The sequence below is a fragment of the Paenibacillus solani genome (assembly GCF_050475945.1).
Classification (GTDB): Bacteria; Bacillota; Bacilli; order Paenibacillales; family Paenibacillaceae; genus Paenibacillus_AQ; species Paenibacillus_AQ solani_A.
In genome coordinates this window covers 57,290-172,632 of the sequence record NZ_JBCMXJ010000020.1, presented here as the reverse complement: position 1 = coordinate 172,632, position 115,343 = coordinate 57,290, and the positions used below count along the sequence as shown (strand labels likewise).

Genomic DNA, 115,343 nt, shown 5'->3' with positions numbered 1-115,343 from the left:
TCGTGACATTGAATCGGCGAGAGAACAGGCAATCGAACGACTGGGCGATGCGAAGAGTGCTTTTGTCTCGAAAGACAAGAAGAAGAACATCTATATTGAAGCCAAAATCAATGAATATTGGTTAGAAGCGGATGTAGAACGCACAGAGCAAATGATTGAGTTCTATGAAGATCTGTACGATCTGCTGAACCAGGAGAATAACCGAATTTATAGTGTATATACAGAAATACTGAACGCTCTGAATTCGATTTTTGCCAAGAACGGGGATATTCTCGTCAACGGTGAAGAACAGCAGGATCATAAAGGGAACAAGACGTATTACTGGAATTTGGTCAGCGTGCCTGATATATCCGATGTCATCAATAAATTGATGGATCAAAAGGATGTGGATGATCTTATCCGCGATTTCTCACAGGAGCTGCTGAACCATGCGAACCGCTGGATTCGCGAACAGGAAATTGATATCGTCAGATCCATTTCGGAGTTTCTTACCGATAAATTCGGCGATTTGATTACCCGCTCCATGGAAGATTTCCTGATCATGAAATTCGGGCAGGAGGACACCATTGAGAAATTCGTCGAACGCAACATTGCCAGCAAGCTTGATGATGAAGCCGTGCCGGTGTTCCATCTGAGCAACAGCGCAGGCAATTTATATTTCCCTTCTTGGGGCTTTGTGTCCGTGCCTGTGCAGGCGCCAAGCATTCTGAAAGGGATTCGCAACTATCAGAACAATTCGGTCGGGAAGTCACACTTCACCGTGAAGGAAAGCGAAGTGAAGAACCGGATCTTCTGGTTGAATACGAAGAACGGCGTGCCGTTGTTTGTCTATACACCACTCAAGGTTTATGAGGAAAGCTATGAACGCACGATCCTGGACAAAGAAGGCGTAGGGCGTCACTTGGTGCAGACAGACCGGAATAACTGGACGTATCTGCCATCGCCGATTCCGGAGAAATCTTGGGGAGACACCTATATCAATCCTCGGGTTCAAGATTATAACGCCCGGGTTCGCGCCGAGTTTAATCAGGCGCTTGAGATGAAAGTCATCACGGAGAAGGATGCTGACCAGAATACAAGCAGCCGCTATGCAGTCGTGTTCACGAAGCCGTTTGATGTGAACGAATTGCTCCGGGCATATGATCTGCAGCTGGACACCCCTAAGCCTAATCTTGGCGAAGTCAAGCGGGCTTGGAGCGAGATGAAGCGGCTGATGAGCGAGGGCTTGGAACCGGTTGGTTCCAAAGATATTTTCAACAGCATCAACGAAGAAATGGCTAAGGACAATTTGATCCGTTCGCCTGAAATGATCCGCAGCGTGCGGGAAGAGCTGAAGAAGTATGCTTCGATTGCTGCCAAAATCTCTGAATTCGAATTATTGATCAGCAACAATCAGAATGAGGAGAAATGGCTCGACCAATTTATAGAAGCATTGTACACCGGAACGATTACGAAGAAGGGAGCGCTCTTCGTCTACGATCGCGATCCGGAAGAAGACTCCTGGGAGCCATTCGCCAATCTGCTGAAGAGTGTAAATGATGTGGAGTACGAAGTGTATAAGCATTTCCGTCAGCTGGATGAGAAAAGCCGAAGCACGCTCCTGCGTAAATCTTCCCGCCGTGATCAGGAGCTGACAGCTTCTGAGGATATTGCCCCGCTGCTGTCCAAGCTGGATGAGTTGGCAGAACGTTTCCTGGAGACGCGCGACCGCTTGGAATACGAGAAAGTGGAGCTTGCCGATGGGGAAGAGCGTTATCAGTTCTACAGACAGGTATCATCGAAATTAAATGAGATCCGAAGAAGGTTGAAATAGACAATGAGGGAAATTCTTCACGAGTATGCTGCCGGCTATGCCAAGTCGGAGGAACAGCTTACACGGATGGGGGATGATCAGAGTGTCATCCATTATCCAGAGGTATATTTGTTCATTGGGGATAAGACGGCGACGGCGATCGAACCGATCATGGAAATTCATGACCGTAAATGGGAGAACAGCGCAAGTGTCATCTATTTTCATGTGGGGATGGAACAGGGAGGCAGAATTGCAACTGAAGCTTCCCAAACCTCCCAGGCTTCTGCTCGTCTTCACCAATACCATCTGCCATGGCCGGAAACGGGCGGCACAGCATCCAAATCGATGCGCAAAGAACTGCACCGGAATTTCTATCAAGATTTGCATCTTCTGTCTGAGTTGAACCAAGCGATTCGCAGGCTAAGTCATCAGATCTCGGACTATGGACGCAGCTATTCGTCGTTTGATCGAATTCATCTGTCTATCATTACACGGGTCGATGACCCGTGTAATGTGTTCATCCCGGAAATTTCGCTGTTGGCGGAGTCCATCTTCCAGCAGTCGTTCAAATCTGTACAAATGGACTTGTACGCGCTTATTAATGAAGGAGATCAGATTGACTCCTTTGGTCATGCAAGCTCGCTGGGCGTTGCTTTCTTGCGGGAGCTGGAGCTGATGCAGAGCCGAACGTACAGTTTCTCCGCACCGCTTCAAGTAACCGAGGACGGACTGACGATCCCGGTCGTCCACCCTCCATCACCTCTCTTTGATCTCGTCTATGTACTGTCCGACAAGAATGAACGCGGCATTACAGGGTATGCCGGGATGCAGGATATCTATGATATTATCTGCCATGTGGGTTTACTTAAGAACCGGAAGCAAAAGGAAGAAACATATGACGGCATCAGAGGGATATACAATAACACCTCATTCAAAAGCAATATCATGACCGAGTCTGGTCGCCAAGGCTTTGTCTCCGCTGGGTTTGCCAGGGTAAAACGGCCTAACGAGCCGATTGCGCTGACGGTCCTCTATCACTTGTATCGAGGACTCCTTCGGCGGATGAAAAGCGGGCCAGAATCCGGAGTTCATGAATGTTTGTCGTACTTCGATCTCGATCCTGAAGCCGTAACGGCAAGAGTAGATCGGATGCTGCCAGGCGCTGAGCATCTGGATGGCCTGAAAGGGATGATGTCACATCCCGTCAGTTATGCCGGGCTGAAGCAGATGAATATTCGCGAGGCGGAAGCGGCGCTGTTCGGTGAGGGCTGCCTGCAGTTTTTTCATAGCAATTATGAACTGGAAATCCAGAAGAGGCTGGGAGAGATGGATGCCGCTAAAGAGCTTCATGCGGCGATTGGGCGTGCTTTGGCCAGCCATCGGCAAATCGGCTGCTACCAAATTGTAGAGTGGACGGCCGACAATGCAGGTACGGGAATTCTGCTTGAAGCGGTTCGCTCCCGAATCCGGGATCTCCGCAGTCTTCTTAAGGCGGAGCAGGATGGACTGGACCGTTATTATGAGGAGAGTGTGGAGAGTCAGCCGTTTAAGAGACTTCTCTTTCGGGATAAGCAGAACGTACGACAATTCATTCGTTACTTTGTAGGCGTGGTCTATCAGCGAAGATATGAGCTGCTTCGGCTTCAAACAGAGCTTGACCTGTACAGACAGTATGAGTCGGGGCTTGAGCAGATTCATGATCACTATAAGCAGCAGGCGAACAAGCTGGATCAGCTTGAAGTGGAGCTGCTGGAAACGGCAAAGTCAAGCATACGTACGGCGGACGATTATATCGGCCAGAATCTTATGGAGTATTATGGACTGGTCACTGAAGAGCTGATGCTTGAACTGGAGAGCAAGCGCGGTCAAGGTATTTTCTTCGAGGAGCGATATGTCGGCAATCTTTCCATTCTTACCGATGCAGGGACGGAGCCGATCCTCGCGAACTTGATCCGGGTCTGCGAGAGAGATCTATTGACAGCAGAGCCGTTTGTGCAGACCTTTGAGGAAGAGCTGCTGCGACGGGCGAATGTAACGATTGACTATCACAATAAACAGGTGCTGGCCAAGGAAGATCTGTTTAAGGTGCTGTACCGTATGCTTGACGAAAACTCGGTTCCTTTGGTCAGGCTGCTAGACTACACACAGGAGCATCGGTACGAGGAGAAATACTTCTTTGGCGATGCCGATAGTGAATTCGTCCGCTACGCAATCCGAGCCGATGAAGCTTTGCGTGTATACAAGCTGGGTGTCGTACATGAGAAGCGCTCGAGCGGGGTCGAGAAGCTGAACCTGATGGGGGGCTTCCACCTGGAGGATCTGATGTATTACCGGAATGGCAGAACCTATTACGAGACCTATACGGCAAATGGTTATGAATTTCATGGAATGGAACCGGCCATGCTTCCGGAGCTGCGCTAGTGTTCTTCAATTCTGATACAGAGAGTAGGGGTATATTGTGCAACGAAAAATAAACCCTCTCCTGCTGCTGTTTAGTCTAGTCGGTGGGGGAATTGGATTTGTCATTGGGGAATTTCTGCTCCGCCAGTGGGGGACAGGTCTCCCGGTCATCGTGGTAACGGGGATCTATTTCGGGGTTCTGGCCTTGTGTATTGGCTTGGCTTGTTTAGTGGCTGAGTTGATCTCTCCCCGTTTGAACGGAAACTCATGGAGACAGCGATACACAGGCACCTCATGGAAACTGCTGATTCCATCCACACTGGTCGCGCTGTTCTTGCTTGGCATGCTGTTTGAATGGGTGTATCAATTGAACCCGGGCAGCACCAAACCGGTGAAGGACATCGTGCTGGTCATTGATAATTCGGGGAGTATGATCGAAACGGATCCCGATCAGGACCGTTTTACAGCAGCTAAGAATCTCATCAACCGTATGGATAAGGATAACCGTGTAGCTGTGATGGTATTCGATCATGCCACCACATTGCTGCAGCCGTTTACGCCTGTAAAGAATCAGGCAGCGAAGGATGAGGTTATCGCCAAAATCAATAGCTTGACCACCTCCGACGGTGGCACGGATATTAGTCTCGCACTTGAAGATACCATGTCGCATATTCGTGAAAGCCATGCTGCCGACCGAAGCGCCATGGTCATTATGTTATCTGACGGTTTTAGTGAAACCGATCATGAGCGCGTGCTTGCCGACTACAAACAGCAGCGAATTGCAGTAAATACGATAGGCCTCAGCCTTGTGTATACGGAAGGAGCCCAGCTGCTTCAGACCATTGCAGATGAAACGGGCGGGCAATACTATGACGTACAGAATGCAACGGACCTGTCTTTTGTGTTCCAGAAGATTTATAACGATGTCGGGGACCGGACATTGCTGACGAAGCGTACGGGCGCTATGGAAGATAACGTGTATTATCAGGTTGGCAGAATCGCGGCCTTGCTGTTAATTGGCGTTGCCATGGGTCTTTCCCTCGGCCTAATATTTGATAACCGTCATCTTGCGCTTAGCTTTAGCGTAGGCGGTGCGGTAGCTGGTTTGCTGGCAGGCGTTGTTCTGGAATATGGTCTTTCCGGGGGAGAGGTAAAGGATGCGGTAGTTCGTCTGTTTGCCTGCTTCATTCTCGCGGGTGTTATAGCCTTATTCACGCTGGTAATACCTGTTAAGGAGAACAACAAGTTAACTCGAGGTGCGGATCGTCCGGGCCGAACGGGACGAGGACAACGGTCGAATGATTCAACAAGCCGAGGATTTTAAAGCAGGGAGCGTTCAATATGCGTTTTAAAAATGCAGAGCCCGGAGAATGGGTCATTCAAGGACTTAGCTATCAATTAGAAGAAAAGTACTGTACCCTCCGCTGGAACTGGCCGCCTGAGCTTCAGGCGGTGTACATTCATCGCATGCTGGATGACGGATTCCATTCACCGGCAGGCAGCTCTCACTTGGAGCAAGGCAACCTGCGTTTGTATACCCGCGATGAGTATAAGGCGAATAACGGATATCGGGACAGGCTGGATGGAATTGGCCAAATTACGTATACGGTATATGCCCTGTCTTCAGACAGCGACGAAATGACTTTAATTAAGCAGCCTGACGAAGCTAATCGCATTCAGTTCAGCACGGGTAAAGCCATGCTGGTGTACTCCATTCGCGAAAAAAGCCGATGGCTGCAGCCCTATAAGTCAGTAGAAATTCAGGTGACGGCCGAAGTGCCTGTACCGAAGGAAGTTTTATGCTATGTAAAGAAGACGGGAGCCTTTCCGCTCAATAAAGAAGACGGAATCTTATATCCATTCGTTACCGATTTTGCAGCGGGGCGTAATGTCCTGCCAGCAATTGAAGTTGGCAAAAACGACTATATCCGTTTGTTTTTTACCGATGGGAAGAAGTACGGGCAACTGTACGAGCTGGTCTATAAATAAGAGATCATCACAGGAAGTAATCAGTAATCATGCTGAACGAACCAGAGGAGTAATTCATGGGTTCAAAGGGAGGTACAGACGATGGGCATTTTTGACATATTCAAGAAAAAACCGGAGCCGGAGCCAAGGCCGCTATTTTATGATATCGTATGTCCTTACTGTTTCAGTAAGTTTGCTCCGAAAGAGGTGGTCTTCCGGGCTGCCCACGACCGTGAGGACGACGAGGATTACGCGCTTGGGGAAGACGAGGAGCTGAATCGTTACCGTGAACGCTTCGGACTGGATTCGGTTTATGATATGGAAGCGATCCTCCGTCCAAGCGATATACCAGAGGAGCAGCATATCTTTTCAGATCATGTACTGGTTGGATTGAACGACCGTTATGGTGTTGTTACGCGCAGACGATTGTGCCCGAAGTGTCACAATGAGCTTCCGGTAACGGCCGGGAAGGTACCGAGCAATATCATCTCGATCATCGGTGCTTCGCAAGTGGGCAAGTCGGTGTATATGACTTCGCTGATTCATACGCTGCAGCATACGACGGCAGATCATTTTGATGCGGCCTGCATGCCGCTGAATGCCGAGATCAGCCGTAAATTCCGAACCGGTTATGAAGAGCCATTGTTCGAGCGCGGGGATCTGCTGGCGTCTACGCAGAAGGAGAAGATGCAGGAGCCGTTCATTTTCCAATTCGTGTTCAAAGATGAGACCAAGCCGCCGTTAACGCTTGTCTTTTTTGATGTAGCAGGTGAAGGCATGGTGGACGAGGATTACTTAGGACTCCATGGTCAGCATATTAAGAATTCCGCAGGTATTCTGTTTATGGTAGACCCGCTTCAAATCCGCTCTATCCGGGAGAAGATCCGTCTGAAATTCGGAGATCGTCCCGGGGAATGGGTATCCCAGTATGATGAGCCGCGGGATGTTGTGCTGACGATGTTTGGCGATTTCATTGCTTATGAGGATAAGGGGAAAACGGATATTCCGACGGCGGTTGTCTTAACCAAGAGCGATATGCTGCATGCGCTTAAGGATGAGGACGGCGAGTATGTGAAGCTGAACAGTAATATTTTTAACAATGTGGTTCACCGCAAGTTTTTGAATATGACCGAATTTGAGAATATTAACGGCGAAATCAGCCGGTTTATTGAGAAGGTTGACCGGCCGTTCAAAGGCACGATGGATGTATATTTCTCGGATACCGCGTACTTTGCCGTGTCAGCGCTTGGAAGCAACCCGGTCGATCAGAAGCTGCAGAGCGTTGTCAGCCCGATTCGCGTGGATGAGCCGTTTATTTGGCTTCTGTACAAGCTGAAGTATATTCAGGGGAGGGAAGAATCGTGACCGATTTCCCATCCCGGACTATCCAGCAGCAGATGTACACCCGTGAGCGGCGGGGCATATTCCGCTCGGCGGAAGGCTTTGATACGGTGGCCCGCTCGTCTGGCTTGGATGCCGCTTTTATCAAAAAAGTTCTGCATCCCTTTTGCCAGTACGAAGCTCCGGCTGAGTTAACCGCACGCAGTGAGAAGGAAGCTGGAGCATACCCGGCTGCCCTGCATCTGTTCCATACGGAAACAGGGGAGACGGTGCTGGGACGAAGTGTATTTCAGCCTGCAGATTTCACCGGACTTCGCAGTGCCTTCTTTACGCATCATTATGTGATTCCGGATGGTTTCTTTGATCATGAGCATTCCGCTTATGAATCCTGGCTGCAGGCATCCTTCGCTGATCATTATGATATCGAAGAGGGCATGGACCTGCCGCAGCTTCATGCCCTTCCGGTTCAGGCCAATTCACAGGCGGCGATATCAACCCAGGATGCGCCGGCTTTGCTTCAGGAACTGGGCATCGATGAGATGGTATTCAAGCAGCTGGTGTATGCATGCATTTCTGCGGCGGCAGGGAAGAAAAAGGTATACATCGTGCTGGATGTCCCGGTGGAACAGTTGTCCGTGAAGGCGGAGCAGCTGCTCTTTGTGTTGTTTGGCCGCTTACCTTATGCGCTGCGCCGGGTGCTTGGTTTTGTCACTTATGCCAAGGAGCCTCAAAGCAAGAAGGGGCTGCACGTCATGTTTGTGGAGAAGGGCGGTTTGCGCCTGGGCGATCGCAGCATTGAGAAGGATTATTTATTTGAGCTGGCGGCGGGTAGAGTCATCAATGTGGATCTGAAAAGGTCTGAGCAGCCATATCTTAACTTTGCGTGGAATACCTTGCTGGACCCGGATCGCTCGGAACGCTTCTATGCCTTTGCGGAGCAGATGCTTGCGGATATGGAGCCTTCACTTAGGGTCTCGCTAAATAGCTATGATGATTTATGTGTGCTGTTTCAGATCGAAGAAGGCAGAGATGACCTGTACCGTGAGCATAAGCATGCTGTGCTGCGAGCCTTGCTGCTATATTTGAAGCCGGCAGGCGCCTTGAATGCAAAAAGAAGGCTGGATCAGCTATTCCATTTCCTTTTTAATCAAGAATTCGAGCTTGTCAAAGGCGGGCATGTTCCGGATGCAGCGATTGCTGGATATGTTCGGGATTATCACGACATCAACCCTCGGGAGCATAATGACGGGATTGTGGAGTTTTTTATCCGCTCATTAAATAATGCCTTATCGAAGCAGCGTCAGGATGTGACCCAGGCGATTTATAAATTGCTGGAGGAAAGTCCGGCTCTAAGCCGAGCCTTCTATGCCAGGGTATTGACGAGCCCAGGGCTACCAGCTCTGCTGTTCGATCCCTATATGAAAAAGAGCATGCAGCAAACGGCGACTCCTACGGATCTGATCGATCTGATCAGCTTGTGGGTCCGGAATCATCCACTCCTGCTGGAGCAGGAGAATTATGTCCGGCTGGCGGAAGCGCAGCTCGTGGATAAGCTTCATCATGCCTCAGAACCGGTAAGTGCGGTAAATGCCGTACTGGACCAACTGGATTCCCTGGAGCATCATTCCAAGCAGGGAATTGGTCGTTACTCGGGCGGAACTGCGTTTGCGGACCGTTTAATCTACGCGGCTAACCTCTTTCTCTTGCGCGAATTGGAGCCTGAGCAATTAAGCCGCAAGCAGCTGCTGGACATTGGTTTTTTGGGGATGCCGAAGGAGTTCCAGGCGTGGGTGCAGCGCTTTGATTCCCGGATTCGCTCAAAGGCTGCTGTCATGCTTGCGCTCTACCAATGGTGCTCTCCAGGAGAGGATAGGGTGGAGGAAGTCTTGGCTGATCTCTCAGCCGAGGAGCGGGAACGAACCCAGCATATTATGCGGAAATGGCTGCAGCAGGATGTGGTGCCATCTAATTTTAAGGACATCACTTTGGCTTTCTGTACGGAGATTCAGTCTGGTGCGGTAGATTATCGGGGGCTGCTCCTTTATTTGCATAAGTATGGCAAAAGCCCGGAAGTGGTATACCAATACATCGAGTGGTCTGTCAAGCAGCCGCTTTTCTCTAAAGCACGGGGGCTTGTGCCAGCCTATGCTACTGCAATTGTCCAATATTTTAAAACATATGACCGTGAGGCCTTCAAGAATAAAGAGTACGTGAAAACCTATTTCAGTTCTCCTTCACCTGCTCTTAAGCCGGTATATACGAAGGTCAGGGCTGAGTTGGCTTCGCCGTTCGTGCGTTTCATGCGGCGGAATTCACGACTTGTGAAAATAGCATCGGTCTTGCTTGTGATCATCATAGCCGGCGGCATCTATTTTATGGTCCAAGATGGGAAGACACCTGCGGATGGCGAGGCCGATCCGAATACGGATGGGACACCTCCCGTTAATTCACAACCTGTCTTACCGGTTACCGATCCCGAGCAGCCAATCCTGACTGCGAAGACAGTGAAGGGAGAAGGCGAGGAAGCTGATAAGACTGAGTTGATATTCCATTTTAAACAGCCAGCGGCTTGCCAGGAATTCAAGGTGGACAAGCTTCAAATTATAGGCAAGGATGAAAGCACCCTGTATGAAACGGCAACAGGCTCTGAATTGTCAAAGGAATGTGCACAGGAAGCGGCTGACGATACAAATGCTGATCCTGCAGAGATAAACCCTGACTCTCCGGAGACAAAGCCTGACTCAGAGCAACAAGCAGACCAGTCCACCGGGACCACAGAAAAGGATAGTGAGGCTGGCTCCACTGATGCTGTTAAGGGTGGGGCAAAAGCAAAAGATACTCCTTCTTCAACAGGGACAGGTTCAGGATCTACTGATACCATTGAGAGCGAAGATGCTTCATCTTCGGACAGCGTAGATGATGTTCAGGAGAACCAGTCTTACACAAGTCAGGTTGTCTTGAAGCTGGATAAGGTGCTCGACTTGTCATTAGTCGAAAAGGTTGTTGCGGATGGCATCACGTATACTTTGGCTGATGAAAGCTCGCTTTCGGAAGAAGAGGCTCCGAAGAATACGGCTGATGAAGGAGCATAAATATATGCACGGCAAGAGCAGACGGTAGATCCGTCTGCTCTTTTTTGTATCTCTGCGGCATTAAGCGCGTCAAGATTTACAATGAACTTGAAAATCTTAGAACAACAAGGCGTGGTGTGTGTTCTCAAAGGTTTTTATTTCAAATTTTATATTGATAATGATTATCATTCTATGTATAATGATAATCATTATCAATTACAAACATAAATTAATGGGAGGATTTCGTAATGCGCATAGGTTCATGGAAGTTATACATATTTATAATTGGCTTGGTTTTGCTTGTAGCCTGTGGAAATACAGAACCAACAGGAAGTGAGGCAGTCGCGACGAATCAGCAGGTGGCTTCTGAGGATGATGGAGCAGATGGTGCAGTGGAAGCTGGAAAAGAAACTGACAATCAGGATTCTTCGACTGAAAGCACGGTTGATAACAAGGAATCATCGGGCGAACAAGTTACAGTGGATGAAGCAAAGGTAAGCGAATTGTTGGCGCAATTCGGTGGAAAGACCCCGGAAACGGCTGTAACACTTTCGGTGGCCATCACGGAATTGTATAACGCACTGGGCCTTGAGCTGGCAGGCGTTCCTTCCACGCAGAGCCAGCTTCCGGCTGCATATGCGGATGTTGAGCGGATCGGTTCTTCTCATCAGCCGGATCTGGAGAAGATTGCAGCACTGCAGCCGGACACGATTCTCTCGCCTGCATCCATCAAGGAAAGCATCGACAAAATGTTTAAACCATCCGGACTTCCGGCAGCTTATCTGCCTGTTGACTCGTTGGATGAACTAAAGGCATCCACTGCAGCGCTTGGGCGCTTGTATGGCAAAGAAGACAAGGCACAGGAAGTGCTTCAAGCCTTTGCGAAGGAAGAGGCGGAAATCCTGACCGCGGTTGAAGGTAAACCGGCTCCGAAGGTTATGTTCCTGTTCGGTTCCACGGAATATCTGATGCTCATGAATGAAAATACGTTTGCAGGCAGCTTGGCGAAGAATTTGGGTGCTTCCAATGTAGTCGCTGACACCCTGAAATCTTCTGAAACGTATGTTCCATTCAATATGGAAAGTGTGGTTGAAGCCAATCCGGATGTCATCCTGCTAGTTGCCCATGGTGACGCCGATGCGGTAGCAAAGAAGTTCGAGGAAGATGTGAAAAAGAACGGAGCATGGGAGAAGCTGCAAGCCTTCAAGAATGGAAAAATGCAACCGCTCGATTATAACCTGTTCGGTGTGGCTTCATTAACCAAGGCTCCTGAGGCATACAAAGCACTGTCCTCTATTCTGTACAGTGAATAAGGAGGCGTTTCAGGTTGGTTAAAGCAAAGCAAAAAAGGAAGCTGCTGCTGGTGATCATCGCTTTTGTCCTCTTGGTCATTGCGGTCATGATGTCAATGGGCATCGGGAGCGTCCGACTAACTCCGGCTCAGACTTGGCAAACGCTGATCGGGCGGGGAGATGATTATTGGAACACGATTCTGTGGGACATCCGGATTCCGCGTGTCCTGCTAGCGTTGATCATCGGTGCTAATTTGGCTGCTTCCGGTGCATTGCTTCAGGCTGTCATGCAGAATCCGCTCGCTGATCCAGGGCTTACCGGAGTCTCGAGCGGAGCAGCCGTCACGGTACTGTTTATCATGCTGGTTATGCCACAGTTTTCCGCATTAATTCCCTTAGGGGCTATTGTTGGTGGAGCCATTGCAGCGATTATGGTCTATACCTGGGCCTGGAGCAGACAGCGCGGAATGACGCCGGTGCGGATTATTTTGTCAGGGGTAGCCGTTAATGCGGTATTCGGTGGTGTGATCGGATTATTGTCGATTTTGTACAGTGATAAACTACCGGCAGCCCTGCAATGGATGAACGGCAGTCTTTCGGGAAAAGGCATGGGGGATGTCTATGCGATCCTGCCGTATTCCGCCGCAGGCTGGTTGATGGCTATTTTATGCATCCGTCAGGCCAACATGCTTCGCTTGGGTGAACAGGCTGCACATCATCTGGGGCAAAATGTGAACCAAGTTCGGATTCTGCTGTCTTTTGTAGCGGTGTTTCTGGCTTCGGTTTCCGTTTCCAAGGTCGGTCTTGTTGGTTTTGTTGGATTGATCGTACCGCATATGTCTCGAATAATCATTGGATCGGACTATAAATACAGCATCCCGTTCAGCCTCGTGCTGGGAGCCACAGTATTAATCGTCGCCGATACGATCGGGAGGTCCGCATTCAGTCCGCTGGAAATTCCAGCGGGTATTATTATGGCCATGGTGGGCGGCCCGTATTTCCTGTATCTCATGCGTAAAGGGGGAGCTTGATATGCTGAAGCTTGAATCCATGAATATCCGGTATGAGGACAAATCCGTTGTTCGTGACTTTTCGTTTGAGGTGCAGCCAGGTGAGGTTGTGTCCATTATCGGTCCGAACGGTTCGGGTAAATCCACCATTTTAAAAGGAATAACAGGACTTATCCCTTGTGAGAGCGGGCAGGTATTCATCGGTGAAGAGGAGCTGCGGAGCTTAAGCATCCGCGATCTATCCAGGCTGCTGAGTATGCTGTCCCAAGCGAATTCCAGTCCAACGGATATGACCGTTGAGGAGCTGGTGACTTTTGGCCGCATGCCGCACAAGAAGTGGTATAATCAGCTTGATGATGAGGATTATCGGATTATGGAATGGGCGCTGCAGCTGACGGGTATGGATCGTTACCGGGAGCGGCTGGTTTATTCTCTCTCGGGAGGAGAGGCGCAGAAGGCCTGGCTGGCAATGGCTCTTGCCCAATGTCCCAAAATATTACTATTGGATGAGCCGACAACCTATCTGGATATTGCTCATCAGTTGGATGTGCTGGAGCTTGTTAGAACATTGAATCGTGAGCTGCAGCTCACGGTGGTGATGGTGCTTCATGATCTCAATCATGCCAGCACGTATAGTGATAAGGTTTGCGTCGTTCAACAAGGGAATGTGAAGGCATATGGGCCGCCGCAGGAAGTACTCACCCGGGAATTGATCCGGGAAGTTTACGGAGTAGAAACCGATATCGAAATCAAGAATAACAGCAATCCGCGGATACATGTACTTCATAAAATATAAATTAATACTAGGGAGGCGCTATAAATGAAAGTGATGGATACGGAGACGAGCAGGCAAAAATATATGGAGTTTGCAGGGGGGATGAAAACGCTGGTATTGAGTACGACGGATGAGAACGGAAGGCCGTTTATATCCTATGCACCTTTTGTGAAAATGGGAGGAAAGTTCTATATTTACATAAGCCGCATTGCGAATCATTATCGCCATTTAGAAGAGCGTTCGGCAGTGGATGTGATGCTGATTGCGGATGAAGCCGTGAGCGCGAATCTATTCGCGCGGGAGCGCGCCCGTTTTACCTGTGAGGCAAGGAATATCGGGGAGGAGGGAAATGAAGAAATTTTTGATCAATTTAAGCAAACTTTTTCTCCTCAATTGATTACCATGCTGCGGAGCTTGGATTTCTCACTATTTGAGCTGGTGCCCTCGGAGGGACGGTATGTGGTGGGATTTGGTCAGGCATATGATATTGATCTGTCAGCAGATCAGTTCCAGCATGTTGCGCGTGAGGGGCACAGTTCATCGGACACGAAGAATGAGGCCCAGTAGTAATACACTGTAATACGAGAGGAGTTTATTCAGCATGTCAACCTTTGAAACGATACTGCCGGTATGGAATGCGATCCAGCAACGGTTTCATGATATGGTAAAAGGCTTGCAGGAGAATGATTTGCAGCTGCAGCTGGCAAATGATTCAGCAACTGTAGGTTACATGCTCCGCCATAATGCGGAAGTGGAATACATGTTTGCGTTCTGGTTCTTTGGACTCCCTATGCCGGAGGAGCTGAAGGTACTAACCAGTCGGGGCTCGGCTGGCAGTCCAGCTGTTTTTACGAACCTGAACGAGTTAATACAGCTGCTTGAAGCATCGAATGCTCACCTGATCGAGGGGATGTCCGGGCTTCCGGAGGAGAAATGGCATGAAACGATGAAGTGCCCGATCGGCCCTTCAACCCCATTGGAAGCGGTGGGCCGTCTGATGTATCATACAGGGATTCATTCTGGACAGATTTCCTTCCTACGAAAGTACGGGGCAGTTTCCCAGAAGGAATGGGTTCAATAGAAGAAGGCTGGCTAGTGGTGAATTGAAAACAAACGCGCCCCTAAAGTAGACATGGAATACAACCTTGTTGTAAACCTCTGATTACTGTTAGGGGGCCTTTTTATGTGCTGCATAAAGCAATATAACGATTAATTAACAGTCCTCGTAACACCATACGTTAATCTGGTTGCCATAAGGGTCATAGGTATGGAACATGACCAGGAATTTGAGATTGCCGGCCACCTCTGTGACCTGCCAACCTTGCTCTTTCAAACGTGTGTGCGTTTCGAAAAAGTCAGCCTTCTTCCGGATTACCCAGTACGGTCTTGCAGCTACAGTCAGATGAGCCTTCGTATCTTCTGACTCAACGGTTTCCAGGTAGACCGGGGCACCTTCGCTGGTGATGATCACGGTAGCCGAGGTTCCATCCTCGCTGATTCGTTCCACGCTGCCACCCAGATTATCCTTATACCACGCAATGGCTTCATCCAGCCGCCCGACGCCGAAGCGGGGGATGGACTGGAATGGAAAACGCGCGTCAGGCGCCTTCGCAATCAGCTCTTCCGTACCCGGTTCCGGTTCGATTGCTGTCAGTCGGTTGCCGACCGGATCGTAGAAATCGAAGGTACGGTCGAATGCTCCCTTGGTAATCTCGGTTGCTTGAATACCCTGGCCGCGAATGTAGGCATGCGTAGCGTCAAGATCCGTTGTCGTGAAGCAGAACCGGACATTTCCGTTCTGTCCCCAATTCACCGCAAAATGCGGGTGATCATGCTCCACTGATTTAATATGTATGCATCCTAGTGCTGGAAAGGTAAGGGTGGCCATTTTTTCGACAGGGTAGTCCTCCTCGTAAGTTACTTTCAGATCCAAATGTGTTCGATACCAATCAATCAGCTCCTTAAATCGATCCCAAGGGGCAATGATAAAACCACCATCAAAGTCATCCAGCTTTAATCCAACCATGCATTCGATCCTCCTACAAGAAAGTAATGGAAATAGAACAATCCTAGTATAAACCTTCAAGTAACTTGAAGGTCAAGCATGTCGGGATTGCATGACAGGAATCATGATTTCGAACATGGGGGAATTCGGGAAATGCCTTTCCAACCGTTTGCCTGCAGGCTCAAAGCCAAACTTCTGGAGAAAGCGGATTGTTCGCATGCAGACAAATGTGTCTTCCCATGAACTATCAACGGATACGAATAAAGTAGGAGGGATCGATTCAAGGTAAGCCTCAGCAGGAAGGCGAGGAGGACTTTGTGCTGCTCGCCGTGGTCCTTGTACCCATGGATACCCGACTTCGATCTGTACTTCATGCTTCAATGAGTCTATCACGCGGATCAGGCTGGGGCCTTGGGTACGGATTCTGAGGCCTTGCAGTGTTTCTTCAGCCAACTTGATCTCTCGTGAGTAGGAATGGACTGGCTTAACTGCCTTAAACGGCTGCCATATGATAGTAATGGGATCTTCCCAGTTGATAAGATGGAGACTGCCGCTATCCGGTTCCATTCCATTCAGATATTGACTCGCAATCTGTACCGAGAGCAAGCGCATTTCAGCCTCCCGCCGCCATCTACCAAGTAGCTTCGAACGTTCACTTTCGTCAGCCGCAAGGAAAGAACGTATATCTCCAAGGCTGATTCCCGATTGGCGAAGGCTGTTGACCAGCTTGGCCTCGTGGATTTGATGTTGGTCATAAAAACGGTAACCATTCTCATGTCGTTCGGCCGGGATCAGAATGCCTTTGGATTCATAGAAGCGGAGAGCACTGGGAACCATGCCCGTGTGTTCCGCGAATTGCGCGATGGTCATCATTGGCGGTCACCTACTATATTTTTTGTGAATAAATAGACCTCTTCTCGTATGTAACTGTTTCTGTTGTCCTATATCATAATACAATAACAGCTGAATCATGGGGCGGAAGTCACAGAATTGGATATGCATAAATATTCATAATGCGTTGTTCTTGATAACGTTAATTAAATTTGTATAGTAGATATTTGTTTGCAGAAAATAAAATTATAAGATTTTACCCCATTTTTATCCAAATTTATCCCTTCTCAATCGATAGTGTAGGTTTCATGATACAAATATATGAATATTTATTGAACATCTTCTATGTTGAATTTTGCTGAAGGGAGGCTGTAGAGGAGATTTTGGACAAGCTGCTGCATGACAACTTTTGTAAGAAGGGGGTAGCTGAATCATACATAACTGATCATAAAGGAAATAGTAACCGCTTTCAATACGAGGTTGGATATCGAGCGATATGCGAAACTAGGCAAGTCATCCGAGACGGGAACTGATGACACCCAGGAACAGACATTCATAGAAATGCTGTATCATTTGCAGCCGAAATTATTCGACAGAGGTGAAAACGGTGACAACATTTATGACAAAGAAACACCCGAAATGGGTATTATGGTTATTAACGCTTGTACTCATCATTACGCCACTGGTTGGCGCACCTGCTTCTTATGCAGCAGAAAGCACTCCTTCTACAGATATTTCCACAGAAGTCCCTACAGAAGTCCCTACAGATATTTCTACAGTTAACCCCGATATTAAACCTCAGACGGTGACAAGCTCGACGTATAAATCCTTGACCAGTGCCCAGGATCCGCTGGCACCGCAGAATCTTGAAGTTGAAAGCGTTTCCCATAATATGATGAAATTTAAATGGGATTTCCGATCCGATCCAGATAATAATAATATACAGATATGGGATGCAGACACAGATGGGAATTTGACCTGGGGAAATTATTGGACACGAGCAGTCACCAAGCTAACCCCGGAAACAACCTACAGAATTTATATTACTTGGAATGAAGATGTAAAAAAGGAGCATAAAAGCAATGTAATAGAGTTCACCACAACCAAAGACGAGTCTGAATACAAAGATGCGCCGTTAACACCTCCAAGCTTTCTGAAAATTCAAGAGGTCACAGAAGATTCGGTTACGCTGAATTGGGGTTCGAGCCCTGGTGCCGAAGCTTATGATATTTATGTGAATGGAGCATGGAAAGGCGGTACTTGGGATAATTCTGCCACCACGGCTACCTACGGGCCTCTAAATGTGGGAGAGACCTATACATTTAAAGTAGGTGCCCAAAGAAGCGTAGATGGCGTTTTGGATGCTTCAGCTAACAGTAATGCCGTTACCATAAAGTGGGGAGAGCTGGCTCAGCCTCAAGGACTGCAGAAAGTCACGTCTACACGGTCTACGGTTTCGCTGGGGTGGGCTCCGGTTCCGGGGGCCACAAGCTATGATATCTATCAGGATGGAGTAAAGATTGGTACCAGCAACGAGAATCGGTTTGTCGCTTCGGCACTGGAAGAAGGCAAGAGATACTCTTATACGGTGGTAGGTTACAATAGTCTATGGACTTCGCCTGAAAGTGAATCCGTGTCGGTTGTGCCGGGCAGCAACTATAATAATGTAACTTATTATACGTCCTGGTCGGCTAGTACCACAGATCGAAATCTTCATCCTGGTGACCTGAATGTATCTCAGTTAACTCATATTAACTATGCCTTCGCTGATATATGTTGGAAGAAATATGGGAGCGGATCAAGAGCATGTGAAGATCCTACGATTCCTGCTCAAAACCGATATGTACATGATGGCGAAATTGTAATTGGAGATACTACATTTGATTTTCAAAATTTCAAAGCTTTTGAGTCCGTCAAGGCATCCAACCCTCATTTGAAACTCATGGTTTCAGTAGGCGGGTGGACATGGTCTGGCAATTTCTCTAACATAGCCATGACGGAAGAGACACGCCGTGCTTTTGCTAACTCTGCTGTGAGTTTCCTGCGAAATTATAATATGGATGGTCTGGATGTGGATTGGGAATACCCAGTAGAAGGTGGAGACGAGAAGAATTCCTATTCACCTAAGGATAAAGAAAATTTCACATTATTAATGAAAGCTGTCCGCGAGGCACTGGATGCTGCCGGGTCAGAGGATGGAAAGTATTACCTGCTCTCCATTGCCTCTTGGCAGTCAGACAAATTTATCGTGAACGCAGACATTCCGAACTCTGTACAATATCTAGATTTTGTGAATATTATGACCTATGACTACAGTGGTAAAGGTGATCCATTAGGTCATCATAATGCACCATTATTTTATGATAAAAACCTTACGACATCATCTGCTCCAAGAAATCATGTGCTTGGCGGTTTGTTAAGCCATTTGAATGGTGGAGTGCCAACATATAAGTTAAATGCTGGAGTTCCTTACTATGGCAAGGGATGGGATGATTGCTTGCCAACAGGACAATATCAAGCTTGTTCGGGTGGAACTTCATTAAAGACTTGGGAAGCTAGTCTTTTCGATTTCAGCGATCTAGAGAATAACTATATCGACAAGAACGGGTATAAGAGATACTGGAATGAGGCTGCCAAGGTTCCATATCTCTACAATGATCAGAACAAAGTTTTCATCACATACAATGACAAGAACACTATGGTGTATACGGCCTCCATCGTGAAGTCACTGGATATCGCTGGCGTCATGAGCTGGGATATCAGCGGTGACCGTAATCTGACCTTGACGACTCAGCTTGTCCACGATCTTCCGGTCGACGGTAAAGTCAATACATCGGTACTTGGAGCTCCAGCAAATCTCTCATTAGTAAGCGTTGGCTCCAGCTCTCTCAAGGTAAAATGGGATGCCGTGGATGGTGCAACTGATTACGAAGTGTATGTGAATAATGCACTGGCAGGTTCGCCTAAAGATAACAGTTATACTATTCATGGCCTTAATTCTTCAACTGATTACAAAATTCATGTGCTCGCTGTAGATAGAGCGGGAGATGATATCCATCGTGTTTCCAGTGCTTCCAATGTACTGAGCGCAGCGACTTCAAGCGTAAGTCCCGGTGGAACAGATGGTGAATCAGGAGGATCAAGCGGATCAGGAGGTTCTGGAGGATCGGGAAGCACTGGTTCACCAACGCCTTCAACGCCACAGCCACCAAAAGCCAAAGATCAGCTGGATGTGAAAGTGGATCTTAAAGGCGATAAGGCAGTAGTTAGCGTACCTGCGGCAGCAGCTATTAATAACATTAATCAATCGGATTTTACCAACTTCCAAATTCATGCAGGCGCAAATGCGAAGCAGGCAGAAGTTGAAATCCCACAAGAAATCATAGCAGCTCTTGCGAAAAAAGGTGCCGATGCCAGTCTGTCTATTCTCGTGAATGGTACTGAATATCGGATTCCAGCTTCGCTCATCAAGGATTCCGGTAACGTAAAAGTCTCGATTGTTGCTCCTGGAGAAGCTGACGCAGCAAGCGTGACGTCCTTGTTGAATGGGAAAGAAGCACTGACCAGTCCGTTATTGTTCAAGCTTGAACAAGTAAACGCTGATAAAACGACCACCGAGCTGAAACATTTCGGTAAGTACTATGTTAGCGAATTCGTGACGGTTGATGCGAAGAAGATAAATACGAAACGTGCTTTCGGAGTGGTTTATATACCTGGTACGAATGAGCTTCGTTCCGTCCCAACCTTGTTTAAAGTTAATACGGATGGCACGGTAACCGTCGAAATCAAGAAAACCGGAAGCGGTATCTATGCACTCATTCAGCAAGATATCCAGTTTAAGGACGCGATTCCGTCCTGGGCAAGGGAGGATGTAGCGCAAGCTGCGGCCAAACTGCTCGTATCGGGAGATAACGCCAATATTTTCGGCGGGAATAAGCATATTACCCGTGCCGAAATTATCTCTATCGTGGTTAAGGGACTGGGCATTCTTCCAGATGACAGTTACGTTAATTTCAAGGATGTAGATGCAAAATCCCAGTATGCCAGAGAGATCGCAGCTGCGAAAGCAGCAGGTCTGGTTAAAGGCAGATCAGGGGATACATTTGATCCTAACACCTTAATTACGCGTGAGGAATTGGCCACGATTCTGAGTAATGCGCTGGAATATGCGGGCAAGAAAAATGAGGCGAATCAAGGAGTATTAAACAAATTTAAAGACAATGCCTCAGTTTCGGCTTATGCGAAGTCGGCTGTTGCCTTCGTCGTGGAGCAGAAGATTCTGCAGGGCGTTTCAGCTACCAAGCTGGACCCACAATCCAATGTGACCAAGGCCCAAACCGTTGTCACTGTGATGAGATTGCTGCGGGCAGCGGGGTTATCGAACTAAGGAACTAACCTAGATTCATAATAAAAAGGATGTCTCACAGGCGTTTTATTACGCCTGGAGACATCCTTTTTTCATACCGGAATTCAACAGTCATGCCTGACCCTTATTATCATACGGACACCAGCGGACTTGTCCTACAGAATAGGGGACAGCAAACGGGAAATGGACTCCTTGAATTTGATCCACCGCGAACGTTCTAAGTACTGCTTCATTGTAAGCTGACTGGATACCTTGAGGTCCTGATGGAAGATATGGGTTAGCTGTTTCGATAAACCTTCATCGTACAGGAATGCATTCACTTCGAAATTCAGCTTGAAGCTTCGAACATCAATATTTGCGGTCCCGACTGATGCGATCATCTCATCGATGATGATGGTCTTAGCATGAATGAAGCCGTTATTGTAGAGATACACATTAGCCCCAATACTCAGCATATCTCCGATATTGGATAAGGTTGCCCAGTAGACAAAGGGATGGTCGGGTTTATCCGGTATCATCAGATGAACCTCTACGCCGGAAAGTGCAGCGATGCGAAGCGCATCCAGCAGACTGGCATCCGGAATAAAGTAAGGTGTCTGAATATGGATCGATTTTTTGGCAGATGAGATCATTTTGATATAGCCATTCTTAATATGCTCATACCTGGAATCAGGGCCACTTGTCACAATCTGAATACCGACATTACCTGGTGAATTGATCTTGGGAAACAGATTCGACTCGTAAGTGATATCGTTATGGTGTGAAGCCTGATTCCAATCCAGAATGAAGCGAACCTGCATTGCATAGACAGCTTCACCCTGGATGCGCAGATGCGTGTCGCGCCAATATCCGAATTTGGAGTTGAGCCCCAGATACTCATCCCCGACGTTAAAGCCGCCGACGTACCCGATGTCGCCATCAATGATGACAAGTTTACGGTGATTGCGGTAATTTAGACGCAGATTTATAAAGCGTAGCTTGGACGGGAAGAAGGCTTCGGCTTCTCCGCCAGCTTCGCGAAATGCTTTGAAAAAGCCTTTGGTCAATTGGCGCGAGCCCAGCTCATCGTAGAGAACCCGGACCTTCACACCTTCTTTTGCTTTTTTGGTTAACAGGGATATCAGTTTCTTGCCAAGCAAATCACGGCGAATGATATAGTACTGAATATGTATGTAGACTTTGGCTTCCTCAATATCCTGAAACAACCTATCAAATTTCTCGCGTCCATCCGTGAAAATTTCTACATGGTTGTCATCCGTGAGGATTGCCTGATTCTCATTAATATGCATATGGATCAAATCGCTGTTATCCGCCGCTGCCTGGTTGCTAAACGGGTATTCCCCGCGATTCATCCCTTCCATTTGGGAGAGCAGCACCTTCTCAATGCCGGTTTTCTGCAGATCATCCCAATGAAAGAGACGGATTCTTCTTAAATTCTGGGCGAACAACAAGTATAGGGCAAAGCCCAGTATCGGGATAAAAGACAGCACCAGCAGCCAGGCCCAAGTAGCTCCGGCATCCCGTCGTTCTCTAAAAACCACGAACATGGAGAACACGATATTCAATACGATGATCAGACCAAGAATGATGGATGTAACATGCATGTTTATAATATCCTCCTAATGAAATCCTTGCTTTTCAATCCTTCATATTATACGTGAGGCGTTGTGAGAAGTATATATCCTCGGGATAACGAGCTGAATGTACTTTTTATCATCGGTGGCAGATGACAAGATTGCAGGATGCTAGGACAGAAGGCTTAATTTGAATCGGAACTCGTTGTCATGATACTATGGTGAGAAAAATAGGAGAAGGGGCATGCTTTTTGTATAAAATGAACAAGTTCTTCAAACTATGTCTTGCCGTGATCCTCGTGCTAATCATCATTTATTTAGGTTCATTGGTAGACTTTATATTCAAACCGGTACTATCATTCTTCTCCATCATCCTCGTCCCGTTAATGCTGTCGGGATTCTTCTACTACCTGCTTAGACCGCTTGTTGATCTTCTCGAAAAACGGAAGCTAAATCGCTCGCTGGCCATCCTGCTGATTTATGTCGTTTTTGCAGGCATCCTGACCGGATTCATTATTGGGGTGTGGCCCTCTTTGCAACGTCAGATCGTTGCTCTGGTGCAGAATGCCCCTACACTGTTTGCCAAGCTTGGCGAGCAGCTTCAGGAGTGGGAAAATAACGGCGTTTTCCAGGGGATATTTCCTGAGGACTCCAATCCACTTACACAGATATCCGATTATTTGAACCAAGGCTTTACGTTCTTGACGAATTATATTAAGAATCTATTTTCCTTTGTCTCGAACTTTGCTATCGTCCTGTTCACATTCCCAATTTTGCTGTATTACATGCTGAAGGAAGGCGGAAAATTTGGGGATATGATTGTAAGTTTCTTACCAAACCGATTCAAGGAAGTGGGAGCCTCGGTATTGGATGAAATCAACAATGCGCTCAAAGGATTTATCGTTGGACGGGTCCTGGTTAATTTGGCTCTCGGTGTTTTGATGTATATCGGATTTTTGATTATTGGTTTGCCTTATGCATTGCTGCTGACGGTTGTGGCAGTTATAGCGAATTTCATACCATTTATCGGTGCCATTCTGTCTTCGATCCCAATTGTTATCATCGGCTTTATCCAGTCCCCTGGAACGGCGATCTGGTCCCTGGTGGTCATTCTGGCAGCCCAGCAAATTCAGGATAACTTAATTGGTCCCTATATATTTGGTAAACAGTTGGCGATTCATCCCATTACGATTATCATCCTTGTGTTGGTCGGACAGGATCTCGGTGGAATTATCGGAATTCTTCTGATTGTTCCTGTCTATATGATCGTTAAAATTGTGGTTACTAGAGTATATCAGCTGTTCTTTAAGGAAAAATGGCAAAAAGCATAGACATGCGGCTGCAGCTGCACACTAATGCCGTTAAGAGCGTGAAACCGTTCTTGGCGGCATTTTTATATGCCTGGAAGTAGAAAGAAGCACTTGACAATGATTTGAAGGATATATAATCTTGATTTAAAGATATTAAATATAAAGATTGTATAATCTAATCATAGTATTACGAAACGGGATCATCAATGAAACATCGTTTAGGACAAAAAGACAGGAGGCGATGATATGGCAATACAAACGGCAGGCATTCATCATATTACCGCATATGCGCAGAATCCACAGAAAAACGTTGATTTTTATACGGGTGTGCTGGGACTCAGATTAGTGAAGAAGACGGTGAACTTCGATGCTCCTGAGGTTTATCATTTGTACTACGGGGATGAAGAGGGTAGCCCGGGGACCATTATTACCTTCTTTCCGTCTCCTGCTTCGCGAAGAGGACTACGTGGAGGAGGGCAGGTTGGGTATACATCTTTTGTCGTCCCTATGGGTGCTCTTTCTTACTGGGAGGAGCGTTTACGGAGTTTCGGTGTTCCTGTCATGAAAGCATTTCGATTTAACGAACATTATCTCCAGTTCTCCGATCGTGATGGACTTTCACTGGAGCTGGTCGAGCGGGAAGACGGACCGAAGAGCAGTTGGTCTGTGGACGATCTGACGCCCGAAACGGCAATTAAGGGGATTGGCGGTGCGGTCTTGTTCAGCAGTCATTGGAAGGAAACGAAGAAAGCGCTGGAGGTAATGGGGCTAACCTTCATCGGAGAGGACGTTAACTATGCGCGGTTCCAGTCTATGGGACCTTTCGGCAACGTGATAGATCTGCCAATGCGGGATATCTCTAGGGGCTCAGGAGGTGCCGGAACGACCCATCATATCGCATGGCGTGCCCAGAATGAAGGTGAGATTGTTACTTGGCAAAAGTGGGTGACATCACATGGTTTTATGCCGACAGATATTAAGAACCGCAATTATTTCAGATCGTTATATTTCAGGGAACGCGGGGGCATATTGTTTGAGGTCGCAACCGATCCACCCGGATTTACGGTGGATGAAGATTTGGACTCATTAGGGAAAGAATTGAAACTTCCTGCATGGTTTGAACCGGAACGTGCCCGAATCGAGGAAAATTTGATGCCTATACAAGTCAAAGAGAGGGGCAATCCAAAGTGATATCCATTGACCCGAATACCCAAAGTGAACGGGACACATATAAGCTGTTGATCGGAAGCGTTGTTCCGCGACCGATCGCTTTTGTAACGACATTATCAGATGAGGGTGTGCTGAATGCGGCGCCATTCAGTTATTTTTCCATTCTCTCCAGTAATCCGCCCTTGCTTTCCGTTTCCGTTCAGCGGAAGCAGGACACGGCCAAAGATACAGCGAGAAATGCCATGCAAAGCGGCGAGCTTGTCATCCATATTGTGGATGAAGATACTGTTCAAGCTGTGAATGAAACGGCGGCAAACCTGCCTCCGAATGAAAGTGAACTTGTACTAACTCATTTAACCCCGACTGATAGTGAGGTTGTGAAAGTACCTGGCATTCTGGAATGCAAGATTCGTATGGAATGCGTGCTGGATCAAGTTGTAAGTTTGAATGGCCCGGATCAGATGCCTGCTGCTGATTTGTTGATTGCCCGTGTTGTCAGGTTCCATGTTGCAGAGGAGCTTTACGAACATGGGCGGATTGACGCCGCCAAGTTAAAGCCTGTGAGCCGTATGGCAGGGAATATCTATTCTTCATTGGGAGGGATGTTTACGATCGAGCGGCCTGTATAATATAACGGATAGGCTGGATAAGGGGGAGATCACGGCAAGTCAAGCTGTGAGCATCCATATACCCTATACTTTATTGTATGTTGGTTGTTAGTCCATAAAAGAAATAGAGCTTGGAATATCATGCCTGGAAACTGCAAACTCTACATACAAGTGGAGCCGATATGATGAATTCACAATAGAGGAGTGGTTAAACAAATGAAGTTTGAATCCAAGGTTGTCATTGTGACGGGAGGCGCCAGCGGGATCGGCGAAGCAGCGGTGAGACTTTTTGCTGAAGAGGGAGCCAAGGTTGTGATTGCCGATTATTCAGAACGGGGACAGGCAGTTTCCGATGAATTAAAGGGCGCAGGCTTTGAAACGCTGTTCGTTAAGACGGATGTAACCCAAGAGCAAGAAGTTGTGAATATGGTGAAGCAGACTGTTGAGCATTTTGGCCGTATTGATGTGTTATTCGCTAACGCAGGCATTGCGCATGATGCCCCCGCCGATCAGTTGACGATGGATAACTGGCAAAGAACGATTGATATTAATCTTACAGGGGTGTTCCTGTGCGATAAATATGTAATCCAGCAAATGCTGTCCCAAGGAACCGGAGGGGCAATCGTAAACTGCGGCTCGATCCATAGCCATGTCGGAAAAGCTGGAGTTACCGCCTATGCATCCGCCAAGGGAGGCGTTAAACTGTTAACCCAGTCGATCGGCGCAGATTATGCATCCAAGGGGATTCGGATCAATGCGGTATGCCCGGGATATATTGATACTCCGCTTATCCAGGGAAGAACGGAAGCGATCACGGAGCATCTGGTGAGTCTTCATCCGATGGGCCGATTGGGTCAGCCGGAAGAAGTAGCCAAGGCCGTATTATTCCTCGCCAGTGATGATGCATCCTTCATTACAGGTACGACCTTGCTGGTGGATGGCGGATATACAGCTGTATAAATGAAACAAAGCCCCGATCCTAAGGATTAGGGCTTTGTTTGTTGAAGTTGGTAACGAGAGAGTGATCCCGGACCACATTATATGAAATGGACAAGCGAATTGCTGGTTATTGGAAATTTTTTTGGCAGGTTACATTTAATCGGGGAGTCTGTTACCCGGTTTCGTTTCACGGCGTGAATAATATATGGCATGAACAAGTAACGGAAGACTTGCGAAATGCCTGCTGTATAGCGAAAAATGAGGATGGAGGGGCCTCTCCAAAAGGCATAGAAACAGCTGAGAATTAGGCAACCATCAGGCCAGTGACATCCCATTGAGAAACGCCAATTTCTCCACTGAATTTCCAGAAAAAGTGGATTTAAGGGTTTGACATTTCCTGAACTTACCTTTATCATGGACACACGCTTAGTTTCCGGCATACCTTTACCGGAAAGCGGGGGAACCAGTTTTATTAGGGGCGAGTCACTTGAATCAAGAGTGTAGGGTACCATCTTAACCCGAGTCCGTCAGCTAACCTCGTCAGCAGTGGATGGGTCTTTTATACATAGTGGATGTTCATAACAAAGGCCCTTTATTCTCTATAGGGGCCTTTTCTCTATTTTTTGACCCCCTGCTGGCGGAGCTATGTCTAGATCCCCTGTTTGGTGGTCTTTTTGTATTCTGTTCAGGAGGTGGGGGTAAATTCTATATGTTTCACCAAACCAATTGAATCAGTCAGACGCATAGGGTTCTAATACGCATTAGGATGGGGTTTGGTTATCCATCCGATAGCTTGGCCCGTGCCATGATGTCTGATGTCTATAAATCCAAGTTAACCTATGTGTTAACATGGATAATTTCAACATGCCATCTTTACGTATGGCACAAATTTTTGATGGAGAGGTTGTGTGTTTTTTTGAAGAAAGTGGTTGTCCTGATGTTGTCCTTGATTATGGTGGTATCGCTTGCGGCCTGTGGTGACAAAGAGAGTACGCTGGATCGGGCCGTTAAGCAGGGGTATGTTACTGTGGGCTTTGCCAATGAGAAGCCTTATGCCTACAAAGAAGCGAATGGGGAGCTGACAGGTGAGGCGGTCGAGATTGCCCGCGTTGTTCTGGAACGTCTGGGCATCAAGGAGATGAGGGGCGAGCTGACCGAGTTCGGTTCCCTGGTTGCGGGACTGCAGGCGGATCGGTTTGATCTGATCACGGCCGGCATGTTCATAAATCCTGAGCGCTGCTCCGCCGTGTTGTTTGCCGATCCGGAGTATAGCATTGGGGAAGCTATAGCAGTGAAGCAAGGGAATCCGCTGGGTCTTGGAAGCTATGCGGATATTGCCGACAACGACCAGGCCAAGATAGCCGTTATGACTGGCGCAGTTGAGATTGGCTATATGGAGAAGTCGGGCATTCCATCGGATCGAATCATCCAGGTTCCTGACCAGGCTTCAGCTATCAGCGCCCTTCAGGCAGATCGGGTACATGCAATTACCATGACAGGGCCTTCCTTGCAGGCGATGCTGGACTCGGCCCAAGATGAGAATATTGAGCGTGTAGCTGATTTTGAACAACCTGTGATCGATGGCGAGAGTGTTCGTGGCTATGGAGCTACGGCATTCCGTAAAGCGGATGCTGAGTTCCAGGAGGCCTATAATAAAGAGCTGCAAAAATTGAAGGATTCGGGCGAGCTGCTGGAAATTCTGCAGACATTCGGATTCACCGAAGCAGAGCTTCCGGGTGAGATGACGGCTGCCGCGCTTTGCGGAGAATAGCATGCCGGATTCTTGGATTGATTTTCTCCCGACGCTGCTAAAAGGAGCAGAGATCACCATTGTGGTAGCTTTCTTTTCAGCCATTCTGGCCCTTGTAGTTTCATTTGTCGCTGGGTTAGGCAGGCTGTCGAAGCTGTGGATCATCCGCACATTGACCGCTGTGTACGTAGAAGTCTTTCGGGGGACTTCCCTGTTAGTGCAATTATTCTGGTTGTATTTTGCCCTGCCTTTTATCGGCATCGAACTGCCGAAAATGCTGGCTGCCATTCTCGCCATCGGATTGAACTTCGGTGCTTATGGATCGGAGATTGTGCGCAGCGCAGTGCTGGCGGTGCCAAAAGGCCAGTGGGAAGCGACTGTGGCGCTTAATATGAAGCCTTGGCAGAGGTTATGGAATGTTATATTGCCTCAAGCCTCGCTGCGAATGCTGCCTCCCTTCGGGAATCAGCTCGTAGAACTCATCAAATCCACCTCCTTGGTTTATTTCATCACGATGGCGGATTTGACGTACCAAGCGATGGTGCTAAGGAACAATTACATCTCCTGGACAACGGAGATTCTGGTGCTGCTGCTCCTCATGTATTTTGTCATTGCTACGCTCGTCTCGCTGGCCGTTCGCCTGCTGGAGCGTAAATTGACGGCGGGGAGGCTATAGCTATGTGGGATTGGAAATATGCGTGGGATATCCTGCCGCAATTATTAAGTGCATTAAAAATGACCGTATGGGTGACACTCTGCGCTTTTGTAGTGGCCCTTATCATCGGGTTGCTGCTTGCTTTTGCTGCAAGGAGCCGGTTTAAACCCTTGTCGCTTATAACCAAAGGAGTCATTGAATTTATTCGCAACACACCGCTGTTGGTCCAGGTCTTCTTCCTGTATTACAGTCTCCCGCTTCTGACGGGAATTTCCATTCCGGCTTTCTATGCCGGAGTGATCGGTCTTGGGCTGCATTACAGCACCTACTTGTCTGAGGTGTACCGTTCCGGGATCGAGGGGGTACCGAAGGGGCAGTGGGAAGCTGCCAAAGCACTGAATTATACGAAAGCCCAGACCTGGCGAAGTATTATTTTGCCGCAAGCGGTGCCGCCCATCATACCGGTACTCGGAAATTATTTGATTGTCATGTTCAAGGAAACGCCGATTCTATGCGCAATTACGCTGGTGGAAATGATGCTGACGGCGAAAAATATCGTATCGCAGTCGTTTCGTGCATTTGAGCCGTATACGCTAGTTGGCATTCTATTCTTCATCATCAGCTATATAGCATCACTGCTGGTACAGAGGTTGGAAAAACGGATGAATCTGCAGCGTGGAAAATAAGGAGGGAGTTTTGGTGAACGTCATTGAAATCGATGATCGAGCTGAACTGTCAAAAGTACCGGGGCAGGAAGGCAATTGCTTAGACACCGGTACCAAACCGATTGTGAAATATACGGGCGTAACGAAGTCATTTGGCGACCTGCAGGTGCTGAAGGGCATCGATTTGGAAATGCAGCCTGGAGAGAAGGTGGCTGTGATCGGTCCGAGCGGATCAGGCAAAACGACGCTTGGTCGTATGCTGATGACGCTGGAAGAGCCCACTGAAGGTATCATCGAGGTGGATGGAGAGCTCCTCTGGCATACCTATGAGAAAGGTGAGCTGGTCCCGGCCAGCGAGAAGCACTTACATCGGATGCGCAGCAATGTCGGCATGATCTTCCAGCATTTTAACCTGTTCCCGCACATGAATGTACTTCGCAATGTAACGGAGGCACCGCGCAAGGTGCTTGGATTATCCAAGGAAGAGGCCGAGGAGCGAGCTGTTTCGATGCTGGGCAAGGTCGGTTTGGCCGACAAGCTCAAGATGTATCCGTCCAATCTGTCCGGAGGACAGAAGCAGCGTGTTGCGATCGCCAGAGCTTTGGTCATGCGTCCGAAGGTGATGGTGTTTGACGAGGTTACGTCTGCTTTGGATCCAGAGCTGGTTGGCGAGGTGCTGGAGGTGATCCGGGAAATTGCGGAGGAAGGCGAGATGGCCATGATGCTGATCACGCATGAGATGGATTTTGCCAAGGAAATCGCGGATCGGGTCATATTCGGAGCTGAAGGAAGGATCGTGGAACAGGGGACGCCGGAAGAAATATTCGATAATCCAAAGAGCGATCGGCTGCAGAGCTTTCTGCAACGATTCCGCTCGAATGGAATTTAGCTATGTAAAGAGGTGTTGGTAAGGATATGGCTGTGAATACGAAAACCCAAGTAATCTATCGAAAGCCTGAAGCAAAAGATGGTGCCCGGGTGTGGGAGCTGATACGCGATACGGGAACATTGGACCTGAATTCGGCGTACTGCTATATCCTCCTTGGCGATTATTTCAATGATACTTGCATGATCGCAGAGCAGGATGACAAAATTGTCGGCTTTATCTCTGCTTTCCGTTCTCCGCGTAATCCCGAAACGCTGTTCGTGTGGCAGGTGGCTGTTGCCAGCTCGCACCGCAGGCAAGGGATCGCAAAGGCTATGCTGACAGGGCTGATGAATGACAAGGCATGCCATGGTGTCCGTTTCATCGAAACGACGGTTTCGCCAAGCAATATGGCATCCAGACGATTGTTTCTCGGTTTTGCTGAAGAGAAATCCATACCCAGCACGGTAACTGTAGGGTATGGAGCCGAGATGTTTCCGGGTAGTACCTCTCATGAAGAGGAGCCGTTATTCGTAATTGGCCCATTTTTCAACGACATATAAAAAAATGGAGGGAACTATGAACAACCAAGTGATGGAGAAACCGACGCTTACTGTTTTCAACAACCTGGAGTCCGAGGTGAGAAGTTATTGCCGAAGCTTTCAGACGGTCTTTGAAAAGGCCCGGAATGCGAAGCTTTGGGATACGCAGGGCAATGAATATATTGATTTTTTTGCCGGAGCCGGCGCATTAAACTACGGACATAACAATGAGAAGATTCGCGATAAGTTGGTTAATTATCTTATGAAGGATGGCGTTACGCATAGTCTGGATATGGCAACAGAAGCAAAGGAGACGTTCCTGACTCGCTTTCAGGAGGTTATCCTGAAGCCGCGCGGCTGGGATCATAAAGTGATGTTCCCCGGACCAACGGGGACGAATGCTGTTGAAGCTGCACTGAAAATCGCAAGGAAAGTGACCGGACGCACCACCGTCCTGTGCTTTACAAATGCTTTTCACGGGATGTCGCTGGGATCGCTTGCGGTTACGGGGAACTCCTTCAAACGGCAGGGAGCCGGCGTTGATTTGAGCAACTCGGTCTTTATGCCATATGACGGTTACTTTGGCGATGACGTGGATACGATGGCATATATGGAGAAGCTGCTGGATGATCCGGGAAGCGGTATTCCACTTCCGGCAGCAGTCATCGTTGAAGCGGTGCAGGGCGAAGGTGGGTTAAACTCTGCCAGCAGACGGTGGCTGCAGAGACTAGCGCGCATCTGCAAGGACAAGGAAATCCTGCTGATTCTGGATGATATCCAGATGGGCTGCGGCAGAACAGGACCGTTCTTCAGCTTTGATGATGCTGGCATCGAACCGGATATCATATGCCTCTCCAAATCGATAGGCGGCTATGGCTTGCCAATGGCGATTACGCTGATTAAACCAGAGATTGATATATGGGAGCCGGGCGAGCATAATGGCACCTTCCGGGGCAACAATCTCGGTTTTGTGGCTGCAGCTGAAGCGCTGGAATATTGGAGAACGGAAGATTTCCAGCTCGATATCGGCATTCGCGAGAATCAAATCCGCCAAAAATTGGAATGTGTTGCCAAGGAATATCCTGAGCTCAGCGGCACCATCCGGGGCAGAGGCATGATTCAGGGAATTGCTTTTGATAAAGCGGAGCTGGCAGGGAGATTGTCCGAGATTGCATTTGAACAGGGACTGATACTGGAAACATCAGGCCCGCATAGTGAAGTGGCGAAGCTAATGCCACCGCTGACCATCGAAATGAACACACTGACACAGGGATTGGGGATATTGAAGAACAGTATGAAACAATTAGCAGCAGAGGAGAGTTCGTTATGATCGTTAAACATTTGGAAGACATCGTGGATACGAAGGATGATATTGATACAACCACATGGAATTCGAGAAGGCTTCTGCTTACCAAAGACGGTATGGGCTTCTCTCTCAATGACACCATTATCAAGGCCGGAACGGAGACGTTGATTTGGTATAAAAATCATGTGGAAGCCGTGTACTGCATTGAGGGTGAGGGAGAAATCGAGGTTGTCGGTGGTGAAACCTATCCCATCTCCCCGGGCATGATGTACGCCCTGGATGGACATGAGAAGCACTATTTGAGAGCCCGTGCGCAGATGCGGATGATCTGCGTATTCAACCCACCGCTTACTGGTGCGGAAGTTCATGACGAGGAAGGAACCTACCCGCTGCTTGCCCCAATTTCAGACTAAGGAGATGATATTCGATGCGTAATAATCATGTGTCGGCCCTTCAGGAGAAAGAGATGGACGTATATCCTTCAAGAGTGCATGGAAAGCCCCAAATCATACAACGGCAGGATCCGGTCGTACATTCGGAATGGACACCAGATGCTCCACTAACACAGGAGCAGTCCGGATTCTATGAGCGGAACGGATATTTATTCTTGGAAGGCTTCTTTGATGGAGAGGAGCTGGCGAAATATCAGGCCGAAGCTCGCAGCTTGCAGGTATCGGCCAGAACATCCAAGCAGGATGAAGTGATCCGGGAGCCTGGCGGGGATGAAGTGCGCTCGGTGTTCGCGGTTCACGAGAGCGATGACGTGTTTAAAAAGCTGTCGCAGCATCCGCGACTCCTGGCGATTATGGAATATCTTTTGGGCAGCGAGACATACATTCATCAATCGCGGATTAATTATAAGCCGGGCTTTATCGGCAAGGAGTTCTATTGGCACTCTGACTTTGAAACATGGCATATCGAGGATGGAATGCCCCGCATGAGAGCGTTAAGCTGCTCGATCGCATTGGAGGATAACTATTCATTTAACGGGCCGCTGATGGTTGTGCCTGGATCTCACAAGGAGTTTGTCGCTTGTATCGGCAAGACACCGGATAACCACTTCAAGGATTCCCTGCGCAAGCAGGAGTATGGTGTGCCAGATCATGACAATCTGACGCGCATGGTCAAAGAAGGCGGTATTGATACTCCTGTTGGCAAAGCAGGCTCAATCGTATTATTCGACTGCAACATTATGCACGGTTCAAACAGTAACATTACGCCGATGCCTCGCAGCAATATCTTTATGGTCTATAACAGCGTGGATAATAAGCTTGTGTCTCCGTATTCGGGACAGAGTCCAAGACCACAGTATATCGCAACACGTGATTCTCGATGATTTCGCTGTCGCTTATCGGCTCGATCATCGGCATCAATGTGGTCTATGTTTCTATATTCTCGCTGCGATTAATTCTGATGATCAAAGGCAGAAGGGGGATAGCCTCCCTTCTGGCCATGCTGGAGGTATTCGTTTACTTACTCGGTCTTAATCTCGTCCTGCAAAACCTGGACAATCCCTTTAATATGGCGGCCTACTGCCTTGGTTTTGGCCTCGGTGTGTATGCCGGCAGCCGGATAGAGGAATATTTAGCCCTCGGCTATATTGTGGTCCAGGTAATCGTCAATTCCATTGAAACGAATCTGGCGATGAATCTGCGGGAGAAGGGTTACGGGGTTACCGCTTGGGAAGCGGATGGCAAGGATGGCAAGCGGCTCGTCCTTCAAGTTCTTGTGAAACGAAAGAATGAACGCAGGCTGATGGAGACATTGGCCAAAATGTCGCCGCAGGCGTTCATCATCTCCCATGAACCTAAGAGCTTCAAAGGCGGCTTCTGGGTACGACTGACGGAAGGACGCAAATTATAAAATGATATTCATCAAGATGCCTGCCTAGGACTGGTTCCTGAGGGAGGCTTTTTGTAATACGGCTAATTTCGATCGGGGCCTCGATACTGAAATTTCTGGTGATGATGCATTTCGCTATGCTACAAGGATTTTGTATCCTATCATAGGGTTAATAGTTTACAGGAAGGAGGAGGGGTTACCGATGAGTCGCAAAATGAAATCTCTGATAATACTGTTGTTTGCCCTAAGTTTGACGGGATTGTCCGCCTGCGGGGGCTCAGGCTTACCGGATGACGAACGGGAGCAGATCATGAACAAGGTCGAGAAGCTGGAAACGGCGGAATATAAGCTGCTGCATTTTCAAATGGATTATTCGGGATATTTGTCCGAGGTGGACAGGATTGTCAGCGAGTCGTACATGCAGGCTATGAGCGACCGGATTATCTTTGGATATAACGAGAAGGAATATCGTGCAAGCGACATGATAAAGATGTCCACAGAGGAGTACGAGAAGCGTAAGGAGTATATGCAGGGGCTAGTCAAGTCTTTGGGCGTAGATAAAGAGAAGACAACGATTCGCATTTCGGAGCCTTATCTGAGCAAGGAAGGTGGGGAAGCATTTGTATATGCAGCGGAATCTACGGACCTGAAAGGCAAACCACTGACCCGTGCGAACCGTAAATATTCCCTGGAGAAGACAGATGGGACATGGACCATTACCGGCGTAGAACAGGATAAGGTCACGATCGGCAGCGACGAGACGCAGACAGATGCTAAAGCGAAGCAGGATGCACTGAAATACCAGACACATGAGGGCGTGAAAATAAATTATCGCGATAAGGTTCTTGAGTTTAAAGGGTGGGAATAAGAGCCCCTAACAGGAGGAGTGGGATGGGCCAGATCCATTAAGGTTCCATTCCCGTCCGTTTTGCCATACAATATAAGAGATTTCTATACAGTAGAAGGAGAGTGAGCCTCATGGCCCGTACGAAAACGCAAAAGGCACTCCGCAAAGCGGAACGTGCCGGCATATGGTCTGCCGTCTCGATGAGAAAGACCAACGAAGATTATGGTGCACTGTCACAGCATGTGAGAGTGAAGCCGACGAAACAGGAACAATTGAATAAAGTCAAACACAGAAAGCGGATCGGAGACGATGGCGCTTTTTTTGTTGGTTTCAAAGGATGTGATATAGTACGCTAGAGAGGTATTCCAGGATGGAGGTTTATGATGGCAAAGCAAAAATATTATGTTGTCTGGGTAGGTAAAGTACCCGGAATTTATACAAGCTGGGGCGAATGCCAGCAGCAGGTGAATCAGTTTGCGGGCGCCAAATTCAAGGCGTTTGAATCCCGGAGTGAGGCGGAGCAGGCCTATGCGGCAGGGTATAAAAATTACTGGGGACAGCAGTCCGGAAGCGGTTCAAGCACGGCGGGCTCCAAGAGCTTCAAGCGCAGCAGCGCATCTGCTACTGAAGAGCCCGGGGAGATTGATTATGACAGTATCTCCGTGGATGTAGGAACACGTGGAAACCCGGGACCAGTGGAATACAAAGGGGTCGATACACAGACCGGAGATATTCTGTTCTCGTGCGGACCGATCCAGAAGGGGACCAACAATCTCGGTGAGTTTTTGGCGATTGTGCACGCGCTAGCTTACTTGAATAAAATCGGCAGCACCAAAACGGTGTACAGCGATTCCATGAATGCGCTCAAATGGCTGAAACAGAAGAAGGTGGTATCCACGCTTCCGCGGGATGAGTCAACCAAAGAGATCTGGGATCTCGTAGACCGGGCCGAGCACTGGCTTCGAACTCATACATACGAGAACAAGGTGCTGAAATGGCAGACGAAGAGCTGGGGAGAGATTAAGGCCGACTACGGGCGCAAATAAAATAGAGAACATAAGGCCAAGGCTAGGGATTGTATACCCTGAGTCTTGGCTTTTTTGATGGGATGGGATGCTAAACAGGTCCGGATGAAGCCGTTGTTATGTTCCAATGCGGGTACTCTATTGTATCTGCGGTTCTTTGTGCGCCATCAAGGCCCAGCCACTGGCTGACCAAGTAGAGGGACATGTCCATGCCGGCAGACACTCCGGCGGAAGTGAGGATATTTCCTTCATCCATGAACCGCACATTATGTATGACTTCCACATCGGGATAGCGCTCTTCCAAATAACTGAGTGCAAAAGCGTTGGTGGTGGCTTTTCGGCCTGATAATAGTCCGGCTTCGGCAAGTATAAGTGCACCTGTGCATACCGAAGCTATCTTACGGCCCGCGGCTGCATGGTTTGTGATCCACTGAAGCAGTTCTCGGTTCTTCATGGCCTGGCGAATGGCCTTTAACGGTCCGCCGGGTATGATTATGAGGTCAAAGAGCGGATGATCATCCTCGAACTTTAGATGAGGCACAAGTTTTAAACCGTTATGAGCCGTAACGACATCAAGTGTATTAGAAATCGTGGTGACCTGAAAAGGCTTCTCATGGGGATGGAGATCTTTCATCAGCAATCGCGGGACATCCTCGGGTGCAAAGACACTTAACGAGAAAATTTCATAAGGCCCGGCAAAATCCAAGACATCCATGTGGTCAAACAGAACGATACCGATTTGGACAGGTGTTCTCATAGATAACAGCTCCGTTCAAATAATTTTGGGACCGATCGGTCTTTTTTTAGGGTGAAAAGAAAGACTTACTTCATGCAATTATGAATATAAGCCTTCAATTGTTCGAGATAATGTTCGGTATATTGATGGTTATTAAAGAGCTGAAGCATCATAATATTACCTTCAAACACAGAAGTCAGGAACACGCATACTTGTTCGATTTGCAGATCTTTACGGAATTCGCCAGCATGAATCCCCTCGGTTACAATACGGCTCAAAAAATAGAGCCATTCCTCCATCGCATCACGCGCTTTCTGCTTCAGCAGAGGATGGGTGTCATCCGAATCGACCGCTGTGTTGAGCAGCGGGCATCCTCCTTCAAGAGGCGGGGCTTGGCCCTGGCCAGCATATACAGAAAGAACAGCCAGAAGTTTGCCTTCAGCGGTTTGAGCTTGAAGTGCAGCCGCTCTGTAGGTCTGACGCAGCACATCTACTGAATAGTCGAAAGCTTCCAATGCGAGCTCATCTTTGCTTCTGAAATGACGGTAAATTCCGCCTTTCTCAAGACCTGTGGATTGCATGATATCTGTCATGGAGGAGCCGTGAAAACCTTTTTTATTAAAAATTACGGCAGCTTTTCGGATAATATTGTGACGGGTTTCCAATCCTTTTGCCATAGCAACAACAACCTTTCCCCAAAAAAGAAACCAATCGGTCTCTTTAGTATGTTTCAGAAAGCTGGTTAAGTCAATCAACATCTTCATATATGTGTTTAGCACATTGGAAATTGTGCAAAAAAATCTAAATTCCATATGTGAATAATATCTTTGCATACCAGGCTGGTATCCATGTGGATTGTGTATAACCTTTAAACGGAACTTCCTTATACACAGAGTTATGAACATAATCCCCATAAGGACTGGCCTAAATTGAAAAACAGTCTCCGCTATGAAGGTAGTTATCCCGTGATTGTGAACAAATGTGGAAAAGTACAAGGATAACTGCTAGTTCTCCGAGGTGGGACTCCAAGTTATCCTCAGTAAATCGTTCTCTTGATTTGATGATCTGGGATTGGCAGCTCCGGCATATATTCTGATAGAGTCCATATTCGTCCTTGGACGGAAGAATCTGAGTTATTCATGAAGGAGGCCGCATCAATGATTACAATCCATGTAACGGTATGGAATGAATACCGGCATGAGAGGCAAGATGAACAGATAGCAAGCGTATATCCAGAAGGCATTCACCGTGCGATTGCCGATTTTCTCGAGAAAGACGCGCGGTTTGAGGTGCGCACAGCCGTGCTGGATGAACCCGAACACGGATTAACGGATGAAGTGCTCGCTGCAACGGAAGTTCTAATCTGGTGGGGGCATGTGGCTCATAGTGAAGTGCAGGATGATATCGTGGAAAAATTGCGTCAGCGCGTATTGGACGGTATGGGGATTATCGTGCTTCATTCGGGCCACGCATCCAAGATTTTTCAGCGTCTTCTCGGCACGAATACGAGCTTGTTGAAATGGCGCGATGATGGCGAGAAGGAACGGTTATGGGTTATAGATCCCAGCCATCCTATCGTAAGTGGTCTTGGAGAGTATATCGAGATTCCGCAGGAAGAAATGTATGGGGAACGCTTTGAAATCCCGGCACCGGATGAATTGGTATTTGTATCCTGGTTTGAAGGCGGTGAGGTGTTCCGCAGCGGCTGCTGTTACAAGCGTGGACGAGGGAAGCTGTTCTATTTCAGACCTGGCCATGAGGCGTATCCTACCTACTATCAACCTGAAATTCAGCAGGTGATTACTAATGCCGTAGTTTGGGTTGCTCCAATTAAAGGCTCGAAGACTTCCTATGGCCGGGTATCTCCCCTTTAACAGGGAAGTAATTTTGAGGCTCAACCATACCGAGCTAAACTTCCCAATGAAAGAAACAGCATCTTGAGATACCGAGTACAGGTATATGCTGGTTGCCGTTCGCGCGCTATCGTAATCTCTAAGGGAACGATGTATAATGTATCCAATTCAAATACGACAACAATAAAAGTGGGTTGGATCATGGATATGGATAAACAACGCCTCAGTATTGAGGCGGCAAGATTATATTATATGTCGGATTACAGCCAGCAAGATATTGCCTCAAAGCTCGGCGTTTCCAGGCCGACGGTCTCCAGGCTTCTTCAGCACGCCAAGGAGCAAGGGTATGTGCAGATCAGCATTGTGGATCCGCTGGAAGATCTGGACGCTTTGGGCGAAAGGGTTAAGAAGGAGTACAAGTTGGAGCAAGTGCTGGTGAGCTACTCTCCCACTAATGAATACCGCGAAATTCAGAAGCATATCAGCAAAAGGGCAGCCGATTATTTACATGAAACGGTTCAGGATTCCGATATTATCGGCGTGACCTGGGGAACGACCATGCATGCGGTAGCGCTTCAGCTGCAGCAGAAGCCGGTTCGGGGCGTTGAAGTCGTGCAACTGAAGGGGGGCGTCAGCCATTCGCATGTGAATACGTATGCAGCAGAGATCGTGAATCTGTTTGCCGAGGCGTACCATACAATGGCGAGATACTTGCCGCTACCGGTTATATTTGACACGATGGTTCTGAAGGAGATGGTGGAGAGGGACAGGCATATCCAGCGGATCATCCAATTAGGGAAACAGGCGAATATTGCCATGTTCACGGTGGGCACCGTTCATGAAGATGCCCTGCTGTTCCGACTCGGCTATTTGAGCAAGGAAGAACAGAAACTGCTTGCTCAGATTGGCGCAGGTGATATCTGTTCCCGTTTTTTTGATGCGGAGGGCAGAATATGCAGCGAGGAGATTAACAACCGGACTGTGGGAATTGATCTGAATGATCTGCGTCATAAGGAGAAGTCCATTCTCGTAGCAGGGGGACAGCGGAAGACGGATGCAATTCGGGCTGCGCTCATCGGTAAATATGCGAATATTCTAGTGACCGACCAGTTTACAGCACAAGCATTGCTATCATAATCAATGTCGCAACTTTATAAGTTTAAATCTTAAGACTTCGTTCAGGGAGATTAGAGGCTATGGCAAGCCTCGGACCACCTGGATGAGGTCTTTTTGTGCATGATATTAAAGGGGTGTCAGTCATCCACAGGCAACGTATCTTGTTTATGTTTATCCTCATCGGGTATAGAGCATAATAAACGGCGCGAATTGTTAGATAATTCCTGAATGATGATTTGTCTTTTTAGTCAACAATGATACATATATCATTGCCATAAATCGGCATGAACATATTTTCAGAATGGATTTTACATGTGTTCATCGCTGTGATATGATGATCCCGTTAACAAGGTTGAGTCACAAATGACAGCGCTTTTACAAGATCGTTTAAAACCAATAGAAGGAGTGTTTAACCAGATGAATATAGCAGGAATGATTGACCACACGCTGTTAAAGGCGGATGCAACTCAAGCGGAAATTAAGAAAATTACGGATGAGGCCAAAAAGTACGAATTTGCTTCGGTATGCGTGAACCCGACTTGGGTATCCTACTGTGCTGAGCAGCTCGCAGGCACGAATGTTAAAGTTTGCACCGTGATCGGCTTTCCGCTGGGAGCTACGACGTCTGCGGTAAAAGCTTTTGAAGCAAAGGATGCCATCGCTAACGGGGCAACAGAGGTCGATATGGTCATCAACATCGGAGCTCTGAAAGATCGTAACGATGAGTTAGTGCTAAAAGATATACAGGCGGTAGTGGACGCAGCCAAAGGCAAAGCCTTGGTGAAGGTGATCATAGAGACTAGCCTGCTGACGGAGGAAGAAAAGGTACGCGCATCCAAGCTGTCCGTACAAGCCGGTGCTGATTTTGTGAAAACATCAACCGGGTTCTCTACGGGTGGAGCCACACCGGAAGACGTAGCCTTGATGCGTCAAACGGTAGGTGAGAGCGTAGGTGTGAAAGCTTCCGGCGGTGTACGCAGCAAGGAAGACATGGATCGTATGATAGAAGCTGGCGCTACGCGTATTGGGGCGAGCTCTGGCGTGAAAATTATGGAGGGCGGACAATCCAGCTCATCCTATTAATAAACTGAATATCATCGTACACGCAAATTCGGTATCCATATAGCTATGGAATATCCAAAAATACACCTATGGGGGAACAACGACGATGAAATATATAATTGCCATACTAGGTTTGCTGGTCGTGTTCGGTCTGGCTTTTCTTATCAGTAATGATAAGCGCCATATTCGCTATCGTCCGCTGGCGATCATGGTTGTGCTGCAGCTGATCCTCGGATTTATCTTGCTCAACACAAGCATCGGGGAGTATCTTGTAAAAGGGATTGCGAGCACATTTGAAGCGCTGTTAGAGTATGCAGGGGCTGGTATCGAGTTTGTATTTGGGGGCATTGCCAACGAAGGAGCGGGCCCGTTCTTCCTGAACGTCCTGCTGCCGATTGTGTTTATTTCCACTTTGATTGGTATACTTCAATATATTAAGGTGCTGCCGTTTATCGTAAGATATATCGGGCTCATCTTGAGCAAAATCAACGGCATGGGCAAGCTGGAGTCATACAATGCGGTGGCTTCCGCGATTCTGGGACAATCCGAGGTGTTTATCTCGGTCAAAAAGCAGATCGCTTTAATTCCAAAACACCGCATGTATACCCTATGCGCTTCCGCCATGTCCACCGTATCGATGTCGATCGTTGGCGCTTATATGAAGATGATCGAGCCGCGGTACGTGGTGACCGCACTTGTACTGAACCTGTTTGGCGGTTTTATCATTGCTTCCATCGTCAATCCTTATAAGGTAGAGAAGGATGAGGATATTTTGGATGTGCAGGAGGGGGAGAAGCAATCCTTCTTCGAAATGCTCGGCGAATACATCATGGACGGCTTTAAGGTGGCGATTACGGTTGCTGCGATGCTCCTCGGTTTCGTTGCGTTGATCGCGATGATCAACGGCCTGTTTGATATGATTTTCGGGATTACCTTCCAAGAGCTGCTGGGTTATATTTTTGCTCCGCTTGCATTTGTTATGGGGGTGCCTTGGACCGAGGCCGTGGATGCGGGCAGCATCATGGCTACGAAGCTGGTATCGAATGAGTTCGTGGCGATGCTTAGTCTGGCTGATTTCACCAATATGTCTCCGCGCACGATCGGTATCGTGTCCGTATTCCTGGTATCCTTTGCCAACTTCTCCTCCATCGGTATTATTGCCGGAGCCGTCAAAGGCTTGAACGAAAAGCAAGGAAATGTGGTTGCGCGCTTTGGTCTCAAGCTGCTCTACGGCGCAACACTGGTGAGCGTGCTGTCGGCCACGATTACAGGTCTGTTCCTGTAGACTGGTCTTGGAGCAATCATAGCAAGCGAAACCTTGTGCATTTGAAGAACACATCATATGAGGGGGAACTTGGATATGGAACATTTTAATCGAATTCACTTGATCGTATTGGACTCTGTAGGTATCGGCGAAGCACCGGATGCAGCTGACTTTGACGATATCGGATCCGACACGCTGGGGCATATCGCCCGCGAATGCGGTGGGCTTAACATGCCGAATATGGCAGCGCTAGGGCTGTCGAACATACGGGAGATCGAGGGTGTCTCAGTCGCCGATAAACCTCGGGCTTACTATACGAAGATGCAGGAAGCTTCGAATGGCAAAGACACCATGACTGGACACTGGGAAATTATGGGGTTGTATATCGATACGCCATTCCGTGTGTTCCCTGAAGGGTTCCCGGACGAGCTGATCCAGCGCATTGAAGAGAAGACAGGACGCAAGGTCATCGGTAATAAGCCGGCGAGCGGAACGGAGATTATCGATGAACTTGGCGAAGAACACGTAAAAACAGGGGCCTTGATCGTGTATACCTCGGCGGACTCCGTGCTCCAAATCGCTGCGCATGAGGATGTCGTTCCACTGAAGGAGTTATATGAGATTTGCGAATTCTGCCGCGAAATCACGCTGGAAGATCCTTATATGCTCGGCCGGATCATCGCACGTCCGTTCATTGGCGAGGTGGGAAGCTTCAAGCGCACAGCGAATCGGCATGACTACGCCTTGAAGCCTTTCGGTCGCACCACGATGAACGAGATGAAAGATGCAGGTCTTGATGTTATCGCTCTTGGTAAAATCTCTGATATCTATGATGGCGAAGGTGTTACGAAGGCAGTCAGAACTGTCTCGAATATGGACGGTATGGATAAGATGGTACAGACCATGGATGAATCCTTCAAAGGTTTGAGCTTCCTGAACCTCGTCGATTTCGATGCGGTATACGGACATCGTCGAGATCCGAAAGGGTATGGTCAAGCGCTGGAGGATTACGATCAACGCCTGCCGGAAGTATTCGAAAGAATGACGAATGATGATCTGCTGATCATCACGGCTGACCACGGGAATGATCCAACTTATAAAGGCACGGACCATACGCGTGAATATGTGCCGCTGCTTATATACTCTCCGCGTTTTGCCGAGGGCAAGGAGCTGCCGCTTCGCAAGACGTTTGCGGACATTGGCGCCACAGTTGCAGAAAACTTCGGCGTCAAGCTGCCGGAGCACGGAACAAGCTTTTTGAATGATTTGAAATAATTCGAGAACGGGGAGGAATGGGAATATGAGCACACATATCGGAGCGAAACCCGGAGATATTGCGGAGTCGATACTGCTGCCTGGAGATCCGCTGCGGGCCAAATTTATTGCAGAGACGTATCTTGAAGACGTAACCTGCTATAACGAAGTGCGGGGGATGCTTGGCTTTACGGGAACGTATAAGGGAAAGCGCGTCTCCGTCCAAGGCTCGGGTATGGGTATACCCTCTATTGGAATCTACGTTAATGAGCTTATTTCGGATTATGGGGTTAAGAATCTGTTTCGGGTAGGAACCTGCGGGGCGATGCAGAAGGATGTCCATGTGCGCGATGTTATTCTCGCACAGGCAGCTTGCACGGATTCTGCCATGAACCGTCATCACTTCAATGGTTATGATTTTTCACCGATTGCCAGCTTCCCACTGCTGCTTGGCGCGTATGAGCGCGGCAAGGCGAAAGGCTTGAAGATGCATGTCGGCAATGTGTTTACGTCAGATGTATTCTACCGCGAGGACAAATCGGTTGTAGAGAAGCTGATGCAGCATGGCGTGCTCGGTGTAGAGATGGAGTCGACAGCTCTCTATACGATTGCCGCACGCTTCGGTGTAAATGCCCTGACGATCCTAACCGTGAGCGATCACTTGATTACAGGGGAAGAGACTTCTTCCGAGGAGCGTCAAACAACGTTTAACGAGATGATGGAAGTTGCATTGGATACGGCGATTTCGTTGTAAGGAAACTGTTCCAACGAAGCAAGCGGAAGGAATACAATCATCGCAATCAGTGAGGAGAATATACGATGAGAATGGTTGATTTAATTGCGAAGAAACGCGACGGCAAAGAACTGACAACAGAAGAGATCAATTTCTTTATCGAAGGATATACCAAGGGAGACATTCCCGACTATCAGGTGAGCGCCATGAATATGGCGATTTACTTCCAGGACATGACCGATCGCGAACGGGCGGACTTGACGATGGCAATGGTGAATTCCGGAGAAACGATTGATCTGTCCGCAATTGAGGGAATCAAGGTTGATAAGCATTCCACCGGGGGCGTAGGTGATACGACGACGCTTGTCCTGGCTCCGCTTGTAGCGGCGCTCGATATTCCTGTAGCCAAGATGTCCGGACGCGGTCTCGGCCATACCGGAGGGACGATTGACAAGCTGGAATCCATTGCAGGATTCCATGTGGAGATCAGCAAAGACGAATTTGTGAACCTTGTAAATCAACATAAAATCGCAGTCATCGGCCAAACTGGGAATCTCACCCCGGCAGACAAGAAACTGTATGCGCTCCGGGATGTGACGGCGACTGTCAACTCCATTCCGCTGATTGCCAGCTCCATCATGAGTAAGAAGATTGCTGCAGGCTCGGATGCGATCGTGCTGGACGTCAAGACCGGAGCGGGGGCCTTCATGAAAACAGTGGAGGATGCCAAGGAATTGGCACACGCAATGGTAAGCATCGGCAACAACGTTGGCCGCAAGACAATGGCAGTCATCTCGGATATGAGCCAGCCGCTTGGGGTGGCAATCGGCAACTCGCTGGAGGTACAAGAAGCGATCCTAGCGCTTCGTGGTGAGGGACCGAAGGACCTTGAAGAGCTGTGCCTCGCTCTCGGCAGACAGATGGTCTATCTGGCCAAGAAGGCGGACTCGCTTGAGGATGCTGAAGCGAAGCTGAGAGAGGTTATCAAGAACGGCAAGGCACTGGAGAAATTCAAGGAATTTATCCAGAACCAGGGCGGCGATCCGTCTGTGGTGGATCATCCTGATCGGCTGCCGAAAGCACAGTACCTTATCGAGCTTCCTGCCCAGCAGGACGGCGTAGTGGCTGAGCTGGTGGCAGATGAGATCGGGACTGCGGCGATGCTGCTCGGAGCCGGCCGTGCCACGAAGGAATCTGAGATCGATCTGGCAGTAGGTCTTATGCTGAACAAAAAGGTTGGCGATTCGGTGAAAAAAGGGGATTCCCTTGTCACCATTCATGCCAACCGCGAAAATGTGGATGACGTGAAGCAGAAGTTGTATGAGAGCATCCGGATCGCCGATCATGCGGATGCGCCAGTATTGATCTATGATATCGTGACGGAGTAAGAGAGCCGCGGTAACAGGCGAGGCATCAATGATATGCCTTAAGAGGGAGTGCTCATAGCTCCTGCACTGTAAGAATAGCTTAACCCTATATTGAGTGCCTCATTTATTACAGGAGGCCGAACAAACTGCCTTCCGTCCTTTCTGTACGGGGGCAGTTTTTTTTGGCATTCTCTCATAAAACGGAGGGGAGCCTCATAAGATGGAAATGGGAAACGTAAGGCAAGACAATGGGAGAGGTCGATGAGATTTCCGGGCAAGAGTGATCCTGTCTGAAGGAGGCTTTTGCCATGACCATCGATCAGTTGATTGCTTTGCTGGCACTTATCGTTATGATCATCGGGCTCGCGGTGAAGAAGGAGTCTTGATCTGTGGGTCCGGGAAAGGCTGCTGCTTCTAGTAGAAATTCTACTGATGCAGCAGTCTTTTTCTTTTGATAGGTTGATAGAGTTCAGTTTAAGTCATATACTTAGATTGCAATGTTCTCCATTATTCTTCATTCATTGGGAGGAAACCATGCTCTATTTAGCAGCGTTTGTCATATCGATGGTTCTGGTGTTGGTATTGATTCCGCCTTTTCGCAAGCTTGCAGTCAAGATTGACTTTGTGGACAAGCCAAGACCGGACAGCGAACGGAAAATACACCGCGAACCGATACCGCTGACAGCGGGGGTCGCCATATTCATCGGCTTTTTCATCACTTATTTTGCGCTCACCGGCGTCATTTCTAGAGAAGCGATAGGCATCTTTATTGGTAGTGCCTTGATCCTTGGCATTGGTCTTGTAGACGATTGGTATAAGTCCCAAGGCAAGGAGCTGGCTTCGCTGCCGAAGCTGATTGTACAGGTTAGCGCAGCTGTCGTTGTATACAGCTACGGCATCGCGTTTGAAGGATTCAACAATCCGTTTACAGGTCAGTATATTAACTTGCCGGAATGGCTTCAGCTCATCTTGACGATTCTGTGGATTTTCGGTGTAACGACCGTCATTAATTTCTCGGACGGTATTGATGGTTTGGCTGGGGGACTCTCGGCTATCTCCGGAGGCACGTTGTTTGTCGTAGCCATTACCATGGGCCGAGGAGAATCTGCGCTGCTTGCCGTCATTCTGGTGGGTGCCGCGCTGGGATACTTGCGATATAACAAGCCGCCAGCAAGGGTGTTTATGGGAGATGCCGGGGCCACCTTCCTCGGGTTCATACTCGGGATCATTGCCTTGGATGGCGCATTTAAGGGTGCAACCCTGGCGTCCTTATTCGTTCCCATCTTCGCGCTTGGCGTGCCGATCTTCGATAATATCATCGTGGTCATTCGCCGAATGCGTCAGTCCAAGCCGATCTATCAGGCTGATGCATCCCAGGCACACTATCGTCTGCTCGCAACTGGGCTCAATCAGAAGCAGACGCTTGTATTTCTGTGCTTGCTCAATCTGTGCTTCGGTCTTGCTGCAATCATCCTTGCGATGAATGGCAGCGGCGCTTAAGAACGCTTCAACCCTGCATAGTGATTCATTCTCGCATGTTATGTAAGTCTCGTCTCCAAATCAATGTTGGTGGCGGGACTTTTTTATTCCATATTCGTATAGGAAGTAACTTGACGAACGGGAGGTTTTAAGGATGAGCGACATGACAGGGAAAATTGCCATTGTTACGGGTGCTAATTCTGGAATGGGACTTGCTACAACGATTGAGCTGGCCAAGATGGGCGCACATGTGATCATGGCTTGTCGAAGTCAATCCAGAGGAGCAGCTGCGTTTCGGGAAGCGCAGCAAGAGAGTAACAGTTCGAGGATCGAACTGATGACGCTGGATCTGGGGGATTTTGATAGCATTAGAGCCTTTGCTTCCAACTTTAAAGCCAAGTATGACAGGCTCGATGTACTAGTTAACAATGCAGGCGTGGTTGCCCTAAAGCGGGAATTGACGAATGATGGCTATGAAGCCATGCTTGGCGTCAATCATTTGGGACATTTTTTGCTGACGAATGAACTTCTTGAGCATATTCAGCATGCCCGGCAGGGGAGAGTGGTGAATGTTTCTTCCGGAGCACATAAGGTGGGGAAAATACATTTTGATGATCCAAATCTTAGCAAAGGCTTCAATGTGGCTAAGGGTTACGCGCAGTCTAAACTGGCTAATATCCTGTTCACAAAAGAGCTGGCTCGCCGACTGCAGCCGACACGGGTAACGGCCAATGCCCTTCATCCTGGAGCTGTCAGCACTAGTATTGGTGTGAATCGGGATACGGGATTTGGCAAAGCGGTCCATAAACTCCTCCGTCCGTTCTTCTTGACTCCGCTCGAAGGAGCGCGGACAGCGATATACTTGGCGTCTAGTCCTGAAGTGGAGCATGTGACGGGTGAATATTATATCAAATGCAGACCGGCCAAGATCACCGAAAGAGCAAAAGATCCGAAGCTTGCAGCTCGCCTGTGGGAATGGAGTGAGCAGCAGGTTGGGTGGAGTAGGTAGATGAGCAAGTTGCAGGATGCCAACAAATAAACGGGATATCCTCCAAAGCCAGATGTTCTGGTTTGGGGATATCCCGTTTCATGTTGGATAGCCGCTGCCAGCAGCGGTATCGTTCATTCAATTACCCGCATTCATATCGATCGCGCTGCGCACAAATCCGTTGGTGCCATCCAGCAGCTGACTGGCTTCAGCCGCACTGACATTTGCCAGCAGCATCACGATCGCCGTTTTCACATGGGCATCTGCTTCATGGTAAGCCTTCTCCACAGCCTCCTCCGATGCTCCCGTGGCCAGAGTTATGATGCGTTTGGCTCGATATACCAGCTTGTTATTGGACGGGTTGAGATCGACCATCAGGTTTTTGTATACCTTGCCGATTCGAATCATGGCGGTCGTTGTCAGCATATTAAGAATCAGCTTTTGCGAAGTGCCGGCCTTCATGCGTGTGGAGCCCATGATGACTTCAGGACCCACTACAGCTTCAATTACAAAATCGGCATGATGATGCATCGGCGATTCGTAGTTATTGCAGAGTCCTACGACGACAGCCCCGCGTTCCTTGGCGCGTCTCATGGCCCCTAAGACATAAGGCGTGCGGCCGCTTGCAGCGATGCCCATCACGACATCGTTTTCGTTGATATTATTCTCGTTAATATCTTGCTCACCTAACTCTTCGCTGTCCTCCGCACCCTCGATGGCCTCCTTTACAGCCCTGAAGCCGCCAGCGATCAATCCTTGTACCATAGAGGGATCCGTACCGTAGGTAGGCGGACATTCGGATGCATCCAGAATACCGATTCGACCGCTGGTTCCTGCACCTATGTAGAACAATCTGCCGCCCTTTTGAAAAGCTTCTACGACGTGATCTGCAGCTTTGGCTATGAGAGGGATTAGCTCGTGGATCACATCGGTAATTTGACTATCCTCACGATTAATGAGGTGCATAATTTGCTCTGAGTTCAACTGATCAATGTTCTGGGTATGCTGGTGAGGCTGTTCGGTTGTCAATTGACTAAGAATATTCGACATGAGACAGGTCTCCTTTTTTGCCTTGGAATATGGACGGGCACTGATGATTTGGAAAGTTAGAGGAAGTCAAAAGACGCCGTCTCTAAATAGCTTGCAGGCTAACAGGGCCGCACCATGGGCGGGGGTCCGCTCATGATTCCCTTCAGGGAACCGGAGCTTAGGGTAGCGGGTAAGCAGAAGATGGCTGTACGTTTCCCGAAACAAACGCGAATGCTTGAATATCGAGCCGATTCGAACGAGCTCACTCTCAGCAAATTCCGCATGCTGTCTTATGAGCGCGCTTGTTGTATCTGCCAGCTCTTCAGCCTGCTGGCGGATGATACGGCTTGCCGCCTTATCACCGGCTTCAGCTGCTTCAATGCAGCAGCGGGCGAAGGAAGCGATATCCTGTTTGGTTATGTCAGGCTGGTAAATATAAGATTTGAGATCAGTAATATGCTCGAGAGGATAAGCTGCCATAATCAGGCTGCTCATAGCCGTAGGGGATTCGATACCCTCATGGCTCTTGATGACAGACTTTAGAGTCTGCAGTCCAATCTGATACCCGCTGCCTTCATCACCGAGAAGATGGCCCCAGCCCCCGACCCGGTAAATATGTCCCGATTTGGTAATACCATAGGTATTGGAACCCGTTCCAGAGATTGCGAGTATTCCATATTGTCGCTCCAGTACGGCCATTAGGGAAATTTCGGCTTCCGAACGCATATAAATCCGTACAGAGAGCTCCCGTTCCCGGAAATAGGAATGAAGTTGAGATTGAACAAGTTGGCGTTCCTCAACAGAACTAATACCTGACATACCAAGACATATTGATGTTAATTGAGTTGCCCTATCAGAAAGGGGCTTTAGAAGCTCATTCAATACCCTTTGGAGTTCCTCCAGCGCTTTATCCATGGTAACAATATAAGGATTGGTAGAACCTCCAGTATAACGAGACAACATTTCTCCGCTGCAGCAGATCGCGGTTGCTTCCGTTTTTGTACCGCCACCATCCACACCGATAAAAATTTCCATATTGAACCACTTCGCTTTCTATAAACCAGTATAGGAGAAAAAAGCAGGCTTGTAAAATAAAATTTTAAAGTATGAATTAAGTATTGAAATATAATTTCACAGGATTTATAATAAACACATCCGCTGATATTGAAAGCGATACCAGTCATGCTTTCGAACATGATGTGTTAGATAATATTACATATTTATACCTATCAGAGGATGTTTGTAAAGGGGGGCAAGGAATGAACGGCGGATTGGTTCGATTGCGTGAGGTATATGATTCCTTGAATCCGTCCGAGCGCAAGGTTGCAGCCTTCATTTTGCAGGAACCGACAGAGATGATACAGATGTCGGTCGCAGATCTTGCTGTCCGAAGCGGTTCCAGTCAGGCTGCCATTGTGCGCCTGTGCAAAACGATGGGATTCAAAGGCTATCAGGATCTGAAGCTGAAGGTGGCCGGAGATTTGCAGGAGCCATTAGTCTCCGGATATCAGGATATCCGGCCCAATGACAGTATTTCTGCAATTATACAGAACGTCTCGAACAACAACATTCAATCGATTCGGGATACGATGAAGATTATGGAGGAAGGGAAGGTGGAAGAGGCCGTTCTGGCTCTCGATCAGTCGAAGCGCATCTTCATGTTTGGAGTAGGTGCTTCCAATCTGATCGGGATGGATGCCCAGCAGAAATTTTTGCGGATTAATAAGGTATGTATATCCTTTCCGGATCCTCATGTTCAGCTCACCTCGGCGGTGCTGCTGACTCCGGATGATGCGGCGGTATGTATTTCCTACTCCGGTGAAACGGATGAAGTGATCCGCGCTGCAGCTATCGCGAAAGAGAAGGGGTGTAAGACGATTGGCATAACGAAATACGGTGACTCTACCTTAAGCCGATCGGTGGACATTCCCTTATACACCTCATCGAGGGAGAATGAAATTCGCAGTGGCGCGATGTCCTCTCGTATTACGCAGCTTAATCTTATCGACATTTTATATCTTGGCGTTGCCAGCCGGAATTACGAGAATTCAGTGAAATACCTGGATGAGAGCCGGCAGGCGATCAAACGGTTGTAATTGATAGCGAAACCACAAATATATAAAAGATAAGGGGAGTAGTACATGAAGAAAAAAGGTTGGCTTACATTGTTGGCTTCTTTGATGCTCGTATTTACTGCAGCTTGCGGCGGCTCCGGCGGAACCAAGACATCGGATGGCGGAACAACGCCAGCGCCTGCAGGAGGCGGCGAGGCTGCACCCAAGGAGGATAAGGTTGTAGTCTGGACTTATCCGGTTCATGGTAAATATGAAGACGAATTGAAAGAGCATGTGGCGGATTTGAAAAAGCAATATCCGCACATTACAGTGGAAACCGAAGTTCTGTCCTGGGCAGAAGGCCCAAAGAAGTTCGACGTGGCCTTGAATGCCGGTAATCCGCCGGATCTCTATTTCCACGCGGTGGACGGAGCTTATGTGGACACAGGGCTTGCCTTGGAACTGACCCCTTATATTACGGATGAGATTAAGAATGACTACTTGCCAGGGACGCTTGAACTGGGCCAAATCCAGGGCAAACAATATGGTCTGCCACTGTATCAATCCCTCTGGGCTTGGGGCGGCAACAAGAAAATTCTCGAAGAAGCAGGCATCGATTGGAAATCGATCCAAGAGAATGGTTGGACCTGGTCCGAGTTCAAGGCAGCTGCTGACAAGCTGACCACTAAACTGCCTAACGGCAAAACACGCTATGCTTTGGTAACCGATGGAACCTCCCTGGATTTTATTGAGATGCTGACACGCAGCAATGGCATGCCGGATGTTCTCAATGACAAGGGCGAATTCCAATGGAATGATGAGCGTATTCTGGATACGATGACCTTCATTTCTGATCTCATCAAAGCAGGACATATGCCTGCTGAAACAGCAGCGATCCAGCCTGCCAAACGGATGGATTGGTTCTATGCAGAGGAAGCGGCAATTGTGTCCAAAGCTATTCCTTATTATGATGTGATGCTGCAGAACCGTGCGAAGGATATTGACAGCGGTACAGTACAAGGCGAGAAAATCGACTTCGTATTGCTCCCGGTTCCACATAACGATGGTGCTGAGCGCAAAACTTCCATGTTTGGTGAGGGCTACGTAGCTTTCAAACAGAAGAAGGATAAAGGCGAAGAGCATGCCAAGAACACATTCCTGATCATGGAAGGCCTCAGCGGTGCAAAGGCTGGTAATTCCGCGAATGAGCTGGTACTGCCATTCGTTCGTAAATCACAGGCAGAGTATTTTGAAGGTAAGGGCCTCGGAACGGAATCAACAATTAAAGCAGCTGAGATTTTTGCAAACTTCAAAGACATTCCTGTAACCTTGAGCCTCGATGCAAAGGATTCGGGCAACCAGAAGAAATTCAAGGAGCAAGTGGTGAAGCCGAACATTCAAGCGCTGTTCTCGGGTGAGAAGACACCGGAGGAGATCGCTCAAGACTTCAAGGATAAAGGCAAACAAATTTTAGGACAGTAATTGAAGTAAGAAGGGGGTGTCCCGTTGTCCTTAGCAGGAACGATCGGGGCGCTCCCTTTTTTAACCATGGATCAAGGCTCCACTTAGCCTCAACAAACTACTTCACCTGTGCGCAAAGGAGGAAATCATATGCAGACCGCCCCGGCGCAAACCCGGCCTACACGGCAACCCATGAAGGGATACTTACGCGAATATGGTTGGGCGTATTTGTTCATTTTGGCTCCCGTATTGCTGTTCTTGATATTTACGCTATATCCGGTCGCTTCCGCCTTTCTGATGAGTTTCCAGCAATACAGTGTTATGGGCTCTGAATGGATTGGAGCGGATAATTACACACGGATGGTCCATGACGATGTGTTCTGGAAGTCCATGAGGAATACGGTCATTTTCACGTTAGGTACCGTACCGGTTAACATTGTAATCACGTATGCCCTGTCTTTTTTTATCTTTCAAATGAAAAATAAGTGGCAGACATTCTTCAAAGCAACGATGTATTTGCCAGCCGTCGCTTCCGGGGTTACCATCTCGGTCGTATGGCTTGCAATCTATGATCCAACCAATGCCGGTCTGCTGAATCGCTTTATCGGGCTGTTCGGTTTGGATCCGGTTATCTGGCTTGGTAAATCGAGCACGGCTCTTTTTTCGCTTATTCTAATGAACTGGCTAGGTTCGCATGGCGCGGGCATTATTCTCTATTTGGCCGCCATGGGCGGGATTCCGAAATCGCTTTATGAAGCTGCGGATATTGACCATGCCAGCGGCTGGTCCAAATTCTGGCGTATTACTTGGCCCTTGATGAAGCCAACCACATTGTATCTGCTGGTAACAGGCGTCATCACATCTTTCCAGGTATTTATCTCGGTATACCTGATGACACAGGGCGGACCGAACTTTGCGACAACGACAATTGCCTATCTGATCTACAGTACAGCGTTTAACTTCTATGAATTTGGACTGGCGGCGGCGCAGTCATTCGTGCTGGCTGCATTGATTATTGTCATTTCCATCATTCAGTTCAAATATTTCTCCTCCGATGTGGAGTATTAATGAATATGTAGTATGTGACACGTGCTCGTCCGTCGCTTTTCGATGTACGCTATATCGAAGACATACGTGTTTCTAATCATTTAACGAGAATTGATACCGCTTACGTGTGTCATATGCTTTTCTGAAGCTAAAAGGGGGTGCACCTATGAAATCAAAATCAAAAGTGATCATGCTGATTGTGGCTTCGGTCATCCTGATCGTATGGAGCGTTCTGACGATCATTCCGATGTACTGGATGCTCATCGGTTCTGTGCAGGATACCAAGTCGGCAGCCTCGTTTGTCCCGAAAATGATTCCGGACGTATTTTCGATCGCTCCATACGAGCGTTTTTTTGGCAAAACCAATGTCATGAGGTGGCTCTTTAACTCCTTGCTGGTTTCATCCATTCTGACGGTGACCAACGTATTTCTGGCCTCACTCGCAGGATATGCCTTTGCGAAGCTGAAGTTCCCGGGGAACAAAGCGGTGTTCTGGGTCTTGCTTAGTACGATGATGATTCCGGCGCAGGTAACACTGATTCCGCTCTATATTTTGATGATTGACGTTTTTGATCTCGGGAATACATACACGGCAATCCTTCTTCCCGGCATCGTAAGCGTAGGCAATATATTCCTGATGAAGCAGTACATGTCGTCGCTGCCTACCTCTTTGATTCATGCAGCACGCATCGACGCTTGCGGTGAATTCGGCATCTTCTGGAAGGTCATTCTCCCGATGGCGAAGCCGGGTCTTGCCGTGCTTGCGATATTCACGTTCGTTGCATCATGGAACGATTTCTTCTGGCCTTTCCTCGTAACCAACTCGACGGAGATGAGGACGATTCAGGTCGGTCTTGCTTCCTTCGTCTATGCGGACACGACCGATTTCGGCGCACTTATGGCTGGAGCAACCGTCGCGGCACTGCCGATGATGATTCTGTTCTTCTCGCTTCAGCGCTATTTCCTGCAAGGCATCACCATTGGAGCCGTTAAAGGCTAGAAGGAGGCAAAGTTATGGCACGCGTAGAATTCCGAAATATACGAAAAGAATTTGTGGACGACAACAAAGGAACGTTTACCGCTGTAGCGGGGTCGGACTTTGTGATCAACGATAAAGAGTTCGTGGTATTTGTGGGCCCATCCGGCTGCGGCAAAACCACCTCGCTGCGCATGATTGCGGGGCTTGAACGTCAAACCTCCGGCGATATTATCATTGGCGACAGGGTGGTAAACAATCTTCATCCGAAAGACCGGGATATCGCGATGGTGTTCCAGGACTACGCGTTGTATCCGCATATGACAATCCGCGAGAACCTTTCCTTTGGCTTGAAGAACCTGAAGAAGCCTAAGGCTTATATTGAGCAAAAAGTATCACAGGCAGCTTCTATTCTTGGTCTGGAGTCGATGATCGACCGGAAGCCGCGCGAGCTGTCCGGCGGACAGCGCCAGCGTGTGGCGGTAGGGCGGGCCATTGTGCGCGATCCGCAGGTGTTCCTGTTTGACGAGCCGCTGTCAAATCTGGATGCGAAGCTTCGCGTCCAGATGCGGGTAGAGCTGTCCGAGCTGCATAAGCGTCTGGAAGCGACCATCGTTTATGTCACGCATGATCAAGTGGAAGCGATGACGCTGGGTGAGCGGATTGTCGTCATGAACAATGGCATTATTCAACAAATCGCGTCACCGACGGAGCTGTATGCGAACCCGCAGAACATGTTTGTTGCCGGCTTTATCGGCTCGCCGCCGATGAACTTTATCGATGTGCAGAAAGAAGGAAATCTTCTTCACACAGAAGGCGGAGTATTTACTATTCCGGATTCGATGGCGGGCGCGCTGAGTCACTACGATAACCGGCATCTCATCCTGGGAATTCGTCCGGAGCATATTACGGGTGAGGATATGCCGACCACAACCAATCTGGATTACAAGTATGTAGCGAGGATTCAGGTTGTAGAACATCTGGGCTCTGAGAATCTGGTGTACTTCCGTGTCGGAAACCGTACTGTAACCGCAAAGGTTCATCCGGAAACAACAGGTTATCCAGGCATGGATAAAACGTTCATATTCAATTTCGATAAAGTGCATTTCTTCGACCCTGAGACGGAGCAGCGTATCGATTGGTAAACAACGACGAAGAGGAGAGGAAAGCTATGCGCAAGCTGAATGATGTGTTGAAAAAAACAGGGATTGAGATATACCGCGAGATTACAGCGGTGGCTTTATACAGCATGATTAGCTCGCTGGTGCTTGTAGCGATTGTCATGTATGTCAAGCTGGTGGTCGCATTGGTGCTGCTGCCGGTTCTGTACATGCCGCTGTTCTATGGGGTGTGTTACGCGTACCATCGCAAGACGGAGCGGGGCAAATCCAGGCTTAAGGATGTGTTTCAAGGCGCAGTCAAAGGGCTGGGACCTGCCATTGTAATGGGCTTCTTCTTCGTCGTGATGATCCTGATTCTCTGGTCCACCTGGTGGTATTACGGGGGCAAGGAAGGCATGGGTTCACTGGCCTTTGGCGTGTTCCAAACCTATTTTGTTCTCATGGCACTCGTCTCCCAATTCTACACCTTTCAGCTTGTTATTCAGGAAGGGATGGGGATTTTCAAAGCTATGGCTCACAGTGTAAAGCTGTTCCTGAAATTCCCGGCTTATACGCTGGGTGCATGCTTTCAAGCGTTAGTCGTTGCTGTTCCTCTCCTCCTCACCGTGGTCGGCTTCGGGTTTCTGTTTAACGGCATGTGGGCGATATTCCAGCATAAAGCAACCTATAACGTGTTAAATCCCGAAGAGCCAAAGCCTGAGAGCGGCAGCGTCATCTCCTCGGAAGCCGGAGGTGTCGGCATATGAAAACGGCTAAATAAGGATGCCCGAGCGGTCAATAAACCCGGACAGACATCCTTGTAGCTGAAGATTTGTATGTCGGTTATTCATCTTATTTCGCAGGCTTGGCCCTCTTGGGTTTCCGCGCACGGCGCAGGAAGAAGGACAATACTAAAGCGATGATGGCAATCCAGGTCGCGACAATGAAGGCGTCGTTGATCCCTTCGATGGTTGCCTTTTCGGTCATGACACCAATTACGCTTTGAAGAGCCAAAGCGTATCCCGTTTCCGCGGGTACGCCTGCAGAGGCTGAGATGCTTTGGCTGACCGCGGCAAAGTTTTCGGTCAAGAACGGATTGTTCGGTGTATATAGCTCTGCGGACTGCTCAACGTGAACTGTTGTGCGGGTGGTCATAACCGTCACGAGTAGCGCCGTCCCGATCGAACCGGCCACCTGCCGCATCGTATTGGACATAGCCGTTCCATGGGCTCCCAGCCGCGGCGGCAGCTGGTTGAGCCCTTCGGTCTGCACGGACATCATGATCATCGACATGCCGAAACTGCGAACCGTGTATAGCAGCATTAGGTGAGGGAAGGTGGTGTCCGAGGTCAATTCGCTAAATTCGAACGTGGACAGCGCCGTAATGGTGAGGCCGACGATCGCGAGCGGCCTGGCTCCGATTTTATCGAAAATTGCGCCCGAAATTGGCGACATGACGCCCATCAGTAAAGCCCCCGGCAGCAAAAGCAGTCCGGATTGGAGCGGTGTAAATCCACGAATGTTTTGCAGGTAAATCGGGAGCAGAAGCATCGCGCCGAACATGGCCATGTTAACCAGGCCGCCAATAATCGTGGAGAGCGTGAAAATGTCGTATTTAAAGACGCGGAAATCGAGCATAGGAACCTTCATGTTCAACTCGCGCACGACAAACATAATGATAAAGACGAGCCCGATGAGCATAGAGCCAAGCACGGTGGTGCTTGTCCAGCCTTTGTCGCCCGCCGAGCTGAAGCCGTAGAGCAGCAAGCCGAAACCGAGCGTGGAGAAAACAACTCCCCAAAAATCGAACTTCGGTTTGGTGAGCTTGTTGACGTTCGTAAGCCACCGGTAAGCGAACAAAATGTCCAATACGGCTAGTGGAATCACCATGAAGAACAGAATGCGCCATGTGTAATGCTCAATGATCCAGCCGGAAAGCGTAGGGCCAACGGCCGGAGCAAACGTCATGGCGATGCCCATCATCCCCATCGCGGCTCCCCGTCTTTCAGGCGGAAAGACGGTCAGAAATACGTTCATGACGACAGGCATAATGATTCCTGCGCCGCTCGCCTGAACGATTCGTCCGATAAGCATGATCACGAAGGAGTCGCTGACGGCGCATATGACTGCTCCGGCGGTAAAAAGGCCCATGGCGGATATGAACAAGGCGCGCGTTCCATACGATTCGATCAGAAACGCTGTCACCGGCACCAGCACGCCGTTCACGAGCATGTACGCAGTGGAGAGCCACTGGACGGTCGTAGCCGACACATTGAATTCATTCATTAAATGGGGGATGGCCACGTTCAGCAGCGTCTGGTTCAAAATGGAGATAAAAGCTCCCAGCAGCAGGACGGTGAGCGTTCGCCCCATATGAAATTCCCTTGCGATTGCCATGGCAGGAAAGCCCCCTCGCTATATATGGATTCGGACGGTAGCGTTCATGCCGGGAACGAGCCCGAGACCTTTATAGCCTTCGATCGTGATGATAATCGGAACGACTTGCGTCACTTTCGTATAGTTTGCATTGGAGTTGGTCGTCGGGAACATCGAAAACGTCGAAGCGGTCGCCAGGCCGATTTGATCGATTTTGCCCGTCAACGTCGTACCGGGAAAAGCATCGACATAAACGTCTACCGTTTGGCCAACTTTAATTTGGTCGAGCTTCGTTTCTTCGATGTTGGCGGTGATCCATAAATTGTTTAAATTAAAGGCTCTTGCCAGCGTCGTGCCGGGTGCGACATACGTATGAGGGATGGCACTTTGCTGTACAATCGTGGAGCTTAGCGGGAACGTAATGTTCATCTTGGTGCCTTGCGCGTCGATGCTCCCCACCACTTCACCCGTTTGATAATGGTGTCCGACCTGTCCGTTCCAGTTTGTCAGCATTCCCGCTGTTGGTGCATTGATGGAGACGGCTTGTCCGGTTACCTGCGCATTATCGGTTTTGACGTAGTTCGATGTTTGGTTGTAATAGTAGATCGCCCCACCGCCCAAAGCGAGCACGATGACGACGACAAGTACATTGACAAGAAGTGCTCGAGAGTTCATGCGTGTTAGTCTCCTCCTAATCATGTTGCTAGTAATAGCCAGATAAACAGAGCATCTCCTAAATGGGAAAGGCATATTCAACGGTTTCAATTTCTTATCCTGCAGGACCGCTGATGGATAAATGAAACGGTTAAGGGGATAGATAAGAAATCAACGCACATGGTTAAGGGGGATATCTGTATGAAAATATACGTGGTTTATGATAGTGAAAATGGACATACCGAAGCGCTTGCCCGTTCAGTGGCCGAAGGGGCGCGTGAGGTCGAAGGATCAGAAACGGAGATTTCCCATGTCAGCGAGGCGGACATTTATAAGCTTGAAGAAATGGACGCCATCATTTGGGGATGTCCGGGACATTTTGGCACGATCAGCTCGGGGTTGAAGACGTGGATCGACCGTTTGGGTTATTTATGGGCTCAGGGCAAGCTCGTTGGGAAAGTGGGGGCTGTATTCTGTACGACGGCTACCGTTCACGGCGGTCTGGAGTCAACGCTTATCAATCTAATTACACCGATGCTTCATAACGGTATGATCATCGTCGGACTGCCCGGCAACATACCGGAAAACGCACTTTACGGCTCCTATTATGGCGTTGGCGTCACCTGTCCTGTTGAATTGTCCGATGATGACCCCAAAAACCTGCCGAGCGAAAACGATCTGACCCTCGGGCGCGCTCTGGGCAGACGGGTGGCTGAAGTAACCAAACAACTGGTTGCATCGGCTTCAAGGTAAGGTGAACGGGATATGACCATTGCATTTGTGGTGCTCGCCATTGCTGCGCTTATTTTTCTTTTCGTATATAACTCCCGGGTCGCCAAGCGGTCCGGTAAACGTCAAGAAGCAAGGGATGAGTCTGCAAAAGAAACACCAAGAAATCCTGAAGCTTCGCCAGCGGTATCCATTCAGGAGCCTCCTCCGGCTGTCGAGGGAACGTCCGTGGTTTCGTCTGAATCTCCAATAGCAGCTGTGCCTAGAGCCGCGAATCGGACGGCATTAACAGAAGCCGAATTGGAGGCACACCGCTCGGCAAGCGAAGGGGATAAGGCTTACCGCGAGGCGCTCCGCAAGTTTGCGGGTTACGCATCGGAAGAGGTTCAGCAATCGAAGGCGGAAATGAAGCCGGACCCGAGCTCCGACGATGCCTACCGTGAAGCCCTGCGGGCCATGGCTCGCAATCAGGAAAAGAAGAAGGATTGATGTCTGGGTTCGGGATTTTAAAAGCAGCAGCGGACGCCAAACCGCGGGCTGCTTTTTTAAGCCATAACTATTTATCACTTATGGGTAGCTGCTTTAAAACTTAAAGGCACATATTCACTGGGGAGAGGTGTGAGCTTATGATGAACCGAAACGTTCGAAGCGGAATCGATGTGCTGGAGGGAACACAGCACGAGAAAATTACAGGTCGTCGACTTGGCGTTATTACGAATCCGACGGGGCTTACGTCGGATTTTCGTTCATCTATCGAGGTGATTGCAGGCTTGCGCGATTCAAAGCTTACAGCTTTGTTCGCTTGCGAACATGGCCTGCGCGGCCAGCTTCAGGCAGGCAAGCATGTCGATGATGAAGTGGACCCGGTATTCGGCGTGCCTGTGTACAGTCTGTACGGTTCGACGCGTAAACCGGATGCCGATATGCTGAAAGACGTGGACACGGTGATCTTCGATATTCAAGACCTTGGCGTGCGCTTTTATACGTATATGACCACACTGCTGTACGTCATGGAGGCATGCGCGGAGCATGGCAAAAGCTTGATTGTTCTGGACCGGCCGAATCCGCTCGGCGGTGAACACTGTGAAGGTGGTTTGCTTAAGCCGGGATATGAATCCATGGTGGGCGGATGGCAGATTCCGATTTGCACCGGGATGACGATCGGCGAGTTTGCACGCATGGCCAATGATATGCGGGGCACCGGCTGCGATCTGGATGTCATTAGGCTTGATGGCTGGTCCCGGGGGATGGACTATACCGACACGGGACTCCCGTGGGTGCTGCCTTCACCTAATATTCCCACCATGGATACGGTTCGCCTGTACAGCGGAACCTGCTTCTTCGAGGGGACCAATCTCTCTGAAGGCAGGGGGACGACCAGGCCATTCGAATGGATCGGCGCCCCTTGGGTTGATGGCGATGAGTTGGCTAAGCGATTCAATGCTTGCGGACTGCCTGGCATCCATGCTCATTCCATGTACATGACGCCAACTTTCTCGAAGCATCAAGGCGAGAGCTGCGGCGGGGTGATGCTGTTTGTAACCCGTCCGGCGGAAGTGGAAGCCGTGCGCACAGGGCTGGTTCTGCTGCATCTGGTCAGCCGAATGTATCCGGAGCAGTTCCAGTGGCTAAGCCCGCCGGAAGGACGCAAACGGTATTTTATCGATTTGCTAACTGGAAGCGAGGATGTCCGATATCACATCCATGAAGAGGCCGGGCTCCAGCGTATTGTCTCCGAATGGAGTTTGGATGCAGAGCGGTGGAGAACGATGCGGGCACCATATCTACTGTATGGGGAGGCGTAGAGCGTGATGTTTTCATCTTGGAAGGAAGGCGAGCCAGCCGTTGTGGTCGGCTTGATGTCCGGCACTTCGCTGGACGGCATTGATGCGGCTATTGTCCGCATAAATGGAAGCGGTCTGGAGGCTTCGGTTGAACTGCTGCATTACTACAGTAAATCTTACGAACCGGAACTCCGTCAGCGGCTGCGCGATTTATGCAGTGAGGAGAAGTCTAATAGCGCTGCGGTTTGCAGTATGAATGCATACCTGGGGTATCAGTTTGGCGCGGCAGTCCTGGAAGCGGTGGCCGATGCCGGCATGCGGATCGATGAGGTGGATTTGGTAAGCTCGCATGGACAGACCATTTGGCATCAGCCCGTACCGGAAGAAGGGGATGCTTATTCTGTCGCTTCAACTTTGCAGATTGGCGATATCTCCGTTATAGCCAAGCAAGTCGGCATCCTCACAGTAGGAGATTTTCGGCCGGCGGATATGGCAGTCGGGGGACAAGGGGCGCCATTTGCTCCTTACGGAGACTTTATCTTGTTTCGGCATTCAGATCGGGGACGGCTGCTGCAGAACATCGGCGGGATCGGCAATTGTACGGCGTTGCCAGCAGGAGCTAGCCCTTCGGACGTGCTGGCATTTGATACCGGACCTGGCAATATGATCATGGATGCTGTAGCCTATATGCTGTCCGAAGGACGACTGTCTTATGACGACGGTGGGAAGTGGGCTGCCCTTGGCAAACCGGATCAGGTCTTGTTGAGAGAGATGATGGCTCATCCTTATTTTCATGCGGAGCCGCCTAAATCAACAGGCAGGGAATTGTTTGGACACGATTATGCCGTTTCGTTCCTCGAACAAGCAAGACTCAGGCAGCTCTCGGATGAGGATACGATGGCAACGGCTACGGCATTTACGGCCTATTCCATTGCGGATAGCTATACGAAATATGTGTTTCCCAGCCATAAGATCGACGAGGTCATCGTAACTGGCGGAGGAGCCCACAATAAGACGCTGCTCTCGATGTTGAGCGAGCTTTTGCCTGAGCAGAATGTTATGACTTCCAAAGCGCTTGGTTTTGATGATGATGCGAAGGAAGCCGTCATTTTTGCGCTGCTTGGTCATGATTTCATGCTCGGAGTCCCTAACAATTTGCCTGCAGCTACAGGCGCTTGTAGGCCGACTGTTATGGGGAAGCTGGCCCTGCCATAAGGGAGGACAGTGTAAGCCTAGCAGGTTCCTCCGGAAAGAGACACAGCAGGTATGAGTGGGAGAATAAAAGCGCCAAAGCGTACATACGGGGCACTCCTTGGTCTTGATGATCTTGGAGGCCCCTTTTTTTGTGAAGAAGGAGTTTTTAAACACAGAAGTAATCAGAATGAATTTATAGTGATGTTGGTGTATTTATGGATTTAGCTGTAATGGCCTGTGCAGATGTCCGTCTGAAGTTGAAGTTGAACCAACGTCCTAACAAATTGAATAATATATGTTTAAAAAAATCGTTTTTGCGCAACATAAAGTAAATTTTACCGGGAGCAAATATTCATCTCGGAAATCATTGAGGTTACCTTGGCTTAGGAGTAGAATAAGATAATGCAAGGTGCGTTTTCTATTTTGGATTCAGGACAAGAAGAAAGCGCAGATACACCTTGGAATTGTGAATCAGCCTTATGGCAGGGGAATGAGGGAGAGGCAATGCCTGTCTTTATCATCGATCAGCCAGCTAAGGCTTTTTGATTTGAATAGGAGTTTACAGCCACCAAAGAAGGAGTGAGCAGGATTGATCATCCTCAAAACACAAGAACAAATTGCTAAGATGAATAAGGCTGGGGACATTCTCGCTGAATGCCACCGGCAGATCGCCAAAATGATTAAACCAGGTGTGACCACACTGGAGATTGATCAGTTTGTTGAGCGGTTTCTAGCCGAGCAAGGGGCAACACCCGAACAGAAGGGGTATCATGGATTTCCTTTTGCTACCTGTGCGTCGGTAAATGACGTGATTTGTCACGGTTTTCCGAGCAATGAGCCGTTGAAGGACGGGGACATCGTTACCATTGATATGGTAGTGAAGTATGATGGCTGGCTCGCTGATTCTGCTTGGTCCTATCCGGTTGGAAACGTATCGGAGGAAGCCCAGCATCTGTTGGACGTAACGAAAAAAGCCCTTTATCTTGGGATTGAGCAAGCCGTAGTCGGCAATCGAATCGGAGATATCTCCCATGCTATTCAAACCTATGCGGAATCGCAAAATTTATCGGTGGTCCGCCATTTTGTCGGGCACGCGATCGGGGAAACCATGCATGAAGAACCGCAAGTGCCGCATTACGGTCCGCCGAACCGCGGAACACGGCTCAAAGAGGGTATGGTCATTACTATTGAACCAATGTTGAATATTGGAACATATCAAGTGAAGATCGATTCAGACGGATGGACAGCCAGAACAGCGGACGGCAAGTTGTCTGCCCAATATGAGCATACGCTCGCCATCACGAAGGATGGCCCGGTGATTCTGACGGAACAATAAGAGGCACTCCATAGGAGAGCTTCTCCTGTTGAGTAAGCGGATGTGCAAGCTTGCTAAGGTCTGTTCACTTCTAGTGTTACAATCATACCCGGGATGACCCTGCAAAAATACTTCAACGGAGCAGGCGGAATTGTTCTGTAGAAACGAAGTGTTCGCCTGAGAGCTTTCCAAAGGAAAGGTAGCATCGGAAGAATAAGCTGCCGCCGGATTTCAACGATATATATCGTGATTCAAAGGAAATCTGGAGGCAACAGTGATCGGAAGAACAATCCGCATGCGAAGTGATGAGGCACTTTGCCGGATTCGACATCTGAATAGACGGAATTCGCCGTTTTTCTTATAATAGAGTAATCAATTTAATAGCGAAGGGAACATGGAACATGACGATACGAAAAGCACTAACAGTAGCGGGTTCGGATACGAGCGGCGGTGCTGGCATCCAGGCTGATCTCAAGACATTCCAGGAATTTGATGTATACGGCATGACCGCATTAACGACCATCGTCTGCATGGAACCCAAGACATGGGATCATCAGGTTTTCCCGGTGGCGCTCGATATTGTGGAAGCACAGTTAAAAACGGTACTTGAGGGCATTGGTATTGACGCCATGAAGACAGGTATGCTCGGATCCGTAGACATTATTGAACTCGTATCCCGGTATATCGATCGATATGATCTGAAACGGATCGTTATCGATCCGGTCATGGTCTGCAAAGGCACGGATGAAGTCCTGCAGCCGGAGAATACAGAAGCGATGCTGGAGTTTCTGCTCCCGCGTGCCGATCTGGTAACGCCAAACCTGTTCGAAGCATCCCAGTTAGCTAAGTCCGGACCAATCACAACTTTGGATCAAATGCAGGAGGCGGCTGCGATCATTCATGAGCGCGGCGCTAAAAATGTATTGATTAAGGACAGAGGAAAGCTCAGTGAAGGTAAAGCTATGGATCTGCTCTATGATGGAAACAAGTTTGAATGGTTCGAGGCTGATACCGTTGTAACCAAGTATACACATGGTGCAGGCTGTACATCATCCGCTTCCATTACTGCCAATCTGGCCAAAGGCTTGACCGTACGCGATTCGGTGCAGCAAGCTAAAGCTTTTATTACCCAAGCCATCGCGGGTGGCTTCCCGCTGAATGAATTTGTTGGACCGACAAGACATTCTGCCCATCGCCAATCTGCCAATTCCTAAGGATGCATTTTCTTGCAAACTTATTCATTTTTCTAAATCTGGTTGTAGATTGCAACCCAAAAAACCTTTCTTCCATGAAGAAAGGTTTTTTTGTTGTTAGCTGTATTTGCTGCATATATTGTATAGGAGCAAAGGCATACTTCATTCTTCGTGTATTTTCCGAAAGGATAGAGCGACTTAGGTCCTTTCCAGTATAATTATATGCTATACTTTATAAAAGAGTCAGATAGAAACAGGAAGAAACTGCTTAGGGGTTGAGATATGTTTCAGGATATTTTGGATTTTTTAATAAAATTTGGGCCGTGGGGTTTGTTCATTCATGCTTTTGCTGATGCTGTGATATTTCCGGTTCCCGCCTTTTTTCTGCAGGTTTCACTTAGTATTATGCATCCGCAGAATGCGCTCTGGCTTGCAACATACGGTTTTATCGGATGCCTGCTGGGAACCCCGTTTGGTTATCTCATCGGAAAGCTGCTTGGGAAGTCGGTATTATATAAGATCCTGAAGAAAGAATGGATCGACGCGGCGACGAACATGTTTCAGAAAAATGGCGAGGCCGCCATATTGATCGGCTCCTTTACACCCGTTCCCTTTAAAGTATTTACCATTCTTTCAGGGTGCTTGAACTTTCCATTATGGAGACTGCTTGCTTATGCTGCTATTGGCAGGGCCACCAAGTTTTATGTTGTAGGCACTTTGTTTTACTTGTATGGCAACGCGGCAGAGGGCATGGTTAAAGATGTATCGCTCTATATTGCGCTTATTGCCGTTCCGCTTCTCTTGGTTGGTGTGTTCATTAAACGGAAGCGCAAACGGAGAAAGATGGAGCAGGAAAAGCTGGCTGAATCAAACCCCGTTGTGATGGAGGAGAAGATCCGGGAGCAGACTTCGGATCAGACGCCATCAGCCTAATCATAGAATAGCCGTCTGGGATTATTCATCCGGGCAGGAATCAATAACAAAGCAGCCGGGCAAATGCCCAGCTGCTTTGTTATTCCAAGATATCAGATTCACTTTATTCAATATGAATATAATAGCTGCTTACCTGCGCTGCTAACCCGTTTTTCCAATTCGGAAGAACTTACCTCGACCCTTCGTTGTCACGGGAGTAAAGGTCGGGGATGGGGAGAGCGGAGGATTGATTTCTTGTGAAAGATAACCATGCAGAGGTCCACGATAGATTTCATTCAGCTGCGGTGAGCGGGAGAAATCCTCTGGTGTTACAAGATGACAGGGTTTATTCACAGGCCGCAGGCCTGCTTGCTCCAGCACGGTAGCGACAAAGTGAGAGCAGAAATAAGCATCATCGCGATCAATATGAATCCGAAACAATATACCCAGAAGCCCTAGCAGATTGTATTTATAGCGGTTTTGATCACGCATCATCTCTTTGACAAGATTGTGCATGCGTTGGTAGTCTTCATTACTGACGCGGAATCGGTAAATAGCGCATTCCGAAGTGTAGAAGAAAGGGTCGCGCAGATTCTCGCGAACCAATCCGCCATCAAACGGATTGTTCGCCTTCTTTCGCCCAAAGCTGTACACTTCGCGTAATTCGGAATCAAACGCGATGGATGCATGATTGAGTGGGGCTTTTGTGAAATATTGGATCATTCTGCTGAACCAGGTGCCCGTGCCTGTAAGCACAATCCAAATATCTTGTTCCGTGTACATACTCGCAAACTCCTTTGTTAACGATCCTAACAACCAGCCAATGTAAATGACTTGCTTTCTTTCACAATATACGAAAAAGCCATGGCATTCAAGTTAAAAAAAACCATTTTCTCTCAATTTCTCATAATTTAGATCTGGAACCTGAACCAAATTCTAGAAGCCTCTTAACAATATATTCGCCTCCCGTCCAGATTATCCTCTGGTGATTATATTCTTCTGTCTAGAACTTCTGGTTGAATTGTTACCTATAAACTATCTTGACCGGGCGTATGGTTCGCTCTACATTATAGAAAGATAGAGGAGAGGAGGGGTCATATGGGCAATAGTTCATTGTCATTGTTGAAAGAGCCAAAGAAGCGAAAGCTGCTGTTCAGCGCCGGCCTGAGCTGGATGTTTGATGCCATGGATGTCGGGATGATTTCGTTTGTAGTGGCAGCCTTGGCAGCTGAATGGTCGCTGAGCTCGCAGCAGGTGGGTATTCTGACGAGCACGACATCGATCGGTATGGTATTTGGTGCAGCTATGGCTGGATTTTTGGCGGATAAATATGGACGGAAAAATATTTTGCTGTGGACCCTGCTTATTTTTTCGATTGCGAGCGGATTTTCCGCACTGGCCACAGGTTTTATAATGCTATGCTTGATGCGCTTTGTCGCTGGCTTTGGCTTAGGCGGCGAGCTGCCGGTTGCTTCGACGCTGGTATCGGAAAGTATGCCGGTCCAGGAGCGGGGAAGGGCCGTTGTGCTGCTTGAAAGCTTTTGGGCGGCGGGCTGGATATTGTCGGCACTTATCGCTTACTTTGTCATTCCCCATTACGGGTGGCGGATGGCTTTCATCATCGGCGCGCTGCCGGCGTTCTATGCGCTCTATCTACGGCGTGCCATTGAGGACTCGCCAAGGTATAAGGCGAATGCGACCCGCAAGCTGACCTTTGGAGAGCGCGTGGCTTCGGTGTGGTCTTCAGAACACCGGCGTACGAGCATTATGTTATGGGTGCTGTGGTTTACGGTCGTGTTTTCATATTACGGCATGTTCCTGTGGCTTCCTACCGTCATGGTCGATAAAGGGTTCAGTTTGGTTCGGAGCTTTCAGTATGTGCTGATTATGACACTTGCCCAATTGCCGGGATACTTTACAGCGGCGTACTTTATTGAGAAGTTTGGCCGGAAATTTGTTCTGGTTACCTATTTAGTGCTTACGGCTATCAGTGCGATCTGGTTCGGTTACGCGAATACTGAGGCTTCGCTGCTTGCAGCCGGTATTTCCTTATCATTCTTCAATCTAGGAGCATGGGGAGGCTTATATGCTTACAGTCCGGAGCTTTATCCGACGAAGGTTCGTTCAACAGGGGTTGGGCTTGCCACATCATTTGGCCGGATTGGCGGCGTTATCGCTCCGCTGCTTGTCGGTGTGCTGAAGCAAAATGGCACCAGCATCGAATTCATCTTCGTGATGTTCTTTGTCACCATTCTGATCGGAGCGCTGGGTGTGCTGCTGCTCGGGAAAGAAACGAAAGGACTGGAGCTGGTAGACTAAGACGGGTAAGGTCAAAGTTTGTTGCTTTACTGCTACTGTTATGCAAGCTGGCGCAGAACGCAAGAAAGGGTGGATCCAAAGGCTATATGGCCTTGGATTCACCCTTTTTTTGTAACATATCGGAAGCTTAATCTTCTATGAAGAGAGACTTTATACCTCCATAATGGAAGGCATAATATATGGGCTTCGGCCAAGCTCCCGTTTGAAATAACGATTGAGCGTGTTATTGGTCATTTGTTCCCAGGCTGCACGATTGTATTCCCGCTGTTCTCCTGCTTTGTTCAGCTGTTTGCGCAGCATGGCTTCACCCCGGCGCAGGAGGGGCTTAGAATCCTGCATATACACAAATCCGCGAGTGATTAGCTCGGGGCCGGAGAGGAGCTTGCCCGTCTCCCGCTGAAGGGTGATTGCGACGATGACTACGCCATCGTGAGCAAGCTGTACCCGCTCTTCCAGCAGCTCCTTCTCGTGAGTACGGAGCTCCCCATTGTTGATGTACACATCTCCGGAAGGGATATTTCGGCCTTTTCGTGCATAGTTGCGAAATAGAGACAGCGTATTTCCAATATTCATTAAGTAGATGTTGCTCTCCGGAACACCTACCTGCATCGCGAGATCCTTGTGGTTGAGCATCATTCGATATTCGCCGTGGATCGGCACGAAATACTTGGGACGCAAACTGCTGATCATCAACTTCAGATCTTCGCGGCAGCCGTGACCCGAAGTGTGGATATCAAGAATAGAGCCGTATTTAACTTCCGCTCCTGCCCGCATCAAGAGATCGATGCTTCGGTTGACGTTCTGGGTATTACCCGGAATAGGGGAGGATGAGAAAATTACGGTATCGTCCGGATGTATTTGGAGCGAACGATGAGCTCCTGAAGCTATGCGTGTCAGGGCTGCATTGGGCTCTCCCTGACTGCCTGTACAAATAATCAGCACCTGATCATCACGATAGCGGTTCACGGCCTTCACATCAATGATCATACCATCCGGCACGCGAATATAGCCCAGCTCCTGGCCGATCACAAACACCTTCTCCATGCTGCGGCCGACGATAGCGATTTTGCGATGGGTCCGAATGGCCGCTTCTACCACTTGCTGCAGGCGATGAACGTTGGACGCGAAGGTGGCGAACAGAATCCTTCCGGGACATTCCTGGAACAGACGCAGAATGGATTCGCCGACGGTCCGCTCCGAAGGAGTAAATCCGTCCCGTTCGCTATTGGTACTGTCAGCCATAAGGGCCAGAACGCCCCGCCCGCCAATATGCAGAATTTTGTGCAGATCAGCAGGTTTGTCTTCCGGCGTGAAATCGAATTTGAAATCTCCGGTATGTACAATCGGTCCGTACGGGGTTTCTACCACGACGCCGAATGCATCTGGAATGCTGTGGGTCGTGCGGAAGAAATGAACGGAAAGATGACGGAAGGAGATCGTTTCGTCTTCATGGAAGACGTGCAGATCACTTTGGTCCAGCAATCGGTGTTCTTCCAGCTTTGCACGGACCAGACCGATGGTCAGTGCGCCTCCATAAATCGGCATCTGAATTTGACGAAGCACATAGGGAATAGCCCCGATATGGTCCTCGTGACCGTGAGTCAGGAACAGACCCTTCACTTTATGTTTGTTATCGAGCAAATAACGGATGTCCGGGATAATGTAGTCCACACCGCTCATTTCGGCGTCCGGAAACTTTAGTCCAGCATCAATAAGAATAATTTCATTTTTGAACTCAACACCGTACATATTTTTACCGATCTCGCCCAATCCTCCGAGCGCGAAGATGCGCACAGGCGGGGCTGAGGGCCTCGGTTTTTTTGCAGGCTTGGCTGTTTGAATCTGATCTGTTAGCAGGGGTTTAGACATAATGTAAAAGAATCCTCTCTATGGTAATTAAGGCAAAGGCCTGGTCATTTAAATTTCTTCTCTACTTAAGATATCAGAAAGTTCAAGCTTTTGGGAAACGGTTTTCAAAATTCGTGGCTTTTCCGTCGGGACAGTCACCTATTCCCCCTCACTCCGATATGTTGTAAAAGAGGAGGTCTGGTGATGAGCCGTATAATGAAGTTGGACGATATGGAAGCTGTGCATAGCCTGCAGGAAGAGTGGCAGCGGGAAGCGATTACCAGACTGGCTGAAAAAATGACGGACCGCTCCGCAAAATTCCCCTGTATTCCTGCAGTGCAAGGACACGCGATGAATCATTTTAGATATGGCTTTATACAAGAAGGCAAAGCGCAGGAGGCTGCGGAGCAATTGGCCTCGATGCTGGGCGAATACGGGTCCCGTTCCAGAGAGCTTGGGCCGTATACATCTCTTGTCGTCTGGATTCGGACGGAATCGAGCAAAGAGAACCTGGAAGGCATTGAGTATTATGAACGCTTATTCTGGCAGCTGTTAAGCCGAACGACCGAATACGATACGGAGCCCTGGCCTGCGGAGCTGCCGGAGGATCCGGCGGATCATCTGTGGGAATTTTGTTATGCAGGCGAGCCTTACTTTGTATACTGCGGTACGCCGGCACATGAACTCCGTCAAAGCCGTCATAGTCCCTACATGATGCTTGCCTTCACACCAAGGTGGGTATTGAAGCAATTCAATGCCCGAGTCAGGCAAGCCGAACACACGAAGGTCATGATTCGTGAGCGTCTGACCGAATATGATCCCGTGCCTCCCCATCCCGATTTGAAGTTCTACGGGGCAGAGGATAATTATGAATGGAAGCAATATTTTTTACGGGATAATACAACGTCGTTATCGAAATGTCCGTTTGCCAGGCTGCATAAAGAGATACGATAATCATTTAGAAATAACTTGCTGCTATCATCATACCTTAAATCGGAGTAACGGATAAGCAGGGTTTTCATTTCAGGCTGCCACTTTTGCGGTAATTTGCAGAGCGGTGGCTTTTTTATGTGGAACCTTGGTGTCTAGGTATAGCATTTTCTCCCTTCATAAGTAAATCTTATCCTTGTTGTACGAAAAATTACCAAGTTACACTTGAAGCACATCAATCAAATTCAACAAGTGCGTTATCCAACAAACAACGGATGGGTCAGGAGGTGAATAAAGGACTGTTCTTTCATTAACCATGAAAACGCTTTAATGAAAAATCCAAGGGAAAAGGAGTTGTTTAATGAATGACGAATGCATCTAAATTGATGAGAGGATGGATACTTGGAATCATCGCCGTGCTGGTGATAAGTGTTTTCCCTGTATACCAGGCTGAAGCTGCTGGAACATGCACAGAGCCGGCATGGAGTAGTTCTGCTGTATACGGTGGAGGTAATATCGTGTCCCACAATGATCACGTCTGGAAAGCGAAGTGGTGGACACAGGGCGAGGTGCCGGGGACAACGGGGCAATGGGGAGTATGGGAAGACCTTGGAGCCTGTAGTCCGGGAACACCTCCCGTTAATCCACCAGTAGATCCCCCTGTGGACCCTCCGGTTGACCCACCAGTAGAACCACCAGTAGATCCGCCCGTGTCGGGTGATCGGATGTATGTCACGTATGCAAGCTCATGGAATACGAGCATTTACGATTTGACCACCGCCAACATTCCTGATTACATTACCCATGTTAATCTTTCATTTGTAAGGCCGGACACTGCGTATACCCAAGGATCCTATGCATTTGATCAAGCCGTTGTAGGATTGGAATTCGTGGAAGGAGCAACGACGCCGAATGGGCAGCGCAAATTTACAGCACAGCAATCGCAGGATCTGCGCAACAACATCGCATCCCTGAGAGCCCGCGGAACGAAGGCATTCATCTCCGTAGGAGGCTGGTCATACAGCCAGGGTTCACAGTGGTCCAGGTTCAATGCCAAGAATGTGGTGGATTTGGCTCTTGATCTCGGCGCAGCCGGTGTCGATATTGACTGGGAATCCAGCGGCAGCAGCTGTAATAAGGGAACAGCTGCCCAGTTCAGCTGCTCCAAGGATGGAGAGATCGCCAGTATCATAACGAGTCTTTATAATGAAATCCAGAATAGAAATGCAAATTTGCAAATCTCTATCGCTGGATGGTCTACAGGTGCTTATTATGTCAAGGGGACGCCATTTGAAGAAGGTAAAGTTCAATGGGGCTCACCTTTTGGGGGCACCATGTATCGAGTAGTTAAGGACCATGGCAGCAAGATTGATTTTATCAATTTAATGTCATACGATGGGGGCGTATATTACGACCCGCGTGAAGGCTATGAATCTTACAAGGCGATTTACAATGGTCCGATCAATATGGGCATGCAGATTGCCCCTGAGGGCTCCGGTGGGGCTGTCCTCCAATTGAATGCGGCACCAGGCACGATCTATGATGCCGAGATGATGAACGGTCAGAATAACCTTGCTACGCAGTATTATAATGTTGAGACCATGGTGAATTACATTAAGAACAAGGGAAGAGCTTACGACGGCTTTATGTTGTGGCAGCTCTGGAAACAGCGGGTTAACGCCCCGGCACCTTCCGGAGCAGCGAATGAGAACAGTGCCGGTCAGTACGTATGCCGCAATCTGCCGCTTGCGGGAGATTGCAACATGACCATCCCAAGCTTGCCGAAATTATAATTTCTTACGATATTCTGAAGGCGTGCAGTTCATGATCTTACGGAACACCCGAACAAAATAACTGATATGCCCAAATCCGACATCGAATGCGATGTCGGATATTTTTTGGTCCGGCTGACGAAGTAACTCAACTGCCTGACGTACCCGATAGGAATTCATGTAGTCGACGGGTGTTTGGCCGGTCATGGATTTAAAGAAGCGGCAAAACTGCCCTTCGCTCATCGGAATCAAATCTGCCAACTCACGGAGCTTGATGGAACGGTGGTAATAGTTCTGGATATAAAGGATGACTTTTTTCAACCGTTCTGTCTTGGTTATATCAACGGCATCGCTCCGGCTTCGGTTTACAAGTCTGCCGGAGGAGGAGGCCTCATACAACATGAGAAACAGATGACCCTTAATAGCTACCTCATAGCCATCAGGTTTATGCTCGGATAATCGCTTCATTTCCAGGATATGTCCAAGCAATCTTCCGTCGGTTTCTGAATTGATCCGTCTTGGGAAGGTGGCTCTCCGCTCTTGGAAGGGAACGATGATGCTTTCCTGCACATGATCGTAGCTGCTGCTCGCAAGCATCCCGAAATCGAACACCATGGCGTAGAACCTGCATCCATGTATGCCTTGGGCATGTCCGGTATGCAAATCCCCTCCATCGATAAATATCGCTTCGCCTGCTCGCACAGAGATGTATTCCGAACCAATTTGAAACAAAACCTCGCCCTCCACCACGTAAAAGATCTCCGCTTCATTATGCCAGTGGGAGTCTACCACATGAGCGCCTGGGCTGAAATGATGCGAGTAAGCCCCAAATGGAAAACGTTCAGTTCCGTGAACCGTACTTTCTTTTAATGACTGGCGAAAAGATTGATCCATGACGCTTCTCCTTATGATATCAAAATCGTGCTATAAATGAGCCGAATATTGTTAGAATTGGGGATATTGTATCAGTATAATGACATTATAACGCTTACATTCTAAAGTTCAATCTTCAGCATATTGAAAGGCGGATAAACAATGAAATTTACTGATGGTAACTGGCTTATTCGTGAAGGATATTCCGTTTCAGGAGCGGTTCAAGCTTATGATTTTGCAGTAAAAGGAGATACGTTGACAGCCTACGCTTCCACGGCACCGATGCCGGGCAGAGGGGCGACGATTAATGCGCAGCTGATTACCGTGCAATTCCATTCGCCGGCACCCGGCGTTATTGGTGTAAAGCTGATCCACTATGCGGGTGTAAGAGACCGCGGACCGGCATTCGAATTGTACAAACAGAATGGTGACCATACGGTCATTGAAGAGAACGATCAGGAAGCTGTTCTTCGCAGCGGCAATTTGAGTGTAGTTATCAAGAAAGGGCCGGAATGGTCGGTTCACTTCTATAGAGGGAATGAACGGATTACTGGCAGCAGAGCCAAATCCATGGCACATATCGTGGAAGATGGCGGGCAGGCCTATATGCGGGAAGAGCTGGATCTCGGCGTCGGCGAGTGGGTATACGGTCTTGGTGAACGCTTTACCTCGTTTGTCAAAAATGGCCAGGTTGTGGATGTTTGGAATCAGGATGGAGGTACGAGTTCCGAGCAGGCTTATAAAAATATTCCGTTCTATCTAACGAACAAGGGATATGGTGTATTTGTAAACCAACCGGATCTTGTATCCTTTGAAGTGGCTTCGGAGAAAGTGAAGAAGGTGCAATTCAGTGTGCGTGGCGAGTCGCTGGAGTATTTCGTTATTGATGGGCCTGATCCGAAAGGCGTGCTGGATAAATACACGAACCTGACAGGCAAACCGGCATTACCGCCGGCTTGGACTTTCGGATTGTGGCTGTCGACCTCATTTACGACCCAATATGACGAGGCGACTGTAAATTCCTTTGTGGATGGTATGCTGAAGCGCGATATCCCGCTGGAAGTGTTCCATTTCGACTGCTTCTGGATGAAGGGTCTCAACTGGACCGACTTCCAATGGGATGAAGAGGTTTTCCCGGATCCGGAAGGCATGCTGAAGCGTTTGAAAGAAAAGGGTCTGAAAATCTGCGTGTGGATCAATCCATATATCGCACAGCGCTCGCGTCTCTTTGAGGAAGGCCGTGAGAAGGGCTATCTGGTGAAGAAGGCAAACGGGGATATCTGGCAGTGGAATCTGTGGCAGCCGGGTATGGCGCTGGTGGACTTCACCAATCCGGATGCGTGTGAATGGTATGCGGGTTACTTGCGCGAGCTGGCCGATATGGGCGTTGACAGCTTCAAGACCGATTTCGGCGAACGCATTCCGACGGATGTTGTTTATTTTGACGGCTCCGATCCTCATAAAATGCACAATTATTACACGCAGCTCTATAACAAAGTGGTTTTCGATGTTCTGGTAGAGAAATTCGGCAAGAATCAGGCGGCCGTATTTGCGCGCTCTGCAACCGTAGGCGGACAGCAGTTCCCTGTTCACTGGGGCGGCGACTGCTACGCCGATTACGAATCGATGGCGGAAAGCCTGCGTGGCGGCTTGTCCCTGGGTCTCGGCGGCTTTGGCTTCTGGAGCCATGACATTGGCGGCTTCGAAAATACGGCCCCGGCGCACGTATTCAAGCGCTGGCTGGCGTTTGGCTTGCTGTCCAGCCATAGCCGTCTGCATGGCAGCAGCTCTTACCGTGTGCCTTGGTCTTACGACGAGGAAGCAGTTGACGTAACATGCTTCTTTACGAAGCTGAAGAGCCGTCTAATGCCTTATTTGTTCCAGACTGCCGTACAGGCATCGGAGCAAGGGGTGCCGAGCATGCGGGCGATGTTCCTTGAATTCCCGGAAGATCCGGCTGTTGAAGCGCTGGATCGTCAATACATGTTGGGTGACTCATTGCTCGTTGCGCCGGTATTCAGCGAGCACGGCGACGTGACATATTACCTGCCGAAGGGACGCTGGACGCATCTATTAACAGGAGAAACGGTGGAAGGCGGGGCCTGGCGCAAGGAAACATACGACTTCCTCGGACTTCCGCTGTTTGTACGAGGCAATTCATTCCTCGCCTCGGGCTCTAACGACACCGGGCCGGAATATGATTATGCAGATGGGGTAGAGCTTGGCTTGTATGCTTTGGAAGACGGAAGTAGGGCTGCCGTTACCGTGCGCAACATGAACGGAGAGAGTGAGTTGACGGTGCGTGCGGCGCGGGCAGGCAGCCAGATCAACTTTACAGTTGAAGGCAGCGGCAAGGCATTCTCCGTAAAATTGTATGATACAGGAATGCTTTCATCTGTCGAAGGTCCAGGAGTGAGTCTGCAAGAGAATAGTATACAAGTGGAGGCAGGGCAGCAGGCCATGAACTTTACAGCAATGCTGGAAAAGTAAGTCTTTAGGAACAAAGGCTGAACATAACAAACAGAAGATAGGCCCGGACCAGCAGTTGCTGGCGTCGGGCTTATTCCATATTATGGTCCGCCTTAAACGGTCGGCAATGCTGATATAATGGGCCTGTGGCAAGTTTATCCACGATGGACGAAAGTGAACGCATCCTTAAAAGCTTGCCGAAGATGAAAGGACAGGAGCGAAGACGGACCGATGCTATCTTATTTGATACAGTTAGTGAATGACATGAAGATCCGTAATAAATTGATATTGTCCTTTGTAGTCGTGGTTTTTGTTCCCGTAGCTATCGTAGGCATCTTTCTTACGGGAGAGCTCCGTACATTTGCTTTCAACAATGCATTGGAACAGGCTTATCAGAATGTGGATCGGGTCAAGAAAAGATCAACCGAAGTCATTAACGTGGCGGACGATTTGTCTTATCGGCTGTCTTATGATGAACGGCTAAGGAATCTTGCTAACCGGCAATATGAAAGCGTATACGATGTGTTTGTGGCCTACAGGGAATATCCTGATTTGCAGCAGGCGATCAGAATGTACAAGGAAATATCGAATATTCGCTTCTATAGTGAGAATCCTACGATGTTGAACAATTGGGAGTTTATATATCCCGAAGAAGAGATTAAAAAGACGGAATGGTATCAACGGGCAGCTGAACATATTGGAGTCATATACTGGGATTACATTATGGATGAGCGTGATCAGAAGGTCTATCTCAGCTTGATTAAAGGGGTGGATCTTGGAAGCAAGGATAACACGGGTGTACTTGTAATTAATGTAAATACCGGTATGCTCAATACGATCCTGAGCCAGGAATCATTCGATACCATTATTGTAGACAGCAGCAACAATATTGTCGCCGCGAATCGACCGGAGCTGTATAAGAAAACGTTAGCAGAGATACATGATATCAGCGGGGTTGTATACCATGAGAGCGGAAGCTACGAGTCGATTATAGACGACGAAGCCTCCAAGGTGCTGATCGAGCCGTTAAATACGGAATCGGGAGTCAATGGTCTGCGCATTATTTCCATATTTTCGATCGACAGCATTGTTTCGGATGCTAATCGGATTAGCAAGCTGGCGATGACGGTTATCATCATCAGTCTGCTGCTGGCCGTTCTTTTGATCTACAGCTTCTCATCCCTGATCTCTAACCGGCTGCTACGTCTTAGCAAGCGTATTACGAAGGTAGGTACAGGTAATCTTGGCGTGGCTATGGAGATTGACGGCAAGGATGAGATCGGGCAGTTGTCCCGCCAATTTAACTCGATGGTGGGCAATATTAATGACTTGATGAATGAAGTACAGGAGTCCAATGCACAGAAGCGGCTGCTGGAGCAGAAGCAGAATGAAATCAAATTCAAAATGATGGCTAGTCAGATCAATCCGCACTTTCTCTTTAATGCACTGGAATCCATTCGGATGGAGGCCCATCTTAAGGGTGAGGTCGAAATTGCCCGGATTGTGCGTCTTCTCGGCAAAATGATGCGCAGCAATCTCGAGGTAGGCAGCGGAAAGACAACGATTAAGGATGAAATCGAGATGGTCCAGTGTTATCTGGACATTCAGAAATTTAGATATGAGGATCGCCTGAAATATGAAATTCATGTTGACCCGGAAGCGAACAAGGTTAGAATACCGCCCTTGATCATTCAGCCGATCGTCGAGAATGCGGTGATACACGGCATGGATCACAAGGAAGAGGGGACCTCGATCAGAGTAAGGGTCACAGCAAGTGAAGGGAAACTGCACGTCATTACCGAGGATAATGGAGCGGGTATATCTCGGGAAAGACTTGAGATGATCGATGGTTTCTTGAACGATACCGATGATAAGGAAGGTGGAAGAATCGGCCTTCGTAATGTTCATGTAAGGCTGCAGCTTACCTACGGCCCTGAAGCGGGCCTGATCATTGAAAGCGAAACCGGGATTGGAACGTGTATAGAATTCAGCATTCCGATAGGAGGAGAGAGCGATGATGAAGGTGTTAATCGTGGATGACGAACCCAAGCTGCGCGAAGGATTGAAGAGCATTGTTCCCTGGTCTGATCTTGGGTATCAGGTTGTGGGTACCGCAGCCAACGGAAATGAAGCACTGGAGAAGCATGGCATATATGACCCTGATTTGATGCTGATCGATATACGGATGCCAGGCATGGATGGATTGCAGCTGATTGAGACTATACGCGAACGGGATGCCGAGATTCATCTGCTGATCTTAAGCGGATATGCCGATTTTGACTATGCCAAGCGGGCCATTTCCAATCGAGTGGACGGATACCTATTAAAACCGGTGGATGAGGAGGAGCTGAGCAAGTATTTGCTGCAGATTAAAGAAGCCATCGAGCAAGAGCAGGCTACAATGGCACTCAATAGAGCTGCCTCAGACATCAGCCGGGAGCAGTTCATATCATCCTGGTTTAATCCGGAGAGTAAAACCGATCCGGCAGCGCTTCGGCAGATGGCTGAGAGGTCAGGGCTGTTATGGAATCAATACCAAGTGCTTCTTCTTCATATGGATCATTACGGTGAATCCCGCCGGGAGGTTGACAATCAGCTGCGAAACCGACTGGTTGAAGTGTGTGAGGAGCAGGGACTGGGCACGGTTTTCTCGATACACGGTATTCTCGGAATTATTATGCCTAGGCCGGTATTAACAGCTGGAGGTAGGAAGGAATTGCTTCAATTAATAGAGGAAGCTGCAGGTTTGACAGGCACGTCCATTACGGCCTCTTTAGGACGTCCGGTAAACCGAGTGGAAGATGTAGCTGATTCGTACCGCAGTGCGAGTGAACGGATTCGCGAGCGATTCTTCTATGCGCCCGGGGAGATTCTCTTTCCTGAGTCTAAACGATTTGCTAGTGATCAGGGCGACGGGGAGCGTCAGCTCTATAACCCGGAACAGCTTATGGAGCAGCTTTATTATGCCGTGGATGTGGGCCATGTCGAAGTACAGCGGAAACTACTCTTAGGTGCCGCGTATGCCATGGTGAATGAAGGATATACGGAAGAAGGAATAAAAAGTGCCTTCGTGGAGCTTTTGACCGGCGTGTATAACAAGCTGATCCAGCATCATAACGAGCTGCAATCACGTACCAAGGAATATTCGGATCGTATCGCCGCGATATTCCGTCAGAGCACTGTAGAGGGCTTATGCAGGCACGCCTCTCAATTCCTGGAGGAGCTGATCTGGCAGGTAGGTCAAGGAGGGCGGGATCAGGAGATGAAACGGATCATAGATCTGATTCAGCGAAATTACAATGAAAATCTTAAGCTGGAAACACTCGCATCGGTCTTTAATTACAACAGTGCTTATCTCGGCAAAATGTTCAAGAGCACAACCGGAGAATACTTCAATACGTATCTCGACAAAGTCCGGATTAACAAAGCCAAGGATTTTCTGAAGCAGGGCATGAAGGTGTATCAGGTTGCGGAGATGGTCGGTTACACGAACGTAGACTATTTTCATAGCAAATTTAAAAAATATGTCGGTACCTCGCCGTCTAATTTCCGCAAGGAGCTGGACCTGTGACAGGGATCTCTCCGAGCGGGGCTTAAGGGAAGACCGGGATCTTGCCCCGGCCCGAGGCACCTCGGTTATACAGCGCATCTATAAAGAAGCCCTAGCTCTGCATATATGTGACCTGGCCTCGCCTGAGACTCAGCGGTCATACAGCTTCTCAGAAAATTGGCCTTAAGAAGTTGCGTTTTCCCCAGCCTTTTGTTTCGGATGATTACTATTTATTCTCTTGAAGTTTCGCTCACTCACTTACAACCAGACTAAACATAAGTACTCTAATATCGCTGCCCTTTCAGACGCGACCAAGGTACGCGTCTTTTTTGTTTCTCCTGCCCCCAAGGCATTACTGGGGGAGAGACAAATGCTGCTGCGAAGCATAGAGCGGAGGGGCCGGAATCGTATCGGAGAAGCGACAGCGTTCGCCTTTAAAACCTGGAAACACCCTCGCTTATATCAATTGAAGTTTCCCGGATTTAACAGCGATCGGAGATACGATCCGGACACGGAGCGGACGAAAGTTTTTCGGTTTTCAGCGTTCTTTTCCCCCTGCGAATGTCTAATTTTTATATGATTTTTAAGCCAATCCTTCGGGTACTTCCCTGTCTCTTCTTGGTTTATCATCAGGATATACAAGAGAGGAGGGGTTGGTTTGAAAGCGGTAACACAAACAGAAGACAGACTCCAACCTGCCACAAAGAGAAAGAAAGGCTTCTGGGCAACGTTCAAAGAGCAGAAGGTTTTGTACGGAATGTCGCTGCCATTCATCATCATCGTCTTCATTTTCAGCTATTTACCGGTATGGGGCTGGTTAATGGCATTTCAGAAGTACAAGCCGGGCAAGGGAATATTCGAGCAAAAATGGGTGGGACTGGACCATTTCGTAGCGCTCTTCTCTGACGATAAGTTTTATCTGGTGTTGCGAAATACACTCGCCATGAGTTTCATGGGATTGATCGTCGGATTTACGATACCAATCCTATTCGCAGTCTTGTTGAATGAGCTTCGTGGAAGCGTATTCAAGAGGACGGTACAGACGATTTCTTATCTGCCCCACTTTGTATCCTGGGTGGTTGTCGCCGGTATCATTACGAAGATGCTGTCTACAGATGGAGGCGCTGTCAATCAGCTGCTGATGTGGCTTGGGTTCATTGATAAGCCGATACAGTTTATGGCTCAAGGGAACCTGTTCTGGTATATCGTAACAGGCTCTGATATATGGAAGGAAATGGGCTGGAGTGCCATCATCTATTTGGCAGCCATCTCAGGGATAGATCAGGAACAGTTTGAAGCAGCCAAGGTCGACGGCGCCAGCCGAATCCGCCAAATATGGCATATTACACTGCCGAGCATCGCCCCTACGATTGCCATTCTGATGATTATGTCCATCGGACATTTAATCAGCATTGGTTTCGAGAAGCAGTTCCTGCTGGGTAACCCGCTCGTTGTGGATTACTCCGAAGTGCTGGAACTGTACGCATTGAACTACGGCCTTGGCATGGGACGTTTTTCATTCGGTACAGCGATCGGAATGTTTAATTCCATCGTCAGCATCATCTTGTTGCTGGTCGCCAACGGCGTGTTCAAGAAATTCACGAAGCAATCGATTATGTAAGGGGAGGGAAACAGCATGGCACGAACCAAAACAGCATTCAAACCTTCGCTCTCGGATCGGGTGTTTGATATTGTGAACTTCACATTTATGACGCTGGTCATGATCGTTACACTGTATCCATTCCTGAATGTCCTTGCCATATCGCTTAATGATTCAGTCGATACGGTGCGCGGAGGAATCTACATCTGGCCGCGGCAATTTACACTTGAGAATTACATTCAAATTTTTAAATATGATGGCTTGATAACCGGTACGAAAAATACGATTCTCCGTACGCTGGCCGGAACATTCCTGGGTTTGCTTAGCGGAACGATGCTGGGATATGTCCTAAGCAGAGTAGATTTCCAGGGCAGAAGGTTTATGTCGGTTTTTCTTGCACTGACAATGTACTTCTCCGGTGGAATGATTCCTGTGTTCATTCTGATTCGTGACCTGCACATGATGAATTCGTTTCTTGTATACATCATTCCGGGAATGGTAAGTGCCTTTAACGTGTTTGTTATCCGGTCTTTCATCGACAGTCTGCCTTACTCGCTGCAGGAATCGGCGAAGCTTGACGGGGCCAATGATTTTACGATCTATTACAAAATCATTCTCCCGCTCTGTAAGCCTGTTCTGGCTACCATCGCTTTGTTCCTGGCCGTCGGGCAATGGAACTCGTGGTTTGATACGTATCTGTATAACGGTAACGCGCCTCAACTCACAACGCTTCAATTCGAGCTGATGAAGGTGCTGCAGAGCACCCAAGGGCAAACCAGCAGCATGATGTCGGGACAGAATATGGCCGAGATCGTGAAGCAGGTGTCACCTGAATCAATCAAAATGGCGATCACGATCGTAGTCACGGTTCCAATCCTGCTCGTATATCCGTTCTTGCAGCGGTATTTCGTTAAGGGTATGACACTTGGAGCTGTGAAGAGCTAGTAATGATATCGGTATCTACAGGCCTAATGTCCTGTTGTACACAATAGATGAGTTATCTAAATATGATTAGGGGGTAACGCAATGAAACACAAGAAGAGAATTTCACTGTTGCTATCCATAATGATGATGGCTACTTTCGTACTAGCGGCTTGTGGCAGCGGAGACAGCAAAAATAGTGCAAACGGCAGCGAAGGTAGCAGCGGAACGGATGTGCAGCAGGAAGAGAAGCTTGAGCCGATGACCATAACCTATTATAGTGCTGATTCCAATGCGAACTGGGTCAATATGCAGGATGCAGTCGGGAAGAAGCTGACTGAGAAGACAGGGATTACAATTCAAGCTGAGTATGCGGTGGATGGCTCGAACCAGAAGCTTCCTTTAATGGTAGCGAGCGGTGAATATCCGGATCTGGTATTTGCCAAGAGTGACGCCAATTTATTCGTGGATGCCGGAGCTTTTCTTGATCTGACAGATCTGATTGAAGAGCATGCGCCGAATATTAAAAAGGTATACGGTGAGTACATGAGCCGCTTGAAATGGAGCAATGACGATGAGGCAATCTACGTTTTGCCGACACTTGCTGCCATGGACAATCAGATGCTGGATGCTGGCGGCACGTTCCAAATTCAGCATGAAGTGCTGAAGGAACTAGGATACCCTGAACTCAAAACGGTAAAAGATTACGAGAAAGCCCTGAAGGATTACGCTGATAAAAACCCGACCATTGACGGACAGCCTACCATTCCGTTGACGCTGAATGCGGATGGGTGGAGAATCATGATCTCCGTTACGAACCCTGCGTTCATCGCGACAGGCGCATCCGATGATGGAGAGTATTACATTGATCAGGAGACCGTGGAGGCCAAGCTGCACTACAAGCGTCCTGAGGAAAAAGAATATTTCCGCTGGCTGAACCATATGAACGCTACAGGCCTTCTGGATAAAGAAACCTTCGTCCAAAAGACAGACCAATATGAAGCGAAAATATCCTCTGGTCGCGTCCTTGGCGTCATTGACCAGGAATGGGGCTTCGGCAACGCAACAAACGCTCTGAGATCTTCTGGCAAAGAGAACCGTACGTATGCACGATTCCCAATCCAATTGGATGAGTCGACGAAGGATGCAACGTTCCAGGATACGGGCTATGTAGCAGGATGGGGAGTAGGAATTTCGACGTCCGCGAAGGATCCTGTTCGGATCATCAAGTTCCTCGATTACCTGGCTTCCGAGGAAGGCCAAGTATTGATGAATTGGGGTATTGAAGGCGAGCACTACAATGTTGTGGACGGTAAGCGCGTGATTCCGGAAGATGTCCAGGAGCGCAAAACCTACGACAACGCGAACTTCACAAAAGAAACTGGAATCGGCTTGTATAACGCGATGTACCCTCGTTATGGCGACGGTGTCCTAGATTCGACGGGCAACTATTATACGACGAACTTCCCGGAGACAATTATAGAGAACTATACGCCATCCGCGAAGGAAACCCTGAAAGCCTATGGTGCAGAAATGTGGAAAGACCTGTGGCCGAAGCAGGATGAATTCGAAGTGAAGCCATGGGGCGTGGCGTATAATATTCCGGTACCGAGCGATTCCAATATCAACATCACGTACAAAAAAGTAGAAGAGATTACACGCAAGCGTATTCCTGAAGTCATCTTGGCTGATCCTTCTAAATTTGATGCGTTATATGATCAGTTCATTAAAGAACTGAATGATGCTGGTGCTGAGAAAATGGAGCAGGAATATACTGAATTGGTACGTGACCGCGTTAAACTCTGGAATGATTAAGATATAAGCGATTGAAGGGGCCGGCTGTTTGCGGGCCCCTTCTAGCTATATGTAAGGGGGAATTACACTGAGTACAGCGAAACAACAAACCTCAACATTATGGTACCGGAAGCCTGCGGCCAAGTGGGAAGAAGCCCTTCCGCTCGGCAATGGCAGCCTTGGCGCTATGGTGTTCGGTGGCGTACAGGAGGAACGAATCCAATGGAATGAAGACACGCTTTGGTCGGGATTTCCCCGCGATACGAACAACTACGAAGCTCTTCGTCATTTGGCCTCGGCAAGGGAATTGATTGCATCCGGGCAATATATCAAGGCCGAGCAGCTGATTGAGGGCAAGATGGTTGGCAGACGTACAGAGTCTTTCTTACCGTTAGGAGATCTTCTCATCAGACAGATAGGGATAGGCGGGCACTGGAGCGATTATCGGCGTGAGCTGGACTTAGATACCGGAATAGCTTCTACATCATTCATAGCCGCTGGCTCCGATCACATCTGCAGGGAGATGTTCATCAGTGCAATTGATCAGGTGGCCGTTATTCAGTATACGTTTGCGAATGATGAAGCAATCCAACTGGAGCTTGAGCTGAACTCATCCCTGAAGCATGATGTACGCACCGAGGAGGATGGGGCGCTGGTATTGTACGGGCATGCACCTACTCATATTGCAGATAATTACAATGGCGATCACCCCAGCTCCGTACTTTATGAAGAAGGGCTCGGCCTCCGGTACGAGCTGAGACTTCTTGCCTTGTCCGACAGGGGTCAGGTGAATGTGGACGATAAGATCATGCGCATTAACGGGGCAGGCTCGGTAACGCTGCTGATTGCGGCTGCAACGAATTTTGAAGGCTTCGATCGATCACCGGGTTCTAGGGGCACCGATCCATCCGATATATGCAGAAGCAGAATTGATGCAGCGATGCAATATGAATTCGAGAAGCTGCGCACGCGGCATATGAAGGAGCACCAAGCCTTGTTCAAGCGCGTAGAGCTCCGTCTTGGTCCTCAGGAGCTTGAACGGTCTACAGAACATATGGCTATCGATGAGCGGATGAAGGCGTACCGGGAGGGGAAGGAAGATTCAGCACTGGAAGCACTTATGTTCCAATTTGGAAGGTATTTGCTTATTGCCAGCTCCCGGCCGGGTACCCAGCCTGCTCATCTCCAGGGGATATGGAATCCGCATGTCCAGCCGCCATGGAATAGTGATTATACAACTAATATTAACACCGAGATGAATTACTGGCCGGCTGAGGCCACCCATCTCAGCGAGTGCCATGAGCCGCTGATCCGAATGATCCAGGAGCTTAGTATAAATGGCACCCGGACCGCTAAGATTCATTATGGCGCCCGTGGATGGGTGGCCCACCATAATGTAGATTTGTGGCGGATGTCCAGCCCGAGCGATGGCAGAGCCATGTGGGCTTTCTGGCCCCTGGGAGGCGCATGGTTATCCCGGCATCTATGGGAACATTATCTGTATCAGCCCGATCCCGAATATTTGCGGGAAACTGCTTATCCGTTAATGAAGAATGCGGCTTTGTTCTGCCTGGATTGGCTTGTTGAAGATGGAAAAGGGCATCTGGTGACGAGTCCATCAACCTCACCTGAGAATCTGTTTCTTACTGAAGAAGACCTGCCTTGCAGCGTGTCGGCAGGCTCAACCATGGATATGGCCATCATTCGGGATTTATTCCATAACTGTATCGAAGCTTCGCAGCTGCTGGAGCTTGATGAAGAGCTGCGAAAGGAATGGAAGACGGCAGCAGCCCGGCTGCTGCCTTACGCGATCGATGCGGAAGGCAAACTCCAGGAATGGAGTGAGCCGTATGCGGAAGCGGAGCCCGGTCATCGGCATGTGTCTCATCTGTATGGGCTGTACCCTGGATCCGATATTACCGTGGAAGATACCCCGCGGCTTGCGGCTGCCGCTTGCCGTACACTTTTGTCACGCATTGATCATGGAGGAGGGCATACCGGGTGGAGCTGCGCATGGTTGATTAACATGTTCGCAAGACTGCAGCAGCCCGAGAGGGCTTATGAATATATTCAGACGTTAATCTCACGCTCCATGCATCCTAATCTGCTGGGGGACCATCCGCCGTTCCAGATCGATGCCAATTTTGGAGGCACGGCCGGTGTTGCGGAGATGCTGCTTCAGAGTCATCAGGGCGTTATTCGGCTGCTGCCGGCGCTTCCGAAGGCCTGGAGAGAGGGCGCAGTAAGAGGATTGAAAGCTCGCGGCGGATTTATCGTGGATATGGAATGGAAACAAGGCATTCTTACCTCTGCGAGATTAACTTCTACGCATGGCCAACTCTGTAGAGTTAGCTACAGCAATGCTTTCACCATCGAGCAGGAAGACGGAAGCGTTGTGAAGACAGATGATGGCGTGTTTGAAACCGTGAGCGGGATGACTTATCGGATCACCCTGACGGATGTCCAGAACGGCGTGGATAAGGTCTAGTCTCAAGCATAGCCGTTGAATGGAATAAATACGGAATATAAGAAACTAAAGGAGCTGAACATCAAATGATTAACGAGAACCTGCCCAAAATGTGGTATGGCGGTGATTATAATCCGGAGCAGTGGGATGCAGAAACGTGGACAGAAGATGACCGCCTGTTTAAGCTTGCCGGTATTGATGTAGCCACCATTAATGTGTTCTCTTGGGCGTTGAACCAGCCAAACGAGGAGACGTATGATTTTGCTTGGCTGGATGAAACGATTGAACGGTTATATAAAAACGGAGTGTATGTTTGTCTGGGAACCAGCACAGCAGCCCATCCTGCCTGGATGGCCCGGAAATACCCGGATGTACTTCGCGTCGACTACGAGGGCCGTAAACGTAAATTCGGCGGCCGTCATAACTCCTGCCCGAACAGCCCTACCTATCGAAAATACGCCGCAGTTATGGCAGGGAAGTTAGCGCAGCGGTATAAAGATCATCCGGCTGTCTTGATCTGGCACGTAGCGAACGAATATGGGGGATACTGTTATTGCGATAACTGTGCTGCCGCATTCCGGGTTTGGCTGGAGCAGCGTTATGGCACACTGGATGCGGTGAATAAAGCCTGGAATACCCGCTTTTGGGGTCATACCTTCTATGATTGGGATGACATTGTTGTACCTAACACCTTAAGTGAGGAGTGGGGCGGCAACAGGACCAACTTCCAGGGGATATCCCTGGATTATCGCCGCTTCCAATCAGACAGTCTGCTGGACTGCTATAAGCTGGAGCGGGATGAACTGAGGCGGATCACGCCGGATATTCCGGTGACAACGAATCTCATGGGCTTTTACCCGGAGCTGGATTACTTCAAATGGGCCAAAGAGATGGATGTTGTATCTTGGGACAACTATCCTTCACTAGACACCCCATACAGCTTTACCGCTATGGCACATGCTTTGATGCGGGGACTGAAGGGCGGGCAGCCGTTTATGTTAATGGAGCAGACGCCAGGCGTTCAAAACTGGCAGCCATATAATTCGGCCAAACGTCCGGGGGTAATGCGATTGTGGAGCTATCAAGCGGTTGCCCACGGGGCGGACACGGTTATGTTCTTCCAGCTGCGCCGTTCGATCGGAGCCTGCGAGAAGTACCATGGTGCGGTTATTGAGCATGTTGGGCACGAACATACCCGTGTATTCCGCGAGTGTGCAGAGCTGGGCAAGGAGCTGCAGTTGCTTGGGGACCGGATCCTGGATGCGCGATCGGACGCTAAAGTTGCGATTATCTACGACTGGGAGAACCGTTGGGCATTGGAGCTGTCCAGCGGTCCGAGCGTAGCCCTAAACTATGTGAATGAGGTGCATAAGTATTATGACGCGTTGTATCAGCTGAATATCCAGACTGATATCATTAGCGTCGAAGAGGACCTGAGCAAGTACGATGTGGTGATTGCACCCGTAATGTATATGGTGAAACAGGGCTTTGCCCAGCGCGTGGAGCAGTTTGTATCCCGGGGAGGTACTTTCGTGACTACCTTCTTCAGCGGCATCGTTAATGAGAACGATCTGGTGACACTGGGCGGATATCCAGGTGAGCTGCGCAAGGTAATGGGAATCTGGGCCGAGGAGATCGACGCACTGCTTCCAGGACAGCAGAATCAGATCGACATGAAGGAGGAATGGGGAGCGCTGCGTGAAAGTTATCCATGTGGAATATTGTGCGATGTCATTCATGCGGAGACGGCGGAGGTTCTGGCTGAGTACGGAACCGACTTCTATAAAGGGACTCCTGTCTTAACGAAGAATGCGTTTGGTGAAGGGCAGGCTTATTATGTGGCCAGCAGTCCGGATTCACAGTTCCTGCAGGGATTTCTGGCTAATCTGTGCCAAGAACAGGGCTTGAAGCCGCTGCTCGATACACCACCCGGGGTAGAGGTGGTAGAACGAGTGAAGGATGGGAGCTCCTACTTGTTCATATTGAACCACAACGCTGAAGAGATGACATTTGATGCAGGTTCTGCCAATTCATTCGATCTCCTGAGCAGCCGGCAGGTTGCGGGTCATGTCACGATTCCGGGCAGGGACGTTATGATTCTGGAACGGAGTATTGCCGCCCATTCATAAAAGGACCAGGGAGATTAAGCTCAGAACTTGGTTAGGAGGCAGAAGCAATGAGTATACATGTTCATGAAGATCTGGGGATATTTCATCTCCAAAGCGAACACTCAAGTTATGTGATTGAGCTGGTACGGGGTGTCTATCCGGCGCATGTCTATTGGGGGCGCCGTATACGTGACAGTCATGTTGCCGGAATGCTAGAACGCAGGGAAAGGGCTTCATTCTCTCCGATGCCGTTTCGGGAAGATGCTTCATTCTCCCTCGATAGTTTGCCCCAGGAATATCCGAGCTATGGCAGCGGCGATTTCCGTCAGCCCGCCTATCAGGTGCAGCTGGCTGACGGAACGACCGTCACCGAGGCAGAATATATCCGTCACCGGGTGTATAAAGGTAAGCCAAAGCTTGAAGGATTGCCGGCTGTATACGTGGAGGATGACAACGAGGCAGACACGCTGGAGCTGGAACTGCTGGATCGGGCAAGCGGACTGATGATTTATTTGTCATATACGGTGATGAAGGCGTTCGATGCTATCACGCGCTCCGTTTCCTTCCATAATAACAGCAAGAAGGACATGACCCTGCTGCGGGCCATGAGTGTCAGCATGGATATGAATCACAGCCGATATGATCTTCTGCATCTTCATGGGGCATGGGCAAGAGAACGCCATATAGAGCGAAGAACATTGTCTCCAGACATACAAGGAATTGAGAGTCGCCGAGGTTCGAGCAGCCATAACCATAACCCATTCCTGGCGCTGCTGTCAGAAGGCGCCAGCGAAGAGTGTGGAGAAGTGTACGGCTTTAGCCTGGTATACAGTGGCAGCTTTGCCGCGCAAGTGGAAGTGGATCAGTACGAAACAGCCCGGGTAACGATGGGCATGAATCCGTTCGACTTCACCTGGCTGCTTGAGCCGGGAGAGTCGTTTCAGACGCCGGAAGCCGTGATGGTCTTCTCAGCTGAGGGCTTGGGTGGAATGTCCAGACGTTATCATAGAATGTACCGTACTAGATTGGCCCGTGGGCAATTCCGGGATGCCTCAAGACCGATACTGGTTAATAACTGGGAAGCAACCTATTTCCACTTTAATGCAGACAAAATTGAGCAGATCGCAAGCACAGGACGAGACCTTGGCATGGAGTTGTTCGTGCTGGATGATGGCTGGTTCGGCAAACGCAATGATGATACGACCTCCCTCGGGGATTGGGTCGTTGACAAGAACAAACTGCCAGAGGGCCTGGAGGATCTGGTGAAGCGGGTCTGCGCACTGGATATGCAGTTTGGTTTGTGGTTTGAGCCTGAAATGATATCGCCAGACAGTGATTTGTACCGTCAGCATCCGGACTGGTGCCTGCATGTGGAAGGGCGCCGAAGAACCGAAGGAAGACAACAGCTGATCCTCGATTTCTCTCGCCGGGAAGTATGCGATGCAGTGGCTGATATGATCAGAAGCATTCTGCGAAGCGCACCGATCACCTATGTGAAATGGGATATGAACCGAAATATGACAGAGATCGGATCGGCTGCTCTGCCGGCCGAACGCCAGCGGGAAACCGCCCACCGCTATATGCTAGGTTTGTACCGGGTGATGGAACAGCTGACAACGGAATTTCCGCATATTTTGTTTGAGAGCTGCTCAGGCGGCGGCGGACGTTATGATCCGGGAATGTTGTATTACATGCCGCAGACGTGGACAAGCGATAACTCGGATGCTGTCAGCCGATTGAAAATTCAATACGAACGAGCCTGGTGTATCCTCCCAGCTCCATGGGTGCCCATATATCGGCAGTTCCGAATCATCAGGTACATCGGCATACTTCACTGCGTACGAGGGGATATGCAGCAATGTCAGGCAATTTCGGATATGAGCTGGACCTGACCGCTTTTAGCGAACAGGAAAAGGATGAAGTCCGTGAGCAGGTCAAGCTGTATAAAGAAATTCGGCATCTCGTGCAGTTCGGAGATTTGTACCGTCTTCGGAATCCGTTTGAAGGAAACGAGGCGGCCTGGACCATCGTGTCTGAGGATCGCTCGGAAGCCGTGCTGTTTTACTTCCGGATTCTAAGTGAGGCGAATGAGCCAATTGTGTGGCTACGTACAGTGGGGCTTGATCCGCAAGAGGATTACCGATGCCTGGAGGATGGAAACATCTACGGTGGAGACCGCCTGATGAATGCCGGATTAGCTGTACCAACGATGCAAGGAGATTTCCAGAGCTTCATTTGGAGATTAAGACGAGTTTAAGGTTCTATAACAAACTGGTATAATACCAAGAATCCAACCTATAGATGGGCAACTTCATAAAGAACCGCCAGAGAGGCTCATGGTCTCTGGCGGTTCTTTGGTGTTTCACAGGGACTGTATCAGGTTGCCTTGATGGAGTAAGTGCTGCGCTCCGTTGAAAGCACCAATTGCTGGTCTTGGATATCCGCACTCTTAAACCCGTCCAGTCCTATAAGATAGGTGTTATTTGGCAGCGGAGCTTCATGGCCAGCCGTAATAACAATACCGGAACCATGCAGCATAAGAGTATCGTGGTCTCCATATCCGTCAATGGACTGCTCTTGATGCTCCTGATGCTCAATTCGTTCCAGCTGCAGTTCGATCCGGTCCAGATCCTTCTCTTCTTGCTTGGAGATGTGCAAGGTATGGTTGCTTTTCGATTGAAGCCAATGGGTAACCTCTTTGATTGATGAATTCATAGTACACACCTTCCTTAATTATCAATGGCTTCAGATAGCTTGCCCAGGAAGGCGTCGCCTTAATTCACCAGTGGAAGTTTTATTCGTCATAGCTCACAGAAATTATCGTTGATGGAACTCTCACTTTTGGTTACATGTTAATATAGTGAAAGATTACGAAACCATTGCAGCTATACAAGGAGGGACCATGAGCAAAAAATGGTATTATATCATCGCCATCCTGTTCGTAACCTGCAGCTGGATCGGGAATGTCTGGTACTATGAGGCCAATCAGCTGAGCAGAACTGCTTTCTTGGAGCATCACGTGGAAACCAGAGAAGGGGATGGCCAGTTATTTGATTTGTATTATGTAGAGGACAAGCGTGCTGATGTTACATTGAGATCGATTGGAATCGAGGGTTATCCTGATTTAATTGTAACGTCTCAACCCCATTATGCAGAGTATCAACGGCAATATTTAGGTAAAATGATGGTGAATTTAAATAAGCCGTCTATACAGAAGGAACCAGCAGAAGAGTTGTCAGCGGAGCCAGTGCTTGTTCAAGAGATTACTGCAAATTACACGGACGGAACCTCGGAGCAAGTGGATATTGGGGAAATCTACATATGGCCTGCGGTGTATCAACAGGGTGCTCAAGATCCCATCTCGTGGACATCAAGCGGATCTTCTTCCGATAATACCGGCTACACCTCTGGCGTTGTTGCACGGCCGGTTGAATTAACGGCGTTCGCCTCCAAGTTGATGGATATCGTAGAAGCAGGAGACCTACAGATCAATGCCGACATCTCCGGGCAAGTCCCGGGAAGGAGCCATCAGACGCCGCCTTCAGAAGCCCAAATCGAGTTGAGCGGGGACCCGATCAAAAAGATTGCGCTTCCATTAAAGATTAATCAAGGCAGCTCCATACGGATCAGCCATAAGTTTAATATGCATGGATCACTGAAGAGCATGAAGGTGTACCAGTTCATGTTAAGAACAACCTTCGTAGAAGATGGGCGCCGATGGTATGAGGATACGATAATACCTTACCAAGTCTGGCCGATGGATAAGGAAATGACGGAGTTTGTCCGGAAAGGCAGGAAGGGATCATGAGAAGCGCTTGTTATCGCATAGTATGGGGACTATTTCTCGTTCTTGCCGACTTGAGGGTCGAATTCGTGGATATCCTTCCGGACAGTCTTGGATATTTGCTGATTGCTTCCGGTTTATGGGGGCTGCAGGGGCTGAACGGATATTTTAAGGCGGGACATTTATGCGCTTGGCTGTTGCTAATCTGGTCAATTCTGCAATTATTCTGGTTTCCTGATGCAGAGATTGGCAGCGTGCCCATGCATTCTGTAATTGATGTGTTGCCTCACTTGCTCGCCAGCGCTGTACATATCGTATTGATTTACGGAATCTGCAAAGGTATTCAAGCGTGCACTGCAGGTGCTGAATCCGGGCTTGATCAGCAAGCACGCTCCCGGCTCCACATGTATGTGGCTGTACAGCTGTTGTGGCTTTTCATCCATCCGTTCCTTCTCAATCTGGATTCAAATGTTATGATTCCCGTGGTTTTTGTATGCTCGCTTCTTGTGATGATTGCCGAAATAGCGATTCTGCTTCTGGTGCGACTATTCGCACGGCAATGGACAGAGAATATGGAATAGCTTCCTTAGAAAGTTCGTTGACTTACAAAAACCGTTTGAATCAAGCATAATCATCGTCTTCACTAGGGTGATAAACAATAGTAACCCCCAGCTGATTATATATTTCTTCAGTGTAGTGGTGATCGGGACAATGCTTGATCGTAGCCATGGCTTCTTGTCTGGAGACAAGCTTCTGCTGACAGTCAGGGCATCGGTCCTGGAACAGAGATTTCAGTCTATTCAACATAAAGCACTACACCTCCTGTATTTCCGATATAAATACTTGGTTTTATTATAAATCAACAATTGGGTACATTCAATAGCAATGTGCTCACGAGCGATATTCATTCGAACGGAGAGATCAATCACCATGTTAGTACAGCTTGTCGTTATGATCTTTATTGGGATTGTCGGTTCTTTTTTCTCGGGATTGCTCGGAATTGGTGGAGCGATCATTAATTTTCCTTTGTTATTATATATCCCTCCCTGGTTTGGGCTGGAAGCCTTTAGCTCGAAGGAAGTCGCTTCCATTAGTATGCTTCAGGTATTTTTCGCCTCCTTGTCAGGCATGATAACCAACCGGGTGGGTTCGCGCGGTGGTGAATCCTATGTTCACAAGCGCCTGGTTATCCAGATGGGGGCAAGCACTCTGGTCGGCAGTCTGATCGGGAGTCTGTCCTCCATGTTGATGACTAGTGAAACCATCAATATGATCTATGGTATTCTGGCTGTGATCGCTGTGTTATTGATGCTTGTACCCACCCGCGCCTCCAAGGAGAACAGAACGGTGAGCGAGGTAACTTACCAGTCATGGATGGCTATGGGAGCGGCCTTTATTGTCGGTGGCATCGCTGGCATTGTCGGTGCTGGCGGCGCGTTTATCCTGATCCCTATCATGCTGACCATTCTTAAAATACCGACTCGGATTACCATTGCATCATCACTCGCCATCGTATTTCTGTCTGCGGTTGGGGGTGTTATCGGCAAAGTGGCTTCGGGTGACATCCCGCTCTGGCCGTCTTTGTTCGCCGTTGTGGGAAGTCTGATTGGAGCTCCCATTGGAGCGTTGATTAGCCGCAGAATGAATGTTCGCTTGCTTCGTTATGCGCTGGCAATTCTTATTGCATTTACAGCGGTCAAAATTTGGCTTGATATTTTAGGGTAAGTAAAGAAGGAGAACCTTATTCATTATCTGAAAGAGGAGGATCATAAATTATGAGAAAAAGCCGGCTGGGATTATCAGAGTTATATGTTAGCGAAATTGGATTAGGTTGTATGTCACTGGGCACGCAGGAAGAACATGCTGTAAAGCTTATTCATCAAGCGCTGGATGGAGGTGTGAATTTCCTGGACACGGCAGATCTGTATGATGAAGGCCGTAATGAGGAAATGGTTGGTAAAGCAGTCCAGGGCCGACGCTCGGACGTGATTATTGCAACCAAAGTAGGTAATCGGCGTGTGCCGGGACAGGATGGCTGGGTATGGGATCCTTCCAAGGCTTACATAAAATCTGCAGTTAAGGAGAGCCTTCGAAGATTGGGAACGGATTATATCGACTTGTATCAGCTGCATGGAGGTACGGTGGAAGATCCGATAGAGGAAACAATTGAAGCCTTTGAAGAATTGAAGCGTGAAGGCTGGATTCGTTATTACGGTATTTCATCCATTAGACCGAACGTGATTCGTGAATATGTGGAAAAATCCGATATCGTCAGCGTAATGAGCCAGTATAGCATATTGGACCGAAGACCGGAGGAGGCTGTGCTCGATCAGCTTGCAGAGAAGAACATTTCCGCGATTGCCCGTGGACCCGTTGCTCGTGGTCTATTATCGGGTAAGGGAAGAACCAAAGCCGAGAAAGGTTATTTGGATTACAGCAAGGATGAGCTGCTTGATGTGCTGGGCAAGATTGAAGAGTACGTATCAGGTGAGGATTTGACGCATTTAGCCATTCGTTATGCTCTTGGTCATGCCGCTGTTGCCTGCACCATCCCTGGCGCAAGCTCGCTTGAACAACTGCTGCATAACCTGGAGGCTGGAAACCTTGAGCCATTATCACCACAGGATATTCAGGCCATCCAGGCGATCAGCCGTGCGAACCGATATGAATCCCACCGATAAGGCGCGATATGTTATAAGTTTGTAATGATTCTTGTATCTGTTAGAATTAGATAATGCCCGCAATCCGTCTGAAGGATCACGGGCATTTTATGCGTTTTATTATAAATAACCGGCCAAATTAACGTTAAGATCGGGGATCTAAAACTTTTTGCGGTTGGGGTTCGTTCTAAGCAACGTAAACCGCGCGGCTTATGCCATATCGTAAATGGTGAAAGGATTATGGAATGATTACCATTGAACATCTGTCAAAAACCTATCGCAAGGGCGCCTGGGCGCTCCTTGATGTTTCTCTGCAATTGGATAAAGGCATGACGGGTCTATTGGGACCTAATGGAGCCGGCAAAACTACACTCATGCGCATTCTGGCCACCTTATTGACGCCCACCTCCGGGCAGGTGCGAGTAAACGGGATATCCCTTGGACGGCCGGAGGAAATACGGCAGATGATCGGTTATTTACCGCAGCATTTTCATATCTATCCGCAGCTCACCGGCCGGGATTATCTGGATTATGTGGCGGCAATGAAAGGGATAACGGACCGGAATGCCAGATTCAAGGAAATCTCCAGACTGCTTGAGATGGTGAATCTCCAGGAAAAGGCGGATAAAAAAGTGCGCACTTATTCCGGAGGAATGAAACAGCGGCTCGGTATCGCTCAGGCGTTGTTAGGCTCGCCGGATATTTTGATCGTGGACGAACCGACCTCGGGGCTGGATCCCCAGGAGCGTGTCCGGTTCCGTAATGTATTGACCCGTTTCAGCATCGATCGGACAGTTCTGCTGTCCACTCATATCGTAGCCGATATTGAGAGCAACTGTCGCCGTATCGCCGTAATGAATCAGGGGAAATTGGTCATGAACGGCAGCTTGGCAGAGCTGAAGGCTTGCGGAAAGGGGCAAGTATGGGAAGCGGTGATGAGTCCAGACGAATTTACTTTGATGGATCCGTTAACCGTCGTGTCCACTCGTACGGTGCCGGAAGGTGTGTTGTGCCGCTTTATCGGTCAAGCTTCTCCGGCTCCTGAGGCATTTCCCGCTGATCCGACCCTGGAGGATGGATATCTGGCCTTGCTGCGGAGGGATCGCCATGCATAAATGGTGGAGACATAGTCTCTTGGAGCTTCGGCTATTGTTCGGAAACCCATTGTTTGCGTCTCTTCCAATCATATATGCCATATTGTTTATTGTGATGATGCTGCAGGCGGCAAGCAGCAACGCGCCGAACCATAATTTGTTCACAGCGGCCTATTCGTTTCATATGTTGGGACATACGATGACACTTGGCCCAGCCATGTTAATCGGCATTTTGTCCATAAGGCGGGATGTGTGCCGCCGATCCTTTGAATGGAATCACAGCTTGCCCGTGTCCTTCTTCACCTTGTTGACGTCGAAATATGTAGTCAGCTTGCTGTATTTTTCTCTGTTTACGCTATCGACATCGGTTATATTCTATATTCTGTCGGTCAGTCAGGGGATAGCAGGACATATTGCGATCATGCATACCATGCAATTTGCATTGCAGTATGAGGTTTCGTACATGGTGACACTTGCTCTCGCCATGCTTCTTGGGGCCAGCATTCCGAATCGGATCGTGTATTTGATTGGTTTCTGCGCGTGGATGTTTGGCACATTCTTCATGGAGATTTATATTATCAGTGAGCTAAGATGGATGCCGGCTCAGGTATTTCATCTCAATCAATTCTTCCTCCAATCCACTCGATATGAATATGAGAATTGGGGGTACGGCTTATTTAGCAAAGATATAAACACTTCACGATGGTTTGTGCTTGCCTTTACCTTCCTGCTGCTAACGGTATGCTTGTTCTTGTTAAACCGGAAGCGCTCTACCATGCTGCGGAAGGCAGGCTGGTTTGCGATGCTGGGAGCGGCTGTTATTACAGTAGCTGCAGCCGTGTCCTACGGCACTTTATGGGCAGATCGATATGCTCAAGTTGATGCCAGGCTTGCTGACCCATCGCTGTCTTATATCGACGATGCTGAAGATGCCTTCTTCTACCGGGTTTCTTCCTATGATATTAAGGTGAAACGGCTGCCGAATGATGAACTTCGCGTGACGGCTAAACTCACGATTCCTGCAGCCGAGATAAGAGGCCTGGAGCAGCTTCCATTAACACTAAACCGAATGTTTAAGCTTGAGCGTGTCCAGCTTCAGGGCATCGATGCCCGTTATAGCAGACAGGGAGAACGAATATCGGTCAGGATGGTTGGTGATGGTGGCGAAGAGGATATGCAAGCAGAACTGGAATATAGAGGGAAAGTCATGGACTTTATGGACGGGTATTCTAATGAAGAGTTTGCCGCTTATAGTGTTGGACCTGAAGTTAAGCTGGAAGGGCATCTTGCTTGGTATCCGCTGCCTGGATACCAGAATGTATATTTAAAGAGCAATAACGGAGATTATCCTCCTAAGCATATTTATCTGGGCTCTGATTACGGTCAGCTTCGTTACTCTACTGGAGACATAAAACTGGAGGTTGAAGGTTATCCGGTGCCCTTGTTTACGGGCTTGAAAGAGTTGGAACGGAGGCCAGGCTACCAGCAATTCGAAGATAGGGGGATACAGCAGAATATATCCCTGTATGGAGGCCGGTTCTGGAAGGAACTTCGCCAGCCTGATCTTCCGATCACCATCGTGACGACGCCATACTTGGAGAAGTCGGTCCTGCCGATCCAGCGGGAACTTAAGGAAAAGTATGATTATTTCTCAAGGTGGGCGCCTGAATTTAACAGTAACGCAGCCAAGATACTATATTTGGGTCAAGGGTTTAGATATACCCGGGTAGACAATCGAGTAATACTGTCTTCGAACCAATACACATATAACTTCAAAAATCTGTCAGGCGAATGGATGAATTCGATTCTGTTCGGCAACCAGGATGGGTTTTATTATTATGATGACCAGCCCGAGCAGGATATGCGCGGAAAGATCGCGAGTCTCTTCTGGTATGTGTATTATGTGGAAGAGAAGGGACTTAGTGATAAGCAATTGAGAGCAGCTTATGGCAATCTTCGTTCCGTACAGCAGCTTTTGTTCAAAAATGGGAGAGGCGACGACCCTCAGAACAGAATCGGCATAGGTATGGCCAGACAGGTCAGAAAAGCACTGGAAGAGGGCAAGGGAAGTCAGGTCAAAGAGCTGTTGGTACATTTTTACCGGCAAGGGTTGATGCTCCCGTATCCCAAACAAGATGATCCATTACATCCAGAGGAGCCGATCTCCTACAAGGAGTGGAAGCAGGCCTGGGAGTCTATGATGAACGCTGAATAACATCGGCCATCTGTTTGGATGCGGTCTATTATTGCATTGGATAGAATACAAACCGTAAAACAAATGCCTAATGGAAAGGGGGGAAGGCATGATTTCTGATCAGCAGCTGTCCGAACGCATGGCGGCCGGTGACCAGGCAGCATTTGAAATGCTGGTGACCAGGTACCACGGACCGCTTCTCAATTATACAAACCAGAGGCTGGGGGACCGGCAAAAAGCTCAGGATATTGTCCAGGAAACCTTTATCCGGCTCATTCGGCACTTGAAGCAGCACGGGACGCTTGAGCATGTTCGTTCATGGCTTTACCGCGTAGCTTTGAATATGTGCAAGGATTACTGGAAGAGCGCTGCTTACAGATCCGAAGGTCTTGCGGGCGAAGAGATGCCGGATGCGCACGACCCGGCACCCGGTGCTGAGGAGCTAATGGAGAGGCAGGAAACCTCTCTTGAGATTGCTGCATCGCTGGAGAGTCTGCCGGATATCCAACAGGAAATCGTATCACTGCGATTCTTTCATGATCTGAAGCTTCAAGAAATTGCTGATCTGGTCGGCCTCCCCTTAAGTACGGTGAAAACACATTTATATAATGCGTTGAGAAAACTGAAGAAAACTTTGGCCATGGAGCACTCTGATCTGGTGCCCGTTCAATCATCGCGGAAGACGCAGGGGAAGGCTTCTCTGGAACATGTTCAGCATGATTCCAAGGCGGAAGGGTCCGATTCACAGAACAAAGTAAAAGAAAGCGAGGTGTATCTCCATGGATCATCCATTCGATGATAACGAATTGAGAAGACTCGAAGACGAGCTTCGCGGTCCTCTCAGACGATCTGTTCTTCCATCGCCGTCGGCGGATGAGACGGCCGCCCTTATCGCGTCCCTTCAGGGAGAGTTCGATCAGTTAAAGATTGAACCCGAGTCGCCCAAGCTGGATTTTAATCCACAGGTGGACCCACCCTCCCTAAAGCAGATCCTTCGGAGCCAGATTCGATTGAACCAAAGATCCATTATACTAACGGCAGGAGCAGTCTTTTGTATGTTGGTTATGTTGGTGGACCCAGAATATCCATTAGATCAATTTGCCGGATTGCCTGGAGGTATCTTCCCATTGATTACTCCGCTGCTGTTAATCGTATCGATGCTGTTCAGCAGCCGAACCTGGGATAAAGGGATGCGGGCTGTTGAAACGCTCACACCTTACCCGCCGGCGCTTGTGCTGTATACCCGGCTGCTTTTGGTAACGGGGATCGTCATCGGGATGGCCTTGCTGAGCACCTTTATATTAGGACTGCGATCCATCCAGGCGGAATCTTCCCGCTTTTTATTCGGACCTTTTATTCTGGAGTGGATGGGCATTCTGCTCGTTACGGGTGGAGCGGCGATGTACATGTTGTTTCGTAAAGGGATGGTTGTCTCCCTGATCTCCGCCATACTGGTCTACGGAATGTGGATCGTGATCCAAGGACAGATGATGGACCAAGGGGTCTCCATGAACGGTAAAATGTTAATAGATGTGGTCCTGCTCGTGATCGGGTTGATTCTGCTCATATCTTCCTACGGCCGCAGTTTGAAACTGAACGGTACTTGGAGAACTGCTCATGATTAGAATGGAGGGAGTCGAGCGTCAGGCGGGCACATATCGGCTTGAAATTGAGAAAGCGGAGATACATTCCGGGCTGAATCTGATTGTTGGAGCGAACGGAGCCGGGAAAACTACCCTAATTGAACTGTTGACCACTTTGCAGCCTCCCGATTCGGGTGAGATTCTGTATAGCGGACGCAGGTCAGGAGATCATTTGCCACTCATCCGCAGCCAGATTGGATATGTGCCGGCAGATATCGAGTTGTATGGGGATATGAGAGTCGGCAAGCTTCTGACCTACATGGCTGAGTTAAAGGGGATCTATAACCCGGAAGCCATTGACAGATTGATGACGGATTTTCGGTTGGAGCCGCTCCGTAAGAGTAAGATCAAGAATTTGTCGCAAGGCGTACAGCGGCGCATTGCAGTCGTTCAAGCGCTGCTCGCTTCACCGACTTTTCTGTTCCTGGATGAGCCTTTAAACGGTATGGATGCAGAGGAACGCAAATTCCTCATCACCTATCTCACCCAATATGCACGTAGACGAATGGTCATCGTTGCTGCTCATGAGCTGAACGAATGGGAAGAGGCGGCCGATACCGTGATATGGATACATCGCGGCCGAATCCGATATATCGGCTCCCCGGCGCAGTGGAAGCTGAATGTAGTCTCCAGTGTCTGGGAAGGCGAGATTGATTTGGAAGCATTCGAGCGGATTCCGCAGGAATTGTTGATTCATTTTCAAATGACAGAGCATCGCATGAGAGTAAGATTGATGGGGAAAAAGCAGCCCGGTCCCGAGTTTGTGGAAAAAGCGCCTACGCTGGAGGATGCTTTCTTCCTTCATATGAATGCATTGGCCAAGCGAGGCTGAGCATAGTCATCATGACAAAAAACCATCGCCCCATAGAAAGGGGCGATGGTTTTTTTGTGCGATTTTTACCCATTTCAGCCCTACTTCTTTGTTTTGTTTCTGTGTCGCCAGTTATAGATCCACGAAGCTACCATGTTGGAGGGCAAGTACCACCACTGTGCACTGTAATGAAGCTGTTCTTCCTGAAATGACATGTTCTTGTAATACGTTTCCTGGTCGACACCTTGTCTTCGAGGGTCCTCTCTTAATGCCGCAATATAGCGGTACTGCACGGGGATCATGATCAGAAATATGGCAAACAGAACACCCACAATGATCCACATTACTGAACTCATAAGCGCACGCTCCTCAAGGGTTAATTTTTTATTAGAAAATATTCCCTCCTAATATACTACGGTTATAACCATATTATGGTTTCATTCCTTCATGTATATAATTTTGTCGTTTCAGGGTGGAATGGGATTTTCGTTCCAGCTCCCATTCATCCAGCTCGGAACAGGGTAAGGAAGAGTAGGTGCATTCTGCATCTTTGCTGGAAGGCACGAGAGTCGTGGATTACGAAGGGAGCGAGATGAATGGGAACCATAGGGAATCAAGGGATCGAGGCAGTGGCGCTGGTAACAGGCGCGGGTGCAGGTATCGGACGGGGGATTGCGAAAGTACTGGCTGAAAAAGGATATCGGCTGGCGTTGACCTATAAATCAAGTAGTGATGGAATATTAGACGTGGCAGAGGATATTCGTCATATATACGGCAAGGAACCACTTGTTATACAAAGTGATTTGACCGTTCGCAGTGAAGCGGAGAATACGATTCGAAAGACCATAGAAGAATTTGGCCGGATTGATCTCTTGGTCAACAATGCAGGAATAGGTATTCATGAGGAACTGACGGAGCTTGAAGAAGATGCCCTGGATATGACTGTAAATCTCGATTTCCGGGCGCCAATGCTGCTAAGCAAATATGCTGTCAGGGAAATGATCGCTCAGAAAATTCCGGGTAACATCATATTCATCACCTCCTCGCGCGGGGAGAGAGCCTATCCAAAGGACAGCATATATGGCGGTATGAAAGCAGCCCTTATCCGTGCCGCACAATCGCTGGCCCTGGAGTGGGCGCCGCATGGCATCCGAGTGAACTGTGTGGCTCCGGGAGCGACTGTCCATAAGCTCGAGCAATCGGCAGAGGAAGAGCCGCTGGGCAGCAAGATCCCGCTGGGCCGATTGGGTACGCCATCGGATATCGGGGAAGCTATCGCTTGGCTAAGTTCGGACAAGGCATCCTATATTACCGGAATTAATCTTCGTGTAGACGGTGGCCTAATCCTCCCGGGCATGCCGGAAGATACGTCTCCAGAAGCCGGATATGGCTGGGGCAGAGTATATACGGAGGACAAGAAATAAGCGGATTAGAAGCAGGGGAAAATAACAAATTATTATATTCCGATGTAATTAGTTGGTTTTAGCTCTTTTCAAATGATGGAAAGTATGAGAGAATGGGAGAAATTATGAAATGATCATACTTTCCATATGAGAGAAAAGGGAGGAAACATTCCATGTCAGAAGAACGCCAATTTTCGATTGAAACCCTAGCGGTTCATGCCGGTCAAGAGCTTGATCCTACCACCTTGTCCCGTGCTGTCCCTCTTTATCAGACGACGTCCTATGGGTTTAAAGACAGTGAGCACGCAGCGAATTTGTTTGCCCTTAAAGAGTTTGGCAACATTTACACGCGCATTATGAACCCGACTACGGACGTTTTTGAGAAGCGGATAGCCGCACTTGAAGGTGGTGCCGGTGCGCTGGCTACCTCTTCCGGGCAGGCAGCCATTACCTTCTCCATCCTGAACATCGCAGGTGCGGGTGATGAGATTGTTTCTTCCTCAAGCTTGTATGGTGGTACTTATAATTTATTCTCCAATACGCTGGCGAAGCTGGGCATCAAGGTTCATTTCGTAGACTCTACGGATCCGGAAAATTTCCGTAAAGCGATCAATAGCAAGACGAAAGCACTATTTGCTGAAACGATCGGTAATCCGCAGGGAAATGTGCTGGATGTGGAAGCCATTGCTGCTGTTGCGCATGAGAATGGTATTCCTCTTATCGTCGATAATACGTTCCCAAGCCCATACTTGCTTCGCCCCATTGAATATGGTGCGGACATCGTCGTTCATTCGGCGACCAAATTCATCGGCGGCCACGGAACCTCGATTGGTGGCGTGATTGTCGACAGTGGCAAATTCGATTGGACGGCAAACGACAAATTCCCTGGCTTGACCCAGCCGGATCCAAGCTATCATGGCGTTGTGTACACAGACTCGGTTGGTCCTATCGCTTATATTATCAAGGCGCGCGTGCAGCTGCTGCGTGATATCGGTGCATCGCTGTCTCCGTTTAATTCCTGGCTGCTGCTGCAAGGACTGGAGACGCTGCATCTTCGGGTCGAGCGTCATAGTCAGAATGCACTAAAAGTGGCGCAATACCTGGAGAATCACCAGGCCGTGGAATGGGTGAGCTATGCAGGGCTGCCGAGCCACCCATCGTATGAGCTGGCGCAGAAATATCTGCCGAAGGGCCAGGGGGCTATCCTTACGTTCGGTATTAAAGGCGGTGCAGCTGCCGGGCAGAAGGTGATCGAGAATGTGAAGCTGTTCTCCCACCTGGCCAATGTGGGGGATTCCAAGTCCCTTATCATTCATCCTGCAAGCACAACGCATCAGCAGCTGACTGAAGAAGAGCAGCTAAGCGCGGGCGTAAATCCCGAGCTGCTGAGATTGTCGGTTGGAACTGAGTCCATTGACGATATCTTGTATGACCTGGAACAGGCGATTGCGGCCAGTCAGAAGTAAGCGGGATTTATGAACTAATATAAGCTTAATCAGGCATCTTCCTCTATCGCGAGGAAGATGTCTTTTCTTATTCATCGCATATTAGACATGGGTACGGTAACAGAGAAGGTTTCACCGCCTCATTTTATTTCGTATATTTTTAACCCATCGTTTATTGTCATGCACTGTATATTTCCATTTGTTTCTTAATAGTCTGTAAGGAAGCGTTTTTCCAATTCAAAGGCGAAAGGGAGTAGAAGGATAACCATGACGCAAAGGCAATGGGGAGCAGGCAATGAGCGATTATATGAACATGAGGCATGGGGCGAGGCAGAAGAAGCAAATGGATTTACTACCGAGACGGACTTACTGAAGCATTTTGCCATGGCGGGAGGAGTCACCCATGAAGAGGTTCTGTTGTTACTGGCATCGCCTGATGATATTGAGGAAGCGCTCAGGGTTTCAGGAATTCGGCATAGCGGCAAGACCCAACCAGCCTTGAACCGATTGCTTCAGTGGAGTGACAGAAATCGAAGATTGAAGGTCATGAGTCAATCGGCAGATGCTGATTCCATAATTCATGATTTGAAACAAGGGGCTCAGGGGATCGGGCTGATCCGTGGTGAGGAAGCTTTGCGGCATGGTTTGCTGCAGGAGGTATACTCGGCCTGGATCCAAGCATCGGGTACAGAAAAGAGTGCCCTGTTTAGGCGCAGACTGATTACCCTCTGGAAAACTTACTGGGTGTCGGTGTTTCAAGCGGCCAAGGGTAATAAATGCGCAGTCAGTATGCTGCACGATGAGCAGCTTATGAATTCGTTGGATCGGCGTGAAGCTCAGGACGCACAGCTTGAGTCCCTGTTCCGGGCCATGGAACAATGCAGTATGGAAGGCACCGATTGCCAATTGGAACTGCTGGCTACACGTCCGTCCGATGTGGATGAATTTATCTCCATTCATCGTTTTATTGAGGAAGTGGCGGAGCAAACGCTTATGGATCAGAAACGCTTTGTACGAATTCGTTATGGGGTGCTGCTTGATAAGGGAATGAATCCTTCGGCGGCGGCTGAGATGGCTCGCCTTGCGGATGTGATCGTGCTGGACGCAGAGGGGACGAAGGACCCTGCATCATTGGAGGGGAATAGCGATAGAGTTTCGGATTTTTCCGATATTATCAGCCGAATCAGACGCATGAAGCCGCAGTTAACGCTCCGATTCAATGGAGCCGCTACCACGGATTTACGGATGATTTACAGGCAGGGCATACATGAAGTGTGCTGTCAATCTTCAGAACTGGCAGCTATTCGCATCACTGGCGCAAGACTGGAGATGCGACGCCGATGTTCGCCCCTAGCAGATGGATAGGATGAGAGCGCTTTACATAGAGAACAGGCATCCATCGAGAGGAGCCCTTGCGATAGAACTGGCAAGGGCTTTTTTTATGTGCAGAGAATTTGATCCGTGCTATATAAGCTTTAAGCGACTGCCTAAACAGGGGGCGTAATTCCAAATTAATGTGAAAAATATAGTTTACAAATGAGAGCAGAGTGAGTATGATACATATAAAGTTGTATTGAGGAAAATAAATTGTATAGGAACAAAAATGATTCTCATTCTCATTTAGCATGCTGCTCCGGCGAAGCCGGGGCAGCATGTGTCATTTTCAGGGTAGTAATAATGGATCTCATTCTCATTTAGGAAGGTGATGGGTCATGGAATGGATACAAAATCAGACGACGACGGGACGCATATCAACAATAGAAAATGGAGCAGATCCACGGGAGCCGCGTCAGCCTGGGAAATGGGACTTACGCAGCTTGCTGGGCAATGCAGAGGTCGTGGCTGCGCTTGGCAGCGGTTTGTTGATGCTCGTGGCTTGGCTGACTAGCCAATGGTCAGAGCCTATCTCCATTGTGTTGTATGTGATCTCATATGCGGTCGGTGGCTGGGTGAAAGCCAAAGAAGGAGTGGAGACCCTTCTGAAGGAACGCGATCTCGATGTGAACCTGCTGATGATTGCTGCGGCTATGGGAGCAGCGTCAATCGGATATTGGAATGAAGGCGCGATGCTGATCTTCATCTTTGCCCTGAGCGGGGCGTTAGAGAGCTATACGATGGAAAGAAGCCACAAGGATATCTCATCCTTGATGGAGCTGCAGCCTGAAACAGCCCTGCGGATCGAGAAGGGAGAGATGGTGCCGGTATCCATCAATCTGCTGGAGATTGGTGATCTTATACTGGTGAAGCCGGGCGAGCTTATCCCGGCAGACGGCAAAATCTATCGCGGCGGCTCCGCGGTTAACCAGGCCTCGATTACCGGCGAATCCGTGCCGGTCGATAAATCTGTAGGCGATGAAGTGTTCACGGGAACTTTGAATGGCGAAGGCGTGCTGTATATTGAGGTAACTCAGTCGGCGGAGTCTACGTTATTCGCCAAAATCATCCGGCTGGTGGAAGAAGCAGAGAGCGAGGTGCCGGCATCGCAGCGTTTTATCAAGCGGTTTGAATCGATTTACGCTCGCGTCGTGGTTGTAGCAACCCTCACGCTGATTGTTTTGGCTACTCCTGTGCTGGGATGGGATTGGGACACTACCTTCTATAAAGCGATGGTGTTTCTGGTTGTTGCCTCCCCTTGCGCGCTAGTCTCATCCATCATGCCGGCGATGCTGTCGGCAATCTCCAACCGTGCCAGAAAAGGTGTATTGTTCAAAGGGGGCGCCCATATCGAGAATATGGCCCGGACATCGGTGGTCGCTTTTGATAAGACAGGTACATTAACGCTTGGCGCTCCGGTAGTCACCGATTTCATTGCTGGCGAGGGATGGGATCGGCATGAGCTGCTGGGCATCAGTGCTTCAATTGAGAGAATGTCGAAGCACCCGCTGGCCATGGCGATTGTCGACTCGGCTCAGAAAGAGGGAGCCCTTCTGGTGCAGGCAGAGAATGGCCAGTCCATAACAGGCTGGGGCATGCAGGCAGAAATCGAGGGAATCACGTGGAAAATAGGAAAAAGCGATATTCTGGATCTTCCGGCTGGAGCTCAGCCCCTGGATGGTGAGGCTCCCCCACAAGATGAGAATTTGGGTGTGATCCGAGAGAATCGCCAGTACTGGCTGTCAGTCCGGAACAAGCTGGAATCCGAAGGCAAAACGGTATCCGTTATCCTGAAGGGGGACCATATCGTAGGCATGATCGCTTTGCAGGATGCGGTCCGGCCTCAGGCGGCACTGGCGGTTAGACGGCTGCAGCAGCTGGGCATCAAGGTAGCGATGCTGACGGGAGACCGCAAGGCGACGGCTGAGGTCATCGCGAAGCAAAGTGGCGTTGATATGGTGTTCTCCGATCTGCTGCCTGAAGACAAAGTTTCGCATATCAAGGAGCTTCGGGCTCGATACGGCCATGTGGTTATGGTAGGCGACGGCGTGAACGATGCACCGGCGTTAGCTACAGCAACCGTTGGCATTGGCATGGGTGTGTCGGGAAGCGGCACGGCACTGGAGGTAGCGGATGCAGTGCTAATGAATGACAACATCGACGAGATCGCCGGAACAATCAAGCTGGCACGCCGTGTGCAGCGCATTGTGAAGCAAAATATGATTTTTGCTATTGCGGTAATTTTGACACTGATTGCAGCTAATTTCCTGCAAGGCGTTGCATTACCGCTGGGAGTTATCGGTCACGAAGGGAGCACCATTCTGGTTATATTAAACGGGCTTCGTCTGCTGCGCAGCGGCCGTTAATGGACTAAGCGTTTTCTGCTATGACAGGGCATCCCCTTCAATGTCTTGCTAAGTATCCCTCTGGATTCTCATCACGAGTACAGGGGGATTTTTGCTGGTTTCGGGCTTTCTCTTGGGTTCTCTTCATCAAAGATTCATCTTCCAGCCATTCTTCGAACAAGGGAAGTCTTTTCAGGGCCATTCATTCATCTAAAATGAACTCAGCGTACTTATTACATATCAAGTAAACGTTCTTGAATGAGAAAGATCGGCGGCGATCCTTAGTGAATGAAATTTGTATTCTCCAAATGATAAATTTTCCTGCCGTTATGAAGATTGGATAAACAATATTCCCGGTCAGAGGGGAATGTGATATATTGACAACCTGCCATAATGTAACCATAATGAATATCAAATTATAATTATTACAATTAAGATATATATTTAGGAGGGAACCGCTATGTACAAATCGGTTATCATAGGCACAGGTCCTGCCGGGCTTACTGCTGCCATATATCTGGCTCGGGCCAATCTGAGCCCGCTTGTCATTGAAGGTCCGCAACCTGGCGGTCAGCTCACTACAACGACCGAAGTGGAGAATTTCCCTGGTTTCCCCCAAGGCGTCATGGGTCCTGAATTGATGGACAATATGCGCCAGCAGGCTGAGCGATTCGGCGCGGAATTTCGCACAGGCTGGGTGAACAGCGTGGAATTCGGCGAGCGTCCGTTCAAGCTGAATGTGGATGGGATGGGTGAGATTGCTGCCGAAACGTTGATCATCTCAACAGGCGCAACAGCTAAATATCTCGGTATTCCCGGAGAACAGGATAATGTAGGACGTGGCGTAAGCACATGTGCAACATGTGATGGATTCTTTTTCCGCGGCAAAGAGATCGTCGTTGTAGGCGGTGGTGATTCCGCATTGGAGGAAGCCAATTTCCTGACCCGTTTCGCATCCAAAGTGACCGTGGTACATCGTCGCGAGGAACTTCGGGCATCCAAAATCATGCAGGACCGCGCCCGCGCTAACGAGAAAATCGAGTGGGCTCTGGACCGCACGCCGCAGGAAGTAATAGCTGACGATTCCGGCGTGAAGGGAATTAAGGTGCTTAATAATGAAACAGGTGAAGAAGAAACGATTACGGCCAGCGGTGTGTTCGTAGCGATTGGTCATCATCCGAATACCGGCTTCCTTGGCGGCAGTATTACGACAGATCCGAACGGTTATATCGTGACGACACCAGGAACATCGGAGACGAATATCCAGGGCGTATTTGCGTGCGGAGACGTACAGGATACCCGTTATAGACAAGCAATTACGGCAGCAGGAAGCGGCTGTATGGCAGCTATGGATGCCGAGAAATACATCGAGAGCCTGGAACACAACGCTGTCGTGTTGTAAACTGATAAATACATCTAACAGGCTTTCATCGTTTATTATTTTGAGCAGAGGAGATAAAGCGACCATGGAAAATGTGATTGTATACACATCGAACAACTGCCCTCATTGTAAGCAAGTAAAAGGCTTTTTGTCCGATCAAGGCATTGAGTTTGAAGAACGCAACATTGAGCAGAACGACGAATTTGCGCAGCAGGTATGGGATATGGGCGTTCGCGCCGTACCTCTCACGATCATCGGTGAACACCGTATCCTTGGCATGAATAAGCTTCAATTTAATAAAGCGTTGAATCCGGAAGCATAACTTTGGCAGGGAACCAGACAGCTGCATATATGAGAAAAGAGCTCTCTCCCTGAACAGGGAGAGAGCTCTTTTTTGTTTTTTTCAAGCTGGGGCTGCCATCTTTATGTAAGTCGTATTCACTTGCTGAAGAATAGACTCATGATGATCTGGAATACGACGTATGCTCCCACACCGGAGCCGAGCAGAATGAAGCCAAGCTTTTTTTTGCCCTGAAAAAAACGCATGATGGCGAGACTGAACAAAGGCGCGATAACTAGGAGAAACAGCAATACGGTCACAAACATTTGTGCCGATATATCCGCAGTGCTTACATAGGTCATTTGAGCGTTTCCTCTCCCTTTTATATAACAATCACACACATTTCTACTGAAGAAACGGTGATCTAAATGCAAGGATGACATTAATTATAACGGAAAACTGCATTTTTTTCCTCAATATGCCGGATGTTAATTACGACAAAATATCGTCAATTTTTAGTTTATCGGCATGGACACCCGTACAGGCCCAAGAAACTGCGAGATAGCGGAGTAGGCTGCACCAATCATGGTTGAGCGGCTGCCCAGCTCTGAAAAACGGATTTCCATCAGCTCTCGGTGATATGGCAATGTTCGCTGAGCGACGACCTGCTGCAGCGTTTCCTCAATCCAAGGCCGCGCATCGGATAACGGTCCCCCAATGATCACCGATTGCGGATTGAAGCCGTTGACCAGATTGGTAATTCCAACACCAAGATAGCGCCCTAGCTCCTCAAAATGACGGATGGTCTCCTGATGTCCAAGCTCCGCGTGATGGACCAGCTCGGATGTGTTTTTGGATGGAAGAATGCCATCCTTGTTGTCATAAGACTTCTCGGAAGCATATAGCTCCCAGCACCCACGGTTCCCGCAGGTGCATTCTCTTCCATCGGCTTCGATGGACATATGGCCGCTTTCGCCGGCATATCCACGGGCACCCTTGTACAGCTCGCCGTTGATAATGATGCCGGAGCCGATACCACTGCCGGCACTTATATATAGAAGATGGCGGACATCTTGACCTGCCCCGAAACGCAGCTCGCCCTGAGCACCAGCATTCGCTTCATTGTCGATGGTGACAGGAAGCCCAAGCTCGTCCTCAAGCTGCTGCTGCAGCGGGACCATCTCCCACCCCAGGTTGGGGGCAAAGAGAACGGTGCCATCCTCATCCACCATCCCGGGGACGCCTATACCGATCCCAATGATTCCGTAAGGGGAGGGAGGCGCCTGACGCATTAGACCATGAATCATCCCCACCATCAGCGAGGTCACCGTTTGCACGTCATGCTCTTCAAGAGCTGTGTCGTCTTCGGCAAGAATCCGGCCTTCAAGATCGGTGAGCACAGCGGTCATTTGCTTGACCCGCAGCTCAGCGCCGACAGCATAACCGGCTTGTCCGTTAAACAGCAGCAGCTGCGGCTTTCTGCCTCCGCTGGATTGCCCGGGGCCGATTTCCTGGACAAGATGATTATTACACAGCTCCTGTACTAGATTGGAGACAGTGGCTTTGTTAAGACCGGTCAGCTTGGATACTTTTGCTCGGGAAACGGGAGCCTGCTGCCGGATTGTATCAAGGATAATCGAAGTGTTTATTCTTTTGACCAGAGCCTGGTCACCGGTAATATTCGTCATATATATTCATTCCTTTTAAGATCTTGCTTCCTACGCATATAAGTTCTTCAAACTTGATAAGCTCAAGTCTAGGGGCAAAGTTCAGAAAATGCAACAACCTGTAACAAGCTCTACGGCTGCGAGAGCATTCATAAAGCAGGAGTTGAAAAAGCTGCCCTTAATAACTTAGTTTAACCAATAGACAAAGTAGAAAACCTGTGTTAGGATAACCCTGTAAGCGTTAACCACACCTTATCAAGGTATAGGAGGATTTATTCATGGCCTATTTTAACAACATTAACAAAGTCGAGTACGAAGGCAGCAAATCAACTAACCCTTATGCTTTTAAATTTTATAATCCGACAGAAGTTGTAGCCGGCAAAACGATGGAAGAGCATCTCCGTTTCGCCATGGCATACTGGCATACATTAACTGCGGGCGGTTCTGATCCGTTCGGCGCTGACACTGCAGTTCGTCCTTGGGGTCACTTATCCGGCATGGACCTTGCGAAAGCCCGCGTTGAAGCAGGTTTCGAATTCATGGAGAAACTGAACCTTCCGTATTTCTGCTTCCATGATGTAGACATTGCACCGGAAGGCAGCAGCCTGCGTGAGTTCTACAGCAACATCGATACGATTGTGGACTCGATTGAAGACCATATGAAATCCACCGGTAAAAAACTGCTCTGGAACACCGCGAACATGTTCACGAATCCACGTTTCATGCATGGTGCAGGCACTACGTGCAACGCGGATGTATACGCTCATGCCGCTGCGCAAATCAAGAAGGGCCTCGAAGTTGGCAAACGCCTCGGCGCCGAGAACTATGTGTTCTGGGGAGGCCGTGAAGGTTACGAGACCCTGCTGAACACAGATATGGGCCTTGAACTGGATAACCTGGCACGCCTGTTCCACATGGCGGTTGATTATGCCAAGGAAATCGGCTTTGACGCTCAATTCCTGATCGAGCCGAAACCGAAGGAGCCAACGAAGCACCAATATGACTTTGATGCAGCTACAACAATCGCATTCCTGCAAAAATACGGTCTCGACAAGCACTTTAAGTTGAATCTCGAAGCAAACCACGCTACGCTCGCTGGTCATACATTCGAGCATGAGCTTCGCGTAGCACGCATCAACGGCATGCTCGGTTCCCTCGACGCGAACCAAGGCGATATGCTCATCGGATGGGATACGGACGAATTCCCGGTTAACATCTATGATGCTACGTTGACGCTGTACGAAGTGTTGATGAACGGTGGTATTGGTCGCGGCGGCGTGAACTTTGATGCCAAGGTTCGCCGTCCATCGTTCGAGCCGGAAGATCTGTTCCATGCGCATATCGCTGGTATGGATACTTATGCCAAAGGCTTGAAAGTGGCAGCGAAGCTGATCGAAGACCGCGTATTCGAGGACTTCATCGCGAAGCGTTACAGCAGCTTTAATGAAGGCATCGGCGCAGACGTTGTATCCGGCAAGGCCACACTTGCTTCCCTTGCTGAATACGCGCTGAACAACGAGTCTCCGCGAAAAAATGAATCCGGACGTCAGGAAATGCTAAAAGCCATTCTGAATCAGTACATTCTTGCGAACTAATTCTTATTAGGCTTGATGCTTGTTCCATGAAATCCAAATCTTCACCGGCTCCCTAGTGGGAAGCCGGTGTCCTTATTTCATGATGAAACGAAGGAGGATATAGATGAGTTACGTTATCGGAGTTGATTTGGGGACCAGCGCAGTAAAGACCGTGCTGGTGAACCGCAGCGGCACGGTTGTTGCAGAGCATTCGGAGGCATACCCGCTGAGCCAGCCGCGTCCGGGTTACAGCGAGCAGCGTCCCGAGGATTGGGTAGACAAAACTGTATTGTCGCTGCGTCTGTTAATGGAAGAGAGCAATATTTCCCCATCCGAAGTTGAAGGACTAAGCTTCTCTGGCCAAATGCACGGTTTAGTACTGGTAGATGGGGAAGGCGCCGTGCTGCGTCCAGCCATTCTGTGGAATGATACCCGGACAACGGCGCAATGCCGCCGGATTGAGGAGACCTTGCAGGAGAAGCTGCTCGGCATTGCACGCAATCGTGCGCTGGAAGGCTTCACCTTGCCGAAGATTCTATGGGTGCAGGAGCATGAGCCGGAGCTGCTCGAACAGGCTGCCTTATTCCTGCTGCCTAAAGATTACGTGCGTTTCCGCCTGACCGGACATTATGCGATGGATTATTCCGATGCCGCCGGAACGCTGCTGTTGGACGTGGCGGAGAAATCCTGGAGCAATGAAATTCTGGATGCCTTCCAGCTGCCGCACACCTTATGCCCGCCGCTGGTCGAATCGTTCGATGCCTGCGGCACCCTGCTGCCCGAGATTGCCGAGCAAGCCACACTGCTGCCGGAGACGAAGGTATTTGCGGGCGGGGCGGACAATGCCTGCGGCGCCATTGGTGCAGGTATTCTCGAAGAAGGGCAGACGATGTGCAGCATCGGTACATCGGGCGTGGTGTTGTCCTACGAGGAGCGCCGCAATGTAGATTTTGAAGGGAAGGTCCATTTCTTTAACCATAGCGAGAAAGATGCTTACTATATTATGGGCGTAACCCTGGCTGCAGGTTATAGTCTGAACTGGTTCAAAGATACTTTCGCGCCGGATGTCTCCTTTGAAACGCTGTTAAGCGATATTGGGAATATCCCGGCTGGCAGCCGCGGGCTGCTGTTCACACCCTATATTGTCGGCGAACGCACACCGCATCCGGACGCAACCATTCGCGGCAGCTTCATTGGAATGGATGCCGGGCATAAGCTGCCTCACTTTGCGCGGTCGGTACTCGAAGGGATTACGTTCTCTCTCCGGGAATCCATTGATATCCTTCGGGCATCGGGCAAGCAAATCGATCGCGTCATATCCATTGGAGGCGGTGCCAAGAACGAGACTTGGCTGCAAATGCAGGCTGATGTATTCAACGCCGAAATCGTGAAGCTGGAGAGTGAGCAGGGTCCAGCCATGGGGGCAGCCATGCTCGCTGCCTACGGCTGCGGCTGGTTCCCAAGCCTACAGGAATGCGCGAAGGCATTTTTACGGCCGGCACGTTCCTATTCTCCAAATCCGCAAACGGTTCAAACCTATGACAGATTGTTTGGACTCTATCAGAGCGTATATGGAGCGACGCGCGATCTCAGTGCTAAGTTAGACCAATTTCGGGGATAGCCTTAACATATTATCAACGCTATAGAGCGGGTTGGGAAGACATTCCCAGCCTGCTCTTTTTGCATGGGCGCCAATTGACGAATATACTGAAGACAGAGTTGTTTCCAGGGATTGGATGACCTGTGGCCATGATGTGAACTTTGCGGTCATTTCCGATTGGGGAACGTATCGCCAGTGTAAAAAAGGAATGGAGGATTTAAACATTGAAACTGACAACTGAACTGAAACATGAGAAAATCGTTGCCATTGTGCGGGGCATTACGAGAGAGCAGGCAGATTTCGTAGGAGAAGGATTGGCTCAGGGCGGAGTCCGCTTTATGGAAGTAACCATGAATACGGATGATGCTTTACATATGATCCAGGCTTGGCGTACCCGCTATGATGAGGCGGTATATGTAGGTGCTGGAACCGTGCTTGATGTGGATATGGCGAAGGAAGCGATTGCTGCCGGTGCTCAGTTTCTGATCTCGCCGAATACGGATCTGTCTGTGATCGAATATGCTTTGGAGCAGGGAATTGATGTGTGGCCGGGGGCGATGACCCCGACCGAGATTGTGGCAGCCTACGCAGCGGGAGCAGAGATCGTGAAACTGTTTCCTACTGCCAGTCTGGGCTTGTCATATATCAGAGAGCTTCAGGGGCCGCTGAATCATATTCCACTCCTTGCAACGGGCGGGGTTACGCTGGACAATCTTCCGGATTATTTTAGGGCTGGCGCGGCAGCGGTTGGTTTAGGCAACGCACTGCTTCCAAAGGATGCACTCTTAACAGGCAACACGGATGAGATCAAGCGCCGTACGGCGGCTTTTGTGGAAGCGGCGAAGCGCAGTTAACCTTGTGTTCGGAATAGACTTTTTCCTATGCGAAAGAAGAGAACGGAATGATTACATTATTTTCATTATTTATCATACAGGTTATGTTTAGCAGGTTAGTAACATAAGGAATATATAGACAAGTTATGGTATTATTTAGGTAGTTGGTTGGTGTCATTGCTTCCGGGTCCAGACATCGGTTAAGAATATCCTCCATAGAAGATCAGATGTGATTAGGTTCAAGTGATGAAGGGAGCGACTGAAGTGAATTCAACGGAGAAGAAGAAGGTACGGGTAAAAAGGACCGTGTGTGCGGTTACAGCTACTGCCATGCTATGTTTGGCGCAACCGGTTTGGGGGGAAGCTTCCGTCCCAGGCAGCGGAGTCACTGTATTCGAGCAGGTAGCTACCGTCAATAGCGGTGAGAATTCGGGCGAAGTGAGTGTAACGGATAATGAAATACCGAAGGGCGCAAAAATATCGTCCAAGCAGGCGGAGGAGATTGTGAAGAAAGCTTTTCCAGAACTTAAGAACGTAAAAATATCGAACGTCCAGTTTTTGGAGAATGACGGTTTAAGATCTGCAGTGCTCTCGTGGGATCTGCAGATGTCGATGACCAGAGGAAACACAACTTCCGGTTTTAATGCTCAGGTCAATGCAGTGACGGGTGAACTGGTTAATGTATATCTCCCGAACCGTATGCAGAACCTCGATAGCGACAAGGCTGTATTGACGCGGGAAGCAGCCAAGGCGAAGGCGATTCAATGGATTAGCAGTCATGTTACGGATATAAAGGCTAATGAATTAAAGGAGAACGAGGCATATTTGGGGATGCAGACCGCTTTGTTCAGTCCGCCCCGGTATGATTTTTATTTTCAGACTGCAGTGAATGGAATCGAGTCGGATGCGAACAGCATTTCGATGACGGTTGATGGATACGGCAACATCGTAAGCTATTCCCGTAATCAGATCAGCGAGG

Annotated in this window: 98 protein-coding genes, 1 pseudogene and 1 riboswitch (2 of these 100 running past the window's edge); of the genes and pseudogenes, 82 read left to right on the top strand and 17 right to left on the bottom strand. The window is 48.9% G+C overall.

Annotated features, from left to right (window positions below; all coding sequences use genetic code 11):
- The 11 genes from ABEQ74_RS25795 to ABEQ74_RS25745 all read left to right on the top strand — a co-directional run.
- Positions 1-1,813: the 3' portion of a tubulin-like doman-containing protein gene (locus ABEQ74_RS25795; RefSeq protein ID WP_430125094.1), read on the top strand. It extends 1,577 nt beyond the left edge of the window; only the last 1,813 of its 3,390 coding nucleotides appear in the window; its start codon lies off the left edge, out of view; the stop codon is at positions 1,811-1,813.
- A gap of 3 nt (positions 1,814-1,816) precedes the next feature.
- Positions 1,817-4,213 (top strand): transcription initiation factor TFIID, encoded by a 2,397-nt coding sequence (locus ABEQ74_RS25790; RefSeq protein ID WP_430125093.1) that lies wholly within the window; start codon positions 1,817-1,819, stop codon positions 4,211-4,213.
- Between the two features lie 37 nt (positions 4,214-4,250).
- Complete coding sequence (locus ABEQ74_RS25785) at positions 4,251-5,516, top strand: vWA domain-containing protein (protein ID WP_430125092.1); 1,266 nt, start codon at positions 4,251-4,253, stop codon at positions 5,514-5,516.
- A 17-nt stretch (positions 5,517-5,533) separates the two neighbouring features.
- Positions 5,534-6,181: a beta-mannanase gene (locus tag ABEQ74_RS25780; protein WP_430125091.1), complete on the top strand. Its 648-nt coding sequence runs from the start codon at positions 5,534-5,536 to the stop codon at positions 6,179-6,181.
- An 81-nt stretch (positions 6,182-6,262) separates the two neighbouring features.
- A complete protein-coding gene (locus tag ABEQ74_RS25775; RefSeq protein WP_430125090.1) occupies positions 6,263-7,525 on the top strand; it encodes a hypothetical protein in 1,263 nt (420 codons plus the stop codon).
- Entirely contained in the window at positions 7,522-10,593 is a 3,072-nt protein-coding gene (locus ABEQ74_RS25770) for a hypothetical protein (RefSeq protein ID WP_430125089.1), read from the top strand. The genes ABEQ74_RS25775 and ABEQ74_RS25770 overlap by 4 nt, the downstream gene beginning before the upstream one ends.
- A 227-nt stretch (positions 10,594-10,820) precedes the next feature.
- A complete protein-coding gene (locus ABEQ74_RS25765) occupies positions 10,821-11,885 on the top strand; it encodes a helical backbone metal receptor (protein WP_430125088.1) in 1,065 nt (354 codons plus the stop codon).
- Between the two features lie 14 nt (positions 11,886-11,899).
- Positions 11,900-12,895 carry a FecCD family ABC transporter permease gene (locus tag ABEQ74_RS25760; protein WP_430125087.1) on the top strand — a complete coding sequence of 332 codons (996 nt, stop codon included), beginning with the start codon at positions 11,900-11,902 and terminating at the stop codon, positions 12,893-12,895.
- Between the two features lies 1 nt (position 12,896).
- Complete coding sequence (locus tag ABEQ74_RS25755) at positions 12,897-13,670, top strand: ABC transporter ATP-binding protein (RefSeq protein WP_430125086.1); 774 nt, start codon at positions 12,897-12,899, stop codon at positions 13,668-13,670.
- 24 nt (positions 13,671-13,694) lie between these two features.
- Positions 13,695-14,216, top strand: coding sequence for a HugZ family protein (locus ABEQ74_RS25750; protein ID WP_430125085.1), 522 nt, complete (start codon positions 13,695-13,697; stop codon positions 14,214-14,216).
- Positions 14,217-14,250: 34 nt separating this feature from the next.
- Positions 14,251-14,730, top strand: a complete 480-nt coding sequence (locus ABEQ74_RS25745; RefSeq protein WP_430125084.1) for a DinB family protein — start codon at positions 14,251-14,253, stop codon at positions 14,728-14,730.
- A gap of 132 nt (positions 14,731-14,862) precedes the next feature.
- On the opposite strand, the gene ABEQ74_RS25740 is transcribed toward ABEQ74_RS25745, so the two are convergent.
- Positions 14,863-15,675, bottom strand: a complete 813-nt coding sequence (locus ABEQ74_RS25740) for a VOC family protein (RefSeq protein WP_430125083.1) — start codon at positions 15,673-15,675, stop codon at positions 14,863-14,865.
- Positions 15,676-15,747: 72 nt separating this feature from the next.
- Complete coding sequence (locus ABEQ74_RS25735) at positions 15,748-16,527, bottom strand: MerR family transcriptional regulator (protein WP_430125082.1); 780 nt, start codon at positions 16,525-16,527, stop codon at positions 15,748-15,750.
- A 577-nt stretch (positions 16,528-17,104) separates the two neighbouring features.
- On the opposite strand from ABEQ74_RS25735, the gene ABEQ74_RS25730 reads away from it, so the two are divergent.
- On the top strand, positions 17,105-20,872 hold the full coding sequence (locus ABEQ74_RS25730; protein WP_430125081.1) for a glycosyl hydrolase family 18 protein: 3,768 nt from the start codon (positions 17,105-17,107) through the stop codon (positions 20,870-20,872).
- A gap of 134 nt (positions 20,873-21,006) precedes the next feature.
- On the opposite strand, the gene cls is transcribed toward ABEQ74_RS25730, so the two are convergent.
- Positions 21,007-22,455 carry a cardiolipin synthase gene (gene cls, locus ABEQ74_RS25725; protein ID WP_430125080.1) on the bottom strand — a complete coding sequence of 483 codons (1,449 nt, stop codon included), beginning with the start codon at positions 22,453-22,455 and terminating at the stop codon, positions 21,007-21,009.
- 221 nt (positions 22,456-22,676) lie between these two features.
- Here cls and ABEQ74_RS25720 point away from each other — a divergent pair, with 221 nt between their 5' ends.
- The 16 genes from ABEQ74_RS25720 to rnhA all read left to right on the top strand — a co-directional run bounded on the left by ABEQ74_RS25720 (position 22,677) and on the right by rnhA (position 35,970).
- Complete coding sequence (locus ABEQ74_RS25720; protein ID WP_430125079.1) at positions 22,677-23,756, top strand: AI-2E family transporter; 1,080 nt, start codon at positions 22,677-22,679, stop codon at positions 23,754-23,756.
- Between the two features lie 225 nt (positions 23,757-23,981).
- Positions 23,982-24,926, top strand: coding sequence for a ring-cleaving dioxygenase (locus ABEQ74_RS25715; RefSeq protein ID WP_430125078.1), 945 nt, complete (start codon positions 23,982-23,984; stop codon positions 24,924-24,926).
- Positions 24,923-25,534 (top strand): flavin reductase family protein, encoded by a 612-nt coding sequence (locus tag ABEQ74_RS25710; protein ID WP_430125077.1) that lies wholly within the window; start codon positions 24,923-24,925, stop codon positions 25,532-25,534. The genes ABEQ74_RS25715 and ABEQ74_RS25710 overlap by 4 nt, the downstream gene beginning before the upstream one ends.
- Positions 25,535-25,729: 195 nt before the next feature.
- Entirely contained in the window at positions 25,730-26,473 is a 744-nt protein-coding gene (locus ABEQ74_RS25705; RefSeq protein ID WP_430125076.1) for an SDR family NAD(P)-dependent oxidoreductase, read from the top strand.
- 392 nt (positions 26,474-26,865) lie between these two features.
- Positions 26,866-27,013, top strand: a riboswitch (cyclic di-AMP (ydaO/yuaA leader).
- A gap of 355 nt (positions 27,014-27,368) precedes the next feature.
- The gene (ehuB, locus tag ABEQ74_RS25700) at positions 27,369-28,223 is read left to right on the top strand and encodes an ectoine/hydroxyectoine ABC transporter substrate-binding protein EhuB (protein ID WP_430125075.1); all 855 of its coding nucleotides are present in this window, start codon (positions 27,369-27,371) and stop codon (positions 28,221-28,223) included.
- A gap of 1 nt (position 28,224) precedes the next feature.
- Positions 28,225-28,878, top strand: a complete 654-nt coding sequence (gene ehuC, locus ABEQ74_RS25695) for an ectoine/hydroxyectoine ABC transporter permease subunit EhuC (RefSeq protein WP_430125074.1) — start codon at positions 28,225-28,227, stop codon at positions 28,876-28,878.
- Between the two features lie 2 nt (positions 28,879-28,880).
- Positions 28,881-29,543 (top strand): ectoine/hydroxyectoine ABC transporter permease subunit EhuD, encoded by a 663-nt coding sequence (gene ehuD / locus ABEQ74_RS25690; RefSeq protein WP_430125073.1) that lies wholly within the window; start codon positions 28,881-28,883, stop codon positions 29,541-29,543.
- A 46-nt stretch (positions 29,544-29,589) separates the two neighbouring features.
- Positions 29,590-30,411 carry an ectoine/hydroxyectoine ABC transporter ATP-binding protein EhuA gene (gene ehuA / locus ABEQ74_RS25685; RefSeq protein ID WP_430125136.1) on the top strand — a complete coding sequence of 274 codons (822 nt, stop codon included), beginning with the start codon at positions 29,590-29,592 and terminating at the stop codon, positions 30,409-30,411.
- A 26-nt stretch (positions 30,412-30,437) separates the two neighbouring features.
- Entirely contained in the window at positions 30,438-30,950 is a 513-nt protein-coding gene (gene ectA / locus ABEQ74_RS25680; protein ID WP_430125072.1) for a diaminobutyrate acetyltransferase, read from the top strand.
- A gap of 16 nt (positions 30,951-30,966) precedes the next feature.
- The gene (gene ectB, locus ABEQ74_RS25675) at positions 30,967-32,259 is read left to right on the top strand and encodes a diaminobutyrate--2-oxoglutarate transaminase (RefSeq protein WP_430125071.1); all 1,293 of its coding nucleotides are present in this window, start codon (positions 30,967-30,969) and stop codon (positions 32,257-32,259) included.
- On the top strand, positions 32,256-32,648 hold the full coding sequence (locus tag ABEQ74_RS25670) for an ectoine synthase (protein ID WP_430125070.1): 393 nt from the start codon (positions 32,256-32,258) through the stop codon (positions 32,646-32,648). The genes ectB and ABEQ74_RS25670 overlap by 4 nt, the downstream gene beginning before the upstream one ends.
- A 14-nt stretch (positions 32,649-32,662) precedes the next feature.
- Positions 32,663-33,571, top strand: coding sequence for an ectoine hydroxylase (gene thpD, locus ABEQ74_RS25665; RefSeq protein WP_430125069.1), 909 nt, complete (start codon positions 32,663-32,665; stop codon positions 33,569-33,571).
- A complete protein-coding gene (locus ABEQ74_RS25660; protein ID WP_430125068.1) occupies positions 33,568-34,098 on the top strand; it encodes a DUF2179 domain-containing protein in 531 nt (176 codons plus the stop codon). Before thpD ends, ABEQ74_RS25660 begins: the two co-directional genes overlap by 4 nt.
- A gap of 181 nt (positions 34,099-34,279) precedes the next feature.
- Positions 34,280-34,945 (top strand): hypothetical protein, encoded by a 666-nt coding sequence (locus ABEQ74_RS25655; RefSeq protein WP_430125067.1) that lies wholly within the window; start codon positions 34,280-34,282, stop codon positions 34,943-34,945.
- A gap of 110 nt (positions 34,946-35,055) precedes the next feature.
- Positions 35,056-35,280, top strand: a complete 225-nt coding sequence (locus ABEQ74_RS25650; RefSeq protein WP_430125066.1) for a hypothetical protein — start codon at positions 35,056-35,058, stop codon at positions 35,278-35,280.
- 27 nt (positions 35,281-35,307) lie between these two features.
- Complete coding sequence (gene rnhA / locus ABEQ74_RS25645) at positions 35,308-35,970, top strand: ribonuclease H (protein ID WP_430125065.1); 663 nt, start codon at positions 35,308-35,310, stop codon at positions 35,968-35,970.
- A 70-nt stretch (positions 35,971-36,040) separates the two neighbouring features.
- On the opposite strand, the gene ABEQ74_RS25640 is transcribed toward rnhA, so the two are convergent.
- Together ABEQ74_RS25640 and ABEQ74_RS25635 are read right to left on the bottom strand one after the other, a co-directional pair.
- Positions 36,041-36,706, bottom strand: a complete 666-nt coding sequence (locus ABEQ74_RS25640) for a DJ-1/PfpI family protein (RefSeq protein ID WP_430125064.1) — start codon at positions 36,704-36,706, stop codon at positions 36,041-36,043.
- Between the two features lie 65 nt (positions 36,707-36,771).
- Complete coding sequence (locus ABEQ74_RS25635; RefSeq protein ID WP_430125063.1) at positions 36,772-37,362, bottom strand: TetR/AcrR family transcriptional regulator; 591 nt, start codon at positions 37,360-37,362, stop codon at positions 36,772-36,774.
- A 480-nt stretch (positions 37,363-37,842) separates the two neighbouring features.
- On the opposite strand from ABEQ74_RS25635, the gene ABEQ74_RS25630 reads away from it, so the two are divergent.
- The 9 genes from ABEQ74_RS25630 to ABEQ74_RS25590 all read left to right on the top strand — a co-directional run bounded on the left by ABEQ74_RS25630 (position 37,843) and on the right by ABEQ74_RS25590 (position 47,822).
- A complete protein-coding gene (locus ABEQ74_RS25630; RefSeq protein WP_430125062.1) occupies positions 37,843-38,559 on the top strand; it encodes a ThuA domain-containing protein in 717 nt (238 codons plus the stop codon).
- Between the two features lie 180 nt (positions 38,560-38,739).
- Entirely contained in the window at positions 38,740-39,675 is a 936-nt protein-coding gene (locus ABEQ74_RS25625; protein ID WP_430125061.1) for a sugar-binding transcriptional regulator, read from the top strand.
- 396 nt (positions 39,676-40,071) lie between these two features.
- Positions 40,072-40,737, top strand: a complete 666-nt coding sequence (deoC, locus tag ABEQ74_RS25620; RefSeq protein WP_053491389.1) for a deoxyribose-phosphate aldolase — start codon at positions 40,072-40,074, stop codon at positions 40,735-40,737.
- 85 nt (positions 40,738-40,822) lie between these two features.
- A complete protein-coding gene (locus ABEQ74_RS25615; RefSeq protein WP_430125060.1) occupies positions 40,823-42,001 on the top strand; it encodes a NupC/NupG family nucleoside CNT transporter in 1,179 nt (392 codons plus the stop codon).
- Positions 42,002-42,076: 75 nt separating this feature from the next.
- A complete protein-coding gene (deoB, locus tag ABEQ74_RS25610) occupies positions 42,077-43,255 on the top strand; it encodes a phosphopentomutase (protein ID WP_430125059.1) in 1,179 nt (392 codons plus the stop codon).
- Between the two features lie 25 nt (positions 43,256-43,280).
- Positions 43,281-43,988 carry a purine-nucleoside phosphorylase gene (gene deoD / locus ABEQ74_RS25605; RefSeq protein WP_054404333.1) on the top strand — a complete coding sequence of 236 codons (708 nt, stop codon included), beginning with the start codon at positions 43,281-43,283 and terminating at the stop codon, positions 43,986-43,988.
- Positions 43,989-44,053: 65 nt separating this feature from the next.
- On the top strand, positions 44,054-45,355 hold the full coding sequence (locus tag ABEQ74_RS25600; protein ID WP_430125058.1) for a pyrimidine-nucleoside phosphorylase: 1,302 nt from the start codon (positions 44,054-44,056) through the stop codon (positions 45,353-45,355).
- Positions 45,356-45,868: 513 nt separating this feature from the next.
- Positions 45,869-46,834 carry an MraY family glycosyltransferase gene (locus ABEQ74_RS25595; protein WP_430125057.1) on the top strand — a complete coding sequence of 322 codons (966 nt, stop codon included), beginning with the start codon at positions 45,869-45,871 and terminating at the stop codon, positions 46,832-46,834.
- A 133-nt stretch (positions 46,835-46,967) separates the two neighbouring features.
- Positions 46,968-47,822 carry an SDR family oxidoreductase gene (locus ABEQ74_RS25590; RefSeq protein WP_430125056.1) on the top strand — a complete coding sequence of 285 codons (855 nt, stop codon included), beginning with the start codon at positions 46,968-46,970 and terminating at the stop codon, positions 47,820-47,822.
- A 117-nt stretch (positions 47,823-47,939) separates the two neighbouring features.
- Here the strand turns inward: ABEQ74_RS25590 and murQ are convergent, their stop codons facing one another.
- Positions 47,940-48,851 (bottom strand): N-acetylmuramic acid 6-phosphate etherase, encoded by a 912-nt coding sequence (gene murQ, locus ABEQ74_RS25585; protein WP_430125055.1) that lies wholly within the window; start codon positions 48,849-48,851, stop codon positions 47,940-47,942.
- Positions 48,852-48,917: 66 nt separating this feature from the next.
- Complete coding sequence (locus tag ABEQ74_RS25580) at positions 48,918-49,865, bottom strand: BadF/BadG/BcrA/BcrD ATPase family protein (protein ID WP_430125054.1); 948 nt, start codon at positions 49,863-49,865, stop codon at positions 48,918-48,920.
- A gap of 224 nt (positions 49,866-50,089) precedes the next feature.
- Between ABEQ74_RS25580 and ABEQ74_RS25575 the strand changes: the two genes are divergently transcribed.
- The 6 genes from ABEQ74_RS25575 to ABEQ74_RS25550 all read left to right on the top strand — a co-directional run bounded on the left by ABEQ74_RS25575 (position 50,090) and on the right by ABEQ74_RS25550 (position 56,235).
- Positions 50,090-50,926 carry a MurR/RpiR family transcriptional regulator gene (locus tag ABEQ74_RS25575; RefSeq protein ID WP_430125053.1) on the top strand — a complete coding sequence of 279 codons (837 nt, stop codon included), beginning with the start codon at positions 50,090-50,092 and terminating at the stop codon, positions 50,924-50,926.
- Between the two features lie 45 nt (positions 50,927-50,971).
- The gene (locus ABEQ74_RS25570) at positions 50,972-52,366 is read left to right on the top strand and encodes an ABC transporter substrate-binding protein (RefSeq protein WP_430125052.1); all 1,395 of its coding nucleotides are present in this window, start codon (positions 50,972-50,974) and stop codon (positions 52,364-52,366) included.
- A 129-nt stretch (positions 52,367-52,495) separates the two neighbouring features.
- Positions 52,496-53,413, top strand: a complete 918-nt coding sequence (locus ABEQ74_RS25565) for a carbohydrate ABC transporter permease (protein ID WP_430125051.1) — start codon at positions 52,496-52,498, stop codon at positions 53,411-53,413.
- Between the two features lie 145 nt (positions 53,414-53,558).
- Entirely contained in the window at positions 53,559-54,392 is an 834-nt protein-coding gene (locus ABEQ74_RS25560) for a carbohydrate ABC transporter permease (protein WP_430125050.1), read from the top strand.
- A gap of 14 nt (positions 54,393-54,406) precedes the next feature.
- A complete protein-coding gene (locus ABEQ74_RS25555) occupies positions 54,407-55,513 on the top strand; it encodes an ABC transporter ATP-binding protein (protein ID WP_430125049.1) in 1,107 nt (368 codons plus the stop codon).
- A 26-nt stretch (positions 55,514-55,539) separates the two neighbouring features.
- Positions 55,540-56,235: a hypothetical protein gene (locus ABEQ74_RS25550; RefSeq protein WP_430125048.1), complete on the top strand. Its 696-nt coding sequence runs from the start codon at positions 55,540-55,542 to the stop codon at positions 56,233-56,235.
- Between the two features lie 85 nt (positions 56,236-56,320).
- Here ABEQ74_RS25550 and ABEQ74_RS25545 read toward each other — a convergent pair whose 3' ends face one another.
- Together ABEQ74_RS25545 and ABEQ74_RS25540 are read right to left on the bottom strand one after the other, a co-directional pair.
- Positions 56,321-57,865, bottom strand: coding sequence for a DHA2 family efflux MFS transporter permease subunit (locus ABEQ74_RS25545; RefSeq protein WP_430125047.1), 1,545 nt, complete (start codon positions 57,863-57,865; stop codon positions 56,321-56,323).
- An 18-nt stretch (positions 57,866-57,883) separates the two neighbouring features.
- Positions 57,884-58,519 carry an HlyD family secretion protein gene (locus tag ABEQ74_RS25540; protein ID WP_430125046.1) on the bottom strand — a complete coding sequence of 212 codons (636 nt, stop codon included), beginning with the start codon at positions 58,517-58,519 and terminating at the stop codon, positions 57,884-57,886.
- 180 nt (positions 58,520-58,699) lie between these two features.
- Here ABEQ74_RS25540 and ABEQ74_RS25535 point away from each other — a divergent pair, with 180 nt between their 5' ends.
- The 8 genes from ABEQ74_RS25535 (at position 58,700) to ABEQ74_RS25500 (ending at position 65,646) form a co-directional block, all read left to right on the top strand.
- Positions 58,700-59,251, top strand: a complete 552-nt coding sequence (locus ABEQ74_RS25535) for an NAD(P)H-dependent oxidoreductase (protein WP_430125045.1) — start codon at positions 58,700-58,702, stop codon at positions 59,249-59,251.
- Positions 59,252-59,263: 12 nt separating this feature from the next.
- Entirely contained in the window at positions 59,264-59,716 is a 453-nt protein-coding gene (locus tag ABEQ74_RS25530) for a hypothetical protein (RefSeq protein WP_430125043.1), read from the top strand.
- Between the two features lie 137 nt (positions 59,717-59,853).
- Positions 59,854-61,032, top strand: a complete 1,179-nt coding sequence (locus ABEQ74_RS25525; protein WP_430125042.1) for an exo-beta-N-acetylmuramidase NamZ family protein — start codon at positions 59,854-59,856, stop codon at positions 61,030-61,032.
- Positions 61,033-61,035: 3 nt separating this feature from the next.
- The gene (locus tag ABEQ74_RS25520; protein ID WP_430125040.1) at positions 61,036-62,226 is read left to right on the top strand and encodes an anhydro-N-acetylmuramic acid kinase; all 1,191 of its coding nucleotides are present in this window, start codon (positions 61,036-61,038) and stop codon (positions 62,224-62,226) included.
- 381 nt (positions 62,227-62,607) lie between these two features.
- Positions 62,608-62,751, top strand: coding sequence for a hypothetical protein (locus tag ABEQ74_RS25515; protein ID WP_430125038.1), 144 nt, complete (start codon positions 62,608-62,610; stop codon positions 62,749-62,751).
- A gap of 43 nt (positions 62,752-62,794) precedes the next feature.
- On the top strand, positions 62,795-63,541 hold the full coding sequence (gene map, locus ABEQ74_RS25510; RefSeq protein ID WP_430125036.1) for a type I methionyl aminopeptidase: 747 nt from the start codon (positions 62,795-62,797) through the stop codon (positions 63,539-63,541).
- A 380-nt stretch (positions 63,542-63,921) separates the two neighbouring features.
- Positions 63,922-64,734 (top strand): pyridoxine/pyridoxal/pyridoxamine kinase, encoded by an 813-nt coding sequence (gene pdxK, locus ABEQ74_RS25505; RefSeq protein ID WP_430125035.1) that lies wholly within the window; start codon positions 63,922-63,924, stop codon positions 64,732-64,734.
- 261 nt (positions 64,735-64,995) lie between these two features.
- Positions 64,996-65,646 carry a YqaA family protein gene (locus tag ABEQ74_RS25500; protein WP_430125034.1) on the top strand — a complete coding sequence of 217 codons (651 nt, stop codon included), beginning with the start codon at positions 64,996-64,998 and terminating at the stop codon, positions 65,644-65,646.
- A 141-nt stretch (positions 65,647-65,787) separates the two neighbouring features.
- On the opposite strand, the gene ABEQ74_RS25495 is transcribed toward ABEQ74_RS25500, so the two are convergent.
- Positions 65,788-66,408, bottom strand: a complete 621-nt coding sequence (locus tag ABEQ74_RS25495; RefSeq protein ID WP_430125033.1) for a hypothetical protein — start codon at positions 66,406-66,408, stop codon at positions 65,788-65,790.
- A 315-nt stretch (positions 66,409-66,723) separates the two neighbouring features.
- On the opposite strand from ABEQ74_RS25495, the gene ABEQ74_RS25490 reads away from it, so the two are divergent.
- The gene (locus ABEQ74_RS25490; protein ID WP_430125032.1) at positions 66,724-67,944 is read left to right on the top strand and encodes an MFS transporter; all 1,221 of its coding nucleotides are present in this window, start codon (positions 66,724-66,726) and stop codon (positions 67,942-67,944) included.
- Between the two features lie 150 nt (positions 67,945-68,094).
- Here the strand turns inward: ABEQ74_RS25490 and rnjA are convergent, their stop codons facing one another.
- Positions 68,095-69,813, bottom strand: coding sequence for a ribonuclease J1 (gene rnjA / locus ABEQ74_RS25485; RefSeq protein ID WP_430125031.1), 1,719 nt, complete (start codon positions 69,811-69,813; stop codon positions 68,095-68,097).
- 183 nt (positions 69,814-69,996) lie between these two features.
- Here rnjA and ABEQ74_RS25480 point away from each other — a divergent pair, with 183 nt between their 5' ends.
- Together ABEQ74_RS25480 and ABEQ74_RS25475 are read left to right on the top strand one after the other, a co-directional pair.
- A complete protein-coding gene (locus ABEQ74_RS25480) occupies positions 69,997-70,746 on the top strand; it encodes a YqcI/YcgG family protein (RefSeq protein ID WP_430125030.1) in 750 nt (249 codons plus the stop codon).
- A gap of 341 nt (positions 70,747-71,087) precedes the next feature.
- Positions 71,088-72,515: a glycosyl hydrolase family 18 protein gene (locus ABEQ74_RS25475; RefSeq protein ID WP_430125028.1), complete on the top strand. Its 1,428-nt coding sequence runs from the start codon at positions 71,088-71,090 to the stop codon at positions 72,513-72,515.
- Here ABEQ74_RS25475 and ABEQ74_RS25470 read toward each other — a convergent pair.
- Complete coding sequence (locus tag ABEQ74_RS25470; protein ID WP_430125027.1) at positions 72,510-73,388, bottom strand: AraC family transcriptional regulator; 879 nt, start codon at positions 73,386-73,388, stop codon at positions 72,510-72,512. The genes ABEQ74_RS25475 and ABEQ74_RS25470 overlap by 6 nt on opposite strands.
- A gap of 141 nt (positions 73,389-73,529) precedes the next feature.
- Between ABEQ74_RS25470 and yicI the strand changes: the two genes are divergently transcribed.
- The 9 genes and pseudogenes from yicI (at position 73,530) to ABEQ74_RS25425 (ending at position 90,533) form a co-directional block, all read left to right on the top strand.
- The gene (gene yicI, locus ABEQ74_RS25465) at positions 73,530-75,857 is read left to right on the top strand and encodes an alpha-xylosidase (protein WP_430125026.1); all 2,328 of its coding nucleotides are present in this window, start codon (positions 73,530-73,532) and stop codon (positions 75,855-75,857) included.
- A gap of 210 nt (positions 75,858-76,067) precedes the next feature.
- Positions 76,068-77,876 (top strand): cache domain-containing sensor histidine kinase, encoded by a 1,809-nt coding sequence (locus tag ABEQ74_RS25460; RefSeq protein ID WP_430125025.1) that lies wholly within the window; start codon positions 76,068-76,070, stop codon positions 77,874-77,876.
- On the top strand, positions 77,851-79,407 hold the full coding sequence (locus ABEQ74_RS25455) for a response regulator (protein WP_430125024.1): 1,557 nt from the start codon (positions 77,851-77,853) through the stop codon (positions 79,405-79,407). Before ABEQ74_RS25460 ends, ABEQ74_RS25455 begins: the two co-directional genes overlap by 26 nt.
- A 637-nt stretch (positions 79,408-80,044) precedes the next feature.
- The gene (locus ABEQ74_RS25450; RefSeq protein WP_430125023.1) at positions 80,045-81,007 is read left to right on the top strand and encodes an ABC transporter permease; all 963 of its coding nucleotides are present in this window, start codon (positions 80,045-80,047) and stop codon (positions 81,005-81,007) included.
- Between the two features lie 15 nt (positions 81,008-81,022).
- A complete protein-coding gene (locus ABEQ74_RS25445) occupies positions 81,023-81,931 on the top strand; it encodes a carbohydrate ABC transporter permease (protein ID WP_430125022.1) in 909 nt (302 codons plus the stop codon).
- A gap of 81 nt (positions 81,932-82,012) precedes the next feature.
- Positions 82,013-83,722: an ABC transporter substrate-binding protein gene (locus ABEQ74_RS25440; RefSeq protein ID WP_430125021.1), complete on the top strand. Its 1,710-nt coding sequence runs from the start codon at positions 82,013-82,015 to the stop codon at positions 83,720-83,722.
- Between the two features lie 67 nt (positions 83,723-83,789).
- Positions 83,790-86,189 (top strand): glycoside hydrolase family 95 protein, encoded by a 2,400-nt coding sequence (locus ABEQ74_RS25435; RefSeq protein ID WP_430125135.1) that lies wholly within the window; start codon positions 83,790-83,792, stop codon positions 86,187-86,189.
- Positions 86,190-86,254: 65 nt separating this feature from the next.
- The gene (locus tag ABEQ74_RS25430) at positions 86,255-88,297 is read left to right on the top strand and encodes a beta-galactosidase (RefSeq protein ID WP_430125020.1); all 2,043 of its coding nucleotides are present in this window, start codon (positions 86,255-86,257) and stop codon (positions 88,295-88,297) included.
- A 47-nt stretch (positions 88,298-88,344) separates the two neighbouring features.
- Positions 88,345-90,533, top strand: a pseudogene (locus ABEQ74_RS25425) (alpha-galactosidase).
- Between the two features lie 119 nt (positions 90,534-90,652).
- Here ABEQ74_RS25425 and ABEQ74_RS25420 read toward each other — a convergent pair.
- Entirely contained in the window at positions 90,653-90,991 is a 339-nt protein-coding gene (locus ABEQ74_RS25420) for a hypothetical protein (RefSeq protein ID WP_430125018.1), read from the bottom strand.
- Between the two features lie 187 nt (positions 90,992-91,178).
- On the opposite strand from ABEQ74_RS25420, the gene ABEQ74_RS25415 reads away from it, so the two are divergent.
- The gene (locus ABEQ74_RS25415) at positions 91,179-92,084 is read left to right on the top strand and encodes a hypothetical protein (protein WP_430125017.1); all 906 of its coding nucleotides are present in this window, start codon (positions 91,179-91,181) and stop codon (positions 92,082-92,084) included.
- Positions 92,081-92,641, top strand: coding sequence for a hypothetical protein (locus ABEQ74_RS25410; RefSeq protein WP_430125016.1), 561 nt, complete (start codon positions 92,081-92,083; stop codon positions 92,639-92,641). The genes ABEQ74_RS25415 and ABEQ74_RS25410 overlap by 4 nt, the downstream gene beginning before the upstream one ends.
- 40 nt (positions 92,642-92,681) lie before the next feature.
- Here the strand turns inward: ABEQ74_RS25410 and ABEQ74_RS25405 are convergent, their stop codons facing one another.
- Entirely contained in the window at positions 92,682-92,867 is a 186-nt protein-coding gene (locus ABEQ74_RS25405; protein WP_430125015.1) for a hypothetical protein, read from the bottom strand.
- A 123-nt stretch (positions 92,868-92,990) separates the two neighbouring features.
- On the opposite strand from ABEQ74_RS25405, the gene ABEQ74_RS25400 reads away from it, so the two are divergent.
- The 7 genes from ABEQ74_RS25400 (at position 92,991) to ABEQ74_RS25370 (ending at position 100,483) form a co-directional block, all read left to right on the top strand.
- Positions 92,991-93,785, top strand: a complete 795-nt coding sequence (locus tag ABEQ74_RS25400) for a sulfite exporter TauE/SafE family protein (RefSeq protein ID WP_430125014.1) — start codon at positions 92,991-92,993, stop codon at positions 93,783-93,785.
- A gap of 50 nt (positions 93,786-93,835) precedes the next feature.
- On the top strand, positions 93,836-94,741 hold the full coding sequence (locus ABEQ74_RS25395; RefSeq protein ID WP_430125013.1) for an aldo/keto reductase: 906 nt from the start codon (positions 93,836-93,838) through the stop codon (positions 94,739-94,741).
- Positions 94,742-94,965: 224 nt separating this feature from the next.
- Complete coding sequence (locus ABEQ74_RS25390; protein ID WP_430125012.1) at positions 94,966-95,835, top strand: ABC transporter ATP-binding protein; 870 nt, start codon at positions 94,966-94,968, stop codon at positions 95,833-95,835.
- Positions 95,828-98,029, top strand: coding sequence for an ABC transporter permease (locus ABEQ74_RS25385; RefSeq protein WP_430125011.1), 2,202 nt, complete (start codon positions 95,828-95,830; stop codon positions 98,027-98,029). Before ABEQ74_RS25390 ends, ABEQ74_RS25385 begins: the two co-directional genes overlap by 8 nt.
- A gap of 88 nt (positions 98,030-98,117) precedes the next feature.
- The gene (locus ABEQ74_RS25380; RefSeq protein WP_430125010.1) at positions 98,118-98,807 is read left to right on the top strand and encodes an RNA polymerase sigma factor; all 690 of its coding nucleotides are present in this window, start codon (positions 98,118-98,120) and stop codon (positions 98,805-98,807) included.
- Positions 98,788-99,633, top strand: a complete 846-nt coding sequence (locus ABEQ74_RS25375) for a hypothetical protein (RefSeq protein WP_430125008.1) — start codon at positions 98,788-98,790, stop codon at positions 99,631-99,633. Before ABEQ74_RS25380 ends, ABEQ74_RS25375 begins: the two co-directional genes overlap by 20 nt.
- Positions 99,626-100,483 carry an ATP-binding cassette domain-containing protein gene (locus tag ABEQ74_RS25370; RefSeq protein WP_430125007.1) on the top strand — a complete coding sequence of 286 codons (858 nt, stop codon included), beginning with the start codon at positions 99,626-99,628 and terminating at the stop codon, positions 100,481-100,483. Before ABEQ74_RS25375 ends, ABEQ74_RS25370 begins: the two co-directional genes overlap by 8 nt.
- Before the next feature lie 80 nt (positions 100,484-100,563).
- Here the strand turns inward: ABEQ74_RS25370 and ABEQ74_RS25365 are convergent, their stop codons facing one another.
- The gene (locus ABEQ74_RS25365) at positions 100,564-100,818 is read right to left on the bottom strand and encodes a DUF3949 domain-containing protein (protein WP_430125006.1); all 255 of its coding nucleotides are present in this window, start codon (positions 100,816-100,818) and stop codon (positions 100,564-100,566) included.
- A 240-nt stretch (positions 100,819-101,058) separates the two neighbouring features.
- Here ABEQ74_RS25365 and ABEQ74_RS25360 point away from each other — a divergent pair, with 240 nt between their 5' ends.
- The 6 genes from ABEQ74_RS25360 to ABEQ74_RS25335 all read left to right on the top strand — a co-directional run bounded on the left by ABEQ74_RS25360 (position 101,059) and on the right by ABEQ74_RS25335 (position 108,732).
- Positions 101,059-101,886 (top strand): SDR family NAD(P)-dependent oxidoreductase, encoded by an 828-nt coding sequence (locus ABEQ74_RS25360; protein WP_430125005.1) that lies wholly within the window; start codon positions 101,059-101,061, stop codon positions 101,884-101,886.
- Positions 101,887-102,038: 152 nt separating this feature from the next.
- Positions 102,039-103,331 (top strand): homocysteine synthase, encoded by a 1,293-nt coding sequence (locus ABEQ74_RS25355; RefSeq protein ID WP_430125003.1) that lies wholly within the window; start codon positions 102,039-102,041, stop codon positions 103,329-103,331.
- Positions 103,332-103,577: 246 nt separating this feature from the next.
- Entirely contained in the window at positions 103,578-104,675 is a 1,098-nt protein-coding gene (locus tag ABEQ74_RS25350) for a PEP-utilizing enzyme, TIM barrel domain protein (protein ID WP_430125002.1), read from the top strand.
- A 347-nt stretch (positions 104,676-105,022) separates the two neighbouring features.
- A complete protein-coding gene (locus ABEQ74_RS25345) occupies positions 105,023-107,050 on the top strand; it encodes a heavy metal translocating P-type ATPase (RefSeq protein ID WP_430125001.1) in 2,028 nt (675 codons plus the stop codon).
- 439 nt (positions 107,051-107,489) lie between these two features.
- Positions 107,490-108,431 (top strand): thioredoxin-disulfide reductase, encoded by a 942-nt coding sequence (gene trxB / locus ABEQ74_RS25340; RefSeq protein ID WP_430125000.1) that lies wholly within the window; start codon positions 107,490-107,492, stop codon positions 108,429-108,431.
- Positions 108,432-108,495: 64 nt separating this feature from the next.
- On the top strand, positions 108,496-108,732 hold the full coding sequence (locus ABEQ74_RS25335) for a glutaredoxin family protein (RefSeq protein ID WP_006212730.1): 237 nt from the start codon (positions 108,496-108,498) through the stop codon (positions 108,730-108,732).
- 116 nt (positions 108,733-108,848) lie between these two features.
- On the opposite strand, the gene ABEQ74_RS25330 is transcribed toward ABEQ74_RS25335, so the two are convergent.
- A complete protein-coding gene (locus ABEQ74_RS25330; RefSeq protein WP_053491453.1) occupies positions 108,849-109,052 on the bottom strand; it encodes a hypothetical protein in 204 nt (67 codons plus the stop codon).
- Between the two features lie 153 nt (positions 109,053-109,205).
- Entirely contained in the window at positions 109,206-110,378 is a 1,173-nt protein-coding gene (locus tag ABEQ74_RS25325) for an ROK family protein (protein ID WP_430124999.1), read from the bottom strand.
- 257 nt (positions 110,379-110,635) lie between these two features.
- Between ABEQ74_RS25325 and xylA the strand changes: the two genes are divergently transcribed.
- The 4 genes from xylA to ABEQ74_RS25305 form a co-directional block, all read left to right on the top strand.
- Complete coding sequence (gene xylA / locus ABEQ74_RS25320; RefSeq protein WP_430124997.1) at positions 110,636-111,952, top strand: xylose isomerase; 1,317 nt, start codon at positions 110,636-110,638, stop codon at positions 111,950-111,952.
- Between the two features lie 103 nt (positions 111,953-112,055).
- Positions 112,056-113,552 (top strand): xylulokinase, encoded by a 1,497-nt coding sequence (xylB, locus tag ABEQ74_RS25315; RefSeq protein ID WP_430124996.1) that lies wholly within the window; start codon positions 112,056-112,058, stop codon positions 113,550-113,552.
- A gap of 203 nt (positions 113,553-113,755) precedes the next feature.
- Positions 113,756-114,385: a bifunctional 4-hydroxy-2-oxoglutarate aldolase/2-dehydro-3-deoxy-phosphogluconate aldolase gene (locus ABEQ74_RS25310; RefSeq protein ID WP_430124995.1), complete on the top strand. Its 630-nt coding sequence runs from the start codon at positions 113,756-113,758 to the stop codon at positions 114,383-114,385.
- A gap of 243 nt (positions 114,386-114,628) precedes the next feature.
- A protein-coding gene (locus tag ABEQ74_RS25305; RefSeq protein ID WP_430124994.1) for a YcdB/YcdC domain-containing protein crosses the window boundary here: on the top strand, positions 114,629-115,343 show its start. Its footprint extends 1,661 nt past the window's final position; 715 of the gene's 2,376 nt are visible here — the first part of the coding sequence; its start codon is at positions 114,629-114,631; its stop codon lies beyond the right edge, outside the window.

Coding starts and splice junctions, on each gene's coding strand:
- ABEQ74_RS25790 (WP_430125093.1), top strand. CDS start 1,817: ATGAGGGAAATTCTTCACGAGTATGCTGCCGGCTATGCCAAGTCGGAG.
- ABEQ74_RS25780 (WP_430125091.1), top strand. CDS start 5,534: ATGCGTTTTAAAAATGCAGAGCCCGGAGAATGGGTCATTCAAGGACTT.
- ABEQ74_RS25775 (WP_430125090.1), top strand. CDS start 6,263: ATGGGCATTTTTGACATATTCAAGAAAAAACCGGAGCCGGAGCCAAGG.
- ABEQ74_RS25765 (WP_430125088.1), top strand. CDS start 10,821: ATGCGCATAGGTTCATGGAAGTTATACATATTTATAATTGGCTTGGTT.
- ABEQ74_RS25755 (WP_430125086.1), top strand. CDS start 12,897: ATGCTGAAGCTTGAATCCATGAATATCCGGTATGAGGACAAATCCGTT.
- ABEQ74_RS25750 (WP_430125085.1), top strand. CDS start 13,695: ATGAAAGTGATGGATACGGAGACGAGCAGGCAAAAATATATGGAGTTT.
- ABEQ74_RS25745 (WP_430125084.1), top strand. CDS start 14,251: ATGTCAACCTTTGAAACGATACTGCCGGTATGGAATGCGATCCAGCAA.
- ABEQ74_RS25740 (WP_430125083.1), bottom strand. CDS start 15,675: ATGGTTGGATTAAAGCTGGATGACTTTGATGGTGGTTTTATCATTGCC.
- ABEQ74_RS25735 (WP_430125082.1), bottom strand. CDS start 16,527: ATGATGACCATCGCGCAATTCGCGGAACACACGGGCATGGTTCCCAGT.
- ABEQ74_RS25730 (WP_430125081.1), top strand. CDS start 17,105: ATGACAAAGAAACACCCGAAATGGGTATTATGGTTATTAACGCTTGTA.
- cls (WP_430125080.1), bottom strand. CDS start 22,455: ATGCATGTTACATCCATCATTCTTGGTCTGATCATCGTATTGAATATC.
- ABEQ74_RS25715 (WP_430125078.1), top strand. CDS start 23,982: ATGGCAATACAAACGGCAGGCATTCATCATATTACCGCATATGCGCAG.
- ABEQ74_RS25705 (WP_430125076.1), top strand. CDS start 25,730: ATGAAGTTTGAATCCAAGGTTGTCATTGTGACGGGAGGCGCCAGCGGG.
- ehuC (WP_430125074.1), top strand. CDS start 28,225: ATGCCGGATTCTTGGATTGATTTTCTCCCGACGCTGCTAAAAGGAGCA.
- ehuD (WP_430125073.1), top strand. CDS start 28,881: ATGTGGGATTGGAAATATGCGTGGGATATCCTGCCGCAATTATTAAGT.
- ectA (WP_430125072.1), top strand. CDS start 30,438: ATGGCTGTGAATACGAAAACCCAAGTAATCTATCGAAAGCCTGAAGCA.
- ectB (WP_430125071.1), top strand. CDS start 30,967: ATGAACAACCAAGTGATGGAGAAACCGACGCTTACTGTTTTCAACAAC.
- ABEQ74_RS25670 (WP_430125070.1), top strand. CDS start 32,256: ATGATCGTTAAACATTTGGAAGACATCGTGGATACGAAGGATGATATT.
- thpD (WP_430125069.1), top strand. CDS start 32,663: ATGCGTAATAATCATGTGTCGGCCCTTCAGGAGAAAGAGATGGACGTA.
- ABEQ74_RS25660 (WP_430125068.1), top strand. CDS start 33,568: ATGATTTCGCTGTCGCTTATCGGCTCGATCATCGGCATCAATGTGGTC.
- ABEQ74_RS25655 (WP_430125067.1), top strand. CDS start 34,280: ATGAGTCGCAAAATGAAATCTCTGATAATACTGTTGTTTGCCCTAAGT.
- ABEQ74_RS25650 (WP_430125066.1), top strand. CDS start 35,056: ATGGCCCGTACGAAAACGCAAAAGGCACTCCGCAAAGCGGAACGTGCC.
- rnhA (WP_430125065.1), top strand. CDS start 35,308: ATGGCAAAGCAAAAATATTATGTTGTCTGGGTAGGTAAAGTACCCGGA.
- ABEQ74_RS25640 (WP_430125064.1), bottom strand. CDS start 36,706: ATGAGAACACCTGTCCAAATCGGTATCGTTCTGTTTGACCACATGGAT.
- ABEQ74_RS25635 (WP_430125063.1), bottom strand. CDS start 37,362: ATGGCAAAAGGATTGGAAACCCGTCACAATATTATCCGAAAAGCTGCC.
- ABEQ74_RS25630 (WP_430125062.1), top strand. CDS start 37,843: ATGATTACAATCCATGTAACGGTATGGAATGAATACCGGCATGAGAGG.
- ABEQ74_RS25625 (WP_430125061.1), top strand. CDS start 38,740: ATGGATATGGATAAACAACGCCTCAGTATTGAGGCGGCAAGATTATAT.
- deoC (WP_053491389.1), top strand. CDS start 40,072: ATGAATATAGCAGGAATGATTGACCACACGCTGTTAAAGGCGGATGCA.
- ABEQ74_RS25615 (WP_430125060.1), top strand. CDS start 40,823: ATGAAATATATAATTGCCATACTAGGTTTGCTGGTCGTGTTCGGTCTG.
- deoB (WP_430125059.1), top strand. CDS start 42,077: ATGGAACATTTTAATCGAATTCACTTGATCGTATTGGACTCTGTAGGT.
- deoD (WP_054404333.1), top strand. CDS start 43,281: ATGAGCACACATATCGGAGCGAAACCCGGAGATATTGCGGAGTCGATA.
- ABEQ74_RS25600 (WP_430125058.1), top strand. CDS start 44,054: ATGAGAATGGTTGATTTAATTGCGAAGAAACGCGACGGCAAAGAACTG.
- ABEQ74_RS25595 (WP_430125057.1), top strand. CDS start 45,869: ATGCTCTATTTAGCAGCGTTTGTCATATCGATGGTTCTGGTGTTGGTA.
- ABEQ74_RS25590 (WP_430125056.1), top strand. CDS start 46,968: ATGAGCGACATGACAGGGAAAATTGCCATTGTTACGGGTGCTAATTCT.
- murQ (WP_430125055.1), bottom strand. CDS start 48,851: ATGTCGAATATTCTTAGTCAATTGACAACCGAACAGCCTCACCAGCAT.
- ABEQ74_RS25580 (WP_430125054.1), bottom strand. CDS start 49,865: ATGGAAATTTTTATCGGTGTGGATGGTGGCGGTACAAAAACGGAAGCA.
- ABEQ74_RS25575 (WP_430125053.1), top strand. CDS start 50,090: ATGAACGGCGGATTGGTTCGATTGCGTGAGGTATATGATTCCTTGAAT.
- ABEQ74_RS25570 (WP_430125052.1), top strand. CDS start 50,972: ATGAAGAAAAAAGGTTGGCTTACATTGTTGGCTTCTTTGATGCTCGTA.
- ABEQ74_RS25565 (WP_430125051.1), top strand. CDS start 52,496: ATGCAGACCGCCCCGGCGCAAACCCGGCCTACACGGCAACCCATGAAG.
- ABEQ74_RS25560 (WP_430125050.1), top strand. CDS start 53,559: ATGAAATCAAAATCAAAAGTGATCATGCTGATTGTGGCTTCGGTCATC.
- ABEQ74_RS25555 (WP_430125049.1), top strand. CDS start 54,407: ATGGCACGCGTAGAATTCCGAAATATACGAAAAGAATTTGTGGACGAC.
- ABEQ74_RS25550 (WP_430125048.1), top strand. CDS start 55,540: ATGCGCAAGCTGAATGATGTGTTGAAAAAAACAGGGATTGAGATATAC.
- ABEQ74_RS25545 (WP_430125047.1), bottom strand. CDS start 57,865: ATGGCAATCGCAAGGGAATTTCATATGGGGCGAACGCTCACCGTCCTG.
- ABEQ74_RS25540 (WP_430125046.1), bottom strand. CDS start 58,519: ATGAACTCTCGAGCACTTCTTGTCAATGTACTTGTCGTCGTCATCGTG.
- ABEQ74_RS25535 (WP_430125045.1), top strand. CDS start 58,700: ATGAAAATATACGTGGTTTATGATAGTGAAAATGGACATACCGAAGCG.
- ABEQ74_RS25530 (WP_430125043.1), top strand. CDS start 59,264: ATGACCATTGCATTTGTGGTGCTCGCCATTGCTGCGCTTATTTTTCTT.
- ABEQ74_RS25525 (WP_430125042.1), top strand. CDS start 59,854: ATGATGAACCGAAACGTTCGAAGCGGAATCGATGTGCTGGAGGGAACA.
- ABEQ74_RS25515 (WP_430125038.1), top strand. CDS start 62,608: ATGCAAGGTGCGTTTTCTATTTTGGATTCAGGACAAGAAGAAAGCGCA.
- pdxK (WP_430125035.1), top strand. CDS start 63,922: ATGACGATACGAAAAGCACTAACAGTAGCGGGTTCGGATACGAGCGGC.
- ABEQ74_RS25500 (WP_430125034.1), top strand. CDS start 64,996: ATGTTTCAGGATATTTTGGATTTTTTAATAAAATTTGGGCCGTGGGGT.
- ABEQ74_RS25495 (WP_430125033.1), bottom strand. CDS start 66,408: ATGTACACGGAACAAGATATTTGGATTGTGCTTACAGGCACGGGCACC.
- ABEQ74_RS25490 (WP_430125032.1), top strand. CDS start 66,724: ATGGGCAATAGTTCATTGTCATTGTTGAAAGAGCCAAAGAAGCGAAAG.
- rnjA (WP_430125031.1), bottom strand. CDS start 69,813: ATGTCTAAACCCCTGCTAACAGATCAGATTCAAACAGCCAAGCCTGCA.
- ABEQ74_RS25480 (WP_430125030.1), top strand. CDS start 69,997: ATGAGCCGTATAATGAAGTTGGACGATATGGAAGCTGTGCATAGCCTG.
- ABEQ74_RS25475 (WP_430125028.1), top strand. CDS start 71,088: ATGACGAATGCATCTAAATTGATGAGAGGATGGATACTTGGAATCATC.
- ABEQ74_RS25470 (WP_430125027.1), bottom strand. CDS start 73,388: ATGGATCAATCTTTTCGCCAGTCATTAAAAGAAAGTACGGTTCACGGA.
- yicI (WP_430125026.1), top strand. CDS start 73,530: ATGAAATTTACTGATGGTAACTGGCTTATTCGTGAAGGATATTCCGTT.
- ABEQ74_RS25460 (WP_430125025.1), top strand. CDS start 76,068: ATGCTATCTTATTTGATACAGTTAGTGAATGACATGAAGATCCGTAAT.
- ABEQ74_RS25455 (WP_430125024.1), top strand. CDS start 77,851: ATGATGAAGGTGTTAATCGTGGATGACGAACCCAAGCTGCGCGAAGGA.
- ABEQ74_RS25445 (WP_430125022.1), top strand. CDS start 81,023: ATGGCACGAACCAAAACAGCATTCAAACCTTCGCTCTCGGATCGGGTG.
- ABEQ74_RS25440 (WP_430125021.1), top strand. CDS start 82,013: ATGAAACACAAGAAGAGAATTTCACTGTTGCTATCCATAATGATGATG.
- ABEQ74_RS25430 (WP_430125020.1), top strand. CDS start 86,255: ATGATTAACGAGAACCTGCCCAAAATGTGGTATGGCGGTGATTATAAT.
- ABEQ74_RS25420 (WP_430125018.1), bottom strand. CDS start 90,991: ATGAATTCATCAATCAAAGAGGTTACCCATTGGCTTCAATCGAAAAGC.
- ABEQ74_RS25415 (WP_430125017.1), top strand. CDS start 91,179: ATGAGCAAAAAATGGTATTATATCATCGCCATCCTGTTCGTAACCTGC.
- ABEQ74_RS25410 (WP_430125016.1), top strand. CDS start 92,081: ATGAGAAGCGCTTGTTATCGCATAGTATGGGGACTATTTCTCGTTCTT.
- ABEQ74_RS25405 (WP_430125015.1), bottom strand. CDS start 92,867: ATGTTGAATAGACTGAAATCTCTGTTCCAGGACCGATGCCCTGACTGT.
- ABEQ74_RS25400 (WP_430125014.1), top strand. CDS start 92,991: ATGTTAGTACAGCTTGTCGTTATGATCTTTATTGGGATTGTCGGTTCT.
- ABEQ74_RS25395 (WP_430125013.1), top strand. CDS start 93,836: ATGAGAAAAAGCCGGCTGGGATTATCAGAGTTATATGTTAGCGAAATT.
- ABEQ74_RS25390 (WP_430125012.1), top strand. CDS start 94,966: ATGATTACCATTGAACATCTGTCAAAAACCTATCGCAAGGGCGCCTGG.
- ABEQ74_RS25385 (WP_430125011.1), top strand. CDS start 95,828: ATGCATAAATGGTGGAGACATAGTCTCTTGGAGCTTCGGCTATTGTTC.
- ABEQ74_RS25380 (WP_430125010.1), top strand. CDS start 98,118: ATGATTTCTGATCAGCAGCTGTCCGAACGCATGGCGGCCGGTGACCAG.
- ABEQ74_RS25375 (WP_430125008.1), top strand. CDS start 98,788: ATGGATCATCCATTCGATGATAACGAATTGAGAAGACTCGAAGACGAG.
- ABEQ74_RS25370 (WP_430125007.1), top strand. CDS start 99,626: ATGATTAGAATGGAGGGAGTCGAGCGTCAGGCGGGCACATATCGGCTT.
- ABEQ74_RS25365 (WP_430125006.1), bottom strand. CDS start 100,818: ATGAGTTCAGTAATGTGGATCATTGTGGGTGTTCTGTTTGCCATATTT.
- ABEQ74_RS25360 (WP_430125005.1), top strand. CDS start 101,059: ATGGGAACCATAGGGAATCAAGGGATCGAGGCAGTGGCGCTGGTAACA.
- ABEQ74_RS25355 (WP_430125003.1), top strand. CDS start 102,039: ATGTCAGAAGAACGCCAATTTTCGATTGAAACCCTAGCGGTTCATGCC.
- ABEQ74_RS25350 (WP_430125002.1), top strand. CDS start 103,578: ATGACGCAAAGGCAATGGGGAGCAGGCAATGAGCGATTATATGAACAT.
- ABEQ74_RS25345 (WP_430125001.1), top strand. CDS start 105,023: ATGGAATGGATACAAAATCAGACGACGACGGGACGCATATCAACAATA.
- trxB (WP_430125000.1), top strand. CDS start 107,490: ATGTACAAATCGGTTATCATAGGCACAGGTCCTGCCGGGCTTACTGCT.
- ABEQ74_RS25335 (WP_006212730.1), top strand. CDS start 108,496: ATGGAAAATGTGATTGTATACACATCGAACAACTGCCCTCATTGTAAG.
- ABEQ74_RS25330 (WP_053491453.1), bottom strand. CDS start 109,052: ATGACCTATGTAAGCACTGCGGATATATCGGCACAAATGTTTGTGACC.
- ABEQ74_RS25325 (WP_430124999.1), bottom strand. CDS start 110,378: ATGACGAATATTACCGGTGACCAGGCTCTGGTCAAAAGAATAAACACT.
- xylA (WP_430124997.1), top strand. CDS start 110,636: ATGGCCTATTTTAACAACATTAACAAAGTCGAGTACGAAGGCAGCAAA.
- xylB (WP_430124996.1), top strand. CDS start 112,056: ATGAGTTACGTTATCGGAGTTGATTTGGGGACCAGCGCAGTAAAGACC.